Here is a 102,766-nt window from a genome sequence, read left to right as displayed (position 1 = left end):
TCGTCTTGATTTTCTGCAACGACTGGAAAAACTCATTCCAGAAGCTGGAATTGTTTGTTATGGCTGGGCCTTTCTTTCAAATCATGCCCACTTTCTCTTTAAAACCGGGCATCTTCCTCTATCGCAATTCATGCGCAGGTTATTAACTGGTTACGTCGTTAACTTTAATCGTCGCCACAAACGGCATGGTCAATTATTTCAAAATCGCTTCAAATCGATTGTCTGCCAAGAGGATGTTTATCTCAGGGAACTGATTCGCTATATTCACTTAAATCCGGTTCGGGCGGGATTGGTGAACGAGCTTGACGGGTTGGATAATTATCCTTATAGCGGTCACAAGGCGTTGATGGGTAAGGCTGAATGTCCATGGTTTTCGGTCGATGAGGTTTTAACGCTATTTGGTAAAACCACCGCGAGTAGCCGGGCAGCCTATCGAGATTTTGTTGCAGAGGGTCTTGAGCAAGGGCGCAAGGAAGAGCTGATCGGCGGTGGCCTGGTGAGAAGTGCAGGTGGTTGGGTAGAGGTGAAAAAGAGTCAAAATCATGGAATGAGTGATGAGCGAATATTGGGGGATAGTGCGTTTGTCAACGCGACCCTCTCGCAAGCCGAGGAATCTCTAAACCGGCACTATGAACTCAAAGCACACGGTTTTGATCTGCAATTTATCGCGACAAAAGCAGCAGAAATATTTCAGACAGAGAGCGATAAAATCTATTCTTCCGGCCGCCAGAGCCTCATCGTCAGCGCCAGAAGTCTTGTTTGTTTTTGGGCTGTCAGGGAACTGGGCTTATCCTTGTCGGAATTAGCTCGAACCTTTAACATGACTGTTCCCGGGATAGGCTATGCGGTCACCAGGGGAGAGAGAATTGCGAAAGAGAAGAGTTTAAGATTAGTTATTTAGTTATTTAGGAGCGTCCCCCCCTTAAGGAGCGTCCCCCCTTAATTGGAGCGTCCCCCCTTAATTTAGGAGCGTCCCCCCTTAAGTCCCGGATCCTCTCTCGGGATGTGTGGATGCGGGAAAAATGGGAGTCAGGTCGCAAAGTGATGACGCAACCGCACGCCGGGCAACGGTAACACTTCACCAGCAGGGCTTCGCCAAACCCGTCAAAGTAGCGCGCGGCGTAACCATGACCCCAGACCCGCCAGCTGCTGCAACGCGGGCAGCACTGCGGCCTTGGCCAAGGATAACTTCGACCCATTTCAAAAATTTGCTTGAGTTCAACAAGCACAGACCATATCATTGAACCTCCATGTAGGTGAGGGGGGGCACGTAAAAGGGCGGAGAGTTCGTCAAAACTCTCCGCCCGCTTTTTATCGACGGTGTCAAAAAAAGAGCCTGATGCGACAGGCTCATAGTCTCTGACAATCTTTACAAAATGGTCAACTCAAACTGAAAATATCTCGACTCTTCTGATCCGTTTTTTGTGGGAATCAACAACCGTTAGCCTGAACATCTTTCAAAGTTGACACCGCAACGATTAAGTGCTATTTTATGACCATTATATGGCACTTAATATAGCCCAGGGGTGAGCATCATGAAATCCGTTCTAGCAAACTGTTCTGCCAGCATCTCCGAATTAAAAAAGAATCCAAGCGCTCTTATTGATGAGTCGGAGGGAGAGCCAATAGCAATATTAAATCACAACCGACCCACGGCTTATCTTATCCCTGCCGCAACATATGAAGCGCTCATGGAGAGATTGGAAGACTATCAACTTGGTTTGCTTGTGAACGAGAGGCAGAATGAAAAAATAGAAGCCGTAGAAGTTGATATCGATGAGCTGTAAATACGGCCTGAAATTCCTTCCCACTGCATTAAAGGAGTGGAAAAAACTGGATCCATCGATCCAGAGCCAACTCAAGAAGAAGCTCAGAGAACGGTTACAGAATCCACATGTCCCAGCAAGTCGACTTCATGGTTTCGAGAATCATTACAAGATTAAGCTGCGTGCCAGCGGGTATCGCCTTGTTTACGAAATCATTGAAGATGAAATCGTTGTCCTGGTCGTTGCTGTTGGCAAAAGAGATAAGAATCTTGTTTACCGTAAGGTGTCCCAAAGGGAGAAAGGCTAACCAATAAGGATTGACACGACCTGCAAGGTCGTCTCAATCCATTGTTCATGAAGCCCGGCAATGGGCACCGATCTTTGAAATAAGGGGATTGGTTTCTTAGGGCGGGGTGGAATGTTGCTCTGAAAGGGGAGAGACGGAGGCTGGTTTGATGGTCTTTTTGATGATTTTTTAACAAAAAATTCAGAGCTAAACATCAGTGAGGGGAGCGAACTGAGCCCGGGCGATGCTGAATAAAGCAGTGGCGGGTTTCCCTTTTCCGCCAACGCCGTAAAGGAATCTTGACAGAAAACCCCATCTCAATTATAAATACAATTATAATTAAAGGCATGTTCCGGTGAGGTGAAATTATGGGTCAAGTTACGATCTATCTCGACAATGAGACTGAAAGCAAATTGAAAAAAGCGGCTAAATCCAGCCATTTATCCGTCAGCAAATGGATTGCCGGGGTTATCGAAGAAAAGGTGCAAACGGAATGGCCGCAAGATATCTTCACCTTGGCCGGGAGCTGGAAAAACGATTTTCCAACCATCGAAGAAATCAGAGCGGACCTTGGTCATGACTCCCCCAGGGAGGAACTTTAAAATTGTATCTCCTTGACACCAATACCCTGATTTATTTTTTCAAAGACATGGGCAATGTCGCGAGCACATTGTTATCCAAATCCCCCAAAGATATTGCCATCCCCGCCATCGCCCTTTACGAACTTGAAGTCGGCATCGCGAAATCAAGTAATCCCCAAACAAGGCAACAACAATTAGAAACCCTCATATCACGCATTGTAATTTTGCCTTTTGCCAAAAAAGAAGCCGAAGCGGCCGCAGCGATCAGGGCAAAACTGGAAAAATCAGGCACACCAATAGGCCCATACGATACTCTGATTGCGGGAATCACCTTGAGTTCAAATGCGACATTGGTGACCCATAACACCAAAGAATTCAGCAGAGTTGAAGGGATAAACATTGAAGACTGGTACTGAAAGGCCGGGCCTGGAAGCCACTTCTCAAGAAAACCAGCCATGAAGACAAAATTGGCGGCAAAATTAACCAGATTTTAACCGAACAGGCCGCTCAAGGCGGGTCGGAACCCCCTTATAAAAAATGTGCTGGTGGATCTGGGTTTTTACGCAGGGCTTGCCATTTCTCCAGAAAGTATATATTCTTGATATATGCTAAAAACGGAGGCGTCGATGAAAACTGCAAAATTATTTCAGAATGGCAAAAGTCAGGCCGTCAGGTTGCCCAAAGAGTTCCGTCTGGACGGCCAGGAGGTTTATATCAAACAGACCGGAAATGTGGTCCAGTTGATCCCGATGTCCGGGTCATGGGACACTCTTTTGGCGAGTCTGGATAAATTCTCGCCTGACTTTATGGCCGATCGTTTCCAACCCCAGCTGGAAAATCGGGAAGATTTCTGATGCTCCTGCTCGACACCAATAGCTGTATTTACATCATCAAGCGCAAGCCAGACGAGGTGTTGCGCCATTTTCAGCAATATCATCCAGGAGATATCGGAATTTCATCCATCACCCTGGCTGAGCTTCAATATGGGGTCGCAAAAAGTCAGGCTCCACAGCGCAATTCTGAAGCGCTATCTGAATTCCTGATTCCTATTGAAGTTCTGCCGTTCGGTGAAGCAGCGACGCAGTCCTACGGGATTATTCGGGCATCACTGGAGCAACAGGGGAAGATTATCGGGGCGATGGATTTGCTTATCGCCGCACATGCTCTCTCTCTGGGGGCTGTTTTGGTGACGAACAATGTGAAGGAATTTGCAAGAGTCCCGGGCCTCAAGATTGAGAACTGGGTCAACGCGAAGACTTGATCCGCGCAGGCAGCGCGGGAATGACAAGAACGATCCCGATCGCGATTTCGATTTGGGCAAGGAGCTCATCCCGCGTGAAATATTCACGTCGGATTCCCTGTCGATAGACAGTCTGGAAATTGAGAATCAAGCGGTTGACGGGTTCTCATACAGTGCAAAAAGGAGATACGAGAGTGGCGTTCCAACTTCTTTACTGGCATTGGCTGGTATTCGGAATGGTTTTGATTCTGGCCGAATTGTTTATTCCCTCATTTACTATTATCTGGTTCGGGCTTGGAGCCTTGCTGGTTGGCCTGTTTTCCTGGGTTGGATTCGATCCGGAGCTTAAATGGCAGTTGCTGTTGTGGGTTCTGTCCTCGGCGGGGTTCACTGCGGCCTGGTTCCGCTGGATCAGGCCGTTATCGAAGGATATGACCAAGGCCGGGACCGCTCGGGAAGCTTTTCTTGGTGAACGCTGTTTGTTGACCAGATCACCGCTTGCCTCGGGTGGTCGCGGGGAATGCCGCTTCAGCGTGCCGATCCTCGGGTCCGACACCTGGCCGTGTCTGGTCGAAGGCAGCGCCAAGGTCGGTGACACCATGGTTGTCAAAGAGGTTATCGGGAATGCCCTGCTGGTCGTCCCCGCCCAACTGCAAAACACTACGTCCAACACGGACAAACGAGAGGAGTAAGTTTATGGCAGGGTTGGTTCTGGTCGGCGTCTTTGGTCTGCTGGTGATATCCACTATTGCTCTGGGAGTACGGATCGTCCCCCAGGGCAGCAAGCATGTTGTGCAGCGGCTCGGCAAGTATCATGTTACCCTTGGGCCGGGCCTCAATATCGTCATCCCCTATATCGACACGGTGGCGCATAAAGTGTCAACCAAGGATCAGATCGTCGATACCGCCCGGCAGGAGGTCATCTCCGCTGATAATGCGGTCTTGCAGGTCAACGCCGTGGCTTTCATCAACGTTGTTAGTCCGGAAAAGGCGGTCTACGGCATCGAGGACTACCGCCTCGGTATCCAGAATCTGGTGCAAACCACCCTGCGCTCAATCATCGGTGAGATGAAGCTGGATGATGCGCTCTCCTCGCGTGACCAGATTAAAGCCAAGCTCAAGGCCGGTATCAGCGATGATCTTTCCGACTGGGGGATCACGCTGCGGGGCGTGGAGATCCAGGACATTAACCCGTCGCCGACAATGCAAACCGCGATGGAAGAACAAGCGGCCGCCGAACGTCAACGCCGGGCAACCGTCACCCGGGCCGAAGGGGAACGGGATGCGGTGATGCTTGAGGCCGATGGACGTCTGGCGGCAGCGGCGCGCGACGCCAAAGCCAAGGAGATCCAGGCCACGGCTTCGAAAAACGCCATCCACGCTGTTCTTGGTGCCGCCGGTGCCGACAAAGCCGACCTGGTTATCGGCTACCTGCTGGGGGAGACCTACATTAAGGCTATACAGCAACAGGCCTCAAGCCCGAACGCCAAAACCATCTTGCTCCCGGCCGATTTGCAAGGGGCCATCCGCGGTATGCTTGGCGGGCAGGCCAAGTCGTAACACGATGGTCAGATGCGGCTAATTTATGGATTGGAGAGGGTCACAGTTGCTCGATGACCCTTTTCAGCTTCAGCTGAATTTCCCTGGCGACGGATTGCAGCGCGGGGTTCTGGATCGCCTGCATCGACGCCAGCGGATCGACCGCCGCAACATCAATGTTGCCGTTTTCCAGTTGCTGCACGATGACATTGCACGGCAACATCGTACCGATGCGCGGTTCCGCCTGCAACGCCTGGTAGGCGAAGGGGGGATTGCAGGCACCGAGGATGGTGTAGGGGCGAAAGTCGGCATTCAACTTCTTTTTCAGCGTCGCCTTGACGTCGATCTCCGTCAGAATTCCGAACCCCTCTTTTTTCAGTTCCGCCGTGACCTGCGTAATCGCGTCCGCAAAGTCTGCATCGATCTCTTTGTTGAAATAATAGGACATCGTTAACCTCCACTGGTGGTGTTAAATCATCAGCCCTTACCTCAACAAGTCTAACCCAACCTGAAACAAAAGCCAGCGCAGTCACAGCGGGGACGACCCGTTTGGTCTTTTTGAAAAGGATGAAGGGCCGAGGGGCCAGCAGAATCAACGTCAAGTGAAAATCAGCAAAAAAAATGCCCCGGCCGTTTACGGCAGCCGGGGCGAGGAGAGAGGGAGGTAACGCCTCGGAACCCGGTTAATCGAGCATTTCGGCGAGGAGTTCGATGGTGTGGGCGGCGCGGACCGGCACGCCCTGTTTTTCAAGGCCGCCGCGAATCTGCATCAGGCAGCCGGGGCAGTCCATGGCGACGCACGGGGCGCCGCTGGCCTTGATGTCGTCAACCTTGTCGCCGAGAATCCGTTTGGCGATATTGGGATGACTGGTGAACGAGTAGGAGCCACCGAAGCCGCAGCAGCGGTCGGCATGGGCCATTTCGTTGACTTCGCGACCACTGGCCGCGAGGAGCGCCCGGGGTTCGCGCCAGACTCCGGCACCGCGTTTGAGGTGGCAGGAGTCGTGATAGGTTACGCCGGTCGGGTCGGCCAGCCCTTTCAGGCGGTTGACGCCGTCAAGTTTTTCGACGATGAAACGGGAGACGTCGAGGGTTTTCTCCGCCAGCCGGGCCGCCTTGTCCCGCCAGGCCGGATCGTCACCGAGCAATTCACCAAAATCACGTTGCAGCGACATGGTGCAGGTCGGGCAGGTGGTGACGACATAGTCGGGATTCCCCGCCAGCAGCGCGGTAATGTTCTGTTTGGCCAGTTCGGTGGCGGTCTCACGATCGCCGGAATAGAGCGCCGGAATACCGCAACAGTTCTGGTCGAGGGGGTAGTCGACGGTGACGTCGAGGCGATTCAGCACCGTGACCAGATTTTCACCGAGTTCCGGGTAGACGAAATCGTTGAGACAGCCGCCGAAGAAGGCGACGCGGTAGCGCGGCTGTTGCACCGGTTGCGGCAGCTTGCTCCAGAGGTCGCGCAACGGCTGGTCGGCCACTGCCGGCAGGGTGCGCCATTCGGTCAATGAAGAGAAGAACAACGGCAGGTGGCGGATGGTCCGCTCGCCGCGGGTCAGCGGTTTCTGCAGCAGGCTGGCGGTGCGCAGCAGCGAGTGGAACAGTTTGCGGTTGCGCAGCACGTTTTTGAAGACCAGCGATTTGCCGGTGCCGATCCCCTCGTAATCACCCATTTCTTCGCGCAGGTGAAGGATGATGCTCTCCAGATCGATCTTGCCGGGGCAGACTTCGACGCAGGCGCGGCAGCCGATACAGGCGCGCACCAGTTCGGCGGCCTGGTCGAGGCCGTCGAAGAAGGCGGTGAGGATGATGCCGATGGCGCCGATGTAGATATGCCCGAAGACATGACCGCCGACCGTCTGATAGACCGGGCAGACGTTGGCGCAGGCACCGCAGCGGATGCAGCGCAGGGCGTCACGACACGATGGGGACCCCGCCAGTTGTGAACGGCCATTGTCGAGCAGGACGATATGCAGTTCTTTCTCCGTATCGTCGCACGGCACGGCGCCGCGAATCCAGCTGACATAAGAGGTGATTGCCTGGCCGGTGGCGTTCTTCGGCAACACCCGGACAATATCGACAGCATCGGCCAGCGTCGGGACGATTTTGTCGATCCCGACCAGCGCCACATGGATTTTCGGCAGGGTGGTCGTCAGCCGCGCATTCCCTTCATTGGTCACCAGCACCAGACCGCCGGTTTCGGCGATGGCGATATTCGCCCCGGAAATCCCCATGTCGGCGGCGAGATAGCCCTGGCGCAACTGCTCACGCGCAACCTTGACCAGATGTTCAATATCGGGCGGTTCTGCACGGCCAGTTTCCTTGCTGAACAGTTCGGCAACCTCTTCCTTGAACATGTGGATTGCCGGCATCACCATGTGGCTGGGGCGCTGCCCCGCCAGCTGAATGATCCATTCCCCCAGATCGGTTTCCAGCGCGTGGACGCCGTTCTTCTCCAGCGCCTTGTTGAGGTGTGTTTCCTCGCTCGCCATACTCTTGCTTTTGACCACCCGTTTCGCGTTGCGCCGCTGGGCCAGTCGCACGATATAGTCGTTGGCCGCCGCCGCATCGCTTGCCAGATAGACGGTGGCGCCGGCGGCTGCGGCGTTGCGGATGAACTCGTCGAGGTAGCGTTGATGGTTGTCACGTACCTCATCCTTGATGCGGGCAATGCCGCCGCGCAGTGCCTCGAAATCGTAGGCGGCAAAGGCGTTGGCGCGCGAGACGGCATAGGCGTCGCCGAATTTGTGCAGGGCATCCTGCAACTGCGGTGAGGCCAGCGCCCGGTCGACGCGATCTTTATAGTGACGGCTGCGTGCTTTATTCATGGTCGTTTCACCCCTTATGCTTCCAGCGGATCGTCCGCGAGGTTCTCGATCAACAGGATGTGGAGTTCACGGGGGCCGTGAACGCCGATGGTCAGGACGCGCTCGATGTCCGCCGTGCGGCTCGGCCCGGTGATCCACGCCAGATAGTTGCGCGGCTGGTGCTGATGGAAACGCTGCATCAAAGCAACGGCAGCACGGTCGTCGGCAACTATGTTGCGCGGATCGAGCAGCGCGAAATGCTTCTCCGGCAGGGTGGAGGCGAGGCGCAGCGTCTCGGTGGTGCTGTCGATCACCAGCGTGCCGGTGTCGGCGATGGCGAAGTTGACCCCGGTGACGCCACTGGCGGCGACCGCCGCTGTTTCTCGCGAGATGGCGGTGACAACGGTCGCGCCCTGGGCCGTCAGCTCGTTGGCCAGTTGCAGTCGGCTGCTGCTGACGCAGGGGGGTAGCAGGATATCACCGTTGCTGTGGCGGTGGATGTAGGCGGCAATGTCGGCCGGAGTGCTCAGCGCCACGGTGGTTGCGCCAGCGACTGTTGCTGCGGCCCGGAAGTTCTCAAGCGTTCCTTGTGTAGCCATTATATCTCTCCGTAGCTCTCCGTAGTGGTCTTACCAATTGTAAACAATCCTAGATGATGTCACCTTTCCTGTCAATAATAAAAATTTAAAGAGCGCGATGATATAAACCATTTTGTTTCCTAAATAGCTGATTAAAATAATTAATTTTCAATTTATATGATGGATTGAGACTTTCTGTAAATCAAAACAAACGATATTTTATTTTTTTCTTGACATTGTCTGAGGAGTTTAAATAAACTTAAATAAAATTGGTAAGACCATAACAATGGAATGTCCAATTAGACGAAAATAGGTAAGACGATTTAAATGGTATGCACGGCTATCGGTGGTCGGCATATTTCCTTGGGGCACTTAAGACCACACAAAAGGAGCAGAAAATGAAAAAATTCAGGTTGTTGTTCAGTTTACTGGTGATTGCAGCGCTGCTTGCGACACCGCAGGCATTTGCCGCCAAGCGCGAGAAATTCGGCGTCGACAAGCGTCACGAGGAGGTCAAGAAGGAGCTACGCACCATCAAGACCTCAGACCAGAAATTCAAGTGGAAGATGGTCATGCCCTGGAGCAAGGGCCTGCTCTTCTACGACGTCGCGCAGCACTTTGCCGACACCGTCAAACTCGCCTCGGGCGGTCGGCTCGACATCAAGGTCTTCTCCGCTGGAGAACTGGTGGGGGCGATGGAAACGTTCGATGCGGTCAGCAAGGGTTCGGCCGAGGTCGGCCACGACTGGCCGGGTTACTGGAAAGGGAAGAACGAGAACTTCGTCTCCTTTGCCGACGTCCCTTTCGGGCTCGACCCCGAGGGGTATAACATCTGGCTCTACGAGCGCGGCGGGCTGGAGCAGATGCAGGAACTTTACGGGCGCTACAACCTCGTCGTCTTCCCCGCTGGCCAGACCGGGCAGGACATGGGGATGATGTCCAACAAGAAAGCGACCAAGATGGCCGACTTCAAAGGCATGCGCGTGCGCACTGTCGGCTGGTACATGGATATCCTCAACAAGCTGGGCGCCAGCGTCTCGCCGCTGCCGGGCGGCGAGGTCTACCTCGCTCTGGAGCGCGGCGTGATCGATGCGGCCGAGTTCAGCTCGCCAGCCATGAACCTGCCGATGGGCTTCGACGATATTACCAAATACGTCATCGAACCGGGCGTGCACCAGAACGCCTCCCAGTGTTCCGTCTTCTTCAACAAGGACGCCTGGGACAAGCTGCCCGACGACCTCAAGTGGATCGTCAAGACCGCCGCCAAGGAGACCCAGCTCTGGAGCGCGGCCTGGATGGAAAACCTGAACACCCAGGCGATCAAGGAATTCAAGAAGAAAGTCGAATTCGTGACCATGGACGACGAAACCCTCAACACCTTCGCCAAGACCACCCGCGAGTATATCGAGGGGCTCAAGGCCAAGTATCCCGACGTGAAGAAGACCCTCGATTCCCAGGAGCAGTTCCGCGAGGACTACGCCCCGTGGCGTGAAATCAAGAGCCGCGTGGCCCCCTGGCCGAGCGCTGACTACATCAAGGGCAAGCATCTTCAGTAACAACCGGCAGGTTACCGGTCGGGAGCCATGGCTCCCGACCGGTCTTTACGGATGCCGACAACGGCATCTTTACCAAGAGAGGTTCACAGATGTTCTTGATTGAGAAGAGCATTAACGGGATCAACGAAAAGATCGGCTACTTGACCTCTTTTCTGATCCTTCCCCTGGTGCTGGTGGTCGCATATGAGGTGGTGATGCGCTACCTGTTCAACGCGCCGACGATCTGGGTGTTTGAAGCGACCACCCTGATTTACGGCATCCACTTTATGCTCGGCCTCGCCTATACCTACAAGCACGACGGCCATGTCGCCATCGACGTCTTTGAAGCGCGGTTGCCAGAGCGGCCGCGAACCATGCTGCGCCTGCTGACGACCCTGGTTCTTTTCCTCCCCACGGTCGGCATGCTGTCGGTCTGGTCGGGGATTTACGCCGCCGATTCGTGGCGTAACTGGGAGCACGCTTCGACGTCCTGGGCTCCGCCGCTCTACCCGTTCAAGACCCTGATGGCGATCGGTTTTATTCTGCTGCTGTTGCAGGGTGTTGCCAAGGGGTTACACGATTTTCGCTCCCTTACCGGTAAAGCTTGATACGTCAGCTGGAGATAGATTCTTATGAGTCCAGAATTCCTCGCAATTTCGATGTTTGTGTTCCTGATGGCCTCCATTGCCCTCGGGCATCCCCTGGCCATCACCCTGGCTGGCGTCGCCACCATCTTCGGTCTGATCGACAACGGTGGTAATGTCCCGGCGCTGCTCGATCTCTTTGTCAATAATTCCTGGGGGCTGTTTCAGAACTACACGCTGGTCGCTGTGCCGCTGTTTATTTTTATGGCGCAGGTGCTCGATCGCTCCAAGGTTTCGGAGGCGCTCTTCGATGCCCTCTATATCGTGCTCGGCGGTTTGCGCGGCGGGCTGGGGATGGCAGTGATCGTGGTGTCGACGGTTTTCGCCGCGACCACCGGCATCGTCGGCGCCTCGGTGGTGGCGATGGGCCTGATGGCTGGCCCGGCGTTGCTACGGCGTGGTTACGACAAGAGCCTGTCGGCCGGGATCATCTGCTCCTCGGGGACGCTGGGGATTCTGATTCCGCCCTCGATCATGCTGGTCGTCTACGGCGGCCTGACCGGGATGAAGGAGACCAGCGTCGGCAACCTCTTTGCCGGGGCGATTTTACCTGGCCTGCTGCTGTCGGGAATGTACCTGATTTATGTCGCAGTGCGCTGTTTCATCAACCCCACCCTGGGGCCGCCGATTCCGATGGAAGAGCGCACCTACAGCACCCGCCAAAAGGTTCGCATGACGCTGACCAGCTTCGTCCCGCCGTTCGGTCTGATCCTGACCGTCATGGGCACGATCCTCGCCGGAGTCGCCACACCGACGGAGGCCGCCTCGCTTGGTTGTGTCGGTGCCGTGGTGCTGGCGATTGTCGGGCGCAAGTACAACCGCGAGGTGATCGTCCAGGCATCGACCGCGACCCTCCGCACCACCGCGATGATCATGCTGCTCTTTATCGGTGGCAAGCTCTTTTCGGTGGTCTTCCTCAGCATGGGCGGCGGTGATGCCGTGGCCGATCTGCTGCTGGGGATGGATGTCAGCCCCTACGTGGTGCTGGCGATCATGATGGCGGTGGTTTTCGTGATGGGGATGTTTATCGACTGGGCGGCGATCCTGCTGGTGGTGGTGCCGATCTTTACCCCGATCGCCATGGACCTCGATTTCAATCCGCTGTGGTTCGCGATGCTCATCTGCGTCAACTTGCAGACGTCATTTCTGACCCCGCCGTTCGGCTACTCGCTCTTCTACTTCAAGGGCGTGGCGCCCCCGGAATACACCATGGGGCATGTCTACAAGGGGATTCTGCCGTTTGTCGCCATCCAGATCGTTGGCCTGGCGACCATGATATATTTCCCCGAGATTATCACCTGGCTGCCGACGGTCTTCTTCGGCGGCTAACTAGGAGAATGAGAGATGCTACCGAAAATTATAAATATTCTGTACGCTACCGACCTCGGTCCGGGGGCTTCGCAGGTCTTCCGCTATGCGCTCAGTCTGGCGCAGCAGCACGACGCCCGCATCGTGATTGTCAATGCCGCAGAACCGCTGTCGACTTTTGGCCAAAGTCTCGTTGAGCTGCATATTTCACCCGCCGCCAGTGAGCAATTGCATTGTGATGCGCGGGAGCAGGTCAAGGCCACCATCGTTCAACGCCTGCACGATTTCTGTGCCGCAGAGTTGTCCCGGGCGGCTGAAGGTGAAGCGCGGGTAGCGGATATTCGGGTTCTTGATGGACAGGCCTGTGACGTTATTCTTGCCCAGGCGCGGGCGATCGATGCCGATCTGATCGTCCTCGGCAGTCACCGTCATTCGATTCTCGGTGAGTCCCTGCTCGGCACCACCACCCAGAAAGTGCTGCATCGTTCCGAGTGGCCAGTGCTGGTCGTACGGATTTTGGCAGATGCAGAAAAAGCTGGTGACTGAGCGCGTCGTCAAAGCAGTTAATGTGAGGTGTGCATGATTTCTCCCCCCGTGGTTTCCCGTTTGCAGCAGATTGTCGGAAAGGACAATATGCTCTATGAACGCGAGGATTTGCTGGTCCTTGGCTATGATTCAACCCCCGGCATCCACCTTCCACCTGATGTTGTCGTCTATCCGACGACGACCGAAGCGGTGGTGGCTTTATTACAGGTAGCCCGCGAAAACGGTCTGCCGGTCACGCCGCGTGGTTCCGGGACCGGCCTCTCCGGCGGCAGTGTCGCCGCGCGTGGCGGGATGGTGATGTGTCTGAACCGGATGAAACGGATTCTGGAAATTGACGAAGAAAATCTGACCGCAACCGTTGAACCGGGTGTCGTGACCCTCGATCTATTCAACGCAGCGGACGAGAAAGGGCTGTTCTATCCCCCCGACCCTGGTTCACAGAAGATTTCGACCCTGGGCGGCAACGTCATGGAAGATGCCGGCGGGTTGCGCGGGCTGAAATATGGTGTTACCCGTGATTATGTCATGGCGCTGCAATGCGTCCTGTCCGACGGCGATCTGCTGCGAACCGGCGGCAAGAATGTCAAGGATGTCGCCGGTTATGCTTTCAAGGATCTGCTGGTCGGCTCGGAAGGAACGCTCGGTATTATTACCGAGATTACGGTCAAACTGATTCCACCGCCGCAGGCGAAACGGACCTTTCTCGCCTATTTCAACGACATGCGTAGCGCCGGTGCAGCAGTCTCGCGGATCATTGCCGCCAAGATCATTCCTGCGACGATGGAAATCATGGATCGTGCCACGATCAACTGCGTCGAGGATTACGTAAAAATCGGTTTGCCGCGGCAGATGGCGGGGCTGCTGCTGATTGAAGTTGACGGCCACCCGGCGATGGTCGCGGAGGACGCCGAGAGCGTGCGGCGAATTCTGGAAGCGGTCAAGGCAGCGGAAATTCATGTCGCCAGGGATGCCGACGAAGCGGCGAGCCTGGCAGCGGCGCGGCGCACAGCGTTGTCGGCGCTGGCGCGGGTGTCGCCGACTACGTTGCTCGAAGATGCGACAGTACCGCGTTCGCGACTGGCGGAAACCTTCGGCGAGATCGAACGGCTGACCGAAAAATATCGGCTGACCGTCGGCACTTTTGGTCATGCCGGAGATGGCAATCTTCACCCGACGGTGTTGTGCGACGAGCGCGATGCGGACGAAATGAGTCGGGCTCACGCCTTTTATGACGAACTTTACGCGCAGGTGCTGGCCTGGGGCGGAACTGTATCTGGCGAACATGGCATTGGCATGGCGAAGAAGGGCTACCTTGCGCGCCAGATCGGCGCGGGGGGCGTGGCGGTGATGCAGCGGATCAAAAACGCCTTCGATCCGGCGGGACGCCTGAATCCCGGAAAAATATTTGCCGACGCGACGGAACAGGACGACAGCCATGAAGAGTGATGCGCGAATCGGCAATTTCACGCCGCGGGATGCGCCCCATTATGATGATGCCCTGCAGTGCATGCGCTGCGGTTTTTGTCTGCCGACCTGTCCGACCTTTGCCCTGACCGGGCGGGAACGCTCCAGCCCGCGCGGGCGGGTGGCGCTGGCGCGGGCAGTGGCCGAAGAACAGCTCGAATTTACCGCGGCGGTGCGTGACGAGGCGTTCTTCTGTCTCGACTGCCGCGCCTGCACCACGGCCTGTCCCTCGGGGGTGCGTGCCGGAGAGATCATGGAGATCTGTCGCAGTCAGGCGCAGTCTTTCCATCCGCTTGGTCATCCGGGGAAAACGTTTCGCGAATTCGTGCTGCAAAAGATGCTGCCGTCCCCCGATTTGCTCGAAACCTCAATGCTCCCGGCCCGCCTTTACCAGCGCCTCGGCATCCAGTGGCTGGTGCGCCGGAGCAAGGTGTTGAAGCTCGGTGCCGACTGGATTGACAAGGCCGCAGGGATGCTGCCGGAGCTGGCGCCGCCGTTGCGGAAACAGCTGCCGACGATCATTCCGGCGCGCGGGCAGCAGCGTGGCCGGGTCGGCTTTTTCCTCGGCTGCGTGATGACGCTGATGTATCCCCACGTGTCGCGCCAGACGGTGCGGGTGCTCAGTCACCAGGGGTTCGATGTCATTACCCCGCGCGAGATCAAGTGCTGCGGCGCGCCGCACCTCAGTGAAGGGGACCGCGAAACCGCCCGGCAACTGGCGTTGAAGAATCTGGAGCTGCTGATGGCCGCCGATGTCGAGGCGATTGTCACCGACTGTGCCGGATGTGGCTCTGCGCTTAAGGAATATGAAGAGCTGCTTGAGGGACTGGTGCCGACCGAGACTCTGGCAGCGTTCCGCAGTAAGGTGCGCGACGTAGCGGAATTTCTGGCCGAAGTCGGTCTGCGCACTGAGAACCTCATCCCGGTCAACACCTCTGTGACCTACCACGAACCGTGTCACCTCTGTCATGCTCAAGGGGTTTCCCGCCAACCGCGGATCTTGCTCAGCCAGATTCCCGGCGTCGAACTGCGTGAAATGAACGAGTCAAGCTGGTGCTGCGGCAGTGCCGCCACCTGGGGGCTGAAATTTTCCAAAGCGAGTCAGCAGGTTCTGGATCGGAAACTCGGTAACGTCGCAGCAACCGGGGCGGAACTGCTGGTGACGGCCAATCCCGGCTGCCAACTGCAACTGGCCTGGGGGGTACGTGAGGCCGGGTTGCCGCAGCAGGTGGTGCATCTGATGGAGCTGTTGGGGCAAGCGACGCCGCAATAATTATTTTCTTTACGAGTCCTTTACAAGGTTGGAGCTCGTGGTAATCTTTACATAACTCCAACACGGAAATGACAGGAGGAAGATGTATGACAGTCTCCGAGCCGCCGGGCCAGTCAGGGTAGGACAGATTACCGAGAACGAAAAAACCTTGGGAAAACCAAGCATTCGTTCCCCTTCTGGGGAATACTGAATTAAAAAATCAGTGAATAGTGAAGGAGGCCTCGGCGATAGTCGAGGCCTCCTGTTGCGTTTCAGGCTGCCCCTTCGCGCTCCCACAAAGGGAAGCCGGAGGGTGTTTTGCTGTAGGAGCGGCTTTCAGCCGCGAAGCCTTTGGTGGCTGATGGAACCCTCTTCGCGGCTGAAAGCCGCTCCCACAGGGGGGAGGCCTCTCCCATAGAGGGAGTTCTTTTCCTTGTTCGCAAAATGAAAATCGACTAAACTCCGCAGATTGCAATTAAGTCTGGAGGTGTCCTCATGTGTCGCAATCTGCTTCTTGTCCTGATTTTCCTCAGTTGCTCCTTCTCCCTCTCCCTTGCCGCCACGCGCGGCATCAGCATCGTCGCCAAAGACCCGGCCACCGGCGAGAGAGGCGAAGTTCGGCTCTACAATAAAAGTTACGCCGTCATTGTCGGTATCGACCGGTATAAAAACCTTCCTGCCGACAAGCAGCTCAGCAACGCCGTACACGATGCCCAGGGGGTTGCCGAGGTGTTGCGACGCAACTACCGGTTTGACGAAATCATCACCCTGACCGATGAGCAGGCGACCAAAGACCGCATTATGCGCCTGCTGACCACCGATCTGCCGAAGAAGATGAGCAATGAAGACGCGCTCTTCCTCTTCTGGGCCGGACATGGCAATCAACAAAAGAACGTTGATGGCGATCTGGGTTATCTGATCCCTTACGACGGTTCCGTCGATGCGATTTACCGCAATATCACCATGGCCGAGATTCGCGATACGATCTCCAAAACCCTTCCGGCCAAACACGTCTTTTATGTGATGGATGCCTGTTACAGCGGGTTGCTCGCCACCAAGCGGAGTCTCGATGGCACGACCAGTCGCGATTTGGGCTACCTGAGAGAGATCACCAAAGAGCGCGTCCGCCAGGTGCTGACCGCCGGGAGCAAAGGGCAGGAGGCGCTTGACGGAGGGCCAAACGGGCACTCGGTCTTTACCGGGCGGCTGATCGAGGCACTGGAGGCGGCGGGGGATTTTGTGACCGCGAACGAGATTCAGACGATTCTCAAAGAAAAGGTCTATCAGGACGCCCGCGCGCGCAACCACAACCAGACGCCGGGGTTCGGGACATTGTACGGCAGTGGTGATTTTGTTTTTGTGCCTAATGTGCAGCAGAAAGTTGCCGATGTTGCCGCCGCAGTTGCCAAACTCGAAGCGGAGATGGCCGAACTGGCCCGGCAGGAAGCCGTCGCCAGAAAATCACAAAACGAAGTGGCCCGCCGCAAGGCCGAGCGTCAGCGCCAGATTGCCGAGGCAAAACTAAAAGCCGAAAAACTGCGGCAGGAGCAACTTGCCGCCGAAGCTCAACGGCAGGAGCAACTGCGCCGCGAACAACAGCAGCACCTTGCCAAAGTACAGCAGCAAGAAGCCGCGCTGGCCGCCAAACGCAGTGAAGAAGAACAGCGCCTGGCCGCGCTCAAAGCCGAAATCGAAGCCAAGCGCCAGCGCGCTCCGGCGACTCAGAGTGCCACCATCGAAGCCGCCGTTGCCGAGATCCGGCGCCTGGCACAAGAGATCGACAGCATCGAAGCCGCCTTTGCCAAAGAACAGCCCGCCGCCGAAAAACGCATCGTTGCGCGCTACGCTGCGCTGCTGGCCGAGGTCAAGGCCCAGGAAAAAGCCGCCAAAGGCAAGCCGCTGGTGCAGGATATGTTTGAAACCGACGCCGAGTTTGCCGCACGCAAAAAGAACGCCACCGGGTTTTACAGTGAGCGGCGCAAAGAACTCGAAGCGCAGCGCCAGCGTGAACTGACCGCCCTGCGGCAGCGCATCGACCAGGAATCACGCGCCCAGACCGCGCCCTTGCGGCAAGAGCTGACGACCCTCTCCGACAAAGACTACCCCATCGACCCGACATCCCTCGCGCTGCACGTCGGGAGCTACGATATGGATCGGGGTGTTTTCCCTTTTACCCTCGAGAGTAAAGCTACTGATCGGGGTATTTTCCCCTTTACCCTCTGGAGTACAGCTAAGTCTGCTCCGGTGCAGGTGGCGATGAACGGCACCATTCGCCTGGGGCGTGAGGACGCTAAGGAATGGTATGGGCAGCTGCAAAACGGCTTTGTGCATCCGCAGGTCACGGCCAGGCCGGGGGGGCAGGTGGTGCAGGTGGCGTTTGCCAATGATGTGACCGATGAACTGTTGCTGACTTTGGTGAACGGGGAGTTTGTATCGGTGCGCGAGATACGGGAACGGGAACGGGAACGGAAACGCGAACGCGAACTGGAACGGAAACGGGAATGGGAACGGGAATGGGAATGGGAACGGGAACGGGAACGGGAACGGAAACGCGAACTGGAACGGAAACGCGAACTGGAACGGAAACGCCTGAATCAACTTGGGATGGAGTTCGTGCCCGTCCCCGGTGGCTGTTATCAGATGGGGGACCAGTTCAGGGATGGGGGATCCGAGGAACAGCCGGTGCACGAGGTCTGTGTTGATTCCTTCCGGTTGGGTAAATTTGAAGTCACCCAGGGGCAGTGGCGCACGGTGATGGGAAGTAACCCGTCAAACTTTAAGAACGGCGACAACTACCCGGTGGAGCAGGTGAGCTGGAACGACGTGCAGCAATTCCTCCGCACCCTGAATCGGCAGACCGGCCAGTCTTTTCGTTTGCCAACCGAGGCAGAGTGGGAATACGCCTGTCGCAGCGGCGGGAAAAACGAGAGGTACTGCGGGGGCGGCAATGTTGACACCGTTGCCTGGCACTCCGGTAACTCCGGCAGCAAGACGCATCCGGTCGGCCAGAAACAGCCGAACGGTCTGGGTCTTTATGATATGTCAGGCAATGTGTGGGAGTGGTGCCAGGACTGGTACGATAGTGGCTATTATGGCAAGAGTCCCCGGCAGAATCCGCAGGGCCCGTCAGGCGGGTCGAACCGCGTCGAACGCGGCGGCAGCTGGAACGACTTACCGAGGAGCGTGCGCTCGGCGTACCGGAACTGGAACAATCCGGGCTACCGCAACTACAACCTGGGTTTCCGCCTTGTCACTCAAGACTAGGGGGGGAGGTGTGATTGGAGGCGCAGGGGAGGGCGAGCGGAGCCGCCCGGACCAGCGCCGGAAATGACCCCGGAACCCAAATTTTTTCGTTTTGTAGGAGCGGCTTTCAGCCGCGAAGCCTTTGGTGGCTGATGGAACCCTCTTCGCGGCTGAAAGCCGCTCCCACAGGGGGGAGGCCTCTCCCATAGAGGGAAAGGTCGAGGGTATTTTGAGTTGTAGGAGCGGCTTTCAGCCGCGAAGCCTTTGGTGGCCGATGGAACCCTCTTCGCGGCTGGGAAGCCACTCCTACAGGGGAAAGCTTCTCCCATAGAGGGAAAGGTCGAGGGTATTTTGAGTTGTAGGAGCGGCTTTCAGCCGCGAAGCCTTTGGTGGCTGATGGAACCCTCTTCGCGGCTGAAAGCCGCTCCCACAGGGGGGAGGCCTCTCCCATAGAGGGAAAGGTCGAGGGTGTTTTGTGTTGTAGGAGTGGCTTTCATCCGCGAAGCCTTTGGTGGCTGATCGAATACCCTTCGCGGCTGGGAAGCCGCTCCCACAGGGGAAAAGCCGCTCCAACAAAGGATGTTGTGCCTGGTTGGGGGTCTTTTGCTGGTTGACAAACACACCAAAATGGCACGGGATGGCGCAGGCCGTTCACCGCTGGATTTAATATCTTTCTTCGGATATCTCACGTTTAAACCCCGCAAAAACCTCTATGTTTCCCCCAAGTTATTCTTGACGAATAAGATAAACATTCGCATAATGAATCTTCCCTTATTTGGAGGAATAACGATGAAATTTTCTACCAAGAGTCGTTACGGCTTACGCGCTTTGTTTGACATGGCCTATCATTCCGGGACGCTGCCGGCACAGATCAAGGATATTTCGCGGCGGCAGAATATCTCGCCGCGCTATCTGGAACAAATCTTTCAGGATCTGAAAAAAGCCGGTCTGCTCAACAGCCGCCGTGGGCCTCAGGGGGGGTATTCGCTGGCAAAAAAGCCTCAGGAAATCAGTGTTAGAGATATTGTGCTGGCGGCGGAAGGGGCGATGACCCTGACCAAAAGCGACAAGAAGACGGACGACACGGAGTCGTGCGAATTTGACAACCAGTGTGTAACCCAACGGATCTGGGCAGAGGCGAGTCAAAAGCTGGAAGACTACTTTGAATCGGTCACCCTCAAGGATCTGTGTGATGAGGGGAAAAAGCTGGGGCTTGAAAAAGAGCTTGATCATCGTTTCATGTATTACATCTGATAAGTGGGGTTGGTTGAATGGCTTTACAGCAAAAATACACCAAACTGAAAAATATTCTGCGTGAGCTGAAATTTGTGGTGGTGGCATTTTCCGGCGGCGTGGATTCGACTTTTTTGCTGAAGGTTGCACGCGATACCCTGGGGACGGAAAATGTGTTGGCGTTGACGGCGAGTTCGCCGACGTATCCGGAATATGAGCTGGAAGAAAGTCGCGAGCTGGCCAGGCACATGGGGGTGCGCCAGGAGGTGGTCGAAAGCAACGAACTGGAGATTCCCGGTTTTGCCCGGAATGACCGCATGCGCTGTTATCATTGCAAGCTGGCGCTGTTCAGTATTTGTGGTGCCAAGGCGAAGGAGCTTGGTTACCATTTCATTCTCGATGGATCAAACCTCGACGATCTCGACGATTATCGGCCCGGACGCCAGGCGGCGCTTGAGCTTGACGTGCGCTCACCGCTCCTTGAGGCGGAACTGACCAAAAATGACATCCGTTATCTCAGCCGCGAACTCGGTCTGCCCACCTGGTTCAAGCAACCCTTCGCCTGTTTGTCCTCACGCTTCCCGTATGGCGTTGAGATCACGGCTGAGCGTTTGCGTCAGGTCGGTCGTTGCGAGGCGTTTCTGCGCAAGCACAAATTCAACAGTTACCGGGTGCGTTACCATCACGAAACGGCACGCATTGAGGTTGCGGTTGAAGATTTTTCACGCTTTCTTGACGAAGATTTTCGAGCGCTGCTGCTGGCTGAATTCAAGGCGGCGGGTTTCACCTACGTCGCGCTCGATCTGGAGGGTTACCGCACCGGGAGTATGAATGAGCCGGTGCCCTGAAAAGACACTTTGCGCCAAAATGACGGGATAGGAAATTATGCGCCATGCACGTTCATTGATTGCGGTCTGCTTCACTTCCGGCGTTGCCGGTGGTCTCGCCGTGGCTGTATTGGCCTGGCTGTGCAGTGAATGGGGGGTTACCACCCTGGCCAGTGTCAAATTATCCGCCCGGCTTGATCTTTACACCCTCTACTCCACCTCGGTCTGGGGCGGTCTTTGGGGGCTACTCTACTACTTTACGGTTGGCCATGTGCGTTCCCGGCGACGGTGGGCTCGCAAAGGGCTGTGGGTCAGCCTGATCCCCTCTGGCGTGCAACTCCTCTACATCTATCCGTATCTGACCGGTCATGGCCTGCTCGGCCTGAAGCTCGGTGCCCTGACGCCGGTCTTCATCATCGGCTACAATTTACTCTGGGGGCTGGTTACCGGGATTGTCGCCTGGATTTTTTGGGGGCGAGATTGAGCCCTTTGCGCCTGCCCCTGCACCTATGCGCGCTATTGCTGGTCCTTTTTTTTCTGGGGTGCGCAACGCTTCACGCCCAGCCGCTTTCCGGTCGGGTGTCCTGGGTTTATGACGGTGACACGCTCAAGGTTGACGGGATCGGCAAGGTGCGGCTGCTCGGGATCGATACCCCGGAGCGTGAGGATTCGGCGCGCGATAATTATTATGTGCGCCAGGGAGTGACCGTGCAGCGTTTGCGGGCGATCGCCCGGCTGGCGTTAAGACGGGCGATCACCCTGGCAAAAGGGCAGGTTGTCACGCTGACCAGCGACGGTGATGGCAGGGATCGTTACGGACGGTTACTGGCCTACGTTCACTTGCCTGACGGGCGGTTGCTCAATCGGCTGCTTCTGGAGGAAGGGCTGGCGAGTGTGTATCGCAAATTTTCGTATCGCTTGAAAGATGAATTTCTGGCGGTTGAAGCCGGGGCACGGCAGCGCGGGGTCGGGCTCTGGCAGCGTTCCCCCGGCGGGGGATAGAGGACAGGCGGGGAGCGGTTTATCGCGCCCGGCAGGATGTTGGCATCACGCTGCATGGCTCCCTTTTTTTACTCACAGGAGGTTATTGATGATGGACAAAGTTGACAGATTCGAACTTGATCGCGAACAGGCGGTGCTGGTAGTGGTCGATGTGCAGCAACGGCTGACTCCGGCGATGGATCAGAAGGTTTACCGGCGGATTCTCGCCAGTATCGAGCTGTTGCTCAAGGTGGCGGCGGAGTTGAAGATTCCGGTCGTAACGACCGAGCAGTACTCCAAAGGGTTGGGGCACACGGTTCTCGAACTCGCCGCCGCCTGTGCCGACGGCGTGGTAGAAAAGATGAGTTTCGGCTGCTGCGGTGAGCCGGATTTTATGTCGCGAATGAAATCCCTGGGCCGCACCCGGCCGCTCATCGTCGGCATGGAAGCGCATGTCTGCGTTTACCAGACGGTCCTCGGGTTGCTCGATGCTGGCTATCATGTCCATCTGGTGCGCGACGCCATCTGTTCGCGAAACAAAACCGATTTTAGCAACGCACTCCAGTTGGCTGCTGCTGCGGGGGCCGTGGTGACGACCACCGAAACGGCCACTTTTCAGTTACTGAAGGTGGCCGGCACGCCGGAGTTCAAGGTGATTTCAAAGTTGATCCGGGAGCGTTAAAGACCAGCCGCTGACCTCCCTCCAATGAATAGTTGGTTCCTGGTTTCCTTATTGTTGATGGCGTCGCAAAAAGTCCGCCCTACTGCGTTACGCCGGTTTTTCAGGACCTCGACCTGCCTGATGTAGGCCTTCGCCCCTGAAAAACCACCAGGCCTTGGAGGACGAAATTTTTGCTTAGCCATCCCGTGAGTTTTTGCGAGAGCATCATTGATGAGATTAAGTAAGCGATGCGCCTGACCCTGAAAATTACGATTGCCATCCTGCTTGGTGTTGCGCTGATCTTTTCCCTGCACAGCTATTTATCGCTGCAACGCGAGCGAACCCAGTTGCAGGAGCGCCTGAGTGGTGAGGCACGTCACATGGGCGCAAGCATCCGGGCATTGTTAACGGAAATCTGGCGGATTGGCGGGGAGCAAGCGGCAATCGGTTTTTTGAACTCCACCAATCTGGTCAGCGGCCCGCGTGAAATCCGCTGGGTCTGGATCGACGGGCCGGGCGACGGTCGTTTTGTGCCGCGGATTTCCGCGGCCCGCTTGAGCGCGTTGCGGCAGGGACAAACCGTTTCAATCTTGATCGAGGCCGAGGACGGCCATGATAATCTGCTCACCTATCTCCCCGTAACGACCACGCAGGGCCGACTTGGCGCGATTGAATTGAGTGAATCGCTGGACGATTTGCGCGGCTACGTCGAGGAGAGCCTGCGTCGTTCGGCGCTGATGATGGCGGCCACCCTCGGCTCCGGGCTGTTGTTGATGACCGTCCTCGGCAGCCTCTGGATCAAGCGTCCGGTGCGGAAACTGACCGAACAGGCCGAACGGATCGGGGCCGGGGACTTGTCCACCGCCGTGACCGTTTCAGGGCGCGACGAGCTCGCCACCCTGGCCGGGACCATCGACCGCATGCGCAGTCAACTTGCCGAAGCCCGCGACGCGGAGCAGGCCGCGAGCGCCGCCAAACTGCAGGCGTTGGAGCGGTTGCGCCACACCGAACGGCTCGCCACCATCGGGCGCCTGTCGGCCGGGATGGCACACGAACTCGGCACCCCCCTCAATGTGATTTCCGGACGCGCCAAGTTGATCGCCAGTCAGGAACTCACCCCGGACGAGATCACCCGTTGCGCGCGGATTATCGGGGAACAGACCGAAAAAATGACCACCATCATGCGGCAGTTGCTTGACTTTGCCCGCCGTGGCGAAGCGCGCAAGCAGCCGGTGGAGCTCGGGCGACTGATCAAGGGGGTCGTCGATCTGCTCGCGCCGACCGCCCGCAAACAGGGGGTCGATTTACGCTGGGTGGCTTTTTCGGCGGAGCTGACGGTTAACGCCGATCCCGGCCAGCTGCAACAGGTGCTCCTCAATCTGGCGATGAACGCAATTCAGGCCATGCCGGAGGGAGGGGCGCTGACCTTGCAGTTGCACGGGGATTGCACGAGCGCGCCGCCGGATACCAAGGGGGCGGAGAGCGGCCCCTGGTGCTGTATCCGGGTTGAGGATCAGGGGCTGGGGATTGCTGCGGAGGATCTGCCCCATATCTTTGAGCCTTTTTTCACCACCAAAGAGGTGGGGCAGGGAACCGGTCTGGGGCTCTCGATTGCTTACGGGATCGCAGATGAACATGGCGGCTGGATTGAGGTTGACAGCACTCCTGGCCAGGGGAGTTGCTTCACCGTCTGCCTGCCGCTGCTTGCACGCGGAGAGGTGGGATGAGCGAGACGCGGGCAAAAGGGTATATTCTGGTCGTCGAAGACGATCCGGCGCTGTGCGACTTACTCGAAGAGACTCTCGCCCGGCGCGGTTATCGGGTGCGGAGTGCGCTTAATGTTCCGGCGGCGCGGGAACTGCTCCATCGTCAGGAGTTTGATCTGGTGTTGACCGATCATCATCTGCCCGGGGCAAGTGGCATCGATCTGTGTGCCGAGCTGCAACACAACCGCCCCGACTTGCCGGTTGTGATCATGACCGCGTTTGGTTCCCTCGCCACCGCCATCGATGCGCTCCGCGCGGGCGCCTACGATTTTGTGACCAAGCCGGTCGATATCGACTTGCTCGGTTTTTCGCTGGAGCGGGCGCTGCAACATCGTCAACAGCAACAGAAAATTCATCTCCTCAAAAATCAGATTCGCCAGCACCAGGCACCGGGGGAGTTGGCCGGGGAAAGTCTGGCGCTGCACAAGGTCAGGGAGCAGATCAGTCGGGTGGCCAACCTGGATACCTCGATTCTGATCAGTGGCGAAAGTGGCACCGGCAAGGAACTGGTTGCGCGTGCCCTGCACCGGCAGAGCCACCGTTGTCACGGTCCGCTGGTGACGATCAACTGCGCGGCACTCCCCGAAAACCTGCTGGAGAGTGAACTGTTCGGTCACGTGCGGGGTGCGTTTACGGATGCGCGTGAGAGTCGGGCCGGACTTTTTGTCGAGGCGTCGGGGGGCACCCTGTTGCTGGACGAAATCGGCGAACTGCCGCTGATTCTGCAGCCGAAACTGCTGCGGGTGCTGGAACAGCGCCGGGTGCGTCCGCTGGGGGGCAATCAGGAAATCGATTGTGACGTGCGGATTGTTACCGCCAGTCATCGCGATCTGGCCGAAGCGGTCAGGGCGGGGACTTTTCGCGGAGATCTTTATTATCGGCTCAACGTTATTCAGATCGACCTGCCGCCGCTTCGCGCGCGGGGAAATGACATCCTGCTGCTGGCGCGGGAGTTTGTCAAAGAATTCTCCGCTCACCTCGGCAAGTCGGTGACCGGCATCTCAGAACCCGCCGCCGCGCGGTTGTTGTCCTACCCGTGGCCGGGAAATGTGCGTGAACTGCGCAACGTTATCGAGCGGGCGCTGGCTCTCACCAGCCACGATCGAATCACCGTTGAAGATCTCCCCGAGCAGCTGCAAAAACCGACCGGTGCTGGCCCCTTCGCGGGGGGCAACTCCGACCCCCTCGCCCTCCTGCCGCTGGCGGAGATAGAGCGGCGCTATATTGATCAGGTCATCGAACAGGTCGGCGGTAACCGCACCCTCGCGGCCCGAATCCTCGGTGTCGATCGCAAGACTCTGTATCGCAAGTTGAAAGATGGATGAAGCTCCAGTGTGAAAATTGCAAGAGAAGCAGGTGTTACGTTGCGGGATTCGGAATTGAAACCTGCTCTCTACTCTCCCTCGAAGGTCATTGTCGGGTCTATTCCCGGAACGGGCTGATCAAGGTTGGTCTCAACTCCCTCAGGATAAAGGCGAGGGAAATAACACCCAAGGCCGCGCTCTCCGGCTTATCTGCATACCAAACATTGCTTTATCCAATGCCACCCTTTACCCGCCTGGGGATCAGGAAATCCCTTTCCGTAGCAGGAATCAGGGGTGTATTCTCTATCGACGCAACGATCCGATACTCCGCAATATTATTAATTCGATGCTTCTTGCCGGGGTTCAGTAATGCCTGCAACTCACGAAATACGGTTGCATTTGTGTACCAACCAACAATCGCAGTGCCACCCATATCCGGGCCAGCAGTCCAAACTACGGTTACGCCATCTGCATGATCGGCACCTTTCGTCGCCCCTAGCCGTTCCACTGAAATGCGACCAGTAGGTTGTACGTACCCAAAAACTCTTCCATTTCACGGTGTGAAATTGCAGACTTCATGCCCTGCCGAATCCTTGTTGTGAGAACCTCCACGCTGGATGGAATCCCCTTGAATTCCGTCGTAGTGATTCATCCATCGAATATTACAGAAAACGATGGTCATCTAATTTTTCCTTGTTGCCTAACGAGTCTGTAGAAAAAACCTCTCACAACCCACCGGGTCTGCATTAATGAGGATTTTTCAGTTCGTGTGATTTGGCTTGTCACTTTATCCACTTTTGAACAGGAACAACAACCATTGAGCCACATCCAGAGCGGCTTTTAAAGCCGACATCGTTATTATTTGCCTTTATTTCAGCCTCTTACGAGGACTACACCCATCCATAGCGATGAATCTTGAAAATCTTGTTGAGCATGATCATCAATGGCCATTTTCGGTAACTTTGTCCCAACCGCGCAGTGAGAAGCGGCTCAAATCTTTGAAGCTTCACAGTAAAACCCCTTTCAATTTCTCTTCACATTGCCCCCAGGGCTTCCTCCAGCGGGCGTTCCGTGTCAACCTCAAGACTCCGCAATGTTGCGTCAACGAATCGCGCCAGGTGAGCACCGGTCAGGGCATAGGGGAGGAGTACTTCGTTGGCGCCGCTTGTTTTCAGGACTTCGATCATCTCCGCCGAATCTGCCGTGGCGACAAGAACGGCATTCGGTGCCAGGGTGCGGCAAGTCGTGACAAGGGATTGATTGTTGGTGCCCTTGAGCAGGGAATCGGGAATGGTGGAAAGAATGATTGTCGCGGAGGAGACATGGGCATGCTCCAGGGTGTCCATGCTGCTGATATCGCCAAACACGCCCTTGATATTCCGGTCCTTCAGCTCCTTCAGAACCTCAAGATTGAAATCGATCACCAGAATCTTTCGCAACAGATCCGGAGCGGTTATCTCAAGCTGGTCGATAAAGGCTTGCGCCCCCCGATGATAGCCGAGGAGTACCATCGGGTAATGACGGGTAGCGTCCGCCATGACCGTCTCTTTGACCTTGGAGGGGAAGCCGGTTTTTTCAAGGAAACGGTCGAAAACAAGGTATGCCCGGTGGTTACCGTTGATGAAATAGGTGGCAAGGACCGAGGTCACAGCCATGGCGTAAATGATCAGGGACAACATGCGCTCTTCAATATGCCCGTAATGCACCCCCAACGCCGCCACCACCAGAGAGAATTCGCTGATCTGGGAGAGATTGAGGCTGGCAATGAAACTGGTTCGCCGGCCGCTACCGGCCAGGGAGAGGAGCGGATAGATCGTCAGGAAGCGCGACGCGATGACGAAAAGGACGATGACTATCGCCATGATCAGCATGGCCGGGTCCGGGACCGGGATCTTCATGCCGATGGAGAGAAAAAAGAGGGTCAGAAAGAAATCGCGCAGCGGAAGAACCTTCGCCGTAACATGCACAGAGTAGGGGAAAGTCGAAATGGCCACCCCGGCAATCAGCGCCCCGATTTCCATGGAAAGGCCGATCCACCCCCCGATCCCCGCCATGCAGACGCACCAGGCGATGGACATCGCCACGACCATTTCCGGTGTCTTCGAGATCTTTTCAAAAATCCAGCCGAGCAGATACTTGCTGAGGAGAAAGCCGATTGCCAACAGCGCCACACTTTTGCTCAGGGCCAGCACCACGAGGGAGACCTGGGGATGGGTAAATTGGGGTTGCAGCGCCAGCACCAGGATTGCCCAGATATCCTGAAAGATGAGGATGCCCAGGGTGATGCGACCGGGCAGGGTATCGATTTCAAACTTGTCGTAAAGCAGCTTGACGACAATGGCGGTACTGCTCAACGAACAGCAGATGGCCAGATACAGGGCCTCGATGCGACCGTTGCCCAGACTGTATCCCAGCAGCGCGAAGAACCCGATCCCCAGCAGGACGGAGAAGATAAATTGGCCGCCCCCGGCATAGATCAACTGGCGGCCCGACGAGAGCAGCTTGGCAGGATTCAGTTCCAGGCCGATAATGAAGAGCAGCAGGATAAGACCGATCTCCGAAATGACTTCAATCCCGGTCGGATTGGACACGAGCTTGAGGCCGATCTCGGGGCCGATCACCGCTCCGGCAACAAGGTATCCGAGGATGACCGGCTGGCGAAAAAGTTGAAAGATAAATCCCAGCGCCGTAGCGGATAGAATTGAAATTCCTATTTCAGGAAGAATACCGTGCATAATAGTTGCCTCTCAGGCAGGCCAACGCTCCGCTTCACCAGTAATTTCCAGGTGCCGAATGGCAGCGTCCCGCATCAACCTCACCCCCCGTTTAATCGTCGTTTTCCTCGCTGATCAGCCGCCGATGCCGTGCATTCCCCGCGTCGGTGGCAGGTAATCATCCTCGTTGATGCGGTGCCTTTCAGGCTTGGCGCAGGCCGCTCCGAGCAGCAATTTTTCGATTGCCAGGGGATCGATCTGCGGTCGTAACGCTGGTTTCAGGTTGTATTCTCCCCCTTCAAACAGGCACGGCTTGATCCGCCCGTCGGCGGTAATGCGCAACCGGTTGCAGGCGGCACAGAAATGATTTGACACCGCCGGGATTACGCCCAGTCGCCCGCGCCAGCCGGGGAGGCGATAATGTTGTGCCGGGCCGACAATAGCGGAATCTTTGCGCAGGGGTTCAAGGGGGCCCAGTTCACGCAGCCGCGCAATGATGACGTCCGCGGGTACCCGCAACTCCGGAGGAAAGTCAAGTTCGGGGCCGAACGGCATGTATTCGATAAAACGGATATCCCACGGATGATGTTCGGCAAGCCGGGCGAAATCGTGAATTTCGTCATCATTGACCGAAGCAATCGGCACCATATTGATCTTGACCGGAAGCCCTGCCACGGTGGCGGCTCGGATCCCCGCCAGAACCTGTTCCAGCCCGTCGCGGCGGGTAATCTGCATAAACCGTTCAGGACGCAAGGTATCGAGGCTGACATTGACCCGCTGGAGACCGGCGTCGCGCAACGCCTCAACCTCTTCCGCCAGCCGCAGGCCGTTGGTCGTCATCGTCACTTCCGGACGTTCGGGAAGCTGCGCCAGCTGCCGAATGAAGTCGATTACCCCGCGCCGCACCAGGGGCTCCCCGCCGGTGACGCGAATCTGCCGCACACCGAGCCGCGCGGCGGCGGCGGCGACTGCCAGCAGTTCCTCGTAAGACAAGATTGTCCCGTGCGTAACCTCGACAACACCCTCTTCCGGCATGCAGTAGCGGCAACGCAGATTACAGCGATCGGTAATTGACAAGCGCAGGTATTCGATTGTTCGATTAAACTGGTCTTTCATCGTTTCAACACCCAGGGAAGGTGAATGTAAATTATTCACGCGAGAGCGCGCAACTGGCGCTACTATCGCAGAGCCCGCGGATGAATGCAATTATCTATTTGCACTTGCTGGGCCAGAAATCTATTTGCCAATGCGTTCGTCGCCGTGGTATAAAATATTAATCTACAGCATATAAATAAAGTTTAAGGATTATGTTTATGAGTAAAGCACTAGGTCTTTTATCCGGCGGGCTTGACAGCACCCTCGCCGCCCTGGCCTTGCAACGGCAGGGGGTTGAAGTCACCTGCATTGCCTTTGTCACCCCGTTCTTCGGTGCCGGCAAAGCCCGCAAGGCGGCAGAGAAAATCGGCGTGCCGCTTAAGGTGCATGACATCAGTGAGGTTCACCTGGAGATGGTCAAAAAGCCGAAGTACGGCTACGGCAAGAATATGAATCCCTGCATCGACTGCCATGCGATGATGTTTCGGCTGGCCGGGGAGATCATGGCCAAAGAGGGGTTCGACTTCCTCTTCTCCGGTGAAGTCCTCGGTCAGCGCCCGATGAGCCAGAACGCCAACGCGCTGCGCTCAGTCGCCAACTATTCGGGACATCCCGAGTGTATCCTGCGACCGTTAAGCGCACTCTTGCTGCCAAAAACGATCATGGAGGAAGAAGGGCTGGTCGATCGCACCCGGCTGCTCGACATCTCGGGCCGTTCCCGCCGCCCCCAGGAAGCCTGCGCCAAAGCGTGGGGCCTGACCGACTATCCGGCCTCGGGAGGGGGGTGCCTGCTGACCGAAAAACATTTTTCCGACCGCTTGCGCGATCTCTTTGCGCATCAACCGGAGGCCACCCCGGCGGACGTTGAACTGCTGAAGATCGGTCGTCAGTTTCGCCTCTCGCCGTCCTCCAAGCTGACCCTCGGACGCAATCAGGCCGATAACGATGCAATCAACCAGCAACTCCGCCCCGACCATATCCTGTTGCGCGCCGCAGGTGTCGCCGGACCACTGGGGCTGATCAGCGGCGCGCCGACGCCCGCCGACCTGGAGCTCGGTGCGGCACTGGTCGCCGCGTACGGCAAAGGGAAAGATTTACCCCGCCTGCTGGTCAACCTGAGCGGCGCCACGGAATGCCCGCTGGAAGTGACGCCCCTGGCGCGTGACGCGGCAGCCAGGCTGCTCCTCTAAGGTTGAAAAACTGGAGCGGATGGCGACGCCATCACGGTTGCTTTCCTCCCGGCAATAAAGGTATATTGTCCCTCCCGATTGCAGGGTGGCAGGAAAGGGATGACGTGCACGAACTCGGCATTACCCAGAGTATCATCGAGATTGCCCAGGCTCACGCCCGCGCCGAAAACGCCGCGCAGGTGCTCTCCGTGACGGTGGAGATCGGGGCCCTGTCCGGGGTGGTTCCGGATGCCGTGGAGTTCTGCTTCGAAGCATGCAGCAAGGAGACTCTCCTCGACGGCGCGCGCCTGATTATCGAGTTTATCCCCGGTCGTGCCCGCTGTTCCGCCTGCGCCTGGGAAGACCAGATCGATCAACTGACCTACGCCTGCCCCGGCTGTGGCAATCTGTCCCTGGAGCGCCTGCAAGGGGAGGAATTACGCGTCAAAGAACTGGAGATTGACTAGATGTGTATCGATTGCGGCTGCGCCGAGCACCACCACCACAGCGATGAACATCGCCACGATCACACCCATGATCACACCCATGATCAGCGCCCCTCCCCCGGCGGCAGAAAGCTCTCCATCGGCGAAAATCTGCTCGCCAAAAACGATCGGCTGGCCGCTGCCAACCGCGCCCGCTTTGCCGCCCAGGGGCTGTTCGTCCTCAATCTGGTAAGTTCACCCGGTTCGGGCAAAACCTCGATCCTTGAGCGCACCCTGCGCGACCTGCAAGATGAAATCAGCTTTGCCGTCCTCGAAGGGGATCAACAGACCAGCAACGATGCCGACCGTATCGCCGCCACCGGCATTCCGGCGCACCAGATCAATACCGGTGCGGGATGTCACCTCGACGCCCACATGGTCGGTCACGGTGCCGACCATTTTGATCTTGCCACGACCGACATCCTGATGATCGAGAACGTCGGCAACCTGGTCTGCCCGGCCTCCTTCGACCTCGGCGAAGATCATAAAGTCGCGGTCCTCTCCGTGACCGAAGGGGAGGACAAACCGCTCAAATATCCACAGATGTTTCAGGCCGCGAACCTGCTGCTGATCAACAAGATCGATCTGCTCCCCTACGTGCCGTTCGATATCGAAACATGTAAAACCTTTGCCCGACAGGTCAACCCCGCTGCCGAAATCCTCGAAGTCTCCTGCCTCAAGGGCGATGGCATGGACGCCTGGTATCAGTGGCTGCGCACCGGTCTGGCCAGGAAGCAGCAGCCGTAGCAAGGTGACCCGCCGGGAGCACCGCAACCACAACCCGCAGCGAAGACAGGAGCCGCCATGTGCCTCGGCGTACCGATGCAAGTGATCAAGATCGACAATGAGATGGCCGTGTGTGAAATCGATGGTGTCCGCCGCGAGGCGAGTCTGATGATGATCGATGGTGTCAAGGTCGGCGACTACGTGCTGATCCATGCCGGGTTCGCCATCGAACGCCTCGATCAAGGAGAGGCACAGCTGACCCTTGACGCGCTGCGCGGGGCCCTCGACCAGGGGTTGCTGCCGGAATGAACTACACGACCGAATTTCGTGACCCCGAACTGGCCGCACTCCAGCTTGAAGCGATCCGCCGCACAGTGGCGAACCACTCCGGGGTGATGACGCTGATGGAGGTCTGCGGCACCCACACCATGGCGATCTACCAGCACGGCATCCGCGCCCTGCTCCCGAAAAATATCCGGCTGATCTCCGGTCCCGGCTGTCCGGTCTGCGTCACGCCGATCGATTACGTTGACCATGCTGTCGCCCTGGCGCGACGTCCCAACACCATCATCACCACCTTTGGCGACATGCTCCGGGTGCCCGGTTCATCGAGCAGCTTGATGCGCGAGCAGGCCCGTGGCGCAACGATCAAGATCGTCTATTCCCCCCTCGATGCCGTCGCCATCGCGGCCAAAAATCGTGCGCAGGACGTGGTCTTCCTCGGCGTCGGCTTCGAAACCACCACCCCGACCGTCGCCGGGGCGATCCTCACTGCCGCGCGGCAGGGGCTGAAAAACTTCTTTGTGCTCGGTTCGCACAAAACGATGCCCGCGCCAATGGCCGCCCTGATCGGCGATCCGCAACTTCAGGTTGATGGCTACCTCTGTCCGGCCCATGTCAGTGCCATCATCGGTTCCGACGCCTACCTCCCGCTGGTCAATCAGTATCAGGTGGCCGCCGTGATTACCGGCTTTGAGCCGCTCGACGTGCTGCAAGGGGTGTTGATGTTGGCCCGCCAGATCGTCAGCGGAAAAATGCAGGTCGAAAACCAGTATCGCCGCGTGGTGCACCCGGAGGGAAACCCGAAAGCCCGCGACATCCTCTATCAGGTCTTTGAGCCGTGCGCCGCTCGCTGGCGCGGGATTGGTGACATCCCGGACAGCGGTTTGCGCATGCGCCCGGAGTATGCCGCCTTCAACGCGGTGGTTCAACTGCCGGTCGAGGTTGAAGCGCCGCGAGAGCATCCGGGGTGCCAATGCGGCGAAATCCTCAAGGGGAAAATCTCCCCGCAAGACTGTCCCCTGTTCAGAACTGTCTGCACCCCTGAAGAGCCGGTCGGTGCCTGCATGGTGTCGAGTGAAGGGACTTGCGCGGCTGAATACAAATACGGAACTGATTAATTTCACCACGAAGTTCACGAAAAAAAATCCTTTCTCCGTGCTTATCGTGGTGAAATATTATCGTTACAGGAGTACGCTTCATGAAATCAGAGATCATCCTCCTCGGTCACGGTAGTGGCGGTAAACTCAGCCATCAACTGCTTGACGAGTTGATTGTGCCGACCCTCTCGGGCTACACCCCCCAAAACCAGAACGACGCGGCAATCGTTGCGCAACCGAAGGGTCGGCTGGCGATGACCACCGACTCCTATGTGGTCGATCCGCTCTTCTTTCCCGGCGGCAACATCGGCGATCTCGCCGTTAACGGCACGGTCAACGACCTGGCGATGGTCGGTGCCCGGCCGCTGGCGTTGAGTGTCGGACTGATTCTGGAAGAAGGTTTGCCGCTCAGCGACCTGCGCACGATCCTGATTTCGATGAAGGCGGCTGCCGAAGAGGCCGGGGTGGCGATTGTCACCGGCGATACCAAGGTCGTGCCGCGCGGCAAGGCCGACAAAATCTTTATCAATACCTCCGGCATCGGCGTCATCGAGCACACTTTCGCGATCAACGGCAGCGGAGCGAAGATCGGCGACCAGATCCTGATCAACGGCCCGGTCGGCGATCACGGCATGGCGGTGCTGGCCCGCCGCGAAGGGCTGGAGCTTGACAGTGATATTCACAGTGACAGCGCGCCGCTTAACGGACTGGTGGCCGAACTGCTCACAGCGGTCGGTGCCGACCTGCACGTGCTGCGCGATCCGACGCGCGGCGGCGTTGCCACCACCCTCAAGGAAATCGCCCTCCAGTCGGGGGTCGATATTACCCTCAATGAGACCTCCGTTCCGGTCAGCAAAGCGGTAACCGGGGCCTGTGCAATCCTCGGTCTCGACCCGTTGTTCGTCGCCAACGAAGGAAAGTTGCTCGCCTTCGTCGCCCCGACCGCCGCGGACGCGGCGCTGGCGGTGATGCGCAACCACCCCTACGGCAAAAGCGCCGCGATCATCGGTGAGGTCACCCTCGCTTCGGTCGGTCGGGTCAAGGTACGCACCGCCATTGGCGGCCTGCGCTCAATCGAGATGCTCTCCGGTGAGCAACTGCCACGTATCTGCTGATGTCGGAGCAGCGCGCCCTGCCTGTTCTTTACAAAACTTTACCGCGCCGCCAAAAGACTTAACATGCAGAGACCACAAAATCTGTTATGATCGGCCCATCGCAACGCTATTCTCAATCTCAATCACGGGCTAAAGAGTGTATTTTCACGTCAAAAAAACCGGCATAATCCCTCGCGGACAGATTACAGCGATGCTCACGGCACTGTTGCTGTGCGCCTGTACCCCGGTGGTGCAATCGACCCAACCGGAGGGCGTTCTTCCCGCGCACTTCTCCGCCTCCGGCGCAGTGCAGTCGCCGGAACGCTGGTGGACAACCTTTGCCGACCCCCGGCTGAATCAACTCATCGCCCTCGCCTTAACCGAGAACCCCGGATTGCGCGCCACCTGGGAGCGGCTGCAACAAGCCGCCGCCGTCGCCCGCAAGGCAGGGGCGGAACGTTCGCCGACACTCACGCTTGAGGGCGGAGGCAGGCGGACCAGAAGTCTCCCCGATGGCGCGGCAACAGATACCACCAGCTATTCTCTCGGCCTGAATGCGGCTTATGAACTTGACTTGTGGGGGCGGGTTGCCGCCACTCGCGCCGCCGCCGAACTTGATGTTCAGGCGAGCGCCGCCGATCTGCAAACGGCGGCACTGACCCTCACAACGCAGGTCGCGTCGACCTGGTATCAGCTGATCGAAAAGCGGGGGCAGCTTGAGTTGTTACAAGCGCAATTAGACGCCAATCAGCAGATCGAGGAACTGGTGCTGGTACGCGTCCGAACCGGCAAGGCCGGCGTTGCCGATCTGCTCCAGCAACAACAGTTGATCGCGGCGCTCCGCGGTGAAGGGGAACTTGTCAGCGCCGAGATTGAGCGCCTGGTACACCGCCTGGCCATCCTCTGCGGGCAGCCGCCCACCTTGTTCGCGCTTTCCACGGCGGCAGAATTTCCCCCCTTGCCGCCCCGCCCGGCAACCGGGCTGCCCCTGGAAATGATCCAGCGTCGGCCCGATCTGCGCGCCGCCCTTGCCGCTGTTCAGGCCGCCGACCAGCGCGTCGCGGCGGCGATTGCCGATCGTTTTCCACGCTTGAGTCTCAGCGCGCGAATCTCTTCCAGCGAAGCAAGCATCAGTGCGCTTTTCGATAACTGGCTCACCACCCTGGCCGCCAATCTGGTGGGACCGCTGGTCGACGGCGGGCGGCGGCGGGCGGAAGTCGAGCGCACCGCCGCGCTCGCCAAAGGCGCGCTGCACAACTACCGACAAGCCGCGTTGACCGCTCTTGGCGAAGTTGAGGATGCACTGAGCACGGAGGACCGTCGCCAGCAGTATCTTGTCAGCCTCGATCGGCAGCGACACTATGCCACCTCGGTCCTCAACAATTTGCGCGATCGCTATCTGCGCGGAGCCACCGATTATCAGCGGGTACTGGGTGCCTTGCTTGATCAGCAACGCCTGCAACGCACTCAACTTCAGGCGCAGCGTGACCTGTTGCTCAATCGCATCACCCTCTACAGCGCTCTGAGTGGCGGGTGGCCGTCCGCAGTTGTCACCCACACAAGTGAAAGGTAGTCTGCCCATTATGACTGCGTCGAATGATTTTACTCCCCCCCCGGTCCGCTCAACAGCGAGCCGCCTGAAAAAAATCGTGTCATGGCTCCTGCCGCTGGTGATTCTGCTGCTCGCCATCCTCCTCGCCTGGTGGCTGGCGCAGAGTGGACCGAAAGTCGGCAAGCGGGCGCCGGTGCGCAACGCGGTCTTGGTTGAAACACACCCGGTCGCGATCACCGCTGAGCGAATCATCCTCACCGCCAACGGCACGGTGCAAGCAGCCCGTCAGGTCGAACTCAGACCTCGGGTGAGTGGCACGGTGACCGCGATCAGTGCGCACCTGCTCCCCGGCGGGAAGGTACAACGGGGTGCCACACTCCTGACGCTCGATGCCAGTGATTATCAACTGGCGCTCACCCAACAGGAAAATAATGTCGCCCGGGCCACGGCTGAGCTGCAACTTGAAAAAGGCAACCAGCTCCTCGCGCAAAAGGAATATGAATTGCTGGGCAGCGCTGTCAGTGAGGCTGAAATCGAGCTGATGCTGCGCCGACCGCAGCTACACTCGTTGCAGGCCGCGCTTGACAGCGCGCAAGCAGCGCGGGAACAAGCCCGGCTGAATCTTGAACGGACCCGCGTCACCGCCCCGTTCAACGGCATCATCGCCTCACGTCAGGTTAATGTCGGTTCGCAGGTCACCAGCGCGACGCCGTTGGCGACACTGATTGACAGAGACCATTACTGGATTGAGGCCACCCTCCCGGTCGCGCAACTGCAATGGATCGATACCCCCAACGCGACCCAAACCGGGGCAACGGTCCATATCACCAGTTCCGCGTGGGGGGAACAGGTTGAACGCCGGGGACACGTCTTGCGCTTGCTCCCCGAACTCGAAGAACGGGGGCGCCTGGCCCGGCTGCTGATTGAGGTCAACGACCCGTTGGCGTTGACCGCAGACAATGCCAACCAGCCGCCGCTATTGCTCGGTTCCTGGGTAACGCTCACCATCGACGGTCGGGAACTTCCGGCGGTCGCCGCGCTTGATCGTGCCTGGCTGCGCGGTGGTAATACGGTCTGGCTGCGCGACCCCGCCGGGAAACTGGAAATCCGCCCGCTGCAACCGGTCTTTCGCGGTCGTGACCAGGTGCTGATCGAAACCGGTCTGGTGGCCGGAGAAGAACTTGTTACCTCGCGCCTTTCCGCGCCGGTCGCGGGCATGGCTCTGCGTACCGCCGATGAAGCAGCCAGACAACCCGCTCCGACCGGGGAAGAGCAAGCTGCCGGGGATCAGCGGCGATGAGCGAGCTCACCCCGCACGCCTGGCAACGCGGTCCGCTGGCGTGGATGGTCAACAACCGCGTCACCCCCAACTTGCTGATGATCTTCCTGATCGTCGGCGGATTCTTCATGACCTCGCAGATCAAGCAGGAGGTGTTTCCCAACTTTGAACTCGACATGGTCCAGGTGAGTGTCGCCTACAGCGGCGCGAGCCCGGAGGAGGTCGAGCAGGGGATCGTGCTGGCGGTTGAAGAGGCGGTGCGCGGGGTTGAAGGGGTCAAGGAATTGACCTCGACCGCCGGCGAGGGGATCGGCGTCGTCACCGCCGAACTGCTGGAAGGCGCCGATCAACAGAAAGTTTATCAGGATATCCAGCAGCAGATCGATCGCATCAGCACTTTCCCTGAAGATGCCGAGGATCCGCAGGTAGCGCTTCTCAGTCGTCGCCGCCGGGTGGTTACCGTGCAGATTTTTGGACCGGCGACCGCCACCGCACTGCGCGAAACCACCGAACAGGTGCGTGATCGTCTGTTGCAGGATGCGGGGATCACCCAGGTTGAATTGTCCGGCGCCCGCGACTACGAAATTGCCGTTGCCATCTCCGCCGACACCCTGCGCGCCCACCAGTTGTCCCTCGATGAAGTCGCCCGTATCGTGCGCAGCGCGGCCACCGAACTCCCCGGCGGGAAAGTGGAAACCCGCGCGGGAGATCTGCTGTTGCGCGTTAAGGATCGCCGCGACTGGGCGGTCGAATTCGCACGCATTCCGATCATCACCACGCCCGGCGGCGGAATGCTCTACCTTGGCGATATCGCCACAGTGAGCGAAGGGTTTGAGGACACCAACCGGGTCACCTCCTACAACGGTCAACCAAGCCTGTCACTCGAAATCTACCGGATCGGCGCACAGACCCCGATCGGGGTGTCCGCCGCGGTGCGTGCCGCGCTGATTGAAATCGAGGCGGACCTCCCTGCGGGGATCGATTGGGCGATCAGCAGCGACCGTTCCTCCTACTACAAGCAACGGCTCGAATTGCTGCTGAAAAATGCTTTTTTTGGCTTGCTGCTGGTACTGGTGGTACTCAGCCTTTTTCTGGAGTTCAAGCTCGCCTTCTGGGTCACCATCGGCATCCCCACCTCGTTCCTCGGTGGTCTGCTCTTCCTGCCGTTGATGGGGGTTTCGATCAATATGATCTCGATGTTCGCCTTCATCGTTGCGCTCGGGATAGTTGTCGACGATGCGATTGTCGCCGGTGAAAATATCTACGAATACCGTCAACGCGGGATGAATTTCGCCGAAGCGGCGATACGCGGCGCACGCGACGTTGCGGTGCCGATCACCTTCAGTATTCTCACTAATATCCTCGCCTTTCTGCCACTGGCGATGATCCCCGGAACGATGGGAAAAATCTGGAAGGTCATTCCGCTGGTGGTCGTCACCGTCTTTCTGATTTCGTGGGTTGAATCGCTGCTGATTCTTCCCGCACACCTGGCCCACACCAGCAGTCAGCCGCTGACCCGCCTGAGCGGCTGGCTGCACGACCGCCAACAGGCGTTCACCCGTTTGGTGGCGCGCTTTATCGAGGGGGTCTATGCCCCCTTTCTTGATCGTTGTCTGCGTCACCGCGGGATCACCATAGCGCTCGGTTTTGCGCTGTTTATCGGTGTCGTCGGCTACGTGCGTGGCGGCCACATCGGGCTGATTCTGATGCCACGTGTCGAAGCGGACAGCGCCGTCGTCACCGCGGTATTACCGGTCGGCAGTCCGCTCGCCACGCTGCTGGCGGTTCGTGACACGCTGGTAACCGCTATTCAGGAGGTCGCGCGGGAGCATGGCGGAGAAGATCTGGTTGAAGGGATCCGTGCCCAGGTCGATGAGAATCAGGTCGAAATCGTCGCCTATCTTCCCCCCCCCGAGGTCCGCCCGCTGTCGACCCGTGAGGTGACCACAGCATGGCGCAAGGGCGTCGGGACGCTGCCTGGACTCCAGTCGCTGCGCTTTGAATCGGATCGCGGCGGCCCCGGCTCGGGGGCCGCGCTGACCGTTGAACTTTCACATCGCGATGTCGCGACGATTGAACGCGCTGCGCTTGCCCTGGCCGAACGGCTGGAAGAATTCCCCAACGTCAAGGATATTAATGATGGTTCAACCTCCGGCAAGGAGCAACTCGATTTCAGTATCACTCCCGCCGGGCGGGCCCTTGGGCTGACCTCCAGCGAGGTGGCGCGCCAGATCCGCAACGCCTTCACCGGTTCTGTCGCACTGCGCCAGCAACGGGGTCGCAACGAAGTCACGGTGCGGGTGCGTCTGCCGGAAAGGGAACGTCAACGCGAATATGATGTCGAAAATCTGCTCATACGCACCCCGACCGGCACCTTTGTCCCGCTGGTGGAAGTCGCCGCTGTGCAACGTGGCCGCGCCTACACCGTAATCAAGCGGCGTGATGCGCGACGAACGCTCAATGTCACCGCCGATGTCGAGCCAATCGGCGAAGTCAGCCAGGTCACGGCAGTTCTCAACGCAACGATCCTGCCCCAACTGGCGCGCGATTTCCCTGGGCTGACCTACGGCTACCAGGGGCGTCAGGCAACGATGCGGGAAAGCATGTCGAGCCTTTTCACCGGCTTCGCTCTGGCGATGATGGGGATTTACTTTCTGCTCGCCATTCCGTTTCGCAGCTATATCCAGCCGATTATCGTCATGATCGCGATCCCCTTCGGGATTGTCGGCGCGGTCTTCGGACACCTGTTGATGTCCTATAACCTCAGCGTGATCAGCATGATGGGGATTGTCGCCCTCTCCGGGGTGGTGGTCAACGACTCGCTGGTACTGATCGATTATGCCAATCGCCAGCGTCTCGCCGGGATCGATTCCCACACGGCGATCCACGCCGCCGGAGTGCGGCGTTTCCGGCCGATCATTCTCACCACCCTGACCACCTTCGGCGGTCTGTCACCGATGATCTTCGAGACCTCGCGTCAGGCGCGTTTTCTGATTCCGATGGCGTTATCGCTCGGTTTCGGCATCGTCTTCGCGACCCTGATCACCCTGGTGCTGGTGCCGTCGTTGTATATGGTAATTGAGGATTTTCGCGGCAAGTTTTTTGCGGAAAAGCCCGGCACAGAGCACTGAGCATGAGATCGATGATTTTCAGGTGCTTGCGGAGCGGCCCATCCTGATTTCGCGGTGGGCCGTTTTTGTGTCTGAGACCTGGTGGACTACAGCCACACATCCGCAACCGAATTTGTCGCCGTTACCGGGTGCTGGCAAACGGTAGATTCGGCAAGCCAAGCTCCTTGAGAAACGCGTTGTTGCCATCCTTCTCTTTAATCGTCATTACACCACCCCTCCAGAGGAGGGGAATTTTGTGTACCATTCCCCTCCTCTGGAGGGGTACGCCATAGGCGGGGGGTGGTGCCTTTATCCCCATGCGGGGTGGTCGCCAATACCGGATGATTTCTCAAAAATTCCATGACCCCGAACAAATTGCGTTTCACGTCGCTATCACTGATGTGAATGACCACCAAATCAAGCCCGATTAAAAACGCATCCCGTTGCGCATCGTAATCAGCCTTGTCATCGTCGCTGCTGCCGTCGATTTCGATCACCACACCCTTTTCTGCGCAGAAAAAATCAACAATATAGTTGCCGATGATTTTCTGCCGATCAAAATCCAAGCTTGAAAACTGCTTGTTCTTGATTTTATTCCACAACAAAACCTCGGATAAATTTCCAGCTCTGCGCAAATCCCTGACTCTTTCCTTTAGCGCCGGGTTATAGGGGAGCGACATATAGCTTTTGGTTGAGCGCATTACACCACCCCGTCAGGCTGCGCCTGCCACCCCTCCACAGGAGGGGAATTTTGTGCCCCATTCCCCTCCTGTGGAGGGGTGCCCCGCAGGGGCGGGGTGGTGCTTTCTCCGCTGTCCAGCACATGAATGACGGTGAAGTTCAGGCCCGTCAAATAAGCATCCCGCGCCGCATCTGTTGTGGCTGCTGCCCTTCGATCTGAGCCTCTGTACTCATACTTTGAGCATCCCCAAACAGATCAAAAAAATTAAAGAGAAAACCGCTGGCAGCAAAGTGCAGACATCAGCGCGAGACAAGAACACTAGAAAATGCGGTATTGATTGTTGTAGAAATGGAACGCGCGCCGCACCCGTGCCCGTACCGAGGCTTTGGTGAAGGGTTTCATGATCACGTCAAAAAAACCTTTTTCAAAGGCATGCAGCTCTTCTTCTTCGGTCTTTGCCTTGCCGGTGATCATAATGACGGGAATATGGTGTGTTTCCGGAATCGCGGTCATTGAATTGAGCAGTTGATACCCCCCGAGTTTCGGCATTTCCATGTCGGTGATCACCACATGCGGGCTGTCCCCGATGACGATCTTGAACGCTTCCATGCCATCCTGTGCGGTCAGGATGCGATAACCCTCCCCACTGAGAATATCGGTCAGCATCTGCAGAATAACTTTGTCGTCATCGACCAGCAACACGGTTCGCTCTTTTGTGCGCCGTGGCTCTTTATTCAGATAAAGACGACTGATTGCGGTACGGATATCTTCGCGGGTCGTGACAAAGGGGAAAACCTTGAGACCGGTCCGGATCGATAATTCGTGGAGGATATCACCATCGGTGGGATCGACCATCGCCAGAGCCAGCTGGTCGCCCTTGCGTTTGAACGGAAAAATCAGATGACGCAGCGCCTGCTCAACCGGAACGGTGGCCAGCAAGGACTTGTCAACCGGCATATCACCGAGGCCGAAAACGGTTTTACAGCCATGCTGCTTGGCCAGTGCGTTGGCCAGTTCCTCACCGCTGACCAGATTAAGATCGATCAGCGTCGCGCCGAAACGCCGGTGCAACTCCTGAGCATGAACCAGAACACGGTCAACCGTTTTCCGGGTAACGATGCCCTCGGCAATCAAAATCTCACCAAGCTTTTTCCACGGTTTTCCGTTCATCTCTGCGCTCATGCCAATTCCCCGGATAAGGCTGCGGCGTTGAAGCTGGCTAAATCTAGCTTGATTGACACGGGTTGTCAACCGGGAGCCGGGGCGGTGTCAGCGGGACTTCCACACCCTTTGCCCGTCCAGACAGGTCTTTTATCAATCACCGGATAAAGAGCACAAACCGGCGCTGGTGATTGTTCAGCTATAAATCCTCATAGTCCAACCGGAAAAAATCCTGGGCCTGCGGATGCTTCTCGTCGAGGGCGTACCGGGTGGGAGCGGTATTGGGGGCAAAGGCCTCGATATAAGCATCGGAGCCGTCCTCGGGGGCGAGCAGCCCGGTCTGGGGATCAACCGGATGGAATTCGATCGTATCGGGGACGCGAAAGCTGAGCGGAGCAAGGTCCAGATCCGCAACGGCTTCCCGCATGAACTCGACCCAGGCGGGAGCTGCGGCCTTGGAACCGGTTTCGTACTTGCCGAGCGGGCGTTCGATATCGTAGCCGACCCAGGCAACGGCAACCAGTTGCGGCACGAAACCGGCAAACCAGGCATCTTTCAGGTCGTTGGTGGTGCCGGTTTTTGCCGCGACCGCGCGTTTCAGCGCTTTGGCACGCCAGCCGGTGCCATGCTGCACGACGCTTTCCATCATATTGGTAATCAGATAGGCGGTTTCCGGCGAGATCACCCGCTTGCGTCCCTGGCGAATCAACTGTTGCCCGGAACCGGGACCATCGGGAAAATCGGCCGGGTCGATCGATTCGATAATCTTGCCGTCGCGATTGACAACCCTGGTCACATAGACCGGGGTGACGCTGACCCCGCCGTTGGCGATGACAGCATAGGCCGTGGTCAGTTCCAGCGGGGTCAATGCCGAGGAACCGAGCGCCAGGGTCAGGTCGCGCGTCAGCGGTGATTCGATACCGAATTTGGCGATATATTTAGCGGCGTAGTTGATGCCGATATCTTCAAGTAATTTGATCGTCACAATGTTGCGCGATTTGGAGAGCGCCAGCCGCAACGAGGTCGGTCCGTACCATTTATCTGAATAGTTACTCGGTTTCCAGACCGTTTCCGCGCCGGCAACATTCCTGTCCTTGAAGACCACGGGCGTGTCAAGAATGATTGAAGCGGGGGTGTAGCCTTTGTCGAGAGCAGCGGCATAGAGGAGTGGTTTGATCGCCGAGCCGGGGAGACGCCGGGCCTGGAGTGCCCGATTGAACTGGCTGCGTTTAAAATTGTAACCACCGACCATGGTTTTGACGCTGCCATCTTCCGGATTGATGGCGACGATTACCCCTTCGGCCAACGGTTCCTGTTCAAGTTCCAGCTGGAGAACACCGGCGTCGTCAGCACCACTGATCCGCACCTGAATCACCGCGCCGATCGGCAGCCGGGTACGCCTCCCGTCCGCATTGCCTTGTGCGGGAATGTTATTGGCAACGATTTCCAGAGGTGCCGCCCAGTGCTCGTCGGCGATCGTCACAACCCCGGCGTAAGGACCGCAACGGACACTGAATCCCGCCGGGTCCGCAGTGCTGACCACTGCGTCAAGGACGTCACCAACCAGCAGCGGTTGCCCCTGCCTGCCGACCTCCTGTTGCGCAAGGAACGCTTCGATCTCGGCGCCGGGCAAAACCTTTTCAGGCCCCCGGTAACCCTGGCGACGATCATGGTCGCGCAGATTCTGCTGCACCGCCTGCTGCGCGGCATGCTGCAGCGCAAGGTTCATGGTGGTATAAACCTCCAGCCCCTCGGTGTAGAGCACCTCTTCGCCATAGCGCTCTTCGAGATAGCGCCGCACCTGTTCGGTAAAATAGGCGGCATCTTCAATATTGCGATTGATCCGTGGCTGAATGTCAAGTTCCTGGGCAAAGGCCGAATCCGCCTCGGCGCGGGAGATGTAGCCGTCATCGACCATGCGGTTGAGGACGTAGTGCTGACGTTTTTTGGCGCGGTCAAGATGACTGTACGGCGAATAGCGGCTCGGAGCCTGGGGCAGCCCGGCAAGGATCGCACATTCGGCAACTGTCAACTGGTTGACGTCTTTGGCGAAATAATTCTCCGCCGCCGCCTGTACGCCGTAGGCGCGGTGCCCCAGATAGATCTGGTTGAGGTAGAGGTAGAGGATTTCATTTTTGGTCAGATGCTGTTCCATCCGCCAGGCGAGGATCGCTTCCTTGAACTTGCGCTTGAACTTGCGTTCCGACGAAAGGAGCATCGTTTTGGCGACCTGCTGGGTAATGGTACTCCCCCCCTGAACGATTCCCCCGGCCTTGATATTTTTGATCGCCGCGCGCAGTATCGAGGTGAAATCAATCCCCTGATGCGCAAAGAAGTGGGAATCCTCAGCCGCAACGAAGGCGTCGATCAACTGGCGGGGCATCTGTTCAACAGGAAAGAGGATGCGCCGTTCTTTCGAATATTCGGCGATCAGTTGACCATCTTCACTGAAGACGCGCGTGACGATCGGTGGACGGTAATCGCTGAGGGTTTCGACGCGCGGCAGATCATCGGCAAGATAAAAATAGATTCCAACCGGGACCAGAAGTGCGATCAACAGCCCGACCGCGCCGATAATCAGGAGTTTTTTAAGAACGGCTTTAATTTTAAATGTCATGGGGGTTTAGATCCGTATCAAATGCAAGCTATAAATTTTAACATAAAGCACCCGCCAGCGGCAACGGTTTTCCCGTTTGCCTGTTTGCCGGGTTGTGTTAGACTTGCACCACAAAAAAATTGCCCCGCTGGTGCTGTGAAAGGAGCGCTCTCCCCTCATGTTCAGACGGACAAAAATAGTTGCGACCGTTGGCCCGGCCTGCTCTTCGGTTGCCGGTTTAAAAGCTTTGGTGGAGGCCGGTGCTGATGTTTTTCGGCTTAACTTCTCGCATGGCGAGCGGGCGGAAAAGGCGGAAATAATCGACCATATCCGAACGTTATCAAAAGCACGGCGGCAGGCGGTGGCCATCCTCGGCGATTTGCAGGGACCGAAGATTCGCACCGGGACGATGGCTGATGGCGAGCTGCTCCTCACGGCGGGGACCGAGGTCACCATGACCACCCGCCCGGTGCCCGGTGCAGGGACGTTGATTCCAACCACTTACCGCAACCTGCCGGGTGACGTTACGGCGGGGGACCGCATCCTGCTCGATGACGGCCTGCTCGAACTGAAAGTGCTGGGGATCGCTGGCAGTGAGGTGCATTGCCGGGTGATCGTCGGCGGACTGCTGAAGGACCGCAAGGGCATAAACCTCCCCGGCGTCGCGGTTTCCGCCCCGGCGCTGACCGAAAAGGACCTCGCTGACCTGCGCTTCTGTATCGACCACGGCGTCGATTATGTCGCCCTCTCTTTTGTCCGCAGCGCCGCTGATGTTCAGCAGTTGCAGCGACTGATTTTTCAGGAGAAATCGTCACTCAAAGTCATCGCAAAAATCGAGAAACCTGAAGCGGTGACCAATTTTGATGCGATTCTTGAGGTCGCTGACGGGATTATGGTCGCGCGTGGTGATCTCGGCGTGGAAGTCAGTCCGGAACTGGTGCCGCTGATTCAGAAAAAGATTATCCGCAAGTGCAACGCCGTCGGCAAACCGGTGATTACAGCGACCCAGATGCTCGAAAGCATGGTCAACAATCCGCGACCGACGCGCGCCGAAACCTCCGATGTCGCCAATGCAATCCTCGATGGCACCGACGCGGTAATGCTTTCCGCCGAAACGGCGGCCGGCAAATACCCGGTGGAAGCGGTGGAGCTGATGGTTCGCGTGGCACTCGATGTTGAAACCGACCCGGCCCTGCGCGAGCAGGTATTTCAGCCTCTGTCCGGGGAGCACAGCTATCGCAGTCTCCCTGAAGCGATCAGTCAGGCGGCCTGCCGGGTCGCGGAAAATGTCGGTGCGGCGGCGATTCTGGCTTTTACCCAGACCGGCAGCACCGCCGCGCTGGTCGCCAAATACCGTCCGGCCCTGCCGATTTATGCGTTGACGCCGACCCAGACGGTCCGCCGCAGGTTGGCGCTCTATGCCGGTGTCCGTTCCATTCGGGTCGATATTGAAGGAGACACCGAAGCCCAGATTCGCTCGGTTGAAGAGGTCGTCCTTAGAGCCGGGGTGTTGCAACGCGGCGACGTGGTCGCCATTACCATGGGCAGCCCGGTTTCGGCACCGGGAACCACCAACCTGCTGAAGATTCATCGTTTGGGAACCGGGGTTTTTTACGAAGTGCATTAACCGCGAACGACGCGCATTAACGCGATTCAAACCGACCATCAATGAGGAACCATGAGTGAAAAGAAAGCGGTCGTCCTTTACAGCGGCGGACTCGATTCGACGACCTGTCTGGCCATCGCGCGCGAGGCAGGGTTCACCCCCTATGCGATGAGCTTCGCCTACGGTCAACGCCACGCCATCGAGCTGGACAGGGCGTGTGCATACGCCCCGCGACAGGGGGTGGCAGAGCATCAGGTCGTCACCATCGATCTGCGTAAAATCGGCGGGAGCGCGCTGACTGCCGACATTGCCGTGCCCAAGGACGGTGATTTTGATGCCGGTATTCCGGTCACTTATGTACCGGCCCGCAACACCATTTTTCTCTCCTTTGCCCTCGGCTGGGCAGAGGCCCTCGGTGCTTTTGATATCTTTATCGGCGTCAATGCCCGCGACTATTCCGGTTACCCCGATTGTCGTCCCGAGTATATCGATGCCTTTGAAAAATTGGCCAATCTGGCCACCGCCGCCGGAGTCGACGGGCGGGGTGTTTACCGTATTCACGCTCCTTTGCTCTATTTGAGTAAAGCCGATATCGTGCGTCGCGGTCTCGCCCTGGGGGTCGACTATGGACTGACCCATTCCTGTTACGATCCAACCCCTGCCGGCCTGGCCTGTGGCCGGTGTGATTCCTGTCGTCTGCGGCTGAAAGGTTTTGCCGAGGCGGGAACCGTTGACCCGCTCCCCTACGCCTGAGAGAGGCCCGCAATGAAAACCATGCCTGACCTGCAAAAATCCCCGGATACCCGGCGTATCGCCATTGACAAGGTGGGGGTCAAGAATATCCGCTACCCGATCGTGGTGCTCGACAAGCACAAGGAACAACAACATACCGTCGCCCGCGTCAACATGTACGTTGATCTTCCCCATCAGTTCAAGGGGACGCACATGAGCCGCTTTATCGAGATCCTCAATCTCTATCACGGCGAAATCAGCGTCGAAAGTATCGACACCATCCTGCGCGAGATGAAATCCCGACTCGAAGCCTCGCGGGCTCATCTGGAACTGGAATTCCCCTATTTTATTGAAAAACGCGCGCCGGTCTCCGGCGCAAGCGGCTTGATGGATTATCAGTGCCGGATGATCGGAACCCTTGATGAAAATCAGGACTTTATCCTCGGCGTGGCGGTGCCGGTGACCTCGCTCTGCCCCTGCTCGCGCGAAATCAGCGAACGCGGGGCCCACAATCAACGTAGCGTTATCAATGTGTGCATTCGTTATCGCGGTCATATCTGGATCGAGGATCTGATCGAAATGGTCGAACGCTGCGCCAGTGCACCGGTCTATTCCCTGCTCAAACGCGAAGATGAAAAGGCAGTGACCGAGCAGGCGTACGACAACCCGATGTTCGTCGAGGATCTGGTGCGGGCGGTGACCGAGACGCTGATGAATAACGTCGATATTCTCTGGTTCCGGGTCGAATGTGAAAACTTTGAATCGATTCACAACCATTCAGCCTATGCGCAGATCGAGATCGACCGCGCCCTGAATGGTTGTGGATAACCCTGTTGAAATAGTGGACAAGTCACTTTTTTATCAAAAGAATTTCTCCCGATGACTGATGCTGTTCTGGGCATTTTTGCCAAGCCCCCCGCAGCGGGAAAAGTAAAGACGCGTCTTTGTCCGCCCTTGACGGGGGCCGAGGCGGCGGCTTTTTATCAGACCGCGCTGCATGAAACAATCAACGTTTTCAGTACGTTAGGTATTGATCTGGTCTTGTTTCACAGCGGAACGGGTGATTATTTTCGACAGCACTTTCCCCACTTGCAGTTGCGCCCCCAGGCGGAGGGCGATCTCGGCACCCGCCTGGAACAGGCGTTGCGGGACCTCCTTGCCGACGGCTACCAGCGTGCGGCACTGATCGGCAGTGATAGCCCGGATCTGCCACCGAAGCTGGTTGACGCGGCGTTCTCAGCACTGCGCGAGCACGCTTGCGTGACCATCCCCGCCGGTGACGGCGGCTACGTCCTGATCGGTGAGTCGCAACATCACCCCGAACTCTTCGCCGGGATCCCCTGGAGCACGACGGAAGTGTTTGCGGCAACGCAGCGACGGGCCGCAGCGTTCAACCTGAGCTGCGCAACGGTTGGCCAGTGGGAGGATTGCGATGACTGGGGAAGCGTTCTGGCCCTGCTCGAACGCTCCCCCAGGTCAGCAACCGCGCAGTATGTACGGGACAATTTGGCACGCTATTTGTGATTGTGGGGGAGTTTCCTCCGCTCCGTGGAAGCGTTGTGTAAAATGTCCACGGAACTCGCGCTGAGGGCAAGTCATTGACGACAAGTTCCCGGATGAGGCATATTGGCAAAATCGTTATTTGTGCCGGACACTGTTGTTAATCTCCCGGACAACACAGTAAACAACGCTCGTGTTTTTTCTGTTCCTGTTTCTCACCCATTTTTATGCTGAAAATGACAATTTGTGGGGGTTATACCGTGCCGCTTTCCTGGAATGAAATACGTGACCGTTCGCTTGCCTTTGCTCGTGAATGGGTCGATGAGACATCAGAAGATGCGGAAGCCAAGAGTTTCTGGGATGGATTTTTTGATGTCTTCGGAATGACTCGCCGCCGCCTGGCATCGTTTGAGGCACCGGTTAAAAAAGGGGATGGTCGCGGCGGCTTCATCGACCTGCTCTGGAAAGGAGTGCTGCTGGTTGAACACAAATCGCGCGGCAGGGATCTGGAGCGCGCCGCCCGGCAGGCGTTCGATTATTTCCCTGGTCTGAAGGAGCGCGACCTGCCCCGCTATGTACTGGTTTCCGACTTCGCCCGCTTCCGTCTCTTCGACCTCGACACCGGTGAGCAACACGACTTCCCCCTCGCCGCCCTCCCCGATCATATCCACCTGTTCGGTTTCATTGCCGGGTACCAGACCCGCAGTTTCGGCCAGCAAGACCCGGTCAATATTCAGGCCGCTGAAAAACTCGGCAAGCTGCACGACCTGCTGCGCGATGCAGGCTACGAAGGGCATCCCCTTGAAGTGCTGCTGGTGCGTTTGCTCTTTTGCCAGTTCGCCGAAGATACCGCCCTCTTTGAACGCTGCGCATTTCAGGATTACCTTGAACAGCGTACCCATGAGGACGGCTCCGATCTCGGCATGCACCTTGCGCAATTATTTCAGGTGCTTGATACCCCGCCGGAGAAGCGGCCAAAAACCCTCGACGAACAGCTCGCCGCCTTCCCCTACGTCAACGGCCAGCTTTTCGCCGAAACACTCCCCATCGCCGCTTGCGACCGGAAGATGCGCGAAGCGTTACTCGACTGCTGCGCCCTCGACTGGAGCCGCATCAGCCCGGCGATCTTCGGTTCGCTCTTCCAGAGCATCATGGACACCAAGGCACGACGCAACCTCGGCGCGCATTACACCAGCGAAAGCAACATCCTGAAGCTGATTGGTCCGCTCTTTCTTGACGAGCTGAAAACCGAATTTCATAAGGTTAAAAACAACCGCAACCGCCTGTTCGAATTTCATAAAAAACTATCGCGCCTGACGTTTTTCGACCCCGCCTGCGGTTGCGGCAACTTTCTCGTCATCGCCTACCGCGAACTGCGCCTGCTGGAGCTGGAAGTGTTGCGTCAGGTGCGTCAGGGCGATCAATTGATGCTCAATGTTTTCGAGCTCATCGGTGTCAATGTCGACCAGTTCCACGGCATCGAGATTGAAGAATGGCCGGCACGGATCGCCGAGGTGGCGCTGTGGCTGGTTGATCACCAGATGAACCTCAAAGTCTCTGAAGAGTTCGGCCTCTACTTCGCCCGCCTGCCGCTGAAAAAAGCGCCACATATCGTGCATGGGAATGCGTTGCAGATCGACTGGCGCGAGGTGATCGCACCGGAGCGGTTGTCGTATCTGCTGGGGAATCCACCGTTCATTGGCTCAAAATTTCTGGACGGCCAACAGCGGACAGAGGTTGCGTCGATCTTTCATGACGTCAAGGGTGCCGGGGTTCTCGATTATGTGACTTGCTGGTACCGCAAAGCGACGGAATACATGGCAGACAATCCGAGAATTCGTGCCGCCTTCGTTTCCACCAACTCCATCACTCAGGGAGAGCAGGTTGGTGTGCTTTGGCCTGACCTTTTCCGACGCGGCATCAAGATTAACTTTGCGCACCGAACCTTTCAGTGGAACAGCGAAGCACGCGGCAAAGCCGCAGTGCATTGCGTCATTGTCGGTTTCGGTTTACAGGACGCAGCCGAAAAATGGCTCTTCGATTACGATACACCGAGAAGCGAGCCTCACGTCGTCAAGGTGAATAGCATCAATCCGTATCTGGTGGATGGGCCAATTGTGGTCCTGCAAAACCGCACGACCCCATTATGCACAGTGCCTAAAATAGGGATCGGCAACAAACCGATCGATGGCGGAAATTATCTTTTTACCACAGATGAAAAAACAAGTTTTCTGATAAAAGAACCGGCAGCAGCACAATGGTTCCGCCGCTGGATCGGTTCCGATGAGTTCATCAACGGGTATGAGCGCTGGTGCCTCTGGTTGGGCGACTGCCCCCCGGAAGAGCTGCATCGGCTACCTGAGGCGCTGAAACGAGTCGAAGCGGTGCGGGCTTTTCGTCTGGCGTCCAGAAGTGCGCCGACCCAAAAACTGGCTGCAACACCGACACGCTTTCATGTTGAAAACATGCCAGACGAAAATTATCTTGTTATTCCTGAAGTTTCCTCTGAACGGCGTCCCTTTATTCCAATCGGATTCATGTCTCCAAATACCCTCTGTAGCAATCTTGTCAAGATCCTTCCTTCTGCCACCTATTATCACCTCGGCATCCTCTCATCAACCATGCACAACTCATGGATGCGCGCTGTCTGTGGCCGCCTGAAAAGTGACTACCGTTACTCGTCAGGGATTGTCTACAACAACTTCCCCTGGCCCACCCCGACCGAAAAGCAACAAGCCACCATCGAAGCCGCCGCGCAAAGCGTCCTCGACGCCCGCGCCCAGTTTCCAAACGCCACCCTCGCCGACCTTTACGACCCACTGACCATGCCGTCGCCGCTGGTCAAGGCGCACCAGACTCTGGATCGCGCTGTTGATGCCGCCTACGGCAAGACCACCTTCAAAAGTGAAGCTGAGCGCGTCGCCTTTCTTTTTGAACGTTATCAACAACTTGTTGCCCCGTTGGCCACCGCGACGCAGAAAAAATCGCCGAGCAACAGTGCACGTCACAGGCCCTGGCTGAGCTGAAACCAATGCGCCGAGGCATTGAACAGACACTGAGCGAAATCAATCTGATGCCGGAAAGAATTCTGCCTCAAGCATTTTTATCACCATCTGGAGGGGGATTGTTATGACGGAAAAACGTACTGAAGAAAAACACCACGCTACATTCGAGGGACTGCGCCAGATTGACTCCGATGGCAACGAATATTGGTTGGCGCGGCAACTCGCCGGAGTCCTTGAGTATTCCCAGTATCGTCATTTTTTGCCCGTCATCGAACGAGCCAAAGAGGCTTGCGTTAATAGCGGCCAAACGGCGGAAGACCATTTTGAGGATGTCCTCACTATGGTCGAAATCGGTTCTGGCGCGAAACGACAAGTTGAAAATTTGCGGCTTTCCCGTTACGCCTGCTATCTGGTTGTACAGAATGCCGACCCCGCCAAGCCGATCATCGCCAACGGCCAGACCTACTTTGCCATTCAGACCCGACGGCAAGAACTGGCCGATGATGAGAAATTTGCCTGTCTTAGCGAAGACGAAAAGCGCTTGGCGATCCGCAACGAACTGGTCCAGCACAACAAATATCTGGCGGCGGCGGCCAAGGATGCCGGGGTGGAGACAAGTCTGGATTACGCTATTTTTCAGGATCACGGATATCGCGGTCTCTACGGCGGACTGGCGGCCAGAGAGATTCACGCGCGCAAGGGGTTGAAGAAGAGCCAGAAGATTCTCGACCACATGGGGAGTACCGAACTGGCCGCCAACCTCTTCCGCGCCACCCAGACCGAAGAAAAGCTCATGCGTGAGCAGGTGCGGGGGAAGCAGCAAGCCAACCAAACTCATTACGAGGTCGGGCAGAAAGTCCGGCAGACGATCAAAGATTTGGGAGGAACCATGCCTGAGTCGCTGCCGACCCCGGAGCAAGGTATCAAGCAGGTTGAAAGCGCCAAGAAGAAATTGGAAAAACAGAAGTAAAAAAAACACCGCAGAAGAAGAAAAACCCAAAAGCACCAAATTGATCAGCTCCACTCACTTCAGGGCGTTCTCGGATTGCAGGACCGTAAATCGTTTCGAGAGCGTTGACTTGCCGCCGTCGATAACCGATAATCAGCAGCATTCATTCTGACCATCTTGAAGGAGGCTTTGCCTTGGATCTGATCTGGAACGCTGGCCCGGTCGTTAAACTGGTGCTGCTGGTACTTGCTTATTTTTCGATCGTATCGTGGACAATCATTTTTTATAAACTGCTGGTGATCCACCGCGCCACGCGTGAGTCGAGCGCTTTTCTGGAGTTTTTCTGGAGCAAGAAACGTTTCGACCTGATCGGCAAGGGGCTGGGCAATTTCCCCAACTCCCCGCTGGCGGTTCTCTTTCGCGAAAGCTATCAGGAGCTGGTGAAGTTGCAGCGCCGCGAAGGGGAACCGGAGCTCGCCGGGTTGAGCGCTGACCTTGGCGGCGTCGATCGGGTGGCGCGGACACTGCGCCGGGCGACCACCCTGGAAACGCATCGGCTGGAAAAATTTTTGACTTTTCTTGCCACCACCGGATCGACCGCGCCATTTATCGGCCTGTTCGGCACCGTTTGGGGGATCATGGATTCCTTTCGCGGCATCGGCCAGTCAGGGAGTGCGTCACTGGCCGTGGTCGCTCCCGGCATCTCCGAGGCACTGGTCGCGACCGCTATCGGTCTGATGGCGGCAATTCCGGCGGTCGTGGCCTACAATCACTTCGTCAACAAGGTCAATATCCTCACCGGCGAAATGGACAACTTCAGCCAGGAATTCCTCAACATCGTCGAACGCACCATGCGGAAGGATTAGGCGATGGATATCGGTCAACATTCCACGAATCGCCGTCAGCCCCTGGCGCAGATCAATGTCACACCCTTTGTCGATGTCATGCTGGTGCTGCTGATCATCTTCATGGTCACCGCACCGATGCTCGATCAGGGGATCGAGGTAAATTTGCCGGAGGTCGCAAATGCGCCGAACCTGTCCAACCCGGCTGAGCCGCTGACCGTCAAAGTCGATCGCAGCGGCAAGATCTGGCTCGGCAAAGAGCACATCGCCAGCGTCACCAAATTGACGGCGGTGCTGCGCCAGGCGATCGCAGGGGACAAAGGGCGGGAAGTGTTTCTCGAAGCGGATCGCGCGGTAGCGTACGGTGAGGTCGTCAAGGTGATGGCGGCGACCCGCGCGGCGGGAATCGAAAAATTGGGCATGGTGGCGCAGCCCCCAGAGAAGTAACCCCGGTTGTTAACCGCATGCCCGTAAAGACGCAAAATAACTTTCGCCGCAGCGGCATCAGTCACTCCCGAAATTCCGGTTTCGGGAGGATGCTGCTGGTGTCCCTCGGCCTGCACCTGCTGGTTTTTCTGGTCTTCGGAAATAACAGTTTTTTCCCTCGGGTTGCACCACTGCAGAATATTTACCACGTCGATCTGCTGACCTTGCCGGCCCCAAAACCTCCGGGGCCGGTGGTGTCCAAAGCTGAGCCACCCCAGGCCGCACCGGCGGTGGTCGAACCGACCCCCCAAAAGGTGCCACCGAAACCGGTGGTTGAACCGCTACCGCTCCCCCCACCGCCTGCAAAGCCGGTAGCCAGGAAGGTACCGGTCAAGCCTGCACCACCGGCGGTTACGCTGCCAACAACTCCGCCGCGCCCCAGCGAACGCGATTTGAGTGCGGTCGCAAAGCGGATCGAGGCGTTGCAGCAACAACAGGCCCAGGACGATATCGCCGTGATCAGGGACAAGCTGGCGCAGCTCAAGGCCGGACTCGACGCGCCGGTTGCAACTCCAGAGTCAGGGGGACAGGATGGCGGTGCCGAACTGGTTGCCAAAGTCAGGGCCTATCTGACCGAGAACTGGACCTTCTCCCCCTATCAACTCAAGGGGAATGAATCTGACGCCAATTTTCTGGTCAAATATAACGCCGCCGGTGAGCTGATCAATTTCAATCTGGTGGCCAGTTCCGGTAGCGCGATCTTTGATCAGTCAGCCAAGAGTGCCATCCTTAAATCAAAAAAACTGCCTTTCCCGCTGGAAGGGCCTCAGGAGTTTGATGTGTTTTTCGAAGTTGAAACCATCAAGAAACGACGCTAGTGATATTTTTTCGTATTGCCTTACTATTGATGCTGTTAGTCAGTTGTGCCGGAGCAGCACTGGCCGATACCTCGCGCATCACCCTGCGTGAGCCGGGACAGCAGACTGTCCCTCTGGCCTTGACCCGTTTTCTGCCACTCGACGGCGTGGAGCGCCCCGACCTGGCGGCGGAAGTCGCCATTACCCTGCGCTCTGATTTCGATCTGAGCGGCATCTTCACCCTGATCGACAGCGCGACGTTTCTGTCCGACGCCGGGCGGATCGGGCTGACCAGCACCGCTGTCGATTTCAGTCAGTGGCGGCTATTGAGTGCCGAGAGTGTCATCAAGGGGGCCTATCGGCTTGATGACGAGGAATTGACCCTCGAAGCACGCCTCTATGACGTAACCGGGGGTCGCTTGCTGGCCGGGCGTCGCTATCGCGGACGACCGCAGGACGCGCGGCGGATGGCTCACGCCTTCGCTGATCTGGTACTGCAAAGCCTCTCCGGGCGCGCCGGAGCGTTCAACACCCGCCTCGCTTATATCTCCGACCAGACCGGCTACAAGGAACTCTACCTGATGGAGACCGACGGGCGTGACCCGATCCAGATCACCAACCATCGCTCGCTGGTACTCAACCCCGACTTTTCACCGTTGGGGCGGGAGGTGATCTTCACCTCGTATCGGGATGACAACCCCGACCTTTACCGCAAGGAAATCTACACCGGCTTTGAGGCGAAGATTTCTCATCGTCTGGGGCTCAATATTGCCGGGCGCTTTCGCGCCGACGGCGGTGAACTGGCGGTTTCACTGTCACATGACGGCAATTCAGAACTCTACCTGCTCAGCCCGTCCGGGGTGCTGCGCAAACGCCTGACTGACAACTGGGCGATCGATATCGACCCGAGCTGGAGCCCGGGCGGTGATCGGCTGGCATTTGTTTCCGACCGGCGCGGCAATCCACACGTCTTTATCCTCGATATCCCGACCGGGAAGGTCGAGCGGCTGACCTTCGATGGAAAATACAATGTCACCCCGGCCTGGAGCCCGGTCAGTGACCGCATTGCATTCAGTCGGCTGGAAAACGGTAAATTTGATATTTACACGGTACGCAGCGATGGTGGTGATGAACGGCGTATAACCGACGGACCAGGGAACAAGGAACACCCGCGCTGGAGCCCCGACGGGCGCTTTCTGGTCTATTCAGCAGACGCTTCGGGAGAAAAGGCAATTCATGTGATGCGCGCCGATGGTTCAGGGGACCGGCGCCTGACTCCGCCAGGGGCGAACTACAGCCATCCCGCCTGGTCGCCGCGCTGGTAAGTCGGCAAAAGAATGGCGGCGGGGGGGACGAAACCCGCCGGTTTGTGTTTCAATCTTCAATAAAAGCTGAAAAGCAACTTCGCGGGTCGCGGCCCGCAGCCGCCTCACTCTTTTGCTGGCCCAAAAGAGTAAGCAGAAAAAGGCCTGCCATTGCATGGAGCATGTCGGGTTCGCAGGGTGAGGAATTCAAGGGACTGTGTACGAGGGACACGGTCGGTGCGCATCTGCCGCGTCTAACGGGGCTGTTCTTTTCGCCCCGTGCCGTTCGGCGGCGTCGTAGTCAATGGGGAGCGCCATATTGACGCCGCAATGTAACCTGTTTTTTTGCCTTTGACCTTGTTCTGTGCGGCCCCAGAGGGATGGGCCGCATCCGTTGAAGAGAAGCAGAATCGACGCAACAGCCACCCTCATAAAAGATCCTAACGGTCAATTGCAAACCACCATGCCCGCTGCAAGCGCAGGCACTTTTGCATCCTTTTGCTGCCGGGCAAAAGGATGTCGGCTGGCGGGACGAACCCCGCCGGTTTATGATTCAATCTTCAATAAAAGCTGAAAAGCAACTTCGCGGGTCGCGGCCCGCAGCCGCCTTACTCTTTTGCTGGCCCAAAAGAGTAAGCAGAAAAGGGCCTGCCATTGCATGGAGCATGTCGGATGCAAGCTGTGATGTGCTCTGATGATTTCGTGCAAGAGACACGGTCGGTGCGTGTCTGCCGCATCTAACGGGGCTGTTCTTTTCGCCCCGTGCCGTTCGGCATCTCCGTTGTAAATAATGAATGCTATATTGAAGCCACCATGAAACCCGGCTATAGCAATTTTCAACGCCAACGGGGCCCCATAAGAAAAGGCCCCGTCCCGGTGCAAATGAGCAGCATATTGTCTCTTCTCGTGACCTTTATAGAAATCACAGAGATACGCGACCACCATGCCCGCTGCGAGCGCAGGCACTTTTGCATCCTTTTGCTGCCGGGCAAAAGAATGTCGGCTGGCGGGACGAACCCCGCCGGTTTATGGTTCAATCTTCATGTGCTTCCGGGGATAGTTTATTTAATTGGCATTGCCCCACGGGCGAAAATGATTGGCAGCAGTTACGCAAAAACACGGGCCGCCATGATGGGTGGTTCGCTGGCTTTGCGGTTCAGGGTTCTTCGCCGCGCTCTTTGATCCGCCATACCGTCCCGTGCGCTTCGGTATCCTTGCGGTGGTCGGCAAGGTCGTGGGCAACGGCATCGATCTTTTTACCAAGCTGCGACTCGACGGAATCGATCTTGTCGTTCAGTGCCGAGAGTAGAAATGCCGTATGGTCGTGTCGGGCATTCGACTCCTCGCGCACTTCGCGAATCTCCTGGCGCAGGACTTCGTGCCCTTCGAGAACCAGGTCAAATTTGCTGCTGATATCTTCCAGAATAATCGTCAAATGATCTTTCTCCACAGGATTGCCCCCCCTTTGTTTGGTGTGCATTCCTCACAGTGATACCGCTCCGGTACCGTGTGGGTCAAGTCTTCTTTGTCGACGCTGGAAAATTCTACGAAAGTCCTGCACATCTTCGCACGCATCCAGAAGCTCCTTATGCAGCAACTACCGGACGCTCAAATAAAAGGCGGGACATTCTTACAAAACGCAACAACTTCAATCCTGCAGATTAAAGTTGTTAGTCAGGTCAGGGCAAGTGGTCCACCTCCGGCAACAGCATAACTGACAATTCTGGTTTCCAGAAATGACTTCTCCAGGCGTTGCCGGAAATCTTCCCAAACTTTTTTCTAAATATTCTCCGCCACTCAATTGCCTGGATCATCACAGGATGAATGACTACGGGGGGCGTCAAGCCGTACAGATCGAGGTGTGGCATAAAGTTCCGCAGGGTGGGCACCGCCACCAGATTGCCGGTGCTGGACCGTGCCCAGCCTACGATCTGTCCATATTACCGTGATGCAAATAGTAACGACACAAGTCGCGCATATGATTTGTACAGTACAGATCATACGCGCGGCTTTTTTGTTGAATGCGTGTGTTTTCCTGGTCGAGCACATGGTGAACAATTGCGATTGATAAATTAATAGGGGCACCGCCCTGATTTATTCCTGGTCATTGTGGGTCACCTTTCTCTTCTTCCCCCCAGACCCGCGCCAGGGTGGTCTGGATCTTCTTCTCTTCATTTTCGATTGCGCTCTTGAGCCGAGGAATCTCGTGCTGGCGCTCCTCTATCTCCGCAACGATCTCCTTCTGCACCTCCAGCGGCGGCAGGGGGATCTGGAGTTCGCAGAACTTGGATTTGGAAATCTCTGCGAACGTTCCGCCCGTTGCCCAAGCCTTCATCGTCGGTACAAGTTTGGTGAGTGCGAGCGCCACATATTCCGGCACCGCTCGCGCAGAATCTTCAATCACGGCGTTCTTGAAACCTTGATTTGTTGCGATGGGTACGCGGTTGATGGCGATGCGCCCAATGGTCGCACGGGTCGAGACAATGACCGAGTTTGCCGGAATCATCTTTGCTGACGATTCACGCAGCCCTTTTTCGGAAATCGTCCGTTTGGTCGTGGTGATTTGTGAGATAAAATCGGTTGCTGGCAAATCAACGAGCGTTGCCCAAGGAATACCGCCGCCCCAATACTCCTCGAAATTAGACTTCGGCGTGCCTCCGCTATCCACTCGGAAAAGACATTCCTCACCAAGGTATACAAGCGGGTAGGCATGATTGCTCGTTACCCCCGCCCGATACCGCTCCCCACTCAAATTGTAATCCCCATTCGCGGCGATCTTGGTTTTCGGCACGATCTGGGCGGTGGACGAGGTGGAAAGGATGGACTCGGTGGCCACTCTGTTGCGCAGGGCTTGAAGGTAGGCTGCGAGTTCGGCCTGGACCTGCGGCAGATCGTTCTTGCCGATGGTGCGGCGCTGGGCGCCGAGACCGAAGCCGTCGTTCTCGACCTTGAAAAAGGCGATGGTCTCGGCGGTTCTGGCGAGGGACTTGTCGAGAATAAGGATCGAGGTCTTCACCCCGGAGTAGGGGTTGAAACACCCCGCCGGCAACGAGACCACGGCGACGAGAGAGTTTTCGACCAGCAGCTTGCGCAGCTCCTTGTAGGCGCCCTGGCTCTGGAAGATGATCCCCTCCGGCACGATGATCGCGGCACGACCGTTGGGGGTGAGGTGCTCGGCCATGTAGTCGACGAACAGCACTTCGCTGCGCTTGGCCTGAATGGAAAAACGCTTGTGCGGCTTGATCCCCCCTTTCGGCGACATGAAGGGCGGGTTGGCGAGGATGACGTCAGCGAATTCGTTCCAACGCTCCTCGGAGGTCAGGGTGTCGTACTCGACGATGTGCGGATCGGCGAAACCGTGCAGGTAGAGGTTGACCAGCGACAGGCGCACCATGTCGGGGGAGATGTCGTAGCCCTTGAAGTTTTTGGCGAGTCGCCCCTTGTCGTCCGGGGTCAGGGTGCTAACCCCCCTCAATCCCCCCTTGTCAGGGGGGAGGCTTGACTCCCTCCCTTGATAAGGGGAGGGCTGGGGAGGGGTTGTATTGGTCGCCAGGATGTGTTTGTACGCAGAGATCAAAAAGCCGGCGGTGCCGCAGGCCGGGTCGAGGATGGTTTCGTTCTTCTTCGGGTCAAGGACCTTGACCATGAAGTCGATGATATGGCGCGGGGTGCGAAACTGCCCGGCGTCCCCCTGCGAACCAAGGACCGAAAGCAAATACTCGAAGGCATCGCCGAGGCGCTCGCTGTGGTCGTAGCTGAACTCGTCGATGATCTTGAGAAAAGCGCGCAGCGTCTCCGGGTCGCGATAAGGGAGATAGGCGTTCTTGAAGATGTCGCGAAACAGCAGCGGGATGCCGGGATTCTCCGGCATCTTGGTGATCCCCTCGGCGTAAAGGTTCAAGGTCTCGTGCCCGCCGAGGCCGGAGTGCATGAGCTTGGCCCAGCCGTAGCGGGCGAAGTCACCGGTAAAGAACTTGCGCTGACCGCCGAACTCTTCGCTCTCGGCGTCCATGTCGTCCATGAATTTGTAGATCAGGGCGATGGTGATCTGTTCGACCTGGCTTTTTGGGTCTGGGACTTTACCGACGAGGATGTCGCGGGCGGTGTCGATGCGGCGTTTGGTATCAGTGTCTAACATTCGATTCCTTTATTTACATGGATGGACTGGATAAGCAGGATAAAAGGCGAACATACAACCCTGAACATCCTGTCTATCCATGTTTAATGCCCTTGCTCCTGGTGAAGCGCTTATATTCGAGTTTTTGGCAGCCAAAATTGATGAGAAGGCCGACTTCGAACCCCGTGGCATTCAAGTAATTGACAATTTGAGCTTGATGTTCGGGCGCAATCGCCTTTACTGCCTTGAGCTCAACAATGACCTTCCCCTCAACAATAATATCGGCATAAAAGTCTCCCACACACTCGTTCCTGAACATCACCTTAACAGGATGCTGAGTGATGGCCGCCAAGCCCTTTTGTCGCAGGACAAGAAGCAAGGCCTTCTCATAAACAGACTCAAGAAAACCGGCGCCAAGTTCATTTATGACTTCAAAAGCACAACCAATTACGCTGCTGGTAATCTGCTCATGCTTCAAGCTTTTATCCTGAGCATCCTGTTTATCCATGTTCATGGCATGGTCATCACTTGAGCTGTTTGATCGCCGTCGATCCACCGTTGCGGCGAGAGGACAAAATAGTTACTGCCGGCTTCACTTTTAAACCTCTCGAATTCGATAGGTTTAAAATCCGGATTGTTCAGCGTTTCCCAAAGCCCAAGGAATTCAATCGTGCTCCGGGTGCGCATCCAGTTATTGATGATCGAAAAAGGCTCTTGTGAATCCCGATGCCGGGCGATATCTGTAAGGGAGATATAATCCTGGTTATGTTTGCTAATGATGGCGATCGCCAACCCCTGAACCTCGAGTGTGCTTCTCTTTTCCTTAGCCATGACATTTGTGCTCCTCAAACCCCTCGAATTCAAAGGGTTCAAATATATCGAATTTGCCGAATTTAGCATCGCATTGTTATGAGCGCACAGAATTATGCCGCAAACTGGTTTAGTGAGACGTAATCCTTGACGTACTCCGGGACATAGGTGCGGTATTTCGGCGGCACGGCGCGGAAATCGTTGGAGGAGAAGACCGGGTTGGTCGCCAGATCGGTGAAGTGCTTGCTCTCGATGATGTGACGCACCTGGTCGCTGGTGACGTAGGCCTTGAAGTAGGTTTTGATCGCCGGGATCGCAGCGGCCTCTTCGGGCTTGACGTCGGCGACGAACTTGGCGAACTCCTCTTCCAGCAGTTCATCTTTCGACTTGAAGCGCGGAATCAGGCCGAAGACTTTCTCCAGAATCTCACGCAAGGTCAGGCGACGGTCGACAGCAGCCGCCTTACGCAGTTTGTCGAGGGTGTAGTACTCGTTCGGCTTGTCAAAGACCTCGCGGTTGACGTAGTCGATAACCCGATCCCACTGGCCGTCCTCGACCGCCTGGGCGATGAAGTCGTTCTCCAGCACGACCTCTTCGAACTTCTCGAAGAACATCCGGTCGATCCTCATCCCGTCCAGGCCGATCATCTCTTCCTTGATGCCGGCCAGGATGTCAGAACCAAGGTGCTCGTAGGTCTCAGCGTACGGCGGCGGATCCCCTCCATCTTCGCCCTTATCCTTGGGCTTGGGGAGTTTGAGGACCTCGTCGTAATCGAACTCGGTCTCGAAGTATTCGCAGTTGGCAAAGAAGTCGAAGAGCTTGAAGGCCCTTTTATGGGGTTCCTTCACCGTCTCCTTGATCCCCGCGTCGAACAGCTGTTCGAGGAAGTTGTGCTTGCGGGTGCCGCGCCCCTTGATCTGGATAAAGTCGGTCGGCGAGAAGATCGGACGGAACATCCCGATGTTCAAAATATCCGGGCAATCATAGCCGGTGGTCATCATACCGACAGTGACGCAAGCTCGCACCTTGCTGGTCTTGTAGGATGGCAGGACGTTACCGGAACCGAGCAGGTTGTTATTTGCGAAGTTGATGGTGAACTGCTGGGCGTCGGAAATCTGCGAAGTCACCTGCACGGCGAAGTCAGACTGGTATTTGCCGGGGAACATGCGGTCGGCTATCAGGTTGAGGATCTGCGTCAGCTTGGCCGCATGATGTTGACTGACGGCAAAGATGATCGCCTTGCCGACCTCTCCGCTGACCGGGTCGCGCAGAGCGTTATCCAGAAAAGCCTTACAAAAGACCATATTGGTCGCCTCGGAGAAGAATCGTTTTTCAAACTCGCGCTGTTTGTAGACTTCCTGCTGGTCCTCCCCGGTATCGTCCTTGAATTCGACCACAAAACCTTCCTCAAAAAGCAGATCCGTCGTGACCTCGGTCCTGGCATCCACCACCGTCGGGCTGATCAGGTAGCCATCCTTGACCCCGTCGAGCAGGGAGTAGCGAAAGGTCGGCTGGCCGCTGTCGCAGCCGAAGGTGCGGTAGGTGTCAAGCAGCAGTCGGCGTTCAGCCTCGCGCGGGTCGCGGGTCGTGGGGCTGGTCTTGTCGAAGCGCTTGAGGTAATCGCGCGGCGTGGCGGTGAGGCCAAGTTTGTAGCCAATGAAGTAATCGAAGACGGCGCGGGCGTTGCCACCGATGGAGCGTTGCGCCTCGTCGGAGATGACCAGATCGAAATCGGTCGGCGAGAAGAGCCGCTGGTACTTGTTGTTGAAAAGGAGCGACTGCACGGTGGTGACGACGATCTCCGCCCGCCGCCAGTCGTCGCGGTTCTCCTTGTAGATGACTGTCTGAAAATCGGCACAGAGAAGGGTGGCGAAGGCTTTCTTGGCCTGATCCTCAAGTTCGAGGCGATCAACCAGGAAGAGCACACGCCGGGCATTGCCGGAGCGGAGGAAGAGCTTGATGACGGCGGCGGCAGTGAGGGTTTTGCCGGTGCCGGTGGCCATCTCGAAGAGGAATCGATCTTTGCCTTCCTTGACCGCGTGTTGCAGGGCGTGGATGGCTTTCAACTGATAAGGGCGCAGAAAGCGCAACTTGTTGACCTGGATGAAATCGGGCCGTTCGACCTCATTGCACCACGCCGCTTCCGATTGATAGTTCGGGCGTTGCGTCAGCACGATGTAGTCTGCCTCGACCTGATCCTCGATGAGGCGTTGCGGGTTGGGCGTGACCTTTTGGTAGCCGGTGACCGAATCGGGAGTCGGAAACGAGGTGATGACGTAAGGGTTGCCGCGCTCCAGGTCCCAGAAATAGTGCAGATTACCGTTGGAGAGGATAACGAAGCGGCAATTCAGAGAACGGGCGTACTTGCGCGCCTGCTCCTTGCCGACCAACGGGTTTTTCTCCTCGGCCTTGGCTTCGAGGACAATCAGCGGAAAGCCCTTGGTGTCGAGCAATAAAAAGTCGACAAATCCCTTCTTGTCGACTTCCTCGAAATGTCGCCAAGGGTGTCGAGGTCGGTTGTTTTGAGGATGACACCAGGCTCAAGACGAATGTTGGCAGAAGCGGCCCCCTCTGGAAAGAATCGCCAACCCGCCCCTTCGAGCAGTTTGTTGATCTTGATTCTTGCGGTAGCTTCTTTAGCTGACACGCATTCCCCCTTGCGTCAAGAATTCATCGAAATCAAACACTTGGGAGGTTAGCACTTTTTCTGAAGAGGTTGAAGATAAATCAAGAGGGGGTGGTGAAACTGGAAGGGGGGACGCTCTGAAAGGGCACTCTCAAAAACCCCAACAACTTCAATCCTGCAGATTAAAATTGTTGGTCAGGGCAAGTGGTTCACCTCCGGCAACAGCATAACTGACAATTCTGGTTTCCAGAAATGACTTCTCCAGGCGTTGCCGGAAATCTTCCCGATCCTTTTTGTTTTTAAATATTCTCCGTCGTGCAGAAAGGGATGCTACAGGAGTTTTTTATATACATCTTTCCGGTGACCAACTTTTACGACAAGGATGACAAGCCGTTCACCATGAATTTCGTAAATTATCCGATAATCACCAGATCGTACTTTATGAAAAGAATGGCCTCCCTTCATTTTGGTTGTCGCAGGCTCAGGCAAATTCTCGGCTATTTCGTCAATCTTTTTCTTGACCCGTTGCAGGTCTTTCTTGGGCAGCTGTTTGAGGCTCTTCAGGACAGCGGGCCTGAACTCAACAGAATATTTCATGGATCAGATAAGCCCCAAATCTTGCCAAACTTTTTCCGCAGGGATGTTTTCTCCTCGTTCAGCAAGGGCTTTTTTTGCATCTTCGATATCAATATGGTCTTCAATAAGCTCAAGTAACTCCAGTTCTTCCATGGAAATCAGGGCCGCAATCTCCTCCCCTCGACGGGTCAGCACAACGGGCTCTTTTCCGTACGCTACCTTGTTGACGATCTCGGCAAGCTTTTTTCTGGCTTCGGCTGTAGTCACTGTATTGTGCATGGCAATACCTCCACTATGTACTTTATGTACAAATGGTACATAGTCGCTGGTCTGCTGTCAAGGAATTCCCTGAGCAACGCTGAGTTTCCTTGCGGCAAGTGAGTTTGAACGTTATGCGCAAGGCTCTCTAATCCCCCCCAATGTGCTGTAATTTGCGCACAATCGGCTCATCGGCGGGAAGCATCTCAAACGCATCAATCGCTGCCGGCGTTACCCAGCGATGATCGGCCACTTCGAGATTCTTGATCGCCAGCGACAGCGGCTGGCAGGTATAGGCAAGAATCAACGCGGTTCCCCAGTCGTAGCGGTGATAGCTGACCGCAAAAATTTCCCCCACGGTTATTTCAATACCGAGTTCTTCGCGAATTTCTCGCTTGAGGCCATCCTGCGGCGACTCGTCATCCTCAAGTTTGCCGCCGGGGAATTCCCACTTTCCCGCCAGACGGCAAGCGGGGCGCCGCTGGGTGATCAGGACGGTGTCGCGGTGATGCAGAACAGCGGCAATAACAATCAGCGGTGGCATGGTGTTCCTCAGCGGTGGCATGGTGTTCCTTGTTAAGGAGGGCGCCGGGCGCGGGACATGGTTGGCGCTCAGCGGGTTCGATGGCGGTCGCGCGCCGCACTGGTTTTTTACTGACAGCGTCAAGGCGATATGCTAATAAATCGATGCATCTGCGTCAACATTTTCTGCCCAGCGAAAGAGACTGATGTACAAACTTACTGACAAAGGGCGCGGCATTCGCGATATGTTCGACACCATTGCCCCGCGCTACGATTTTCTCAACCGGCTGCTGTCCTTCGGGATTGACCGTTCGTGGCGATCTTTTGCCGTCGGGCGTCTGCGTATCCCTGAACACGGGCGGGTGCTCGACATTGCGACCGGGACGGGCGATGTCGCGATCGAAATTGCCAAGCGAACCCCGGCCAGCGTGGTGATTGTCGGTTCCGATTTTACCCAGGGGATGCTGGTTCGTGGGCAGCAAAAAGTTGCCGCATCCCCCTTTGCCCATCGCATCGTTTTTGCCAACGCGCCGTGCGAAGCCCTGCCCCACCCGGACGGGGTATTTGATGGGGTGACGATTGCTTTCGGAATTCGCAATGTGGTTGAACGTCAGACCGGGCTCAACGAAATGCGTCGGGTTCTCAAGCCGGGAGGGAGGGTGGTGATCCTCGAATTCTCGACCCCGACCAGCCGCTTCTTTCGTGTCCTCTACTACTTCTATTTCCGTCGGCTGCTGCCGTTGATTGGCGGGCTCTTCTCAAATCGCGGGGCTTACACCTACCTGCCCGATTCGGTCCTCGAATTTCCCGCCCGCAGCGAGTTCAAGGCAATGCTGACGACAGCCGGTTTCGTTGATGTCCGCCATTTTGATCTGACTTTCGGAATTGCAACGGTCTACATCGGCGTTTGCCCCTGATGGCCTTGCTGATCAGTTATGCGCTGCCACCCCTTTACTTTGCGTGTGATACTGATTAAAGGTGTATGAACACGGGGAGGACGGTTATGCGCGGATTATTGATTCGCTGGATTATTCAAACATTGGCGATTATGGCCGCCGCCTGGCTGCTTGGCGGGATTGAAATCCATGGCCCGGTTGCGGCGATCTTTGCCGCCGCAGTTCTCGGCGTACTCAACGCCCTGCTGCGACCACTCCTGCTGCTCTTTACCTTGCCGCTGAATATTCTCACTTTGGGGCTGTTCACCTTTGTCATCAATGCCGTGCTGTTGCTGATGACTTCAGGGGTCAGCCGCGGTTTCGTGGTGCACGGCTTCTGGTCGGCGGTGGCCGGTTCGCTGGTGATCAGCCTGGTCAGCTGGCTACTCAATGCGATGATTAACGATCAGGGCACGATGGAAGTGATCGAAATGCGGCGGCGCGGCAACCGCTGGGAGCCCTGACTGCCAACCAGTTATTCCTTCTCCTGTCCGGTCATTTCCTGCGTATATTTTTGCCACAAGCGCGTCCACAGAGTCCGGGGCAGCGGATCGTAGATGGCCATTTCGTCTTCCGCGATTACCAGCCAGTCCCCACGGACAATTTCCTTGTTCAATTGTCCCGGTGCCCAGCCAACATAGCCGAGATAGACACGCAGCTTGGCATCAATCTGTTCATCGTCAAAACGATCCAGCACCGATTTGAGATCACTTAAGCCGGTGCGGCCGACAACCTGGCTGGAGTTGTCCCGCCGTTCACCGTTGCGGAGCAGGGTGAGTACCTGTTGCTTGTCGACCGGGCCGCCGAAATAAAAGATCGTCGGGCGGCCCCGAACCTCGTCAACTTCAGGCAGGACCTCCGCCAGTTTCAGGCCGGTGGGGCGGTTAAGGATGATCCCCATACTCCCGTGTTCGTGTCCGGTGAGCAGGATGACCGTTTCCTTGAAACGCGAATCGTTAATCTTGTTACTCGCCAGCAACAGTCGTCCGGTCGCCGCTTCGAGGGCATGGCTGTCGGTGGCCCCTGCACAGGTCAACGTCAGAAGCAACAACAGTAGCGGCCAACAGTTTACTCGTGTCATCGTCTCGTCCTCACTTTTCCTCTTCCCCCTCTTCATCCGCCATTGCCGGGGTTGCGGCCAGCGCGTTCGGTAGCAGCACCCAAAGTCGCCCCGGTTGTTTCATCCGTCCCGCGTAGAAACCGGCTTCATCGCCAATCCCCCAGTAAAAATCGGCGCGCACCGCGCCCTTGATCGCGCCGCCGGTATCCTGGGCGACCATCAGCCGTTGCAAGGGAGCATCGCGATCCGGCCAGGTGGCGGCGAGGTAGACCGGGGCGCCGAGCGGGATCGTATGTGCATCGACCGCCAGACTGCGGCGCGCGGTCAGGGGGACACCGAGAGCGCCGGGCGGGCTGGTAAAATCAGCGTCAAGTTCGCGGAAAAAAACATAACTCGGATTCTCGGCGAGCAGCGTCTGTGCCGCCAGCGGATTTTTGCTGGCCCAGGAGCGGATATTCTGCATTGACATCTGGTCGCGGGTCATGATGTTGCGCTCGATCAGCAGTTTGCCGATAGAACGATAAGGGTGCCCGTTCTGGTCATCGTAGTTGACCAGAATCTGGGTACCATCATCAAGATTGATTCTGCCGGAACCTTGAATGTGCAAAAAGAAGCGTTCAACCGGATCGTTGACCCAGACCAGTTCCTGTCCGGCGAGCGGCGCGATTGGCGTATCAATTTCGCTCCGCTGCCAGTAGGGGACGACGCGCCGCCCTTCGATCCGGCCGCGCAGGCGCATCCGGTCGAGTTCGGGGTAAACCTCGTCAAGGTCGATGACCAGCAAATCCTCGGGCGTGCGATAGAGAGGATAGGCATAGGTTGGTGAACGGTGCCGACTGCCATCCAGGTCAGGAACATAGTAGCCGGTGATCAGCCCGCTGGTGCTGCGGTCAGGATTGACCACGCGGTGGGGGGTGAATTCCTGTTCAAAAAATAACCGGGCGGCGGCGCGATCCTTCTCGGCTATCTCCCGCGCACGGGCACAGACGTCTTGCCAGACGGCGCGAAAACGCAACGGGCGACAGCTGACGAGGAAGGTTTGTAACGCATCGTCATGCGCATCACTTGCCCAGCCGTCGAGCGCGTCCCAGTCGACCGGTTGCAAAGCGGGAGGAGCGACCGTTTTCGGGGGGGGCGGTTCAGGGCGCGCGATTTCCGGCAACGATGGCGGCGAGGGAGGGGGCCAGGACGGAGTACAGGCGACGAGCAGGGTCAACAGGGCGAGCAACGGTAAACGGGGGGAAAAATACAAAGACACTAAAAAAATCCTCAAGGTTAAGGGCGAGACTGCCATCTGCTTCTTTATCAAGGGCGGGGAATTATAGCATATCGATCGGGTCAACGTCGACCGCCAGCCGGACCCCGGAAGGGAGCGCGCGCCCCAACGGTTCGCAGCGGTCGAGCAGTTGGCGCAAACGTGGACGACTGGCGCTTTTGAGCAGAATCTGGTAACGCCAGCGGCCACGCAACCGCCCCAGCGGGCAAGGTGCCGGGCCGAGGACCTCGACCGCTTCAGCGGCGGCGAGCAAGCGTTGCGCGAGCTGCGTGGCGGCGGTCTCAACCTGTTTGACATCCGGCGAAGACAGAACCAGGTTGATCAGATGGCCGAACGGTGGATAACCGAGTTCCTCGCGTCCCGCGCTTTCCAGCGCAAAAAAACTCCGGTAGTCGTGCCCGGCGGAACAGGTCAGCGCATAATGTTCGGTCGCGTAGCTTTGAATATACACCCGGCCGGGAGTGCTGCCGCGCCCGGCGCGCCCGGCGGCCTGGGTGAAGAGCGCAAAGGCGCGCTCGGCGGCACGAAAATCAGGCAGATTGAGGGTGGCATCAGACCCGAGGATACCGACCAGAGTCACATCGGGAAAGTCGAGTCCCTTGGCAATCATCTGCGTGCCGATCAGAACGTCGATATCACCTTGCTCCATCGCGCGGACAATCGCCGCCTGCGCGCCCTTGCGGGTGGTGGTGTCGCGATCCATTCGCGCAATGCGTGCCGCCGGGAAACGTTCCTGAAGCTCTTCCGCCAGCCGTTCGGTGCCCGCGCTGTCCGGGATCAACTCCGTCCCCTGACAGTCGGGACAAATGTCGATCGGAGGTTGATGATAATCGCAATAATGGCAGCGCAGCTGGCGGGCCTGACGATGATAGGTTAAGGTGATTGCGCAATTGGGGCAACGCCAGGTGCGGCCGCAATCGGTGCAGAGCAGATAGGGAGCGAAGCCGCGGCGATTAAGGAGCAGAAGCGCCTGTTCGCGGCGCGCCAGCGTTTCTTCCAGGGCGGTGATCAGCGGTTCACTGAGGCTGTGTTCGGGACGGTGGACGGTCAGATCGATCAACTCCACCTGCGGCAGGGGGCGATCAGCAATCCGCGTCGGGAGTTCAAGGAGTTCAACCGGTCCGGCGGTGGCTCGTTGATAGGAGGTGCTGCTCGGCGTGGCGCTGCCGAGGACAACCACACATTGCTGCATCTGCCCGCGCAGCAGGGCCAGATCCCGCGCGTGGTAGCGGAAGCCGTCACTCTGCTTGTAGCTGCTCTCATGCTCCTCATCGACAATGATGATGCCGGGGTTGACCAGTGGCGCGAAGACCGCCGAACGTGCACCGATGACCACCGCAACGTCGCCACGAGCGATAGCCCGCCAGGCATCAAACCGTTCGCCGTCGCCGAGACCGGAATGGAGGACGGCGAGTTTGACGTCCAGGCCGTGCAGCCGGGCACGAAAGCGATCGACCAACTGCGGCGTCAGTCCGATTTCCGGGACGAGGATTAAAGCGCTCTTCTTCCGCTTCAGGGTGGTGAGTACCGCGTTGAGATAGACTTCGGTCTTGCCGCTTCCGGTCACGCCATGCAACAGCAGCGGGGTGAAGGTATCGGTCACCAGCCCCGCTTCGATGCGACCGATTGCGGTGCACTGATCGTTGTTCAGTGTGACCGGCCGATCAGCCGGAGGCGGATGGCTGGTAAAGGGGTCGCGATTCCGCTCGGTGACCGAGACACGCAGCAATCCACGTTCGGTCAACCGTTGCAGTGCGGCGTGGGGCGCTCCAAAGTGTTCGCGTAGCAGCGTGAGCGGGGTCGGTCGGTCGTGCTGACGGATAAATTCGAGTATCGTCCGCTGTTTTTCGCCACCGGGCAGCGTTTGCCCTGCAACAAAGTGGTACGATTTCTCGGTGATCGGCGCAACGGTTTTGCCGCGCCCACCGAGTCCGACCGGCAGGGCCGTATGCAGAACCTCGCCAGGGGGATGACGGTAATAGTCGGCGGCGCGCAGCAGGAATGCCCCCATGATCGGAGGGAAGAGCGGCTGCTCATCAAGTGGCTCGATCAGCTCCTTGAGTCCCTCAGCAGAGCCTTCACGCTGCGTCATGACGAAACCGACGGCGCTACGCCGCCCGAGCGGCACCCGAAAACGCACCCCGATCAACGGTCGGGCGCTGTATTGCTCGGGGACCCGGTAGTCAAGCAGCTGCGGCAGCGGGGCGACCACGGCGACAGCGGCGATCATTGTTTTAGCCATGCACGGTCAGTCAGTCTTGAAGGACGACTGCGGCGATGCGGCTGGCGAATTGACGACACTCTTCGAGGTTGGCGGTCGTCGGGGTAAAGCGGAACGAGAGCCCGTCGGTCACCAGCGTATACTTGAGCCCGCGCAAACGTTCTTCAATCATTTTGGTCGCTTCGCCGCTCCAGCCGTAGGAGCCGAACACGGCGGCGCGTTTTACCTTCGGGTGCACCGCTGAAATCAGCGTCAGAGCGTGCCAGACTTGCGGCGGCGCGTCGCGCTGAATCGTCGGGGTGCCGATAACCAGGACATCCGCTTCTTCAAGGGCATTGCGGTAATCGTCGTCGCGCATCGTACTGAGCGCAAACTCGTTTACTTCGATCCCGCGTGCTTCAAGCTCGGTGCGGACGACCGCCGCCATCTTGCGGGTATTACCGTGAGAGGAAAGGATCGCCAGCAGAGCCTTGGGACGGTTGGCGATGGGGGGCGCGGCGGACCAGCGACGGTAAGAATTAAGGGCATCCTGATACGTCGAACGCCGGATCGGGCCGTGAGATGGACAAATCATACGGATCGGCAGGTCGCTGATCTTCGCCAGTGCTTCGCGCACCTTGTCTTTGAACGGGCGCATGATACAGTCAAAATAAAAATAAAAATCGGCCGAAAAATCAGCAATTTCATCATCAAACAGTTTGCTTGAGCAATAGTGCGCACCGAACGCATCACACGAAAAGAGGAGTTCGTCCTCGACCAGATAGGTGAAGATTGTGTCGGGCCAGTGCAGTGAGGGCGCCAGATAAAAACGCAGGGTTTTGCCGCCGAGGTCGAGTTCCCCACCCTCTTCAATAACGCAACTGGTGAAATCGCGATTGAGCAACTGGCGTAAAAAATTATCTGCCGGTCGTGAGCAATAAACGACCAGTTCCGGGTTTTTATCGAGCAGGGCGTTGAGTGCCCCGGAGTGATCCGGTTCGGTGTGGTTGATGATCACCGCATCGACTTTTTCCAGAGCGAGATGCTCGCCGACCTTGCTGAAAAATTCGGCGCTGAACGGTTCCTTGACGGTGTCGATCAGTACGGTTTTGTTTTTTCCGCGGACCAGATAGGCATTGTAGGTGGTGCCGTTGTGGGTCGGAAAAAGGTCATCAAAAATCTTCAGGTCGCGATCTTTAACACCGACCCAGTGAACATCAGCTACAATCTTTTGCGAGGCATCCATCAACTATCTCCTTGTTCAAGGGGGGGAAGCACGGCATAATCAAGTCAATGAAGTATAGCGCCGATCACTCACTGCGCGCAAGTGCAGAGCGCCTTCTGCTGTTTTTTCCGCTGGCCGGGGCGGGGTACGTGACCAGCGCCACCGGAGCAACGCATGCACCATGACGAAATAAATTCCGAAAACCTTCCTGACCTTCCGGAGCGGCGGAGATTTCTCGGCCGTTCGGCCGGTTTTTTAACACTTCTCGGTAGTGGTGTCGGCGTCCGTGGCTTGTGGTACGAACCGCGCCACGCAGTCGTCGAGGAACAGTTGCTCGTCAGCCCCAAGCTCCCTGCCGGTGTGGAGGTGCGTCTGGGACAGCTGTCCGATCTGCATATCCAGACGGTTAACCGCTATCACCGGGAGGTCGCGGCACAGGTCAATGCGCTGGGTGTCGATGCTGTTTTGCTGACCGGTGACTACCTGGAAGAGAAGCGTAATCTTGCCGGGGTCATGCGTTTTTTGCAACTGTTGCACGCACCGCAGGGCGTCTATGGCGTCCAGGGGAACTGGGAATACTGGTCACGTCTGGAGGGGGAAAATTTGCGCCAGCGCTTTGCTGCGGCGGGGGTAACGTTGCTGATCAATGAACGCATCGATCTGACGGTGGCCGGAATCCCCCTGTCGTTGGCGGGGCTCGATTACCCGTCTTTGGCGAACCACCTGAAACGGCTGCAGGCGCAGATTGATCCACGGCGACTCAACCTGCTATTGTCACACGTTCCGGCTTTCGATCATCATCTGCTGGATAAGCGCTGGGACTTGATCCTCTGTGGGCATACCCACGGTGGGCAGGTGCGTCTGCCCGGTCTGCCGCCGCTCCATCTGCCGATGTACAGCGGTGATTTCGTGGCCGGAAATTACCAGGTCGGGGCGCACGCCACCCCCCTTTACGTGAACCGGGGGATCGGCACCAGCGGTCTCCCGGCGCGCTTTTTCTGCCCGCCGGAAATCACTCTGATCAGGTTGGTCGGGGCGGATGCGGAACGATCAAAATCCGCCGGCTAGAGGACCGCGGACAAGGAACGCAACTGCTCCATCAATTCAGTAAAGCCTTCGATCGTCAGGCTCTGGGCCCCATCGCACAAGGCCTTGGCCGGATCGGGATGGACTTCAATCATCAGTCCATGAGCCCCGGCGACCAGCGCTGCCTTTGACATCACCGGCACCAGTGAGCGAACGCCGGTGGCGTGGCTCGGATCGACGATAATCGGCAGGTGGGAGAGTTCACGAACGAGCGTGGCGACAGACAGATCAAGGGTGTTGCGGGTGGCGCGTTCGAAGGTGCGGATACCGCGTTCACAGAGCACGACCTGGTCATTTCCTTCGGCGACGATATACTCCGCCGCCGCCAGAAATTCCTCGATCGTCGCGCTCATGCCACGCTTCAGCAAGACCGGATGGCGCAGCTTGCCAACTTCTTTAAGCAGATCAAAATTCTGCATATTGCGCGCGCCGATCTGGAGCATGTCGGCGTTGGCGCAAACGGCGTCAAGTTGTTCGATACGCATCACCTCGGTGATCACCGGCATGCCAACACTGTCACCGGCCTGGCGCAGCAGTTTCAACCCCTCGATGCCGAGTCCCTGAAAGGAGTGGGGACCGGTCCGTGGCTTGAATGCTCCGCCGCGCAGGAGGTGCGCACCGGCGGCTTTAACCCCGACCGCAGCGGCGCGCATCTGCTCTTCATTTTCAATCGAGCATGGCCCCGCCATGATCACCGGCGGACAGTTGTCGCCAATTTCAACCGCGCCGACCTTGACAATCGTCGCCTGGGGGTGAAAATCGCGAGAGACCAGTTTGTACGGTTTGCTGACATGAATGACCTCGCGCACCCCCGGCAGGTCGCGGATCGTCGCATCGTCCACGTACCCCTGGTTGCCGAGAACCCCGATAGCGGTACGCAGACTGCCCGGAATCGGTTCGGGGCGCAGCCCCATGGCGCGGACAGATTTTTCAACGCGGTCGATTTGGGCGGCGGTGGCACTATGATGCATAACAATCAGCATGGAAAATCCTCCTGTGGATGGGCCGTTTGTTCCGATGGCGACCCAGTTTAGCGGGCAGCTGGTGATAATTCAACCGGAATCGGCGCCTTTCCCCGCGATTCGGTTGCAGTCAGGTTTCAGGGCGGGACACGGTCCATGGAGGTCAAAGCAATGCATTGTCGCAGGGTGGTCATAATCGGTCTGCTGTTGCTGTTGGGAGGGTGGTCCACCGCGCGGGGAGGAGAGGATGTGGTGGCGCGTGAGCTGATTCTGTCGCAAGGGTGCCTGGGGTGCCATGCCATCAATCAGCCTGGCGGAACGCTCGGTGTCGAACTGAAATTTGTCGGCCAGCGCTTGACAGCCGATGAAATTCGGCAAAAGTTGTTATATCCGGCGGCCAAATTGCCGCGATCAGCGATGCCTGATTCGCGGCATCTCTCGGTAGCGGAAATTGATGCCCTGGTTCATTATTTAACGACGTTGAAATAAGCTGTCCCGAGATGAAAGGCGGAGGCGTCTTCAGCTTCTCCCAAGGAGCCAGCCGTCTGATTTTTTAGTTAAACTGTTCTGTGGTTTTGTGCGTTATATGGTTAATAATCACCGGAATAATATTTTTTCATCATCCTTACCTCGTTTTTTATAATAAAAATAGATCAGTTATAACGTTTGAAGGGTTCATTCGAGATTTTAACGGGCATAATTCTGATTGCGATAATTTTTATTATAGATAAAAGATTGCACCACAACCTTCAGCGGCGTATAAGGAAGGCTAGATGGATAGTCCGACCGGCTGCTAGTAATCACTCAACAAGGAAGGTGAACCATGTATCTGCATGAATTTCAGGCTAAAGGACTGCTCAGAAACTATGGGGTTCCCGTTCCGGACGGCAGTGTCGCCTCGACTGCCAGTGATGCCCTGCGCGTCGCGAAAGAATTGAAAGGTGATGCCTGGGTCATCAAGGCGCAGGTTCATGCCGGTGGCCGTGGCAAGGCGGGCGGGGTCAAGGTCGTCAAGGCATTCGATCAGGTCTATGACGAAGCGACGCGGATGCTCGGCATGAAAATCGTCACCAAACAGACCGGACCTGAGGGCAAGGTGGTGCGCCGCATCCTGGTCGAAAAGGCGACGCAGATCAAACAGGAAATTTACCTCAGTTTCCTGGTCGACCGGGACTCTGAACAGCACATGGTGATTGCCAGTTCCGAGGGGGGCGTGGAGATTGAAGAGGTGGCCAGGGATAATCCGAAGGCGGTCATCAAGGCACAGGTCAATCCGGTGACGGGAATGGGTCTTTTCCTCGGGCGAAAGATTGCCAAGGCGATCGGTCTTGATTCGAGTCTGCTCACCCGGTTCGCGGACGTTGCCAACAAACTCTATCAGTGTTTTGTCGATCATGACGGGATGATGCTGGAAATCAATCCACTGGTTGTCACCAGCGATGGCGAGATTATCTGCCTCGATGCAAAAATGTCCGTGGACGATAACGCCCTGTTCCGGCATCCGAAAATCGAAGAGATGAAAGATTACGGAGAGCTTGAACCCCAGGAGGTCAGAGCTTCGATTTTTGATCTTTCCTATGTCAGCATGGACGGCAATATCGGGTGCATGGTCAACGGCGCCGGTCTGGCCATGGCGACCATGGACATTATCAAGTTCAACGGTGGCGAACCGGCAAACTTCCTCGACGTGGGGGGGGGGGCGGATGTCAACAAGGTGCGGGAAGCGTTCAAGATCATTCTCACCGACCCCAAAGTCAAAGTAATTTTTGTCAATATTTTCGGCGGGATAGTCCGCTGTGATCTTATCGCTCAGGGGGTGCTGAAAGCTTCCGAGGAGGTGCCGAGCGACCGCCATATTGTTGTCCGTCTGGACGGGACAAATGTGCAGGAAGGGCGCAGGATCCTTGAGGAGGGCGCCGCCAAGTCGGGTTTGAATATCGTCACCGGAGATACCATGGCCGATGCCGCCGAAAAAGCGGTGCAGCTGGCTGCCGCCGACCAGCCCGCCAAAAAGAGATCCGCAGCAAAGTCTGCGTAACAGGGAGTGAAAAATGAGCATACTTGTCAATAACAGGACGAAAGTCCTTGTTCAGGGGCTGAGCGGATCTCAGGGCAAATTTCATGCGCAGAAAATGAAAGAATATGGTACCAATATCGTCGCCGGGGTGGTCCCCGGCAGGGGGGGTACCGAGGTTGATGGCACGCCGGTGTTCGACACTGTCGAGGAAGCGATTCGCAAAACCGGCGCAAACGCTTCTATCGTCTATGTGCCTCCGACCTACGCGGCTGATGCGGTGATGGAATCGATCGATGCCAATCTCGATCTGTGCGTCTGCATTACCGAAGGGATCCCCGTCAGGGACATGATCAATGTCAAGCGGCTGATGAAGACGAGTGCTTCAAGGACCATGCTTATCGGGCCGAACTGTCCGGGCGTGATCACCCCCGGCGAATGCAAAATGGGGATCATGCCGGGCGAAATACACACTCCCGGCACGGTCGGGATCATCTCCAAATCGGGGACCCTGACGTATGAGGCGGTCAAGCAGGTCAGCGCCTTCGGCTACGGGCAGTCGACCTGTATCGGCATCGGGGGGGACCCCATTGTTGGCTTGAAATATATTGACCTGCTGGAGATGTTCCAGTTCGATGCCCAGACCGAATGTGTTGTCCTGATCGGCGAGATCGGCGGGCAGGCCGAAGTGAAGGCCGGGGAGTGGATCAAGCAGCACTTCAGCAAGCCGGTGGTGAGCTTCATCGCCGGGCAGACCGCTCCGCGAAACAAACGCATGGGACACGCGGGGGCGATTGTTTCGGGGGGAGATGATACTGCGGCGGCAAAAATGAAAGCGTTGGAGGAATGTGGCGTGCATGTGGTCCAGTCTCCGGCGGATATCGGCAGGAGAGTCAAGGACGTGTTGGGGAAATAATCTTACGATGAGCAGTGACCATGGTTGACATTGGCAAAATAAATACGCTCAGGGTTCGGCAGGTTGACCTGCGCGGGGCCTGGTTGGGGGAGGGTAACAACCTCGTCCTGCTGCCGCGCCGGGAAGCGCCGCCGGAGGTTCAGGAGGGTGACCGGCTGACGGTCTTTATCTATCACAGTTCCGACGCAACGTTGGCCGCGACCACCCGAATTCCAAAAGCGCAGGTCGGTGAATTTGCTCGGCTCAAGGTCAATCAAACCTCCAAACACGGGGCGTTTCTCGATTGGGGGATGGAGAAAGATCTGTTGGTGCCTTACAGCGAACAGCCGGAACGGATGCGCGAGGGGCGCAGTTATCTGGTCAAGGTCTGTCTTGACGACCGCCAGCGGCCGATCGGGACCGCCCTGATTGACCTCTGTTTTGCCGTCGATAGCGTTGACGTGAAGGCAGGTCAACCGGTGCAACTGATGGTCTGGCGTTTTACTGAACTGGGGGCGGCGGTGATTATCAATCATCGCTATGAGGGGCTGCTTTACCGGGATGAGATGGGTGACAATTTGCGTCCCGGCGATCGCCTGTCCGGTTATGTCCGCAAGGTGCGTACCGATGGCAAGATCGATGTCACGCTGCGGCCAGCGGGGATTGCGGGAATCCGCGAAGGGAAGGATTCGTTGCTGACGCTGTTGCAAGAGCGTGAGTTTCTGCCGGTCCATGACCGAAGCACCCCCGAAACGATCCAGCGGGAAACCGGAATGAGCAAGAAACTTTTCAAAAAAGCGCTCGGCGGTCTTTACAAGGCCGGTCTGGTTGAACTGGTCGAGGACGGTGTGCGTCTTAAACAAGGGAAAGGATAAAGAACAATGCGTATGAGCGGGATGAAAGATGCGGAGGTTGGGTTCACCACCCGGATACTTTTCGCACTACTGAAATGGCGCACCGGCAAGGTGCCCGCGCCGCTGCGTGTTTATGCGCATAAACCGGGGATCATGCGCGGGTTTCTGACGCTGGCCCGCCGGGTGCGCGGTGGCGGGGCGTTGCCGGAACGACTCAAGCGCCTGGCTATGTACTGGACGGCGCACCGCGTCGAGTGCCCCTTTTGAATCGATCTGACTGACCGACTCGCCCGTGAGGCGGGTATTACCCCCGAAGAGATTACGGCGCTGGCCGATTTCAGAACCAGCGCGGCGTTCACCCCGCTGGAAAAGGACATCCTTGAATTTACCGAGCAGCTGACCGACACCCCGGTGCGGGTGCCGGAAGAACTCTATCAACGCCTGGCGGCAGAACTTACAAAGGAACAACTGGTTGAACTGGCGGCCGCGATTGCACTGGAGAACTTCAGTGCTCGTTTTAACCATGCGTTTGCGATTGAAGTGGACGAAAAATAAACCGCTTTGCCCCGCAGGACACGAAGCGGCGCAAACGACCGTTGCATCATCCTCGCCGTGATCTTCGCGCTCTCCAGCGCACAAAATGAGTGGGGTGAACTTTTTTCTGTGCAGAAACCTCGAACCATAACAGCCTGGACTGTTATGGTTTTCTTTGTTTGTGCAGGGTGCGCCTTTTTTTTGATCCCGATTTGAGCCCTTTGGAAGTGGGTGGAGCTGCCGTCGATTGCCGCGCCCCGGCAAAGGCCCGTCTGGAACTGAACAACTCGTCTGCGACATCTTCTCTGCCACATTCGCGCAACGCTTCCATCACATCCTGACGCTGTTCCGGCAGGTGCCAGAGTAATAACGCCTTTTGCAAACGCCGCTCCCTGGCCTCGCGCGGAACATGGACCGGTGCATCACTGTAGGGGTCACGTCCGGTGTGGTAGATGCAGGTGGCAAGGCTCCCCGGCGTGGGGGTAAACTCTTGCACCTGTTCGACGCGCAGCTGGTGACGTTTGAGGAACAACGCGGTGTCGATCATATCGTTGAGGGTGCAACCGGGATGCGCACTGATCAGATAGGGGACGATCCCGTAGCGCTGCCCCAGCTCCTGAACGCGGGTGCGATAACGTTCCAGAAAACGACTGAAGTGTTCCGGTCCCGGTTTGCGCATGATTTTTGTTACCGTAGCCACCGCCGCCTCGGGGGCCACCTTGAGCAATCCGCCGACATGACGTTGCAACAATGCATCAAAATAGCGCGGCTGCTTTTCCAGCAGATCGAAGCGGATGCCGGAGGCAACGAAGAGGTGCTTGACCTGCGGCAAGGCACTCAGGTCGGCAAGCAACTTGACCGCGCGGCGGTCGCTGGTGCGTAAATGCTGACAGGGTGCCGGGAAAAGACAGCTTTCGCGGCGGCAGATTGCTCCCGCTGCCGGATCAGCGCAGCCGAGACCATACATGTTGGCGGTCGGGCCGCCGACATCGGTGAGGGTGCCGCGAAAGTCCGGATGTTCGCTCAGGCGTTCGACCTCACGCCGAATTGAATCGTGCGAGCGGGACTGGACGAACTTCCCCTGATGATGGGTAATCGCGCAAAAAGCACACCCCCCGAAACAGCCGCGATGGCTGGTGATGGAAAATTTAATCTGCTCGTAGGCGGGAATTGCAGCGGTGTAAGAGGGGTGCGGCAGGCGCTGGAACGGCAGCGCGTAGATGCGGTCGAGTTGCGCCTCGCCAAGTGGCAGGGCGGGGCGGTTGATCAGTACCGAGCGCTTGTCATGCGCCTGTACCAGGGGTCTGCCGCTGAACGGATTCGCCTCGGCGGCAGTAAGGGTGAATGCTTTGTTATAAGCCGCCGGGTGCGTCGCAACGTCTTCGTAGGCAGGCAACTGGAGCGCCGCAGGGGGCACTTCCGTCACGACGCCTGCGGTTCCCGGCAGGTCACGGATAGCCGTGATCGGTTCACCGGCGTGAAGTCGTTGCGTCAACGCGACCAGCGCCGTTTCCGCCATCCCGAAGAGGAGCAGATCGGCTTTCGCGTCGATCAGGATGGAACGTCGAACTGCATTGCTCCAGTAATCGTAATGTGCCAGCCGTCGCAGACTGGCCTCAATCCCCCCGATCACCGTCGGTAATCCCTTGAACGCACCTTTTACAGCGGCGGTGTAGGCGATCACCGCCCGATTGGGGCGCGCCCCCGCCTGCCCTCCCGGCGTGTAGGCATCATCGCGGCGGATTTTTTTGGCGGCGGTGTAATGGTTGACCAGTGAATCCATTGCACCGGCGGAGATTGCAGCATACAGCCGCGGGCGTCCCATGACCTGTAAGGCGGCGGGGTCACGCCAGTCGGGCTGGGCGAGGATACCGACGCGAAATCCTTCGGCTTCAAGCAACCGTGCCAGCAGAGGGGTGCCGAAGGCGGGATGATCAACGTAGGCATCACCGCTGACGAACAGCACATCGAGCTCATCCCAGCCGCGGCGCTGCATATCTTCACGACAGACCGGAATAAATTTTTCAGTCGGAGTTTTTGCTGGAGTCATCAAAGTGGGGGCAAAATTAATCGTTGTTGGCCGGAGAGGACATGCAACCGGCGAGAAAATCGTTCAACCGTTGTTTTTCAAACGGCTTGCGCAACACCGTGAACCCGTGGCGCTCAATTGCGATTCTGCGCTCATCATTGACCAACGCACTGGCAACCGCCTTGTTCCGGTTCGGCACCCGACAACCGTTCTGCTGCTGCTGAAGCAGCAGTTCCAGACCGGTCATGTTATGCATCTGATAATCGACAATAACCGCATCGGCACAGGGTGTTTCCTGCGCTGAGCACGCGGCGCTTTCTCGATTATGGTAGGGACAATGAACTGGATCAATACAGACATCGACCTGATGTCCGTGCCGCGTCAACAAGGTGCGCAACAGGACGGCGACGGCCTCATTATCCTCAACGACAAGAATACGCAAACGATACCCCCTTCAACGTTCGATAAACCTCCGTGGCTGTGTCCCGCGAAAATAGCACATTTCGTCATGATTAAGCAAAAAAAGACTGCGAACCGAAATGTCCTTGATCCAGTCTCCGTGTCTGCGTGGAAGGTGTTGACAATTGTGGCAACATCAAGGTAATGTCCAAATATGTCCATAGATAAAGAGTAATGCTCCTATTGGGGGTTAAATGAACGTAACAGTCAAGGATGCCTCCAGGCTTCTGTCGGTTTCGGAAAAAACCATTTATCGATGGTTAAAGTCTGGCGTGCTCCCCGCCTACAAACTGAACGGAAGCTATCGTTTTAATTCAGCTGAATTACTGGAATGGGCAGCGTCGCGCCGCATCGGTGTGGCCACCGATGCGCTTGACGAAGCCGACCCCCAGGTCAAAACTCTCCCCAGTCTATTTTTAGCCCTTGAGGCTGGGGGAATCCATTATCGCCTCGAAGGGAATTCGCGCGATGAGATCCTCGCAGGGGCTGTGACCAGTCTGCGCATTCCAGAAGAAATCAATCGGCATGAATTGACCAAGTCGCTGATTGCACGTGAAAAACTCGCATCGACTGCTCTTGGCCATGGTGTTGCGGCATCTCATCCTCGCAGTCCAGGGCTGCCTTTTACCGGCCGGTCAACCGTCTCGCTCTTCTTTCTTGAAAAACCGGTCAGCTTCGCCGCCCTCGATGGCCAGCTGACACATTCTCTCTTTGTCATCATCGCCGCAAACCTGAGAGAGCACCTGTATCTTCTATCAAAATTGATGTTTGTGCTGCGGAACCAACAGTTCCAAAATCTGCTGGATCATCAAGCGAGTCGCGAACAACTTTACGCGGGTCTGAAAGAGGCGGAGGCTCGTCTCGTAGAAGAGCAGGATATCACCCTGAAATCATCACAGAAGGGTGATAAATCAAAGGCCCTACACGCTTGATCAGCAAAAGTCGGGGACAGATTCTTTCCCGCTTTTTGCGCCGACAATAAAAGCTCACTTCGTCCTACTGTCACGTCTGAGATTTGCCCTGCTCGACCCTGGCTTTCGTTCAGAACTCAGCGAGCAAGGGAAAAATGAGAAAAAATTTCACGACAAATGCTGCAGACCTGCAGTTTGTCGGAGGCTCAATTGATGTCGACGTTCATTTTGGCTCTATTGTTCATATCGGCCGGTGGAACAGCAGCGCTGTTCGCCGGGCGCAAGTCCAGGTTGGCCAGTTTTTTGGCTGTGACCGGCACCATTGTCGGTTCGGCGCTCGGTCTTTTTATCAGTATCAATGTTCTGTTACTGCGGGGCGCGATCGTCTTCAGTCAGAACTGGCAAGTCCCGGGCGGTGAATTTGCCCTTGCCATCGACCCCTTAAGCGCCTGTTTTTTGCTGCCGATCTTTGTCCTCTCACCGCTCTGTGCCCTTTACGGTGCCGGTTACCTGAATGATGAAGGGAAACATCGTATCCTCGGCCCCCAGTGGTTCTTTCTCTGCCTCTTGATTGTGGCCATGGCGCTGGTCGTCACCGCCGCCAACGGCCTGCTCTTCGTCGCGGTATGGGAACTGATGTCTTTAAGTTCCTTTTTCCTGGTTGCCTTCGATCATCGACTGCCGGTGGTCCAACGTTCAGCCTGGACTTACCTGCTGGCCTGCCATGTCGGCGCCGCATGTCTCTTTGCCCTGTTTCTGCTCGCCGGTCACATCTGCGGTAGCCTGCAGTTCAGTGACTTCGGGGCCTTGCAACAGGTCGATCCGGGTCTGGCGCTGGCTCTATTTCTGCTCGCGGTTATCGGTTTTGGCACCAAAGCGGGGCTCTTTCCACTGCATGTCTGGCTGCCCGACGCGCACCCCGCGGCACCCAGTCATGTCTCCGCGCTGATGTCCGGAGTGATGGTCAAGACTGGCATCTACGGGATACTGCGGGTCCTGACCCTGCTGCCGCTCGCCCCCATCTGGTGGGGTGGATTGCTGGCCGGTTGCGGCATCATCGGTGCCGTCTACGGCATTGCCCTCGCCACTCAGCAACGCGACGTCAAACGCTGTCTGGCTTATTCCACGGTCGAAAACGTCGGGATTATCTTTCTCGGTTTAGGGGTCGGACTGGCGGCCAACAGTGCCGGGCTGCCGCAGATTGCGGCACTAGCCCTGGCCGGAGGTCTGTTGCACATCTGGAATCACGCGCTTTTTAAAGGGGTGATGTTCCTCGGTGCAGGCACGCTGCTGCACGCCACCGGCACGCGCGATATGAATCTGATGGGCGGCTTGCTGCACAAGATGCCGCTGGCGGGCGGTTTGATCATCGGCGGCAGCCTGGCAATTGCCGCACTGCCTCCCTTTAACGGACTGGTCAGTGAATGGCTGATCTATCTCGGCATGTTACAGGCAGGACAAGCCGTCAGCGGTTTCTGGGGGCTCTTCCCCTATCTGCTGGTCGGGATGCTCGGCATCACCGGAGCGTTGGCGGTGGTTGCTTTTACACGGATTGTCGGTATCGCGCTGCTCGGCGAACCCCGCTCCGAAGCCGCGAAATATGCCCATGAGGCCTCAGCGCTGATGACAGTGCCGATGGCACTGCTTTTGGCCGGTTGCCTGCTGATCGGGCTGCTGCCACAAGTGAGTATCGGCCTTTTGCAGGGACCGATTGCCCAGTTACTGCACAGTACGCCAGCGACACCACTAACGGTTGCAGCGACCCTCGGCGGCTTAGGCCGCTGGGGTGCGCTGCTGATTCTGCTGCTCGCTGCAGCCTGGTTGTTGCTCGGCTCCTTGCGCAAGAAACGGCCGACGGCCGACGGCGCGACCTGGGGGTGCGGCTTCAGTTTTCCCAGCGCCCGGATGTCCTACACCGCCGAAGCCTACGGCGAGATGGTGCAGCATCTGTTGCCGCGCGTGATCCAGCCTGAGGTCGAAGCTGCTGCACCGAAAGGGCTGTTCCCGGGCAGAGCGAGCATCAGCCAGCGTTCGATCGATCCGGCCTTGCAGAAATTTTTCTATCCCGGCTTCCACTGGCTGGCTGAGCGCTGCGTTCACCTGCGCTGGCTGCAACAGGGGAAACTGCCGGTGTACCTGCTTTACATCTTTTTCTGTTGTGCAGTTCTGCTCGTCTGGAGTGTCATCGAAGGGAGAATCTAAACGTGCCAATTATATCGATCGGGTTTGCCGCTCTGCTCTTTGGAGTGTCGGGCGTCCCGGGGCTATTTATGCGGCGCACCGGCGGCGGCGGGGCGATGCTCGCCAGCTTGATGGTGCTGGCTGCCAGTTTTTGTGGCAGCTTCGGCGTCATCTGTGCGCTACTGAGCGGCAGTGCAAGCCTGTGGCAAAGCGCCTGGTCGGTCCCTGCCGGCCAGCTGTCAATCGCAATCGACCCCCTCTCTGCGGTTTTCCTGCTGCCGCTGTTTCTCGTCTTTGCTCTCGGCAGCATTTATGGTCACGGCTATTGGCCGCAGCGCGAGCATCCTGAGTCAGGCCGTGGACTGCGCTTCAACTATGGCCTGCTGGCCGGCGCGATGGTGCTGCTGGTGGTGGCCCGTAATGGCGTGCTCTTTCTGCTCGGTTGGGAATTGATGGCGCTGGCCGGTTTTTTTCTGATCACCACCGAGCAAGAGAAAGCCGATGCCCGCCGCGCCGGTTTTATCTATCTCTGTGCGACCCATACTGGCACCCTCGCACTGTTCGCGATGTTCTCGCTACTGGGCGCCAACACCGGATCACTGGCCTTCCCGCTGGCCGGAAGCCTGGCCACTGGCGGCACAGCGATCTTCCTCCTGGCGCTTGGCGGTTTTGGTGTCAAGGCAGGCATGATGCCGTTGCACATCTGGTTGCCCGGTGCTCACGCGGCGGCGCCCAGCCATGCCTCGGCGGTCCTCTCGGGGATCATGATCAAAACCGGCATCTACGGGCTGGTGCGGGTCACTTCTTTCTTCTCGGAGATCCCTCCCTGGTGGGGCTGGACCATCCTGATTATCGGGGCCATCTCCGGGATTTTTGGCGTCGCCTTCGCCATCGCCCAGCACGATATCAAGCGGCTGCTTGCCTATCACAGCGTTGAGAATATCGGCATTATCGCACTGGGGATCGGTGCCGCGCTGCTCGGACGCAGCTATCATATCCCGCAACTGGTCCTGCTCGGTATGGCCGGTGCGCTACTGCATGTGATTAATCATGGTCTGTTCAAGGCACTGCTCTTTTTAAGTGCTGGAGCCTTGATTCATACCACCGGAACTCGTGAGATCGACCAGTATGGCGGCCTGCTCAGGCGCATGCCCTTTAGTGGTCTGTTCTTTCTCGGCGGCGCGGTCGCTATCTGTGGCTTGCCACCCTTTAACGGCTTCATCAGTGAATGGCTGATCTATCTCGGTCTGTTTCAGACCGTGCAGGGGCAGCCGCTCCCCGTCTCGCTGGTACTGCTGGCAATGCCAACCCTGGCGATGATCGGTGCGCTGGCGGTCGCCTGCTTCGTCAAGGTCTTTGGTGTGACCTTCTTAGGCGAGCCACGCAGTGAACAGAGCCGCCACGGCCATGAAGCGCCCAAAAGCATGTTGCTGGCCATGGCCGGTTTGCTGATCAGCTGTGCCTGGATCGGTCTTTTCCCGACCAGTCTCGCTCCGCTGCTCAGCAGCGCAGTGCTCTCCTGGAGTTCGGTTTCGGCACAAAGCCTGGCCGGGCCCATGAGCCCGCTGCTGCTGATCGGTATCAGTGGCTGGGTGCTGCTCTCCGGCCTGGCGTTGGTCGGGTTCTGGCTGTGGCGTCGCGCTCGGCATGCGCCTGAAAAGGTTGCGACCTGGGGTTGTGGTTTTCCCTTTCCCTCACCCCGGATGCAGTACACCGCCTCATCCTTCGGGGATTTTCTGGTTCGGCTCTTTCGCTTCGGACTCTGGAGTGAACGGCACGGCGGCCAGGTCGAGGGCGTATTCCCCGCGAGGAGTGAATTCTCCAGTCACACCCCTGATACGGTCCTGGATCGGTTACTGTTACCAGTCATGGCGGCTGCGGCCTGGCTGTTTTATCGAATCCGCCACCTGGTTCATAACGGCCGCGTCGGGCTCTATCTACTCTATGTTATGTTAGCGCTGGTGGTGCTGTTAACCGCCACATTGCCATAAGTGCGAAGGACGTCATTATGATTCTTCAGCTTTTGCTCCATCTGCTGGTCCTGCTCCTATTTGCCCCGCTGATGCTTGGGGTGATCACCAAGACCAAGGCCTGGTTTGCCGGACGCATCGGCGCTCCGCTGCTGCAGCCCTACTGGGATCTGCTGCGACTATGGAAAAAAGGTTTTGTCTTCAGTCGCACCACCACCTGGGTCTTTCGCGCCGGGCCTGTGGTCGGCCTGGTGATTCCGATTTTAGCCGCGTTGCTGATTCCCTTCGGTGCCCTGTCGGCACCCTTCTCCTTTAACGGGGACCTGATTCTGTTCGTTTACCTGTTCGGCCTGTCGCGCTTTTTTACCGCAGCAGCGGCGCTCGACACCGGTTCAAGTTTTGAGGGGATGGGTGCTGTCCGCGAGGTGACCTTCTCCTGTCTGGCCGAGCCGACGGTACTCTTCGGCCTGATTGTGCTGGCCCGCCTGTCAGATGGTCTGGCGCTGCAAAATCTCTTAGGTCCACATCTGTCCCAGGCCTGGCTGACCATGAGTGCGCCGCTGGGACTGGTGGTTGTCTGCTTGCTGATCGTGGTGCTGGTCGAAAACTCACGCATCCCTTTTGACGACCCCAATACCCACCTTGAGTTGACCATGATCCATGAGGTCATGGTCCTCGATCACAGCGGCCCGGCCTTAGGCATGATTCTCTACGGTGCAGCGATGAAGATGATGGTGCTCGGGGCACTGGTGGTGCGCCTGGTCCTGCCACTTAATACGGGAATGCTGTGGCTCGACCTGCTGATCTTTTTAGGGGGGGAGTTGTTACTTGCGGTCTTAATCGGAGTTATTGAATCGATCATGGCGCGACTACGTATGCCGAGAATCCCGCAGATGCTGATCGGCACCACCCTGCTGTCTGCTTTCGCCCTGGTTTTAACCCTGCGTTAAAGCCTTATTTTTGGAGTGGTTATGGCTCATCTAAGCAATTTCTGCCTGCTGGCAGTCGTCCTGATCAACTTTTTCTGCCTTGGTAGTGCGCGTCTTGGTGCCTGTATCCAGGCGGTCGCGCTACAGGGGGCGCTCCTCGCCCTGCTGCCGCTGAGCGAGCACGGATTCTCCGGGCACACCCTGTTTCTGGCCTTTGCCGCCTTCGCCATGAAGGGCGGGTTCATCCCCTGGTTGCTCTTTCGCGCCATTCGCGAGGTGCGTATCCAACGCGAAGTCCAACCCATTATCGGCTTTGTACCGACCCTGATTTTGGGTGCCTTGACCACCGCTGCCGCCTTTATCTTTGCCGATTACCTGCCGCTTTTGCCCCAGCATCATGACAGCCTGTTTATCCCGGTATCGCTGGCCACGCTCGGCACCGGTTTTCTCCTGCTGATCACGCGACTCAAGGCGATCACTCAGGTCCTCGGTTACTTGGTGCTCGAAAACGGCATCTTTATCTTCGGCATTCTGCTTTCTGAAGCGATGCCGTTGATGGTTGAGGCCGGGGTGCTACTCGACCTGCTGGTCGGTGTCTTCGTCATGGGGATCGTTCTCAACCAGATCAATCGGGAATTTTCATCACTGAACACCGAACGCCTTTCGGCGCTGCGGGAGTAGACTATGTTGATAGCTGTCATTGTCGTCCCTCTGTTTTTTGCGGCCATTTCCTGGGGGCTTCCCTCTCATCGAATGCGCTCGCTGGTGTTACCGCTGGGAAGCGCCCTGCATCTGGTCCTGTCTCTCCTGCTGATCAGCCAGCCGCTGGTCCGCAACCATGACTGGATCGGTCTTGACGATCTCTCACGGCTGGTGCTCCTGGTCACAGCCCTGCTTTTCTTCGCCTGCGCGGTCTACGGATTCGATTACCTCAACCTGCGCAGTGACCGCGACAATCACATCATGGTCTCGTGCCTGCTGGTCTTTCTGTCGGCGATGACCCTGGCGGTGCTCTCGCGGCACATGGGGCTGCTGTGGGTTGCGGTCGAAACGACCACGATCGCCAGTGCGCCGTTGATTTATTTCAATCGCAACGCCCTGTCAATCGAAGCGACCTGGAAATACCTGCTGATCTGTTCCGTCGGCATCGCTCTGGCAATGCTCGGAATTCTGTTTGTCGGCTATGCCGCCCTCGGCACGGGCCCTGAAGTCAGCCTGCAGTTTGACCAGTTGCTGACGATGGCTGGTTCCTTAAGTAAGCCCTGGCTGCACGCCGGTTTTGTCTTTCTGCTGGTCGGCTTCGGCAGCAAGATGGGCCTCGCCCCACTTCACACCTGGAAGCCAGACGCTTATGGCGAGGCGCCCGGTCTGGTCGGTGCCCTGTTGGCCGGCGGACTGACCAGCGTTGCGTTTCTGGCGATTCTGCGCGGGGTGCAATTAATGGGCGCGGCAGGCGATCTGAAGATGGCTCAGCATGCCCTGCTCGGCATGGGCCTCTTGTCGCTCACCCTGGCGGCCATTTTTGTCATCCGTCAGGCAGACATCAAAAGGATGCTGGCCTTTTCCAGTGTCGAACATATGGGGATCCTGGCGCTCGGCATCGGCATCGGCGGTTTGGCAACCTTCGGGGCCATGCTACACCTGATCAACAACGCCCTGACCAAGGGGAGCCTGTTTCTGGCTGCCGGCAATATCCAGCGCGCTCACGACAGTAAAAAAATGAGCGGCATCCGTGGAGCGATGTCGCGCCTGCCTTTGTCTGGTGGACTCTTCCTGGCCGGATTTCTGGCGATCACCGGTTCCCCGCCCTTCGGCCCGTTCTTGAGCGAGTTTACCATCCTGCGCGGGGTGTTCGGCGGCGAGCACTACTTGATCGGTACCCTGGTCCTGATCCTGCTGGCAACGGTTTTTATCGGCATGGGTAGCACGGTTCTGGCGGTGACCCAGGGCGAAGCCGACCCGACCCTCAAGGACAACGGGTTTCGCGATCGCTTTCTGTTGGTTGCCCCCCCGCTGCTGTTGCTGCTGATCGTGCTGATGCTTGGTCTTTATCTCCCCGAACCTTTAAATCGACTTCTGCACGGTGCCGCCGCCCTGATTGAGGTGCAGCCATGAAAAAATCAACCCTGCTCAAAAATGGTGCTATGCTGCCGCTTGATGATCTGGATATCCTTGATTACAGCGTATTCACGACCGAACTATTGCAGGCCAAGCGAGAGAATGCACGGATCTCGGCCTATTTTGCCCGGCCAGCTGAGGAAGACCGTCTTGAGATATTCGCACTGATGTCACGCGACTGGCAGGAAGATTTTCTGTTGTTGCGCACCAGTGTCGGACGCCACTTCAAATCTTTAACCCCCGACTGCCCGCAACTCCACCTCTTTGAACGTGAGATTGCCGAACAGTACGGGGTGAAGATCGAAGGGCACCCTTGGTTTAAACCAGTGCGCTTTCACCAGCCCTGGCGTGCGGGAGAGGATGCCTGGGGGCGGGATCCTGCACAACACCCGGTCCCCGGTGACATGGAGTTCTATCGAGTTGATGGCGAAGAGGTGCATGAAGTTGCGGTCGGGCCGGTTCACGCCGGGATCATTGAACCGGGACACTTCCGTTTTCAGTGCCACGGCGAAGAGGTCATGAGCCTCGAAATCTCCCTCGGGTTCCAGCACCGTGGTCTCGAACCGCTATTCGTTGGCGGTCCGCATCCCGCCACTCTGCATCAGGTTGAGGTTCTGGCCGGTGACACCACCATTGGGCACAGCAGCAATTATGCACTGATTCTGGAAGCCCTCAGCGCATCTCCCGCGCCTCCCAGGGGCAAGGCGATTCGCGCACTGGCGCTGGAACTGGAACGACTGGCCAACCATGTCGGTGATGTCGGCGCGCTTTCAGGTGATGTTGGTTATTTACCAACTGCGTCGTTCTGCGGGCGGATTCGCGGTGACTATCTCAACTTAACCGCAGAGATCTGCGGCAGCCGCTTTGGACGTGGTCTGGTGCTCCCCGGCGGCGTCGGCTTCGACCTTGATGACAGCCTCAGAAATCAACTTCTCAAACGGCTTGCAGTGATGGAAAGAGAGACGCGCGGGGCCATTGAGTTGTTCTATGAGTCACCTTCGGTCCTTGCTCGGCTCGATGGCATCGGGCTGGTCTCGGCAGACATCGCAGAAGCGTTCGGCATGGTCGGGGTGGCGGCACGCGCTTCCGGCCTGCCACGTGACAGCCGCATGCATCATCCGATTGGAGCCTACCCCCGTGAGTATGATCAGCTGGTGATTGAAGAGCGTGGCGATGTTTACGACCGCGCCAACATTCGACGCCGTGAGATCTACAATTCGATCTCACTGGTGCGGCACTTACTGAGAAACCTGCCGACAGGAGAGGCCCTTATGCCCCAACGGCCGCTGGCCCCCGATAGCCTGGCCGTTGCGATTACAGAAGGCTGGCGCGGTGAGGTGGTCCATGTCGGATTGACCGATAGCGCGGGACGCTTCAACCGCTACAAGGTCGTGGATCCATCGTTTCGCAACTGGAACGGGCTGGCGATAGCTTTGCGCGGTGAACAGATTTCGGACTTCCCGTTATGCAACAAGAGTTTTAACCTCTCTTACTGCGGATTCGACCTCTGATGGCGTCGCAATCTCAAAAAGTACTGACTTCAAAGGGCAAGGAGTGTTCCTGTGCTTAAAATTATTCCCGAACGCCTGCGCCAAGGCCATCGGACCGGCAAGTTTCCGAAAGAGGAACCGGTGCTACCCGAACGATTCCGCGGCGCGCCGCTGATCGATCCCAATCGCTGCCAGAGCGGTTGCACCGAATGCCTGAGTGCCTGCCCCTATGGGGCGGTAGAGCTGAAAGGTGGCAAACCCCAGCTCGATTTGGGACGTTGTCTGTTCTGCGCCGACTGCCCGGTCTGCCCGCATGGCGCGATCCATTTCAGTAGTGACTATCGCCTCGCTTCCCGCACGCGGGAAGGCCTGTTGGCCAGCGCCGAGGGGCACCAGTTAGCCAGCGCTCTCGATGGTCAGATGAAGCGCCTGTTCGGTCGATCCCTCAAGCTGCGCCAGGTCTGTGCCGGTGGTTGTAATGCCTGTGAAGCCGACCTCAACGTGCTCGGCACCCTGGTTTACGACCTGGGCCGTTTCGGCATCCAGTTCGTCGCCTCACCACGCCATGCCGATGGCATCCTGATCACCGGTCCTGTGACCAAGAACATGAGGAGTGCGTTGCTGGAGACCTATGCCGCCATCCCCGCGCCCAAACTGGTGATCGCCTCCGGAGCCTGCGCCATCGGTGGGGGGCCGCTTTGCGACAGCCCCGAGGTGAACAACGGCATCGGTGACCTGCTCCCGGTTGACCTCTACATCCCCGGCTGCCCGCCCCATCCCTATACGGCACTCGACGGCCTGTTGCGTCTGCTCGGGCAACTTTAAAACTGACCAAGGAGAACCCATTATGCCTTTTGATAAAGACCTGATCGACCAATTGCGGCGGGTATTGACGGCGGCGGAAATGGTGCTCCCCCGCCCGGTATCCTTGCTTGACTGGGCGCACTGCGCGGCGGCCAACTGGCGACAGCACGCCCTGTCCGGTTATTTTGAACCGCTGCCCGCCGAGGATACGATCCACCTCGATGAACTTCTCGGGATCGACCAGCAGAAACAGACCGTCGAGGAAAATACCCGTCAGTTTCTGCAAGGGTATCCGGCCAACAACATCCTCCTCTGGGGATCACGCGGCACCGGCAAGTCATCGCTGATCCGCGCCCTGCTCAACGCCTATGTCGGCCACGGGTTGCGCATTATTCAGCTCGACAAGGACGACCTGCCGTCCCTTCCCGATATCTTCATTCAGATCAGGGCACTCCCCTATCACTTCATCATCTTTTGCGATGATCTGTCTTTTGAAATCGGCGAAAAAAGTTACAAAATTCTCAAAAGTGCGCTTGACGGGTCGGTCTACGCGACCCCGAAAAATGTCCTCATCTACGTCACCTCCAATCGTCGCCACCTGCTCCCCGAACACGAGACCGACAACCTCGGCGCGAAGATGGTCAACAATGAAATCCATCACGGTGAAGCCGTCGAGGAAAAAATCTCCCTCTCCGACCGTTTCGGCCTCTGGGTGGCGTTCCATGTCTTTTCCCAGAAACAATATCTGCTGGTGGTGCAGCAGTGCATCGACATTCTCTGCCGCGAACATCAGCTTCAGGTCGCGTTCACCCGTGACGTCGAGCAGGCGGCGATTGCCTGGTCGTATGAAAAAAGCAAGTGTTGCGGTCGCACCGCCATGCAGTTTGCCCGCCTGTGGGTGGGGAAGGAGTTGTTATTGCGGGCCAACAATTAGTCTCTTCTTTCCCTTGACTTGATTCGGCTCCAAATGCGAGGATCCAGTTATGCCACTGTTTATTGCTAAAATTGCTATCATCTTGGCGCTGTTCTCAGCTCTCCTTCCGCCTCTTTTGAAGCGCCGGCCGCAGCTCTCAAAAACCCTGGCGTTCAGTCTTCTGGGGTTGGCAGGTCTGACCGCCGCTGGCGCAGGGGCCATGGCGCTCCTGCATCCTGCCCCCCTGTCTGAAGTCCTGCCCGTCGGTCTGCCCTGGCTGCAGGCTCACATTCAGCTTGATTCCCTCGCCGGTTTTTTCCTCGCAATTGTTGGGCTGGTCACGGCGGTTGCAGCCTGCTATGGTCCAGGATATACCTACGAATTTGAAAAAGAGGGGCTCCCCCTCGCGCCACTGACCATCTTTACCGGGTTGTTTGTCACCAGCATGTTCCTGTTGCTGCTTGCCGCGGATGCTTTCTCCTTTATGTTCAGTTGGGAACTGATGTCCGTTTCCAGCTACTTTCTGGTTTCTTACCAGCACTACAAGCTCGAAAATCGCAACGCGGCCTTCCTTTATCTGCTGATGGCCCAGGTTGGCGGACTGTGTATCCTGCTCGGCTATGGCGTTCTGGCCGGTTTCGGCAGCGATTTCAGTTTCACGGCCATGGCGACGGCGCAGCTCTCTTCGAATTGGCAGACCATCGCATTTTTACTGGCCTTTGTCGGTTTCGGCATGAAAGCGGGGATCGTCCCCTTGCATGTCTGGTTGCCCCAGGCGCACCCGGTGGCGCCCTCACACATTTCGGCGCTGATGTCCGGGGTCATGCTCAAGGTGGCGATCTACGGCTTTATTCGTTTCACCTATGATCTTTTGGGCGAAATTCACTGGACCTGGGGAGTGCTGGTTCTGCTCATCGGAGCCGCGTCGGCACTTTTGGGAGTTCTTTACGCGCTGATGCAGCATGATCTCAAGCGTTTGCTCGCCTATCACAGCGTCGAAAACATCGGCATCATCTATATCGGACTCGGACTCTCGATGATCTTCGCCGGCACCGGTCATCTGGCCCTGGCGGCGCTCGGCCTGGTCGCGGCACTCTATCATTGTCTGAACCATGCCCTGTTCAAAAGCTTGCTTTTCCTCGGCGCCGGCGCCGTGCTGCAGCAGAGCCGTCAACACGATATGGAACAGATGGGGGGACTGATTCACCGTATGCCGGTCACCGCCAGCTGCTTCCTGATCGGCTGCATCAGCATCTCGGCGCTGCCGCCCTTTAACGGCTTTGTTTCGGAGTGGTTGACCTTTCAGGCGGCCTTGCAGGGGCCGGTGCTTGAAAGTGGTGTGCTCGGTTCCCTGATCCCGGTCGCAGCGGCAGCGCTCGCCTTGACCGGCGCACTCGCGGCTGCCTGCTTTGTCAAGGTGTTCGGCGTCATCTTCCTCGGCCTGCCGCGCAACGCCGAAGCCGTACAAGCGCATGAAGTCAGCTTCGGGATGACGTTTGCCCAGATCGTCCTGGCCGCCTGCTGCCTGCTGTTCGGCGTGCTGCCGACCTGGACCATCGGCGCACTGAGTGTGATTTCACAGAGCCTGCTCGGCGAAGCACTGCCCGAGGCGACCGCCCACGGCTGGTTATGGCTGACCCCGATCGCATCAGAGACCGCTTCGTACGGTGCACCGATGGTGCTGCTGGGGCTAGGTCTGGCCTGGATCCTGGTCTGGCTCGGGTTTCATCCTCAGCGCAGACGCCAATCGCTCCGGCGTGGAGAACCCTGGGATTGCGGGTTCGGTGCGCTGAACGAACGTACGCAGTACACGGCGACCGCCTTCAGCATGCCGATCCGGCGGATCTTTGGCCCCGCCTGGCCGATCAAGGAGCAGCTTGAGCCTGCATCCGACCTGCAGCCGCAGCGCTATCTGCTGCACATCGGCGACTGGGCCTGGCAGAAGATCTACCTGCCCCTCGGCAGATTGGTGCTGACCGCCGCCAAACGCACGGCCTTGATTCAGGGGGGGAATATCCGCGTTTACCTGACCTACTCCTTCTTCACCCTGATCTTTATCCTGTGGGTGCTGGTATGAACGGCTGGCTGCTGGCCATAGTGCAGACCCTGGTCTTTATCGGCGCGGCGCCATTCTTCAGCGGCTGGGTCAAGTGGAGCAAGTGCAAGTTGCAGAACCGCCGTGGCGCACCACCCTGGCAGCCCTACCGCGACCTAAAAAAACTCTTCGGCAAGGAGATTGTCCTGCCGCAAAATGCCTCGCCGATCTTCCGCCTGGCGCCCTATATCGTTTTCAGTGTTACCGCGATCGCCTGCTCGGTCGTGCCGCTGGTTGCCGTCGGACTGCCGACTTCGGCGCTGGCCGATGTCATTGTACTGGTTGGACTTTTTGCCCTCGGTCGCTTCTTTCTCTCGTTGGCCGGCATGGACATCGGCACCGCCTTCGGCGGCATGGGCTCGTCGCGCGAAGTGACTATCTCCTCGCTGGCCGAGCCGGCCATGCTGCTGGCGGTTTTCACCCTGGCGATGAGTGTTTCGAGTACCAATCTTTCGAGCGTGATCAGCACCCTGCTGCTGCGCCCGTTTCAGCTCTACCCCTCCTTCATCTTCGCCGCCATGGGCCTGGTGCTGGTGGCGATGGCCGAAACCGGGCGCATTCCGGTTGATAATCCGGCCACCCACCTGGAATTGACCATGATCCATGAAGCGATGATCCTTGAATATTGTGGGCGACATCTGGCGCTGATGGAATGGAGCGCCATGCTCAAGTTGATGCTCTATGCGGTTCTGCTGGTTAATCTGTTTTTCCCCTGGGGCGTCGCAATCACTCTCACCCCGGCTGCACTCGCCTTTGCCGCCATCATCATGATTGTGAAACTCCTGCTTCTTGGGCTGGCGTTGGCTGTCGCGGAAACCGGTCTGGCCAAGATGCGCCTGTTTCGTGTGCCGCAACTCCTCGGGCTGGCTTTTATCCTGTCACTGCTCGGGATGTTGAGCCATATCATTCTGGAGGTGCGCTGAGCATGGGAATTGAAGCCTTAAGTCTGAGCGAACAACTGATTCTGACCCTGGCGGCACTGATTCTGTTTACCTCATTCCTGCTGCTGGCGCAGTCGCGCATAGTCAGCCTGATTCACACCTTTGCTTGGCAGGGCGCGCTACTGTTTGCCGCAACCGTCCTGATGGCTTCCAGTTCTGGGCGCCATCATCTGTTTATCTCGGCCGGGCTGACCCTCGGGCTGAAGGTCTTCTTCATCCCCTGGCAATTGCGTCGTCTGGTGGTGCGCCTCGACATTCGCCGCGAAGTTGAAACGGTCGGTGGAGCCTCCCTGATCATGATTGCCGCCGGGGCCCTGACCCTGTTCAGTTACTACGTGGTACTGCCGATCCGCGAGCTATCCCTCCTCTCGACACGCAATACCATTGCGATATCGCTGGCGGTCATCCTCATCGGCATGCTGATGATCATTACCCGGCGCAAGGCGGTAGCCCAGGTGATCGGCTTCATGTCGATGGAAAACGGGCTCTTCTTTGCCGCCGTCGTTTCAACCTACGGCATGCCGATGGTGGTTGAGCTTGGCGTGGCCTTCGATGTGCTGGTCGCCGCGATCCTCTTCGGCATCTTCTTTTTTCAGATCCGTTCCGGCATCGGCTCGCTCAATGTCGATCACCTCAATCGCCTGACCGAGGTGGATAAATGAGTGCACTCTCCCTCTGCCTGTTGCTGCCACTGATCGGCACCCTGTTGCTGGCACTGATCGGCCATTGGCGCAACGCCGGTCTGCTCAATAGTCTTTTCTGCCTCGCCACCTTTGTCGCCGCGCTGCAACTGGCAGTCAACATCTTTGAGCATGGCCCGCTACTCAGCTCGGGCAAGCTGTTCTATGTCGACGCCTTCAATGTCTACCTGATTCTGCTGAACGCCTTTGTCGGCTTGACGACCTCGATTTTTTCAGGGCCCTACATGGCGCACGAAGTCAAGATTGGTCGGGTCGATGATGGACGTATGCGCCTCTACCATGCGATGTTTCAGGGCTTTTTGTTTACCATGCTGCTGGCGCTCTCGACCAATAATCTCGGCATTCTCTGGGTCTCCATCGAGGGCGCAACCCTGGCCACGGTGCTACTGGTCTCGCTCTACCGCACCCCGGAAGCGATCGAGGCGGGCTGGAAATACTTCATCCTCTGCGGTGTCGGTATCGCTCAGGCGCTCTTCGGTACGGTGTTGATCTACTTCGCCGCCGAGAAAATATTTCCTGAAAGCGACGAGACCCTGCTCTGGAGCGTCCTTCATGAACACGCCAGCGAGTTGGAACCGGCGGTGCTGACCATCGCCTTTGCCTTCTTGCTGGTCGGTTACGGCACCAAGGTCGGGCTGGTTCCGCTGCACAACTGGCTACCCGACGCCCACTCCGAAGGGCCGACGCCGATGTCGGCAATCCTTTCCGGGTTGCTGCTGAATATCGCGCTCTATGCGGTGGTGCGCTTCAAAATGATCGTCGACCCGGCGCTGGGCAATCAGCTGGCGGGTCAGATGATGATGGGCTTCGGCCTGCTCTCCTTTACCGTCGCCAGTCTGCTGTTGCACCACCAGCGCGACGTGAAACGGATGTACGCTTATTCTTCTATCGAACACATGGGGCTGATGACCTTCGCCTTTGGCATCGGTGGCCCACTGGCAACCTTCGGCGCTTTGCTGCATATGATCGTGCATTCCTTGACCAAATCCTCGATCTTCGTCACCGTTGGCCATGCCGCCCATATCGCCGGCACCCAGAACATCGCGAGTATCCGCGGGCTGATCAAAACCCAGCCGCTCGTCGGTTGGTGTTTGCTGATCGCAACCGTAGCGATCGCCGGGTTCCCTCCCTTCGGTGTCTTTACCAGCGAGTTTCTACTCTTCACCGCTACCATGAAGAGCTGGCCCTGGCTGGTCATCCCCTTGCTCAGTGGTTTGGTAATCGCCTTCACCGGGCTTTTTCGCCACATCCAGCCGATGGTCTTCGGTGAGCCCCCCGCCGGTCAGGTCGCGGTACCGGCCAACATGTGGCCAGTTATTCTTCATCTCCTCCTGGTGTTACTCCTCGGCATCTCCATCCCCGGGGTGCTCGTCGACTGGCTGAATCAGGCAACGATCATGGTAGTCGGCAAGGGGGTGCTATGAGCAAACGTCAACCTGCGCTGATCCCCAGCGGCAAGACCGCTGAATTCGCAACCGCGCTGCAAGCTATCAGGCTGTCCGGAACCGAGCTTCCGGCCGTGCACCCCGGCTGCATCAACCTGAGCATTGCCCGTTGTGACTGGGGTAAGGCCGCCAAACTGGCACGCGATGAAAAACTGCGCTTTTCGGCCTGTTGGGGTGAGCATCGCCCACCGCATATCCAGATTTTCAGCCTCTTTGCCGGTGGCGATGGGCATCTGCTATTGCAAACCGAAATCGCCGAAGATGATCCGCAACTCCCTGCCCAAACCCCTTTTTTTGCTGCGGCGGCGCGCCCCGAACGAGTCCTGCAAGATATGCTGGGCGTTCAAGTGCAGGGTCACCCGGACCCGCGCCGCTGGTTGCGCCATCAGGCCTGGGCCGAGGGAGATTTTCCGTTGCGAGTCGAGTTCCCGTGCGCCGGGCATCCCGCTGAACAGACGCCACCCGACTGCGCATACCCCTTCATCGCCACCGCTGGCGTTGGAGTCTACGAGATCCCGGTCGGACCGGTTCATGCCGGGATCATCGAACCGGGGCATTTCCGTTTCCAAGCGGTCGGCGAAACCATCCTGCGCCTCGAAGAACATCTGGGCTATGTGCATAAGGGGATCGAAAAGATTGCCGTCGGGCGCAACCTGTCGGCGCTGATCCGCCTCGCAGCGCGCGTCTCAGGTGACAGCACGGTCGCGCACAGCTGGGCCGCGTGCCAGGCCGCCGAGCTGGCCTTAGGGATCGACCCGCCGCCGCGCGCCAGTGCCTTACGCGCCATTGCCTGCGAGCGCGAACGGATCGCCAATCACTTGGGAGATATCGGTGCGGTTGGCAACGATGTCGGTTTCGCCTTCGCCCAGGTTCAGATGACCCGGCTGCGCGAATTGTGGCAACGCAACAGTGAAGAGTGTTTCGGCCATCGGTTGATGATGGATTATCTTGTCCCCGGCGGGGTGGCCAGCGATCTCACTGCCGCACAGATTCGACTACAGCTCGCGGCCTGTGCAACCCTGCGTACCGAGGTTGTCGAGCTGATGCCGCTGTTGCTCGAATATCCCTCCCTGCAGGATCGTTTGCGCGATACCGGTTTGCTTTCCCCCGTAAAGGCCACCCTGCTCGGCATCCTCGGCTATGTCGGTCGCGCCAGCAATCATCAATATGACCTGCGCCGCGACGCGCCTTATCCGCCTTACGACGATCTGAAGGTCGAAGTTCCGGCCTATCTTGACGGGGATGTGGCCCGCCGGGTGCGGGTTCGCGGCGACGAAATTCTGGTCGCGCTGGGGCTGATCGAGGAACTGCTGGGCAAACTGCCGAGTGGCGATTTATCTGTTTTGTGTTCCGCTCCAGGACGCGAGGTACAGGGCCTGGGGCTGGTCGAAGGCTGGCGCGGTGAAACCGTTGCGTACGTGAGACTGGATGCAGCAGGAAAGGTGTTACGCTACTTCCCCCGTGATCCCAGTGCGATCAACTGGCTGGCGCTGGAAGAGATGATGGACGGGGTGATTGTGCCCGATTTCCCGGTCTGCAACAAATCGGTCAACGGTTCATACTCGGGGCATGATTTGTAGAAAAATTGGAGTTCTAAACCATGTTTCGCATCTTCAATAAAATCCGCAAAACCGGTCGCCTGACTGAACCTTTGGCGCCACGGGATCAGCAGGTCGCCCGCTTGGGTGTGGCTTGCCAAAAAGAGATCGCGCGTAAGTTTTCCGGATCGCTGGCGATCCGCATGGTTGATGCCGGCAGCTGCAACGGTTGTGAACTGGAGATGCACGCCGTGAATAACAGCTTTTACGACATTGAGCGCTTCGGTATCCATTTTGTCGCCTCACCGCGCCATGCCGATCTGCTGCTGGTCACCGGCCCCGTCTCACGCCACATGCAGGCCGCCCTGCTACGAACCTATGCCGCGACGCCGGCCCCCAAGCTGGTGGTCGGCATGGGCGACTGTGCGGCAGACGGCGGCGAATTCGGCGTCTCATACGCCAGTTGCGGCGCGCTCGAAAATGTCATCCCGGTCGACGCCGTTATCCCGGGCTGTCCCCCGACCCCCCTTCAGCTTTTACAGGGCCTGCTTGACCTCTTGCAAAAACGCTAATCTGGCGACCCGCTACTCAACGGCGACCGGGTAACCGGATAAGTCCATCCAGCCTCGTGTGGGGATGGGGCGGACAACCGGGGACGTGCTGGTCGACCGGCAGCAGGCCGCCGCTGCCGTTATTCACTTCGGGGCTGCCACCAAGCGGCCTGCCGCCAATAGCGCAGGCGGCAGAGGCGATCCCCAGTTTGGGCGCGGGGATGTGCGTATTCCGAGCCAATTCCGCCACTGATTCCGACGCAAATCGTCCACCCGTTCCGATCCAATTCGGCCACCCGTTCCGATTAAATTCGGCCACCCGTTCCGATTGAATTCGGCCACCCGTTCCGATTGAATTCGGCCACCCGTTCCGATTAAATTCGGCCACCCATTCCGACGGCAATTCGTCCAATTTTGCTGACCTGTCGGAATCGGTGGATGGTTTGTTTCGGAATCATGCAACGTCGCTGGGTAACCTGGTATACACCTTCTGATTTTAACTTTTCAGGAGGTGTACCCTTGGCAAGAAAGAGGTTCTCCATGCGCAAGATCAAAGACGTTCTGCGTCTTCATTTCGAACTAAATCTCAAGCGGCGCCAGATCGGTCGCAGCCTGAACCTGCCTCTCCTGTCGTTGAGTGATGTGTTTACCAGGCAAGTCAGCCTCCTTTTAATTCAAGGAGGAGCTTACATGGAGGGGCACTCAACCGGCCAAGTTAATTGACGCCGACCGGACAGGATAATTGTCGCCGAACAGCCTGCCGCCAGTTTGACCACCGGGTGTAGCGCGAGGCAAGAATCTGCATGATTTTGGACAGCGGAACCGAGCCAACCTGAACCGCCAGATGGAGGTGATTGTCCATCAAACAAGAAGCATAGACGTGGCAGCCAAGCCGCTCCACAATCTCCTGCAAAAAAAGAAAGAATCGATAACGGTCCCGGTCATCGGCAAAGATTGGCGCACCATCGTTACCACGCAATATGACGTGGTACAGGGCACCGGGATAATGGATTCGTGGTTTACGTGGCATGATGATAGTTTACCGTTAACTCCCCAAGTTGAAAACCTGACACCATATTTAGCCGATTGCCCCGGCAATAAAGATCGGTTCTACGCTGTTGCTCATGGTTATCGTCTGGTAAAGGTCAATGCAGGATTGATCTTCCTCAACGCGGCTGCTCGAGCACCCCTTGCGCGATCAGTTCCGAACGCAATTTTTCAACCCGTTTCCGGTTGACTCCGAAATCGAAGTAGCCGAGCCGGGCGGCCGAGCGGATTGCAATCAGTCTTTCTGCCGGGCGCAAATGCAGCTCCAGATCATCGACAAAACCAAAGACTGTGCTGCGACATTCCGCCCGCACATAGTGGTTTTCGACGCGGGTAACTTTTGTCCCCGGCAGTGCCGCGACGGCTGCTTGCGCGGCTTGCCAGGCGTCTTCGGCTGAAACTGTCAAGCGCAACGGCTCGATTTGCTGTCCGGTCTCTGCCGCGTCACTGGAGACACAATTGGGCGAACTGGGACAGGCCGCCAGTTTATCATTGTAGAGACCAAGTGTGGTCATCGATGTTCCTCCACTACAGGCCGCAAGCAGCAGGCAGGACAACAGCAGCAGTGTCGTGTCCACTCTACGCAACGCCTGTGTCATCAGAGTTCCTCGCCACCGATCAGGCTAAGCGTCTTTTCCACCGCAAAGTAAACCATAAACTTGCGCCCCTTGGCCTGATCTTCTTCCGGCGTCAGGGAGCGTCGCGTCAACTGCTGGATTAACTGCTGATTCTCATCTTCGCGAATCTTTTTCAGGAACAGCCGCACCCCCTGGTAGCCTCCTCCTGACTCGATAAACAGGTAGGTGGCATAAGGGTTTTCCTGCAGGTTTTTGTGCGTCAAGCGTTCGCGCATGATCATCGCCAGACTGCCATCAGCCAGCAGATGGGGGCGTGAATAGATAGCGCTGTCCACCCGGCCGTTAGCGTCGGCTGTCGAGATAATTCCGGTGCCAGTCCGGTTGGCAAAATATTCGTTAAGATCCATAAAAAACTCCTGTCAGTTGCTCGGTGTGACCCGAGGATCGTTGAAGTGTCTGCGAACCAGCTGTGGTATCAGCTGCAAGTCGGTGCAGATCAGCAGGTTGGGCAGACTGGTGAACTGGTGCACCGCGTGCCCGCCGGCAATCAGTTTGATTTTCTGGTCGAGCTGCTTGCGCAAACTTCCTAAATCCTGCTTTGCCTGGCGTGGCAGATAGTGAGAACTGAACGAGAGGGCCACGCCAGCAACGCCCAGCTCATGTGCAAGCCCGGGGACTTCAGAGAGCGGCAGCTCTTCATTCAACCAGATACAGTTGATGCCAGCGCTGTTAAAGGCTGCTGCCGCCAGCAGCAGCCCGAGCTTGTGACGTTCGCCGCTTAAGGTCAGAAACAGCAGCTGCGGCTGATCGGTGTTCGTTGGTGCTAAAAATTCGGTTTTAAGCAGTTTCTCCAGCTGATCGGAGAGCAGATGTTCACGGGCTATACTGATGCTACCCGTTGTCCAACGGTGGTCCAGCAGCTGCAACAGGGGCACAGCAATCTCCTCGATAAACCGGCTTATTGCTCCTTTTTTTTCCATCTATGTAATCTCCTTTGTTTTAATCTCCTATTATATCGTTCAGTTTGAAAGCGACTTATTGCCCTATACTAAAAGTTTTTTCTATGACATTTGCTGCATTCGTTCATCTTGTCAATGACCAGAAGCCTTACTGAATTGGTAAGACAATAATTTGTAGTAGAGCTTTGCCACCAGGAACCCGGGGGCGCGTAAACCCGGCAAAGGTGCATACTCCACTATATCGAACCCAACGACCCTTTTTTCAGCAAAAACCCTCCTGAGATAAGTCAGTGTTTCATACCACATCATTCCTCCGGGCTCGGGTGTTCCTGTTGCCGGCATGACCGACGGATCAAATACATCCAGATCAATGGTAAGGTACACCTCATCTGTCATCAGATTCAGCGAACGATCCATCCAGTCAGGGTTCGCCTGCATCTCTTGGGCCATAAAACACTTCTCCCGGTTCATGAACTCATTTTCGCATATGTCCATGCTCCGGATACCAACCTGAACTAGGTTTGTATTCTTACTGGCCCAATGTACCGCACAAGCATGGTTATAGGGAGAACCGTCATAACTGCTTCTCAGATCTGCATGCGCATCCAGCTGCAGAACTGTCAGGTTTTTGTATTTTTCACGAAATGCTTCAATAATCCCGATACTCACTGAATGTTCCCCTCCAAAAAAGGTCAGGTACTTGTCATTACGCAGCAACTCCCTGGTCTTAGCCAGTACCGCCCTGTAAACAGCCTCGGGCGATGATGCCTCAGTTACAGGTGGTAAAATATGGATCCCCTTTTTGAAAACCTCCGAATCGGTTTCAATATCATAGAGTTCCATGTTCTCTGAAGCCTCCAGGAACATCTCAAATCCCTTGTCTGCTCCTTTCCCCCATGTGCTCGTGCCGTCATAGGGGATCGATTGTAGAAGCATGCTGGCATTTTCAAATGTAGCCAGCTCCTTCTCTATTCCACCGAATGTAACCATCTTTATAAATCCTTTTGGTCGTTCTGTTATTACAACGCCGATCAGGCAACAACTCTTCTTGTACCGTTTATCTATTGGAAATTATCCATTGACATCCAGTTGCTAAACCATTTACAATGGTGCAAAAAAAAATAAAACGATTAGTCTTTCCTGTTGTACCCCAGTATTTTAAACATATCCTGGGCCGACTGCTCCTCCCGGTAGACATAATCGATAATGTTCCCTTTTTCGTCCCTGTCAATAATCACATGTTTGGGAGCAGGGATCAGGCAATGCTTTATACCTCCGTACCCACTGATAGAATCCTGATAAGCGCCGGTATGAAAAAAACCGAGAT

General features: G+C 57.3%; 98 protein-coding genes and 1 pseudogene. 67 read left to right on the top strand and 32 right to left on the bottom strand.

The genetic code is table 11. The annotated features are described in order from the left end of the window. The 9 genes from K0A93_06115 to K0A93_06075 all read left to right on the top strand — a co-directional run. On the top strand, window positions 1-901 hold a 901-nt coding region (locus tag K0A93_06115; protein MBW6511681.1), incomplete at its 5' end, for a transposase. Between the two features lie 634 nt (window positions 902-1,535). After that, window positions 1,536-1,787: a type II toxin-antitoxin system Phd/YefM family antitoxin gene (locus K0A93_06110; protein ID MBW6511680.1), complete on the top strand. Its 252-nt coding sequence runs from the start codon at window positions 1,536-1,538 to the stop codon at window positions 1,785-1,787. Next, window positions 1,777-2,073, top strand: a complete 297-nt coding sequence (locus K0A93_06105; protein ID MBW6511679.1) for a type II toxin-antitoxin system RelE/ParE family toxin — start codon at window positions 1,777-1,779, stop codon at window positions 2,071-2,073. The genes K0A93_06110 and K0A93_06105 overlap by 11 nt, the downstream gene beginning before the upstream one ends. 347 nt (window positions 2,074-2,420) lie before the next feature. After that, window positions 2,421-2,654, top strand: a complete 234-nt coding sequence (locus tag K0A93_06100; GenBank protein ID MBW6511678.1) for a hypothetical protein — start codon at window positions 2,421-2,423, stop codon at window positions 2,652-2,654. A 2-nt stretch (window positions 2,655-2,656) separates the two neighbouring features. After that, complete coding sequence (locus K0A93_06095; GenBank protein MBW6511677.1) at window positions 2,657-3,049, top strand: type II toxin-antitoxin system VapC family toxin; 393 nt, start codon at window positions 2,657-2,659, stop codon at window positions 3,047-3,049. Between the two features lie 210 nt (window positions 3,050-3,259). Further along, window positions 3,260-3,487 carry an antitoxin gene (locus tag K0A93_06090; GenBank protein MBW6511676.1) on the top strand — a complete coding sequence of 76 codons (228 nt, stop codon included), beginning with the start codon at window positions 3,260-3,262 and terminating at the stop codon, window positions 3,485-3,487. After that, window positions 3,484-3,894 carry a type II toxin-antitoxin system VapC family toxin gene (locus tag K0A93_06085; GenBank protein MBW6511675.1) on the top strand — a complete coding sequence of 137 codons (411 nt, stop codon included), beginning with the start codon at window positions 3,484-3,486 and terminating at the stop codon, window positions 3,892-3,894. The genes K0A93_06090 and K0A93_06085 overlap by 4 nt, the downstream gene beginning before the upstream one ends. A gap of 173 nt (window positions 3,895-4,067) precedes the next feature. Further along, entirely contained in the window at window positions 4,068-4,565 is a 498-nt protein-coding gene (locus K0A93_06080) for an NfeD family protein (GenBank protein ID MBW6511674.1), read from the top strand. Window positions 4,566-4,569: 4 nt separating this feature from the next. Beyond that, on the top strand, window positions 4,570-5,433 hold the full coding sequence (locus K0A93_06075; GenBank protein MBW6511673.1) for an SPFH/Band 7/PHB domain protein: 864 nt from the start codon (window positions 4,570-4,572) through the stop codon (window positions 5,431-5,433). A gap of 40 nt (window positions 5,434-5,473) precedes the next feature. On the opposite strand, the gene K0A93_06070 is transcribed toward K0A93_06075, so the two are convergent. The 3 genes from K0A93_06070 to K0A93_06060 all read right to left on the bottom strand — a co-directional run bounded on the left by K0A93_06070 (window position 5,474) and on the right by K0A93_06060 (window position 8,821). After that, window positions 5,474-5,860, bottom strand: a complete 387-nt coding sequence (locus K0A93_06070) for a DUF302 domain-containing protein (protein MBW6511672.1) — start codon at window positions 5,858-5,860, stop codon at window positions 5,474-5,476. A 235-nt stretch (window positions 5,861-6,095) separates the two neighbouring features. Then, window positions 6,096-8,243 carry an LUD domain-containing protein gene (locus K0A93_06065; protein ID MBW6511671.1) on the bottom strand — a complete coding sequence of 716 codons (2,148 nt, stop codon included), beginning with the start codon at window positions 8,241-8,243 and terminating at the stop codon, window positions 6,096-6,098. A 14-nt stretch (window positions 8,244-8,257) separates the two neighbouring features. After that, the gene (locus K0A93_06060; GenBank protein ID MBW6511670.1) at window positions 8,258-8,821 is read right to left on the bottom strand and encodes a lactate utilization protein; all 564 of its coding nucleotides are present in this window, start codon (window positions 8,819-8,821) and stop codon (window positions 8,258-8,260) included. 377 nt (window positions 8,822-9,198) lie between these two features. Between K0A93_06060 and dctP the strand changes: the two genes are divergently transcribed. The 14 genes from dctP (at window position 9,199) to K0A93_05990 (ending at window position 25,585) form a co-directional block, all read left to right on the top strand. Next, window positions 9,199-10,356, top strand: a complete 1,158-nt coding sequence (dctP, locus tag K0A93_06055; protein ID MBW6511669.1) for a TRAP transporter substrate-binding protein DctP — start codon at window positions 9,199-9,201, stop codon at window positions 10,354-10,356. Between the two features lie 89 nt (window positions 10,357-10,445). Further along, window positions 10,446-10,943, top strand: coding sequence for a TRAP transporter small permease subunit (locus tag K0A93_06050; GenBank protein ID MBW6511668.1), 498 nt, complete (start codon window positions 10,446-10,448; stop codon window positions 10,941-10,943). A gap of 24 nt (window positions 10,944-10,967) precedes the next feature. Beyond that, window positions 10,968-12,308 carry a TRAP transporter large permease subunit gene (locus tag K0A93_06045; protein ID MBW6511667.1) on the top strand — a complete coding sequence of 447 codons (1,341 nt, stop codon included), beginning with the start codon at window positions 10,968-10,970 and terminating at the stop codon, window positions 12,306-12,308. Between the two features lie 15 nt (window positions 12,309-12,323). Continuing rightward, window positions 12,324-12,833 carry a universal stress protein gene (locus tag K0A93_06040; protein ID MBW6511666.1) on the top strand — a complete coding sequence of 170 codons (510 nt, stop codon included), beginning with the start codon at window positions 12,324-12,326 and terminating at the stop codon, window positions 12,831-12,833. A 33-nt stretch (window positions 12,834-12,866) separates the two neighbouring features. After that, the gene (locus K0A93_06035; GenBank protein ID MBW6511665.1) at window positions 12,867-14,279 is read left to right on the top strand and encodes an FAD-binding protein; all 1,413 of its coding nucleotides are present in this window, start codon (window positions 12,867-12,869) and stop codon (window positions 14,277-14,279) included. Then, window positions 14,269-15,570: a (Fe-S)-binding protein gene (locus K0A93_06030; GenBank protein MBW6511664.1), complete on the top strand. Its 1,302-nt coding sequence runs from the start codon at window positions 14,269-14,271 to the stop codon at window positions 15,568-15,570. Before K0A93_06035 ends, K0A93_06030 begins: the two co-directional genes overlap by 11 nt. 474 nt (window positions 15,571-16,044) lie before the next feature. Continuing rightward, a complete protein-coding gene (locus tag K0A93_06025; GenBank protein ID MBW6511663.1) occupies window positions 16,045-18,813 on the top strand; it encodes an SUMF1/EgtB/PvdO family nonheme iron enzyme in 2,769 nt (922 codons plus the stop codon). A gap of 768 nt (window positions 18,814-19,581) precedes the next feature. Then, the gene (locus K0A93_06020) at window positions 19,582-20,046 is read left to right on the top strand and encodes an Rrf2 family transcriptional regulator (GenBank protein MBW6511662.1); all 465 of its coding nucleotides are present in this window, start codon (window positions 19,582-19,584) and stop codon (window positions 20,044-20,046) included. Window positions 20,047-20,063: 17 nt separating this feature from the next. Further along, window positions 20,064-20,873 carry an ATP-dependent sacrificial sulfur transferase LarE gene (larE, locus tag K0A93_06015; GenBank protein ID MBW6511661.1) on the top strand — a complete coding sequence of 270 codons (810 nt, stop codon included), beginning with the start codon at window positions 20,064-20,066 and terminating at the stop codon, window positions 20,871-20,873. A 37-nt stretch (window positions 20,874-20,910) separates the two neighbouring features. Beyond that, window positions 20,911-21,336 (top strand): hypothetical protein, encoded by a 426-nt coding sequence (locus tag K0A93_06010; GenBank protein MBW6511660.1) that lies wholly within the window; start codon window positions 20,911-20,913, stop codon window positions 21,334-21,336. Then, window positions 21,333-21,854, top strand: a complete 522-nt coding sequence (locus K0A93_06005) for a thermonuclease family protein (GenBank protein ID MBW6511659.1) — start codon at window positions 21,333-21,335, stop codon at window positions 21,852-21,854. Before K0A93_06010 ends, K0A93_06005 begins: the two co-directional genes overlap by 4 nt. A 91-nt stretch (window positions 21,855-21,945) precedes the next feature. Further along, the gene (locus K0A93_06000) at window positions 21,946-22,515 is read left to right on the top strand and encodes an isochorismatase family protein (GenBank protein MBW6511658.1); all 570 of its coding nucleotides are present in this window, start codon (window positions 21,946-21,948) and stop codon (window positions 22,513-22,515) included. Between the two features lie 227 nt (window positions 22,516-22,742). Next, window positions 22,743-24,221 (top strand): HAMP domain-containing protein, encoded by a 1,479-nt coding sequence (locus K0A93_05995; protein ID MBW6511657.1) that lies wholly within the window; start codon window positions 22,743-22,745, stop codon window positions 24,219-24,221. Then, window positions 24,218-25,585, top strand: coding sequence for a sigma-54 dependent transcriptional regulator (locus K0A93_05990; protein MBW6511656.1), 1,368 nt, complete (start codon window positions 24,218-24,220; stop codon window positions 25,583-25,585). The genes K0A93_05995 and K0A93_05990 overlap by 4 nt, the downstream gene beginning before the upstream one ends. Before the next feature lie 1,013 nt (window positions 25,586-26,598). Here K0A93_05990 and K0A93_05985 read toward each other — a convergent pair. Both K0A93_05985 and moaA read right to left on the bottom strand, forming a co-directional pair. Next, a complete protein-coding gene (locus tag K0A93_05985; GenBank protein MBW6511655.1) occupies window positions 26,599-28,299 on the bottom strand; it encodes a cation:proton antiporter in 1,701 nt (566 codons plus the stop codon). A 114-nt stretch (window positions 28,300-28,413) separates the two neighbouring features. Continuing rightward, window positions 28,414-29,394 (bottom strand): GTP 3',8-cyclase MoaA, encoded by a 981-nt coding sequence (moaA, locus tag K0A93_05980; protein MBW6511654.1) that lies wholly within the window; start codon window positions 29,392-29,394, stop codon window positions 28,414-28,416. Between the two features lie 197 nt (window positions 29,395-29,591). On the opposite strand from moaA, the gene K0A93_05975 reads away from it, so the two are divergent. From K0A93_05975 to K0A93_05935, 9 genes are all read left to right on the top strand, one after another. Next, window positions 29,592-30,563 (top strand): thiamine biosynthesis protein, encoded by a 972-nt coding sequence (locus tag K0A93_05975; GenBank protein MBW6511653.1) that lies wholly within the window; start codon window positions 29,592-29,594, stop codon window positions 30,561-30,563. A 104-nt stretch (window positions 30,564-30,667) separates the two neighbouring features. Next, a complete protein-coding gene (gene hypA, locus K0A93_05970) occupies window positions 30,668-31,009 on the top strand; it encodes a hydrogenase maturation nickel metallochaperone HypA (protein MBW6511652.1) in 342 nt (113 codons plus the stop codon). Further along, a complete protein-coding gene (gene hypB, locus K0A93_05965; GenBank protein MBW6511651.1) occupies window positions 31,010-31,774 on the top strand; it encodes a hydrogenase nickel incorporation protein HypB in 765 nt (254 codons plus the stop codon). A 57-nt stretch (window positions 31,775-31,831) separates the two neighbouring features. Continuing rightward, entirely contained in the window at window positions 31,832-32,062 is a 231-nt protein-coding gene (locus tag K0A93_05960) for a HypC/HybG/HupF family hydrogenase formation chaperone (GenBank protein ID MBW6511650.1), read from the top strand. Further along, entirely contained in the window at window positions 32,059-33,153 is a 1,095-nt protein-coding gene (hypD, locus tag K0A93_05955) for a hydrogenase formation protein HypD (GenBank protein MBW6511649.1), read from the top strand. The genes K0A93_05960 and hypD overlap by 4 nt, the downstream gene beginning before the upstream one ends. 80 nt (window positions 33,154-33,233) lie before the next feature. Further along, window positions 33,234-34,247, top strand: coding sequence for a hydrogenase expression/formation protein HypE (hypE, locus tag K0A93_05950; GenBank protein MBW6511648.1), 1,014 nt, complete (start codon window positions 33,234-33,236; stop codon window positions 34,245-34,247). A gap of 190 nt (window positions 34,248-34,437) precedes the next feature. Next, window positions 34,438-35,799, top strand: coding sequence for a TolC family protein (locus K0A93_05945; GenBank protein MBW6511647.1), 1,362 nt, complete (start codon window positions 34,438-34,440; stop codon window positions 35,797-35,799). Between the two features lie 10 nt (window positions 35,800-35,809). Next, entirely contained in the window at window positions 35,810-37,078 is a 1,269-nt protein-coding gene (locus tag K0A93_05940; protein MBW6511646.1) for an efflux RND transporter periplasmic adaptor subunit, read from the top strand. Further along, window positions 37,075-40,188: an efflux RND transporter permease subunit gene (locus tag K0A93_05935; GenBank protein MBW6511645.1), complete on the top strand. Its 3,114-nt coding sequence runs from the start codon at window positions 37,075-37,077 to the stop codon at window positions 40,186-40,188. The genes K0A93_05940 and K0A93_05935 overlap by 4 nt, the downstream gene beginning before the upstream one ends. A 194-nt stretch (window positions 40,189-40,382) precedes the next feature. On the opposite strand, the gene K0A93_05930 is transcribed toward K0A93_05935, so the two are convergent. From K0A93_05930 to K0A93_05915, 4 genes are all read right to left on the bottom strand, one after another. Then, window positions 40,383-40,868 carry a DUF559 domain-containing protein gene (locus K0A93_05930; GenBank protein MBW6511644.1) on the bottom strand — a complete coding sequence of 162 codons (486 nt, stop codon included), beginning with the start codon at window positions 40,866-40,868 and terminating at the stop codon, window positions 40,383-40,385. Beyond that, window positions 40,868-41,020: a hypothetical protein gene (locus K0A93_05925; protein ID MBW6511643.1), complete on the bottom strand. Its 153-nt coding sequence runs from the start codon at window positions 41,018-41,020 to the stop codon at window positions 40,868-40,870. Before K0A93_05925 ends, K0A93_05930 begins: the two co-directional genes overlap by 1 nt. 147 nt (window positions 41,021-41,167) lie before the next feature. Further along, window positions 41,168-42,019: a response regulator gene (locus tag K0A93_05920; GenBank protein MBW6511642.1), complete on the bottom strand. Its 852-nt coding sequence runs from the start codon at window positions 42,017-42,019 to the stop codon at window positions 41,168-41,170. A 190-nt stretch (window positions 42,020-42,209) separates the two neighbouring features. After that, window positions 42,210-44,627 carry a PBP1A family penicillin-binding protein gene (locus K0A93_05915; protein ID MBW6511641.1) on the bottom strand — a complete coding sequence of 806 codons (2,418 nt, stop codon included), beginning with the start codon at window positions 44,625-44,627 and terminating at the stop codon, window positions 42,210-42,212. Between the two features lie 157 nt (window positions 44,628-44,784). On the opposite strand from K0A93_05915, the gene pyk reads away from it, so the two are divergent. The 10 genes from pyk (at window position 44,785) to tolB (ending at window position 55,851) form a co-directional block, all read left to right on the top strand. Then, window positions 44,785-46,233, top strand: coding sequence for a pyruvate kinase (gene pyk, locus K0A93_05910; GenBank protein ID MBW6511640.1), 1,449 nt, complete (start codon window positions 44,785-44,787; stop codon window positions 46,231-46,233). Window positions 46,234-46,284: 51 nt separating this feature from the next. After that, window positions 46,285-46,965 (top strand): 7-cyano-7-deazaguanine synthase QueC, encoded by a 681-nt coding sequence (queC, locus tag K0A93_05905; GenBank protein ID MBW6511639.1) that lies wholly within the window; start codon window positions 46,285-46,287, stop codon window positions 46,963-46,965. 21 nt (window positions 46,966-46,986) lie between these two features. After that, window positions 46,987-47,772 (top strand): GTP cyclohydrolase FolE2, encoded by a 786-nt coding sequence (folE2, locus tag K0A93_05900; protein ID MBW6511638.1) that lies wholly within the window; start codon window positions 46,987-46,989, stop codon window positions 47,770-47,772. 51 nt (window positions 47,773-47,823) lie between these two features. Continuing rightward, on the top strand, window positions 47,824-48,468 hold the full coding sequence (locus K0A93_05895; protein ID MBW6511637.1) for a TIGR04282 family arsenosugar biosynthesis glycosyltransferase: 645 nt from the start codon (window positions 47,824-47,826) through the stop codon (window positions 48,466-48,468). Window positions 48,469-48,704: 236 nt separating this feature from the next. After that, window positions 48,705-51,470, top strand: coding sequence for a hypothetical protein (locus tag K0A93_05890; protein MBW6511636.1), 2,766 nt, complete (start codon window positions 48,705-48,707; stop codon window positions 51,468-51,470). A gap of 103 nt (window positions 51,471-51,573) precedes the next feature. Further along, window positions 51,574-52,419, top strand: a complete 846-nt coding sequence (gene dinD, locus K0A93_05885; GenBank protein MBW6511635.1) for a DNA damage-inducible protein D — start codon at window positions 51,574-51,576, stop codon at window positions 52,417-52,419. 173 nt (window positions 52,420-52,592) lie between these two features. Further along, window positions 52,593-53,264, top strand: coding sequence for a protein TolQ (gene tolQ, locus K0A93_05880; protein ID MBW6511634.1), 672 nt, complete (start codon window positions 52,593-52,595; stop codon window positions 53,262-53,264). Window positions 53,265-53,267: 3 nt separating this feature from the next. Further along, the gene (gene tolR, locus K0A93_05875; GenBank protein ID MBW6511633.1) at window positions 53,268-53,690 is read left to right on the top strand and encodes a protein TolR; all 423 of its coding nucleotides are present in this window, start codon (window positions 53,268-53,270) and stop codon (window positions 53,688-53,690) included. A 17-nt stretch (window positions 53,691-53,707) separates the two neighbouring features. Continuing rightward, window positions 53,708-54,547, top strand: coding sequence for a TonB C-terminal domain-containing protein (locus tag K0A93_05870; GenBank protein MBW6511632.1), 840 nt, complete (start codon window positions 53,708-53,710; stop codon window positions 54,545-54,547). Between the two features lie 29 nt (window positions 54,548-54,576). After that, the gene (tolB, locus tag K0A93_05865) at window positions 54,577-55,851 is read left to right on the top strand and encodes a Tol-Pal system beta propeller repeat protein TolB (protein ID MBW6511631.1); all 1,275 of its coding nucleotides are present in this window, start codon (window positions 54,577-54,579) and stop codon (window positions 55,849-55,851) included. A 1,135-nt stretch (window positions 55,852-56,986) separates the two neighbouring features. Here the strand turns inward: tolB and K0A93_05860 are convergent. The 9 genes from K0A93_05860 to K0A93_05820 all read right to left on the bottom strand — a co-directional run bounded on the left by K0A93_05860 (window position 56,987) and on the right by K0A93_05820 (window position 64,782). Further along, on the bottom strand, window positions 56,987-57,280 hold the full coding sequence (locus K0A93_05860; GenBank protein MBW6511630.1) for a hypothetical protein: 294 nt from the start codon (window positions 57,278-57,280) through the stop codon (window positions 56,987-56,989). Window positions 57,281-57,934: 654 nt separating this feature from the next. Further along, a complete protein-coding gene (locus K0A93_05855; GenBank protein ID MBW6511629.1) occupies window positions 57,935-59,968 on the bottom strand; it encodes an N-6 DNA methylase in 2,034 nt (677 codons plus the stop codon). A gap of 73 nt (window positions 59,969-60,041) precedes the next feature. Continuing rightward, window positions 60,042-60,425 (bottom strand): GxxExxY protein, encoded by a 384-nt coding sequence (locus K0A93_05850; GenBank protein ID MBW6511628.1) that lies wholly within the window; start codon window positions 60,423-60,425, stop codon window positions 60,042-60,044. Window positions 60,426-60,457: 32 nt separating this feature from the next. Continuing rightward, on the bottom strand, window positions 60,458-60,778 hold the full coding sequence (locus K0A93_05845) for a KilA-N domain-containing protein (protein MBW6511627.1): 321 nt from the start codon (window positions 60,776-60,778) through the stop codon (window positions 60,458-60,460). Window positions 60,779-60,870: 92 nt separating this feature from the next. Continuing rightward, window positions 60,871-63,210 (bottom strand): DEAD/DEAH box helicase family protein, encoded by a 2,340-nt coding sequence (locus tag K0A93_05840; GenBank protein MBW6511626.1) that lies wholly within the window; start codon window positions 63,208-63,210, stop codon window positions 60,871-60,873. Beyond that, window positions 63,183-63,404 (bottom strand): hypothetical protein, encoded by a 222-nt coding sequence (locus tag K0A93_05835; protein MBW6511625.1) that lies wholly within the window; start codon window positions 63,402-63,404, stop codon window positions 63,183-63,185. The genes K0A93_05840 and K0A93_05835 overlap by 28 nt, the downstream gene beginning before the upstream one ends. A gap of 309 nt (window positions 63,405-63,713) precedes the next feature. Continuing rightward, complete coding sequence (locus K0A93_05830; protein MBW6511624.1) at window positions 63,714-63,980, bottom strand: type II toxin-antitoxin system RelE/ParE family toxin; 267 nt, start codon at window positions 63,978-63,980, stop codon at window positions 63,714-63,716. Window positions 63,981-63,983: 3 nt separating this feature from the next. Next, window positions 63,984-64,238, bottom strand: coding sequence for a type II toxin-antitoxin system Phd/YefM family antitoxin (locus tag K0A93_05825; protein MBW6511623.1), 255 nt, complete (start codon window positions 64,236-64,238; stop codon window positions 63,984-63,986). A 127-nt stretch (window positions 64,239-64,365) separates the two neighbouring features. Continuing rightward, window positions 64,366-64,782 (bottom strand): (deoxy)nucleoside triphosphate pyrophosphohydrolase, encoded by a 417-nt coding sequence (locus tag K0A93_05820; GenBank protein ID MBW6511622.1) that lies wholly within the window; start codon window positions 64,780-64,782, stop codon window positions 64,366-64,368. A gap of 163 nt (window positions 64,783-64,945) precedes the next feature. Here K0A93_05820 and ubiE point away from each other — a divergent pair, with 163 nt between their 5' ends. Both ubiE and K0A93_05810 read left to right on the top strand, forming a co-directional pair. After that, on the top strand, window positions 64,946-65,656 hold the full coding sequence (ubiE, locus tag K0A93_05815) for a bifunctional demethylmenaquinone methyltransferase/2-methoxy-6-polyprenyl-1,4-benzoquinol methylase UbiE (GenBank protein ID MBW6511621.1): 711 nt from the start codon (window positions 64,946-64,948) through the stop codon (window positions 65,654-65,656). 86 nt (window positions 65,657-65,742) lie between these two features. Beyond that, window positions 65,743-66,138: a phage holin family protein gene (locus tag K0A93_05810; protein ID MBW6511620.1), complete on the top strand. Its 396-nt coding sequence runs from the start codon at window positions 65,743-65,745 to the stop codon at window positions 66,136-66,138. An 11-nt stretch (window positions 66,139-66,149) separates the two neighbouring features. Here K0A93_05810 and K0A93_05805 read toward each other — a convergent pair whose 3' ends face one another. The 4 genes from K0A93_05805 to K0A93_05790 are packed head-to-tail and all read right to left on the bottom strand — an operon-like array spanning window position 66,150 to window position 71,456. After that, window positions 66,150-66,755 (bottom strand): YqgE/AlgH family protein, encoded by a 606-nt coding sequence (locus K0A93_05805; protein ID MBW6511619.1) that lies wholly within the window; start codon window positions 66,753-66,755, stop codon window positions 66,150-66,152. A gap of 10 nt (window positions 66,756-66,765) precedes the next feature. Then, window positions 66,766-68,028: an MltA domain-containing protein gene (locus K0A93_05800; GenBank protein MBW6511618.1), complete on the bottom strand. Its 1,263-nt coding sequence runs from the start codon at window positions 68,026-68,028 to the stop codon at window positions 66,766-66,768. 25 nt (window positions 68,029-68,053) lie between these two features. After that, the gene (gene priA, locus K0A93_05795; protein ID MBW6511617.1) at window positions 68,054-70,252 is read right to left on the bottom strand and encodes a primosomal protein N'; all 2,199 of its coding nucleotides are present in this window, start codon (window positions 70,250-70,252) and stop codon (window positions 68,054-68,056) included. A gap of 10 nt (window positions 70,253-70,262) precedes the next feature. Further along, window positions 70,263-71,456, bottom strand: coding sequence for an FprA family A-type flavoprotein (locus tag K0A93_05790; GenBank protein MBW6511616.1), 1,194 nt, complete (start codon window positions 71,454-71,456; stop codon window positions 70,263-70,265). Between the two features lie 153 nt (window positions 71,457-71,609). Here K0A93_05790 and K0A93_05785 point away from each other — a divergent pair, with 153 nt between their 5' ends. Continuing rightward, the gene (locus K0A93_05785) at window positions 71,610-72,503 is read left to right on the top strand and encodes a metallophosphoesterase (GenBank protein ID MBW6511615.1); all 894 of its coding nucleotides are present in this window, start codon (window positions 71,610-71,612) and stop codon (window positions 72,501-72,503) included. Here the strand turns inward: K0A93_05785 and aroF are convergent. Further along, window positions 72,500-73,504, bottom strand: coding sequence for a 3-deoxy-7-phosphoheptulonate synthase (gene aroF / locus K0A93_05780; protein MBW6511614.1), 1,005 nt, complete (start codon window positions 73,502-73,504; stop codon window positions 72,500-72,502). The two genes, K0A93_05785 and aroF, sit on opposite strands and share 4 nt — an antisense overlap. 150 nt (window positions 73,505-73,654) lie before the next feature. Here aroF and K0A93_05775 point away from each other — a divergent pair, with 150 nt between their 5' ends. From K0A93_05775 to K0A93_05750, 6 genes are all read left to right on the top strand, one after another. Continuing rightward, on the top strand, window positions 73,655-73,972 hold the full coding sequence (locus K0A93_05775) for a cytochrome c (GenBank protein MBW6511613.1): 318 nt from the start codon (window positions 73,655-73,657) through the stop codon (window positions 73,970-73,972). Between the two features lie 334 nt (window positions 73,973-74,306). Further along, the gene (gene sucC, locus K0A93_05770; protein ID MBW6511612.1) at window positions 74,307-75,521 is read left to right on the top strand and encodes an ADP-forming succinate--CoA ligase subunit beta; all 1,215 of its coding nucleotides are present in this window, start codon (window positions 74,307-74,309) and stop codon (window positions 75,519-75,521) included. A gap of 13 nt (window positions 75,522-75,534) precedes the next feature. Then, window positions 75,535-76,413 (top strand): succinate--CoA ligase subunit alpha, encoded by an 879-nt coding sequence (sucD, locus tag K0A93_05765; GenBank protein ID MBW6511611.1) that lies wholly within the window; start codon window positions 75,535-75,537, stop codon window positions 76,411-76,413. A gap of 20 nt (window positions 76,414-76,433) precedes the next feature. After that, window positions 76,434-77,267: a hypothetical protein gene (locus K0A93_05760; GenBank protein MBW6511610.1), complete on the top strand. Its 834-nt coding sequence runs from the start codon at window positions 76,434-76,436 to the stop codon at window positions 77,265-77,267. A 6-nt stretch (window positions 77,268-77,273) separates the two neighbouring features. After that, on the top strand, window positions 77,274-77,513 hold the full coding sequence (locus K0A93_05755) for a hypothetical protein (GenBank protein MBW6511609.1): 240 nt from the start codon (window positions 77,274-77,276) through the stop codon (window positions 77,511-77,513). A 150-nt stretch (window positions 77,514-77,663) separates the two neighbouring features. Beyond that, entirely contained in the window at window positions 77,664-77,801 is a 138-nt protein-coding gene (locus tag K0A93_05750; GenBank protein MBW6511608.1) for a hypothetical protein, read from the top strand. Between the two features lie 142 nt (window positions 77,802-77,943). Here K0A93_05750 and K0A93_05745 read toward each other — a convergent pair whose 3' ends face one another. Together K0A93_05745 and K0A93_05740 are read right to left on the bottom strand one after the other, a co-directional pair. Continuing rightward, the gene (locus K0A93_05745; GenBank protein ID MBW6511607.1) at window positions 77,944-79,830 is read right to left on the bottom strand and encodes a YgiQ family radical SAM protein; all 1,887 of its coding nucleotides are present in this window, start codon (window positions 79,828-79,830) and stop codon (window positions 77,944-77,946) included. Between the two features lie 16 nt (window positions 79,831-79,846). Beyond that, complete coding sequence (locus K0A93_05740; GenBank protein ID MBW6511606.1) at window positions 79,847-80,251, bottom strand: response regulator; 405 nt, start codon at window positions 80,249-80,251, stop codon at window positions 79,847-79,849. Between the two features lie 211 nt (window positions 80,252-80,462). Here K0A93_05740 and K0A93_05735 point away from each other — a divergent pair, with 211 nt between their 5' ends. From K0A93_05735 to nuoB, 15 genes are all read left to right on the top strand, one after another. Then, a complete protein-coding gene (locus K0A93_05735; protein MBW6511605.1) occupies window positions 80,463-81,200 on the top strand; it encodes a PTS sugar transporter subunit IIA in 738 nt (245 codons plus the stop codon). Between the two features lie 192 nt (window positions 81,201-81,392). Beyond that, window positions 81,393-83,381 (top strand): hydrogenase, encoded by a 1,989-nt coding sequence (locus tag K0A93_05730; protein MBW6511604.1) that lies wholly within the window; start codon window positions 81,393-81,395, stop codon window positions 83,379-83,381. Between the two features lie 68 nt (window positions 83,382-83,449). Next, a complete protein-coding gene (locus K0A93_05725) occupies window positions 83,450-85,351 on the top strand; it encodes a hydrogenase (GenBank protein MBW6511603.1) in 1,902 nt (633 codons plus the stop codon). Between the two features lie 20 nt (window positions 85,352-85,371). Further along, complete coding sequence (locus tag K0A93_05720; GenBank protein ID MBW6511602.1) at window positions 85,372-86,280, top strand: NADH-quinone oxidoreductase subunit H; 909 nt, start codon at window positions 85,372-85,374, stop codon at window positions 86,278-86,280. Between the two features lie 21 nt (window positions 86,281-86,301). After that, the gene (locus tag K0A93_05715; GenBank protein MBW6511601.1) at window positions 86,302-86,940 is read left to right on the top strand and encodes a hydrogenase; all 639 of its coding nucleotides are present in this window, start codon (window positions 86,302-86,304) and stop codon (window positions 86,938-86,940) included. Between the two features lie 3 nt (window positions 86,941-86,943). Beyond that, entirely contained in the window at window positions 86,944-88,374 is a 1,431-nt protein-coding gene (locus K0A93_05710) for a hydrogenase (protein ID MBW6511600.1), read from the top strand. Next, the gene (locus K0A93_05705) at window positions 88,371-89,888 is read left to right on the top strand and encodes an NADH-quinone oxidoreductase subunit C (GenBank protein ID MBW6511599.1); all 1,518 of its coding nucleotides are present in this window, start codon (window positions 88,371-88,373) and stop codon (window positions 89,886-89,888) included. The genes K0A93_05710 and K0A93_05705 overlap by 4 nt, the downstream gene beginning before the upstream one ends. Before the next feature lie 51 nt (window positions 89,889-89,939). Then, on the top strand, window positions 89,940-90,692 hold the full coding sequence (locus K0A93_05700; GenBank protein ID MBW6511598.1) for a hydrogenase: 753 nt from the start codon (window positions 89,940-89,942) through the stop codon (window positions 90,690-90,692). A 22-nt stretch (window positions 90,693-90,714) separates the two neighbouring features. Further along, window positions 90,715-91,605, top strand: coding sequence for an ATP-binding protein (locus K0A93_05695; protein ID MBW6511597.1), 891 nt, complete (start codon window positions 90,715-90,717; stop codon window positions 91,603-91,605). Window positions 91,606-91,654: 49 nt separating this feature from the next. Continuing rightward, window positions 91,655-93,661 (top strand): hydrogenase 4 subunit B, encoded by a 2,007-nt coding sequence (gene hyfB / locus K0A93_05690; GenBank protein ID MBW6511596.1) that lies wholly within the window; start codon window positions 91,655-91,657, stop codon window positions 93,659-93,661. After that, the gene (locus K0A93_05685; protein ID MBW6511595.1) at window positions 93,658-94,602 is read left to right on the top strand and encodes an NADH-quinone oxidoreductase subunit H; all 945 of its coding nucleotides are present in this window, start codon (window positions 93,658-93,660) and stop codon (window positions 94,600-94,602) included. The genes hyfB and K0A93_05685 overlap by 4 nt, the downstream gene beginning before the upstream one ends. Before the next feature lie 2 nt (window positions 94,603-94,604). After that, window positions 94,605-95,282, top strand: a complete 678-nt coding sequence (locus K0A93_05680) for a formate hydrogenlyase (GenBank protein ID MBW6511594.1) — start codon at window positions 94,605-94,607, stop codon at window positions 95,280-95,282. Continuing rightward, complete coding sequence (locus K0A93_05675) at window positions 95,279-96,745, top strand: hydrogenase 4 subunit F (protein MBW6511593.1); 1,467 nt, start codon at window positions 95,279-95,281, stop codon at window positions 96,743-96,745. The genes K0A93_05680 and K0A93_05675 overlap by 4 nt, the downstream gene beginning before the upstream one ends. Beyond that, window positions 96,742-98,346, top strand: coding sequence for an NADH-quinone oxidoreductase subunit C (locus K0A93_05670; protein ID MBW6511592.1), 1,605 nt, complete (start codon window positions 96,742-96,744; stop codon window positions 98,344-98,346). Before K0A93_05675 ends, K0A93_05670 begins: the two co-directional genes overlap by 4 nt. A gap of 20 nt (window positions 98,347-98,366) precedes the next feature. Next, window positions 98,367-98,876: an NADH-quinone oxidoreductase subunit NuoB gene (gene nuoB, locus K0A93_05665; protein ID MBW6511591.1), complete on the top strand. Its 510-nt coding sequence runs from the start codon at window positions 98,367-98,369 to the stop codon at window positions 98,874-98,876. A 16-nt stretch (window positions 98,877-98,892) separates the two neighbouring features. On the opposite strand, the gene K0A93_05660 is transcribed toward nuoB, so the two are convergent. Further along, window positions 98,893-99,267 carry a hypothetical protein gene (locus K0A93_05660; protein MBW6511590.1) on the bottom strand — a complete coding sequence of 125 codons (375 nt, stop codon included), beginning with the start codon at window positions 99,265-99,267 and terminating at the stop codon, window positions 98,893-98,895. 128 nt (window positions 99,268-99,395) lie between these two features. Between K0A93_05660 and K0A93_05655 the strand changes: the two genes are divergently transcribed. Then, window positions 99,396-99,578 carry a hypothetical protein gene (locus tag K0A93_05655; GenBank protein ID MBW6511589.1) on the top strand — a complete coding sequence of 61 codons (183 nt, stop codon included), beginning with the start codon at window positions 99,396-99,398 and terminating at the stop codon, window positions 99,576-99,578. Between the two features lie 37 nt (window positions 99,579-99,615). Here K0A93_05655 and K0A93_05650 read toward each other — a convergent pair. The 6 genes and pseudogenes from K0A93_05650 to K0A93_05625 form a co-directional block, all read right to left on the bottom strand. Continuing rightward, window positions 99,616-99,885 (bottom strand): annotated as a pseudogene (locus K0A93_05650) (transposase). A gap of 136 nt (window positions 99,886-100,021) precedes the next feature. Next, window positions 100,022-100,387: a DUF1499 domain-containing protein gene (locus K0A93_05645; GenBank protein ID MBW6511588.1), complete on the bottom strand. Its 366-nt coding sequence runs from the start codon at window positions 100,385-100,387 to the stop codon at window positions 100,022-100,024. Between the two features lie 113 nt (window positions 100,388-100,500). Next, entirely contained in the window at window positions 100,501-100,887 is a 387-nt protein-coding gene (locus K0A93_05640) for a pyridoxamine 5'-phosphate oxidase family protein (GenBank protein MBW6511587.1), read from the bottom strand. A gap of 12 nt (window positions 100,888-100,899) precedes the next feature. Next, window positions 100,900-101,460, bottom strand: coding sequence for a hypothetical protein (locus K0A93_05635; GenBank protein ID MBW6511586.1), 561 nt, complete (start codon window positions 101,458-101,460; stop codon window positions 100,900-100,902). A 111-nt stretch (window positions 101,461-101,571) separates the two neighbouring features. Further along, the gene (gene speB / locus K0A93_05630) at window positions 101,572-102,429 is read right to left on the bottom strand and encodes an agmatinase (protein MBW6511585.1); all 858 of its coding nucleotides are present in this window, start codon (window positions 102,427-102,429) and stop codon (window positions 101,572-101,574) included. Window positions 102,430-102,569: 140 nt separating this feature from the next. Then, the coding region (locus tag K0A93_05625; GenBank protein ID MBW6511584.1) for a hypothetical protein at window positions 102,570-102,766 on the bottom strand (197 nt) is incomplete at its 5' end.

The sequence above is a fragment of the Desulfuromonadaceae bacterium genome, from assembly GCA_019429445.1.
Classification (GTDB): Bacteria; Desulfobacterota; Desulfuromonadia; order Desulfuromonadales; family JAHYIW01; genus JAHYIW01.
This window is presented reverse-complemented; position numbering and strand designations above follow the sequence as displayed.

Coding starts and splice junctions, on each gene's coding strand:
- K0A93_06030 (MBW6511664.1), top strand. CDS start 14,269: ATGAAGAGTGATGCGCGAATCGGCAATTTCACGCCGCGGGATGCGCCC.
- K0A93_05755 (MBW6511609.1), top strand. CDS start 77,274: ATGCGTATGAGCGGGATGAAAGATGCGGAGGTTGGGTTCACCACCCGG.
- K0A93_05940 (MBW6511646.1), top strand. CDS start 35,810: ATGACTGCGTCGAATGATTTTACTCCCCCCCCGGTCCGCTCAACAGCG.
- hypD (MBW6511649.1), top strand. CDS start 32,059: ATGAACTACACGACCGAATTTCGTGACCCCGAACTGGCCGCACTCCAG.
- K0A93_05705 (MBW6511599.1), top strand. CDS start 88,371: ATGAAAAAATCAACCCTGCTCAAAAATGGTGCTATGCTGCCGCTTGAT.
- K0A93_05640 (MBW6511587.1), bottom strand. CDS start 100,887: ATGGATCTTAACGAATATTTTGCCAACCGGACTGGCACCGGAATTATC.
- K0A93_05870 (MBW6511632.1), top strand. CDS start 53,708: ATGCCCGTAAAGACGCAAAATAACTTTCGCCGCAGCGGCATCAGTCAC.
- K0A93_05945 (MBW6511647.1), top strand. CDS start 34,438: ATGCTCACGGCACTGTTGCTGTGCGCCTGTACCCCGGTGGTGCAATCG.
- K0A93_05820 (MBW6511622.1), bottom strand. CDS start 64,782: ATGCCACCGCTGAGGAACACCATGCCACCGCTGATTGTTATTGCCGCT.
- speB (MBW6511585.1), bottom strand. CDS start 102,429: ATGGTTACATTCGGTGGAATAGAGAAGGAGCTGGCTACATTTGAAAAT.
- pyk (MBW6511640.1), top strand. CDS start 44,785: ATGTTCAGACGGACAAAAATAGTTGCGACCGTTGGCCCGGCCTGCTCT.
- K0A93_05715 (MBW6511601.1), top strand. CDS start 86,302: ATGGCTCATCTAAGCAATTTCTGCCTGCTGGCAGTCGTCCTGATCAAC.
- K0A93_05990 (MBW6511656.1), top strand. CDS start 24,218: ATGAGCGAGACGCGGGCAAAAGGGTATATTCTGGTCGTCGAAGACGAT.
- sucD (MBW6511611.1), top strand. CDS start 75,535: ATGAGCATACTTGTCAATAACAGGACGAAAGTCCTTGTTCAGGGGCTG.
- K0A93_05830 (MBW6511624.1), bottom strand. CDS start 63,980: ATGAAATATTCTGTTGAGTTCAGGCCCGCTGTCCTGAAGAGCCTCAAA.
- K0A93_05960 (MBW6511650.1), top strand. CDS start 31,832: ATGTGCCTCGGCGTACCGATGCAAGTGATCAAGATCGACAATGAGATG.
- K0A93_06010 (MBW6511660.1), top strand. CDS start 20,911: ATGCGCCATGCACGTTCATTGATTGCGGTCTGCTTCACTTCCGGCGTT.
- queC (MBW6511639.1), top strand. CDS start 46,285: ATGAGTGAAAAGAAAGCGGTCGTCCTTTACAGCGGCGGACTCGATTCG.
- K0A93_06105 (MBW6511679.1), top strand. CDS start 1,777: ATGAGCTGTAAATACGGCCTGAAATTCCTTCCCACTGCATTAAAGGAG.
- K0A93_05775 (MBW6511613.1), top strand. CDS start 73,655: ATGCATTGTCGCAGGGTGGTCATAATCGGTCTGCTGTTGCTGTTGGGA.
- K0A93_05745 (MBW6511607.1), bottom strand. CDS start 79,830: ATGACTCCAGCAAAAACTCCGACTGAAAAATTTATTCCGGTCTGTCGT.
- K0A93_05810 (MBW6511620.1), top strand. CDS start 65,743: ATGCGCGGATTATTGATTCGCTGGATTATTCAAACATTGGCGATTATG.
- dinD (MBW6511635.1), top strand. CDS start 51,574: ATGACGGAAAAACGTACTGAAGAAAAACACCACGCTACATTCGAGGGA.
- K0A93_05935 (MBW6511645.1), top strand. CDS start 37,075: ATGAGCGAGCTCACCCCGCACGCCTGGCAACGCGGTCCGCTGGCGTGG.
- K0A93_05995 (MBW6511657.1), top strand. CDS start 22,743: ATGCGCCTGACCCTGAAAATTACGATTGCCATCCTGCTTGGTGTTGCG.
- tolB (MBW6511631.1), top strand. CDS start 54,577: ATGCTGTTAGTCAGTTGTGCCGGAGCAGCACTGGCCGATACCTCGCGC.
- K0A93_06040 (MBW6511666.1), top strand. CDS start 12,324: ATGCTACCGAAAATTATAAATATTCTGTACGCTACCGACCTCGGTCCG.
- K0A93_05790 (MBW6511616.1), bottom strand. CDS start 71,456: ATGGATGCCTCGCAAAAGATTGTAGCTGATGTTCACTGGGTCGGTGTT.
- K0A93_05680 (MBW6511594.1), top strand. CDS start 94,605: ATGGGAATTGAAGCCTTAAGTCTGAGCGAACAACTGATTCTGACCCTG.
- K0A93_06070 (MBW6511672.1), bottom strand. CDS start 5,860: ATGTCCTATTATTTCAACAAAGAGATCGATGCAGACTTTGCGGACGCG.
- dctP (MBW6511669.1), top strand. CDS start 9,199: ATGAAAAAATTCAGGTTGTTGTTCAGTTTACTGGTGATTGCAGCGCTG.
- hypB (MBW6511651.1), top strand. CDS start 31,010: ATGTGTATCGATTGCGGCTGCGCCGAGCACCACCACCACAGCGATGAA.
- K0A93_05845 (MBW6511627.1), bottom strand. CDS start 60,778: ATGGCTAAGGAAAAGAGAAGCACACTCGAGGTTCAGGGGTTGGCGATC.
- K0A93_05855 (MBW6511629.1), bottom strand. CDS start 59,968: ATGTTAGACACTGATACCAAACGCCGCATCGACACCGCCCGCGACATC.
- larE (MBW6511661.1), top strand. CDS start 20,064: ATGGCTTTACAGCAAAAATACACCAAACTGAAAAATATTCTGCGTGAG.
- K0A93_05800 (MBW6511618.1), bottom strand. CDS start 68,028: ATGGCAGTCTCGCCCTTAACCTTGAGGATTTTTTTAGTGTCTTTGTAT.
- K0A93_06050 (MBW6511668.1), top strand. CDS start 10,446: ATGTTCTTGATTGAGAAGAGCATTAACGGGATCAACGAAAAGATCGGC.
- K0A93_05655 (MBW6511589.1), top strand. CDS start 99,396: ATGCGCAAGATCAAAGACGTTCTGCGTCTTCATTTCGAACTAAATCTC.
- K0A93_06060 (MBW6511670.1), bottom strand. CDS start 8,821: ATGGCTACACAAGGAACGCTTGAGAACTTCCGGGCCGCAGCAACAGTC.
- K0A93_05735 (MBW6511605.1), top strand. CDS start 80,463: ATGAACGTAACAGTCAAGGATGCCTCCAGGCTTCTGTCGGTTTCGGAA.
- K0A93_05635 (MBW6511586.1), bottom strand. CDS start 101,460: ATGGAAAAAAAAGGAGCAATAAGCCGGTTTATCGAGGAGATTGCTGTG.
- K0A93_05785 (MBW6511615.1), top strand. CDS start 71,610: ATGCACCATGACGAAATAAATTCCGAAAACCTTCCTGACCTTCCGGAG.
- K0A93_06075 (MBW6511673.1), top strand. CDS start 4,570: ATGGCAGGGTTGGTTCTGGTCGGCGTCTTTGGTCTGCTGGTGATATCC.
- K0A93_05730 (MBW6511604.1), top strand. CDS start 81,393: ATGTCGACGTTCATTTTGGCTCTATTGTTCATATCGGCCGGTGGAACA.
- aroF (MBW6511614.1), bottom strand. CDS start 73,504: ATGCTGATTGTTATGCATCATAGTGCCACCGCCGCCCAAATCGACCGC.
- tolR (MBW6511633.1), top strand. CDS start 53,268: ATGGATATCGGTCAACATTCCACGAATCGCCGTCAGCCCCTGGCGCAG.
- K0A93_05805 (MBW6511619.1), bottom strand. CDS start 66,755: ATGACACGAGTAAACTGTTGGCCGCTACTGTTGTTGCTTCTGACGTTG.
- K0A93_06110 (MBW6511680.1), top strand. CDS start 1,536: ATGAAATCCGTTCTAGCAAACTGTTCTGCCAGCATCTCCGAATTAAAA.
- K0A93_05985 (MBW6511655.1), bottom strand. CDS start 28,299: ATGCACGGTATTCTTCCTGAAATAGGAATTTCAATTCTATCCGCTACG.
- K0A93_05915 (MBW6511641.1), bottom strand. CDS start 44,627: ATGACATTTAAAATTAAAGCCGTTCTTAAAAAACTCCTGATTATCGGC.
- K0A93_06035 (MBW6511665.1), top strand. CDS start 12,867: ATGATTTCTCCCCCCGTGGTTTCCCGTTTGCAGCAGATTGTCGGAAAG.
- K0A93_06090 (MBW6511676.1), top strand. CDS start 3,260: ATGAAAACTGCAAAATTATTTCAGAATGGCAAAAGTCAGGCCGTCAGG.
- folE2 (MBW6511638.1), top strand. CDS start 46,987: ATGCCTGACCTGCAAAAATCCCCGGATACCCGGCGTATCGCCATTGAC.
- nuoB (MBW6511591.1), top strand. CDS start 98,367: ATGTTTCGCATCTTCAATAAAATCCGCAAAACCGGTCGCCTGACTGAA.
- hypE (MBW6511648.1), top strand. CDS start 33,234: ATGAAATCAGAGATCATCCTCCTCGGTCACGGTAGTGGCGGTAAACTC.
- K0A93_05725 (MBW6511603.1), top strand. CDS start 83,450: ATGCGGCGCACCGGCGGCGGCGGGGCGATGCTCGCCAGCTTGATGGTG.
- sucC (MBW6511612.1), top strand. CDS start 74,307: ATGTATCTGCATGAATTTCAGGCTAAAGGACTGCTCAGAAACTATGGG.
- K0A93_06100 (MBW6511678.1), top strand. CDS start 2,421: ATGGGTCAAGTTACGATCTATCTCGACAATGAGACTGAAAGCAAATTG.
- K0A93_05920 (MBW6511642.1), bottom strand. CDS start 42,019: ATGAACGGAAAACCGTGGAAAAAGCTTGGTGAGATTTTGATTGCCGAG.
- K0A93_06045 (MBW6511667.1), top strand. CDS start 10,968: ATGAGTCCAGAATTCCTCGCAATTTCGATGTTTGTGTTCCTGATGGCC.
- hyfB (MBW6511596.1), top strand. CDS start 91,655: ATGCCACTGTTTATTGCTAAAATTGCTATCATCTTGGCGCTGTTCTCA.
- ubiE (MBW6511621.1), top strand. CDS start 64,946: ATGTACAAACTTACTGACAAAGGGCGCGGCATTCGCGATATGTTCGAC.
- K0A93_05695 (MBW6511597.1), top strand. CDS start 90,715: ATGCCTTTTGATAAAGACCTGATCGACCAATTGCGGCGGGTATTGACG.
- K0A93_05930 (MBW6511644.1), bottom strand. CDS start 40,868: ATGCGCTCAACCAAAAGCTATATGTCGCTCCCCTATAACCCGGCGCTA.
- K0A93_06000 (MBW6511658.1), top strand. CDS start 21,946: ATGGACAAAGTTGACAGATTCGAACTTGATCGCGAACAGGCGGTGCTG.
- K0A93_06025 (MBW6511663.1), top strand. CDS start 16,045: ATGTGTCGCAATCTGCTTCTTGTCCTGATTTTCCTCAGTTGCTCCTTC.
- K0A93_05710 (MBW6511600.1), top strand. CDS start 86,944: ATGTTGATAGCTGTCATTGTCGTCCCTCTGTTTTTTGCGGCCATTTCC.
- K0A93_05685 (MBW6511595.1), top strand. CDS start 93,658: ATGAACGGCTGGCTGCTGGCCATAGTGCAGACCCTGGTCTTTATCGGC.
- K0A93_05825 (MBW6511623.1), bottom strand. CDS start 64,238: ATGCACAATACAGTGACTACAGCCGAAGCCAGAAAAAAGCTTGCCGAG.
- priA (MBW6511617.1), bottom strand. CDS start 70,252: ATGGCTAAAACAATGATCGCCGCTGTCGCCGTGGTCGCCCCGCTGCCG.
- K0A93_05760 (MBW6511610.1), top strand. CDS start 76,434: ATGGTTGACATTGGCAAAATAAATACGCTCAGGGTTCGGCAGGTTGAC.
- K0A93_05975 (MBW6511653.1), top strand. CDS start 29,592: ATGAGTAAAGCACTAGGTCTTTTATCCGGCGGGCTTGACAGCACCCTC.
- K0A93_06065 (MBW6511671.1), bottom strand. CDS start 8,243: ATGAATAAAGCACGCAGCCGTCACTATAAAGATCGCGTCGACCGGGCG.
- K0A93_05895 (MBW6511637.1), top strand. CDS start 47,824: ATGACTGATGCTGTTCTGGGCATTTTTGCCAAGCCCCCCGCAGCGGGA.
- moaA (MBW6511654.1), bottom strand. CDS start 29,394: ATGAAAGACCAGTTTAATCGAACAATCGAATACCTGCGCTTGTCAATT.
- K0A93_05675 (MBW6511593.1), top strand. CDS start 95,279: ATGAGTGCACTCTCCCTCTGCCTGTTGCTGCCACTGATCGGCACCCTG.
- K0A93_05670 (MBW6511592.1), top strand. CDS start 96,742: ATGAGCAAACGTCAACCTGCGCTGATCCCCAGCGGCAAGACCGCTGAA.
- K0A93_06020 (MBW6511662.1), top strand. CDS start 19,582: ATGAAATTTTCTACCAAGAGTCGTTACGGCTTACGCGCTTTGTTTGAC.